This window comes from Paractinoplanes polyasparticus (genome assembly GCF_019710575.1).
Classification (GTDB): Bacteria; Actinomycetota; Actinomycetes; order Mycobacteriales; family Micromonosporaceae; genus Actinoplanes; species Actinoplanes polyasparticus.
Genome location: NZ_JAHWFK010000005.1, coordinates 115343 through 230685 on the forward strand (window position 1 = coordinate 115343; position 115343 = coordinate 230685).

General features: G+C 72.0%; 86 protein-coding genes and 2 pseudogenes (2 of these 88 running past the window's edge). 30 read left to right on the forward strand and 58 right to left on the reverse strand.

What is annotated here, in order from left to right:
• The 3 genes from KXC43_RS07850 to KXC43_RS07860 form a co-directional block, all read right to left on the reverse strand.
• Nucleotides 1-4427: the 5' end (the start) of a non-ribosomal peptide synthetase gene (locus KXC43_RS07850; RefSeq protein WP_221375297.1), read on the reverse strand. The gene continues 5878 nt to the left of window position 1, outside the view; the window shows 4427 of its 10305 coding nt (coding positions 1-4427); it begins with the start codon at nt 4425-4427; its stop codon lies beyond the left edge, outside the window.
• On the reverse strand, nt 4424-8596 hold the full coding sequence (locus KXC43_RS07855) for a non-ribosomal peptide synthetase (RefSeq protein ID WP_221375298.1): 4173 nt from the start codon (nt 8594-8596) through the stop codon (nt 4424-4426). The genes KXC43_RS07850 and KXC43_RS07855 overlap by 4 nt, the downstream gene beginning before the upstream one ends.
• Nucleotides 8597-8666: 70 nt before the next feature.
• Nucleotides 8667-9611 (reverse strand): methionyl-tRNA formyltransferase, encoded by a 945-nt coding sequence (locus KXC43_RS07860; RefSeq protein ID WP_221375299.1) that lies wholly within the window; start codon nt 9609-9611, stop codon nt 8667-8669.
• Nucleotides 9612-9753: 142 nt separating this feature from the next.
• Between KXC43_RS07860 and KXC43_RS07865 the strand changes: the two genes are divergently transcribed.
• Nucleotides 9754-11064, forward strand: coding sequence for a lysine N(6)-hydroxylase/L-ornithine N(5)-oxygenase family protein (locus tag KXC43_RS07865; RefSeq protein WP_221375300.1), 1311 nt, complete (start codon nt 9754-9756; stop codon nt 11062-11064).
• Nucleotides 11065-11143: 79 nt separating this feature from the next.
• Here KXC43_RS07865 and fxsT read toward each other — a convergent pair whose 3' ends face one another.
• Together fxsT and KXC43_RS07875 are read right to left on the reverse strand one after the other, a co-directional pair.
• Nucleotides 11144-14830 (reverse strand): FxSxx-COOH system tetratricopeptide repeat protein, encoded by a 3687-nt coding sequence (gene fxsT, locus KXC43_RS07870; RefSeq protein ID WP_221375301.1) that lies wholly within the window; start codon nt 14828-14830, stop codon nt 11144-11146.
• A gap of 6 nt (nt 14831-14836) precedes the next feature.
• A complete protein-coding gene (locus KXC43_RS07875) occupies nt 14837-17173 on the reverse strand; it encodes a DUF4062 domain-containing protein (protein ID WP_308129002.1) in 2337 nt (778 codons plus the stop codon).
• Nucleotides 17174-17233: 60 nt separating this feature from the next.
• On the opposite strand from KXC43_RS07875, the pseudogene KXC43_RS07880 reads away from it, so the two are divergent.
• Nucleotides 17234-18119 (forward strand): annotated as a pseudogene (locus KXC43_RS07880) (cytochrome b); the annotation flags it as partial.
• Nucleotide 18120: 1 nt separating this feature from the next.
• Here KXC43_RS07880 and KXC43_RS07885 read toward each other — a convergent pair.
• From KXC43_RS07885 to KXC43_RS07895, 3 genes are all read right to left on the reverse strand, one after another.
• The gene (locus KXC43_RS07885) at nt 18121-18606 is read right to left on the reverse strand and encodes a hypothetical protein (RefSeq protein ID WP_221375303.1); all 486 of its coding nucleotides are present in this window, start codon (nt 18604-18606) and stop codon (nt 18121-18123) included.
• 70 nt (nt 18607-18676) lie between these two features.
• Nucleotides 18677-19912, reverse strand: a complete 1236-nt coding sequence (locus tag KXC43_RS07890) for an alpha-hydroxy acid oxidase (protein WP_221375304.1) — start codon at nt 19910-19912, stop codon at nt 18677-18679.
• Nucleotides 19913-19937: 25 nt separating this feature from the next.
• The gene (locus tag KXC43_RS07895) at nt 19938-20759 is read right to left on the reverse strand and encodes a helix-turn-helix domain-containing protein (RefSeq protein WP_221375305.1); all 822 of its coding nucleotides are present in this window, start codon (nt 20757-20759) and stop codon (nt 19938-19940) included.
• A gap of 102 nt (nt 20760-20861) precedes the next feature.
• On the opposite strand from KXC43_RS07895, the gene KXC43_RS07900 reads away from it, so the two are divergent.
• Both KXC43_RS07900 and KXC43_RS07905 read left to right on the forward strand, forming a co-directional pair.
• Nucleotides 20862-21791, forward strand: coding sequence for an SDR family NAD(P)-dependent oxidoreductase (locus KXC43_RS07900; protein WP_221375306.1), 930 nt, complete (start codon nt 20862-20864; stop codon nt 21789-21791).
• 10 nt (nt 21792-21801) lie between these two features.
• Complete coding sequence (locus tag KXC43_RS07905; RefSeq protein ID WP_221375307.1) at nt 21802-22551, forward strand: class I SAM-dependent DNA methyltransferase; 750 nt, start codon at nt 21802-21804, stop codon at nt 22549-22551.
• Here the strand turns inward: KXC43_RS07905 and KXC43_RS07910 are convergent, their stop codons facing one another.
• Nucleotides 22552-23145 carry a TetR/AcrR family transcriptional regulator gene (locus tag KXC43_RS07910; protein ID WP_221375308.1) on the reverse strand — a complete coding sequence of 198 codons (594 nt, stop codon included), beginning with the start codon at nt 23143-23145 and terminating at the stop codon, nt 22552-22554.
• Between the two features lie 44 nt (nt 23146-23189).
• On the opposite strand from KXC43_RS07910, the gene KXC43_RS07915 reads away from it, so the two are divergent.
• From KXC43_RS07915 to KXC43_RS07930, 4 genes are all read left to right on the forward strand, one after another.
• Complete coding sequence (locus tag KXC43_RS07915) at nt 23190-24188, forward strand: glycoside hydrolase family 113 protein (RefSeq protein ID WP_221375309.1); 999 nt, start codon at nt 23190-23192, stop codon at nt 24186-24188.
• Between the two features lie 185 nt (nt 24189-24373).
• Nucleotides 24374-25039 (forward strand): Rossmann-fold NAD(P)-binding domain-containing protein, encoded by a 666-nt coding sequence (locus tag KXC43_RS07920; protein ID WP_221375310.1) that lies wholly within the window; start codon nt 24374-24376, stop codon nt 25037-25039.
• Between the two features lie 94 nt (nt 25040-25133).
• The gene (locus KXC43_RS07925) at nt 25134-26423 is read left to right on the forward strand and encodes a hypothetical protein (RefSeq protein WP_308129003.1); all 1290 of its coding nucleotides are present in this window, start codon (nt 25134-25136) and stop codon (nt 26421-26423) included.
• A gap of 104 nt (nt 26424-26527) precedes the next feature.
• Nucleotides 26528-28393, forward strand: a complete 1866-nt coding sequence (locus KXC43_RS07930; RefSeq protein WP_255643702.1) for a hybrid sensor histidine kinase/response regulator — start codon at nt 26528-26530, stop codon at nt 28391-28393.
• 114 nt (nt 28394-28507) lie between these two features.
• Here KXC43_RS07930 and KXC43_RS07935 read toward each other — a convergent pair whose 3' ends face one another.
• From KXC43_RS07935 to KXC43_RS07960, 6 genes are all read right to left on the reverse strand, one after another.
• On the reverse strand, nt 28508-29341 hold the full coding sequence (locus KXC43_RS07935) for an SAM-dependent methyltransferase (protein ID WP_221375312.1): 834 nt from the start codon (nt 29339-29341) through the stop codon (nt 28508-28510).
• A gap of 97 nt (nt 29342-29438) precedes the next feature.
• Nucleotides 29439-29885, reverse strand: a complete 447-nt coding sequence (locus KXC43_RS07940; RefSeq protein ID WP_308129004.1) for a pyridoxal-phosphate dependent enzyme — start codon at nt 29883-29885, stop codon at nt 29439-29441.
• A 94-nt stretch (nt 29886-29979) separates the two neighbouring features.
• Complete coding sequence (locus tag KXC43_RS07945) at nt 29980-30801, reverse strand: HEAT repeat domain-containing protein (protein ID WP_221375313.1); 822 nt, start codon at nt 30799-30801, stop codon at nt 29980-29982.
• On the reverse strand, nt 30801-31013 hold the full coding sequence (locus KXC43_RS07950; RefSeq protein WP_221375314.1) for a hypothetical protein: 213 nt from the start codon (nt 31011-31013) through the stop codon (nt 30801-30803). The genes KXC43_RS07945 and KXC43_RS07950 overlap by 1 nt, the downstream gene beginning before the upstream one ends.
• A gap of 113 nt (nt 31014-31126) precedes the next feature.
• Entirely contained in the window at nt 31127-33388 is a 2262-nt protein-coding gene (locus tag KXC43_RS07955; RefSeq protein WP_221375315.1) for a putative bifunctional diguanylate cyclase/phosphodiesterase, read from the reverse strand.
• Nucleotides 33389-33456: 68 nt separating this feature from the next.
• Complete coding sequence (locus KXC43_RS07960; protein ID WP_221375316.1) at nt 33457-34920, reverse strand: sigma-70 family RNA polymerase sigma factor; 1464 nt, start codon at nt 34918-34920, stop codon at nt 33457-33459.
• Nucleotides 34921-35181: 261 nt separating this feature from the next.
• Between KXC43_RS07960 and KXC43_RS07965 the strand changes: the two genes are divergently transcribed.
• Complete coding sequence (locus KXC43_RS07965; RefSeq protein WP_221375317.1) at nt 35182-36672, forward strand: non-reducing end alpha-L-arabinofuranosidase family hydrolase; 1491 nt, start codon at nt 35182-35184, stop codon at nt 36670-36672.
• A gap of 5 nt (nt 36673-36677) precedes the next feature.
• Here KXC43_RS07965 and KXC43_RS07970 read toward each other — a convergent pair whose 3' ends face one another.
• Complete coding sequence (locus KXC43_RS07970; protein ID WP_221375318.1) at nt 36678-37760, reverse strand: hypothetical protein; 1083 nt, start codon at nt 37758-37760, stop codon at nt 36678-36680.
• 235 nt (nt 37761-37995) lie between these two features.
• On the opposite strand from KXC43_RS07970, the gene KXC43_RS07975 reads away from it, so the two are divergent.
• Genes KXC43_RS07975 through KXC43_RS07990 form a run of 4 tightly spaced genes read left to right on the forward strand, consistent with a single transcriptional unit; the run spans nt 37996 to nt 41682 of the window.
• Complete coding sequence (locus KXC43_RS07975) at nt 37996-40341, forward strand: sensor histidine kinase (protein WP_255643703.1); 2346 nt, start codon at nt 37996-37998, stop codon at nt 40339-40341.
• Nucleotides 40338-40748, forward strand: a complete 411-nt coding sequence (locus tag KXC43_RS07980) for a roadblock/LC7 domain-containing protein (protein WP_221375319.1) — start codon at nt 40338-40340, stop codon at nt 40746-40748. Before KXC43_RS07975 ends, KXC43_RS07980 begins: the two co-directional genes overlap by 4 nt.
• Nucleotides 40745-41110, forward strand: a complete 366-nt coding sequence (locus tag KXC43_RS07985; protein WP_221375320.1) for a DUF742 domain-containing protein — start codon at nt 40745-40747, stop codon at nt 41108-41110. Before KXC43_RS07980 ends, KXC43_RS07985 begins: the two co-directional genes overlap by 4 nt.
• A gap of 17 nt (nt 41111-41127) precedes the next feature.
• The gene (locus KXC43_RS07990; protein WP_221375321.1) at nt 41128-41682 is read left to right on the forward strand and encodes a GTP-binding protein; all 555 of its coding nucleotides are present in this window, start codon (nt 41128-41130) and stop codon (nt 41680-41682) included.
• Here KXC43_RS07990 and KXC43_RS07995 read toward each other — a convergent pair.
• From KXC43_RS07995 to KXC43_RS08025, 7 genes are all read right to left on the reverse strand, one after another.
• On the reverse strand, nt 41672-43045 hold the full coding sequence (locus tag KXC43_RS07995; RefSeq protein ID WP_221375322.1) for a tryptophanase: 1374 nt from the start codon (nt 43043-43045) through the stop codon (nt 41672-41674). The two genes, KXC43_RS07990 and KXC43_RS07995, sit on opposite strands and share 11 nt — an antisense overlap.
• A 16-nt stretch (nt 43046-43061) precedes the next feature.
• Nucleotides 43062-44150: a tryptophan dimethylallyltransferase family protein gene (locus KXC43_RS08000; RefSeq protein ID WP_221375323.1), complete on the reverse strand. Its 1089-nt coding sequence runs from the start codon at nt 44148-44150 to the stop codon at nt 43062-43064.
• 208 nt (nt 44151-44358) lie between these two features.
• A complete protein-coding gene (locus KXC43_RS08005) occupies nt 44359-44955 on the reverse strand; it encodes an isochorismatase family protein (RefSeq protein ID WP_308129005.1) in 597 nt (198 codons plus the stop codon).
• A 37-nt stretch (nt 44956-44992) separates the two neighbouring features.
• Complete coding sequence (locus KXC43_RS08010) at nt 44993-46864, reverse strand: hydantoinase B/oxoprolinase family protein (protein ID WP_221375324.1); 1872 nt, start codon at nt 46862-46864, stop codon at nt 44993-44995.
• Between the two features lie 65 nt (nt 46865-46929).
• Complete coding sequence (locus tag KXC43_RS08015; protein WP_255643704.1) at nt 46930-48972, reverse strand: hydantoinase/oxoprolinase family protein; 2043 nt, start codon at nt 48970-48972, stop codon at nt 46930-46932.
• An 8-nt stretch (nt 48973-48980) separates the two neighbouring features.
• Nucleotides 48981-50174, reverse strand: a complete 1194-nt coding sequence (locus tag KXC43_RS08020) for a CaiB/BaiF CoA transferase family protein (protein ID WP_221375325.1) — start codon at nt 50172-50174, stop codon at nt 48981-48983.
• Nucleotides 50171-50812 carry a GntR family transcriptional regulator gene (locus KXC43_RS08025; protein WP_221375326.1) on the reverse strand — a complete coding sequence of 214 codons (642 nt, stop codon included), beginning with the start codon at nt 50810-50812 and terminating at the stop codon, nt 50171-50173. The genes KXC43_RS08020 and KXC43_RS08025 overlap by 4 nt, the downstream gene beginning before the upstream one ends.
• A 92-nt stretch (nt 50813-50904) precedes the next feature.
• Here KXC43_RS08025 and KXC43_RS08030 point away from each other — a divergent pair, with 92 nt between their 5' ends.
• Nucleotides 50905-51792: a hydroxymethylglutaryl-CoA lyase gene (locus tag KXC43_RS08030; protein ID WP_221375327.1), complete on the forward strand. Its 888-nt coding sequence runs from the start codon at nt 50905-50907 to the stop codon at nt 51790-51792.
• Nucleotides 51793-51862: 70 nt separating this feature from the next.
• On the opposite strand, the gene KXC43_RS08035 is transcribed toward KXC43_RS08030, so the two are convergent.
• On the reverse strand, nt 51863-52462 hold the full coding sequence (locus tag KXC43_RS08035) for a dihydrofolate reductase family protein (protein ID WP_221375328.1): 600 nt from the start codon (nt 52460-52462) through the stop codon (nt 51863-51865).
• Nucleotides 52463-52672: 210 nt separating this feature from the next.
• Between KXC43_RS08035 and KXC43_RS08040 the strand changes: the two genes are divergently transcribed.
• Nucleotides 52673-53221 carry a hypothetical protein gene (locus KXC43_RS08040; protein WP_221375329.1) on the forward strand — a complete coding sequence of 183 codons (549 nt, stop codon included), beginning with the start codon at nt 52673-52675 and terminating at the stop codon, nt 53219-53221.
• A gap of 127 nt (nt 53222-53348) precedes the next feature.
• On the opposite strand, the gene KXC43_RS08045 is transcribed toward KXC43_RS08040, so the two are convergent.
• Entirely contained in the window at nt 53349-53504 is a 156-nt protein-coding gene (locus KXC43_RS08045; protein WP_221375330.1) for a hypothetical protein, read from the reverse strand.
• A 280-nt stretch (nt 53505-53784) separates the two neighbouring features.
• The gene (locus tag KXC43_RS08050; RefSeq protein ID WP_221375331.1) at nt 53785-54372 is read right to left on the reverse strand and encodes a GIY-YIG nuclease family protein; all 588 of its coding nucleotides are present in this window, start codon (nt 54370-54372) and stop codon (nt 53785-53787) included.
• A gap of 77 nt (nt 54373-54449) precedes the next feature.
• Between KXC43_RS08050 and KXC43_RS08055 the strand changes: the two genes are divergently transcribed.
• Complete coding sequence (locus KXC43_RS08055) at nt 54450-55022, forward strand: dihydrofolate reductase family protein (protein WP_221375332.1); 573 nt, start codon at nt 54450-54452, stop codon at nt 55020-55022.
• Here KXC43_RS08055 and KXC43_RS08060 read toward each other — a convergent pair.
• Nucleotides 55007-55714 carry a helix-turn-helix domain-containing protein gene (locus KXC43_RS08060; RefSeq protein WP_221375333.1) on the reverse strand — a complete coding sequence of 236 codons (708 nt, stop codon included), beginning with the start codon at nt 55712-55714 and terminating at the stop codon, nt 55007-55009. The genes KXC43_RS08055 and KXC43_RS08060 overlap by 16 nt on opposite strands.
• A 165-nt stretch (nt 55715-55879) precedes the next feature.
• Between KXC43_RS08060 and KXC43_RS08065 the strand changes: the two genes are divergently transcribed.
• From KXC43_RS08065 to KXC43_RS08075, 3 genes are all read left to right on the forward strand, one after another.
• Nucleotides 55880-57823, forward strand: a complete 1944-nt coding sequence (locus KXC43_RS08065) for an elongation factor G (RefSeq protein ID WP_221375334.1) — start codon at nt 55880-55882, stop codon at nt 57821-57823.
• A gap of 109 nt (nt 57824-57932) precedes the next feature.
• The gene (locus KXC43_RS08070) at nt 57933-59726 is read left to right on the forward strand and encodes a trypsin-like serine protease (protein ID WP_221375335.1); all 1794 of its coding nucleotides are present in this window, start codon (nt 57933-57935) and stop codon (nt 59724-59726) included.
• A gap of 107 nt (nt 59727-59833) precedes the next feature.
• Nucleotides 59834-60178, forward strand: coding sequence for a helix-turn-helix domain-containing protein (locus tag KXC43_RS08075; RefSeq protein WP_221375336.1), 345 nt, complete (start codon nt 59834-59836; stop codon nt 60176-60178).
• On the opposite strand, the gene KXC43_RS08080 is transcribed toward KXC43_RS08075, so the two are convergent.
• Together KXC43_RS08080 and KXC43_RS08085 are read right to left on the reverse strand one after the other, a co-directional pair.
• Nucleotides 60175-60789 (reverse strand): ClpP family protease, encoded by a 615-nt coding sequence (locus KXC43_RS08080; RefSeq protein WP_221375337.1) that lies wholly within the window; start codon nt 60787-60789, stop codon nt 60175-60177. The two genes, KXC43_RS08075 and KXC43_RS08080, sit on opposite strands and share 4 nt — an antisense overlap.
• A complete protein-coding gene (locus KXC43_RS08085; RefSeq protein ID WP_221375338.1) occupies nt 60786-61412 on the reverse strand; it encodes a ClpP family protease in 627 nt (208 codons plus the stop codon). The genes KXC43_RS08080 and KXC43_RS08085 overlap by 4 nt, the downstream gene beginning before the upstream one ends.
• A 96-nt stretch (nt 61413-61508) precedes the next feature.
• Between KXC43_RS08085 and KXC43_RS08090 the strand changes: the two genes are divergently transcribed.
• From KXC43_RS08090 to KXC43_RS08100, 3 genes are all read left to right on the forward strand, one after another.
• On the forward strand, nt 61509-63548 hold the full coding sequence (locus tag KXC43_RS08090; RefSeq protein WP_221375339.1) for a hypothetical protein: 2040 nt from the start codon (nt 61509-61511) through the stop codon (nt 63546-63548).
• A 1-nt stretch (nt 63549) separates the two neighbouring features.
• Nucleotides 63550-65070 (forward strand): hypothetical protein, encoded by a 1521-nt coding sequence (locus KXC43_RS08095; RefSeq protein ID WP_221375340.1) that lies wholly within the window; start codon nt 63550-63552, stop codon nt 65068-65070.
• 186 nt (nt 65071-65256) lie between these two features.
• The gene (locus tag KXC43_RS08100) at nt 65257-70434 is read left to right on the forward strand and encodes a diguanylate cyclase (protein WP_221375341.1); all 5178 of its coding nucleotides are present in this window, start codon (nt 65257-65259) and stop codon (nt 70432-70434) included.
• Between the two features lie 27 nt (nt 70435-70461).
• Here the strand turns inward: KXC43_RS08100 and KXC43_RS50625 are convergent.
• The 6 genes and pseudogenes from KXC43_RS50625 to KXC43_RS08125 all read right to left on the reverse strand — a co-directional run.
• Nucleotides 70462-70610: pseudogene (locus KXC43_RS50625) on the reverse strand (IS481 family transposase); the annotation flags it as partial.
• A gap of 140 nt (nt 70611-70750) precedes the next feature.
• On the reverse strand, nt 70751-70954 hold the full coding sequence (locus tag KXC43_RS08105) for a hypothetical protein (protein WP_221375342.1): 204 nt from the start codon (nt 70952-70954) through the stop codon (nt 70751-70753).
• A gap of 665 nt (nt 70955-71619) precedes the next feature.
• Nucleotides 71620-72009 carry a response regulator transcription factor gene (locus KXC43_RS08110; RefSeq protein WP_221375343.1) on the reverse strand — a complete coding sequence of 130 codons (390 nt, stop codon included), beginning with the start codon at nt 72007-72009 and terminating at the stop codon, nt 71620-71622.
• Nucleotides 72010-72077: 68 nt separating this feature from the next.
• The gene (locus KXC43_RS08115; protein WP_221375344.1) at nt 72078-75131 is read right to left on the reverse strand and encodes an ATP-binding protein; all 3054 of its coding nucleotides are present in this window, start codon (nt 75129-75131) and stop codon (nt 72078-72080) included.
• Nucleotides 75132-75245: 114 nt separating this feature from the next.
• Complete coding sequence (locus KXC43_RS08120; protein ID WP_221375345.1) at nt 75246-76424, reverse strand: thioester domain-containing protein; 1179 nt, start codon at nt 76422-76424, stop codon at nt 75246-75248.
• Nucleotides 76425-76508: 84 nt separating this feature from the next.
• Nucleotides 76509-77693 carry a cellulose-binding domain-containing protein gene (locus KXC43_RS08125; protein WP_308129006.1) on the reverse strand — a complete coding sequence of 395 codons (1185 nt, stop codon included), beginning with the start codon at nt 77691-77693 and terminating at the stop codon, nt 76509-76511.
• Nucleotides 77694-77806: 113 nt separating this feature from the next.
• Between KXC43_RS08125 and KXC43_RS08130 the strand changes: the two genes are divergently transcribed.
• On the forward strand, nt 77807-78382 hold the full coding sequence (locus tag KXC43_RS08130) for a dihydrofolate reductase family protein (RefSeq protein WP_221375347.1): 576 nt from the start codon (nt 77807-77809) through the stop codon (nt 78380-78382).
• Between the two features lie 36 nt (nt 78383-78418).
• Nucleotides 78419-79750, forward strand: coding sequence for a DNA polymerase IV (locus KXC43_RS08135; protein WP_308129007.1), 1332 nt, complete (start codon nt 78419-78421; stop codon nt 79748-79750).
• Between the two features lie 116 nt (nt 79751-79866).
• Here KXC43_RS08135 and KXC43_RS08140 read toward each other — a convergent pair whose 3' ends face one another.
• The 11 genes from KXC43_RS08140 to KXC43_RS08195 all read right to left on the reverse strand — a co-directional run bounded on the left by KXC43_RS08140 (nt 79867) and on the right by KXC43_RS08195 (nt 95961).
• A complete protein-coding gene (locus KXC43_RS08140) occupies nt 79867-80757 on the reverse strand; it encodes a hypothetical protein (RefSeq protein ID WP_221375348.1) in 891 nt (296 codons plus the stop codon).
• 123 nt (nt 80758-80880) lie between these two features.
• Entirely contained in the window at nt 80881-81987 is a 1107-nt protein-coding gene (gene menC, locus KXC43_RS08145) for an o-succinylbenzoate synthase (protein WP_221375349.1), read from the reverse strand.
• Nucleotides 81984-82853, reverse strand: a complete 870-nt coding sequence (locus KXC43_RS08150; protein ID WP_255643705.1) for a GNAT family N-acetyltransferase — start codon at nt 82851-82853, stop codon at nt 81984-81986. The genes menC and KXC43_RS08150 overlap by 4 nt, the downstream gene beginning before the upstream one ends.
• The gene (locus KXC43_RS08155; protein ID WP_221375350.1) at nt 82850-83944 is read right to left on the reverse strand and encodes a M20/M25/M40 family metallo-hydrolase; all 1095 of its coding nucleotides are present in this window, start codon (nt 83942-83944) and stop codon (nt 82850-82852) included. Before KXC43_RS08155 ends, KXC43_RS08150 begins: the two co-directional genes overlap by 4 nt.
• A gap of 3 nt (nt 83945-83947) precedes the next feature.
• The gene (locus KXC43_RS08160) at nt 83948-87208 is read right to left on the reverse strand and encodes a serine hydrolase (RefSeq protein ID WP_221375351.1); all 3261 of its coding nucleotides are present in this window, start codon (nt 87206-87208) and stop codon (nt 83948-83950) included.
• Between the two features lie 101 nt (nt 87209-87309).
• A complete protein-coding gene (locus KXC43_RS08165; RefSeq protein ID WP_255643706.1) occupies nt 87310-88923 on the reverse strand; it encodes a PucR family transcriptional regulator in 1614 nt (537 codons plus the stop codon).
• Between the two features lie 24 nt (nt 88924-88947).
• On the reverse strand, nt 88948-89694 hold the full coding sequence (locus KXC43_RS08170) for an ABC transporter ATP-binding protein (RefSeq protein ID WP_221375353.1): 747 nt from the start codon (nt 89692-89694) through the stop codon (nt 88948-88950).
• Nucleotides 89682-91034, reverse strand: a complete 1353-nt coding sequence (locus tag KXC43_RS08175; protein WP_221375354.1) for a serine hydrolase domain-containing protein — start codon at nt 91032-91034, stop codon at nt 89682-89684. The genes KXC43_RS08170 and KXC43_RS08175 overlap by 13 nt, the downstream gene beginning before the upstream one ends.
• The gene (locus KXC43_RS50630) at nt 91031-93361 is read right to left on the reverse strand and encodes a dipeptide/oligopeptide/nickel ABC transporter permease/ATP-binding protein (RefSeq protein ID WP_255643707.1); all 2331 of its coding nucleotides are present in this window, start codon (nt 93359-93361) and stop codon (nt 91031-91033) included. Before KXC43_RS50630 ends, KXC43_RS08175 begins: the two co-directional genes overlap by 4 nt.
• Nucleotides 93362-93422: 61 nt before the next feature.
• Nucleotides 93423-94412, reverse strand: coding sequence for an ABC transporter permease (locus KXC43_RS08190; RefSeq protein WP_221375355.1), 990 nt, complete (start codon nt 94410-94412; stop codon nt 93423-93425).
• 1 nt (nt 94413) lies between these two features.
• Nucleotides 94414-95961 (reverse strand): ABC transporter substrate-binding protein, encoded by a 1548-nt coding sequence (locus tag KXC43_RS08195; RefSeq protein ID WP_221375356.1) that lies wholly within the window; start codon nt 95959-95961, stop codon nt 94414-94416.
• Between the two features lie 380 nt (nt 95962-96341).
• Between KXC43_RS08195 and KXC43_RS08200 the strand changes: the two genes are divergently transcribed.
• From KXC43_RS08200 to KXC43_RS08210, 3 genes are all read left to right on the forward strand, one after another.
• The gene (locus KXC43_RS08200; RefSeq protein WP_221375357.1) at nt 96342-97880 is read left to right on the forward strand and encodes a sensor histidine kinase; all 1539 of its coding nucleotides are present in this window, start codon (nt 96342-96344) and stop codon (nt 97878-97880) included.
• On the forward strand, nt 97877-98539 hold the full coding sequence (locus KXC43_RS08205) for a response regulator (RefSeq protein WP_221375358.1): 663 nt from the start codon (nt 97877-97879) through the stop codon (nt 98537-98539). The genes KXC43_RS08200 and KXC43_RS08205 overlap by 4 nt, the downstream gene beginning before the upstream one ends.
• A gap of 63 nt (nt 98540-98602) precedes the next feature.
• A complete protein-coding gene (locus KXC43_RS08210; protein WP_221375359.1) occupies nt 98603-99601 on the forward strand; it encodes a hypothetical protein in 999 nt (332 codons plus the stop codon).
• Between the two features lie 327 nt (nt 99602-99928).
• On the opposite strand, the gene KXC43_RS08215 is transcribed toward KXC43_RS08210, so the two are convergent.
• From KXC43_RS08215 to KXC43_RS08225, 3 genes are read right to left on the reverse strand one after another with little or no spacing between them, the layout of a single operon-like run.
• Nucleotides 99929-101005 (reverse strand): magnesium and cobalt transport protein CorA, encoded by a 1077-nt coding sequence (locus KXC43_RS08215; protein ID WP_308129008.1) that lies wholly within the window; start codon nt 101003-101005, stop codon nt 99929-99931.
• A gap of 14 nt (nt 101006-101019) precedes the next feature.
• Nucleotides 101020-101466 (reverse strand): OsmC family protein, encoded by a 447-nt coding sequence (locus tag KXC43_RS08220; RefSeq protein WP_221375360.1) that lies wholly within the window; start codon nt 101464-101466, stop codon nt 101020-101022.
• Between the two features lie 28 nt (nt 101467-101494).
• The gene (locus KXC43_RS08225; protein ID WP_221375361.1) at nt 101495-102181 is read right to left on the reverse strand and encodes an SDR family NAD(P)-dependent oxidoreductase; all 687 of its coding nucleotides are present in this window, start codon (nt 102179-102181) and stop codon (nt 101495-101497) included.
• Nucleotides 102182-102285: 104 nt separating this feature from the next.
• On the opposite strand from KXC43_RS08225, the gene KXC43_RS08230 reads away from it, so the two are divergent.
• Complete coding sequence (locus KXC43_RS08230) at nt 102286-103140, forward strand: helix-turn-helix domain-containing protein (RefSeq protein ID WP_221375362.1); 855 nt, start codon at nt 102286-102288, stop codon at nt 103138-103140.
• On the opposite strand, the gene KXC43_RS08235 is transcribed toward KXC43_RS08230, so the two are convergent.
• Together KXC43_RS08235 and KXC43_RS08240 are read right to left on the reverse strand one after the other, a co-directional pair.
• Complete coding sequence (locus tag KXC43_RS08235; RefSeq protein WP_221375363.1) at nt 103044-103877, reverse strand: polysaccharide deacetylase family protein; 834 nt, start codon at nt 103875-103877, stop codon at nt 103044-103046. The two genes, KXC43_RS08230 and KXC43_RS08235, sit on opposite strands and share 97 nt — an antisense overlap.
• A 93-nt stretch (nt 103878-103970) precedes the next feature.
• Nucleotides 103971-104750: an LLM class F420-dependent oxidoreductase gene (locus KXC43_RS08240; protein ID WP_221375364.1), complete on the reverse strand. Its 780-nt coding sequence runs from the start codon at nt 104748-104750 to the stop codon at nt 103971-103973.
• A 173-nt stretch (nt 104751-104923) separates the two neighbouring features.
• Here KXC43_RS08240 and KXC43_RS08245 point away from each other — a divergent pair, with 173 nt between their 5' ends.
• Both KXC43_RS08245 and KXC43_RS52625 read left to right on the forward strand, forming a co-directional pair.
• The gene (locus KXC43_RS08245) at nt 104924-107566 is read left to right on the forward strand and encodes a helix-turn-helix transcriptional regulator (RefSeq protein ID WP_221375365.1); all 2643 of its coding nucleotides are present in this window, start codon (nt 104924-104926) and stop codon (nt 107564-107566) included.
• Nucleotides 107563-110085: a helix-turn-helix transcriptional regulator gene (locus KXC43_RS52625; protein ID WP_221375366.1), complete on the forward strand. Its 2523-nt coding sequence runs from the start codon at nt 107563-107565 to the stop codon at nt 110083-110085. Before KXC43_RS08245 ends, KXC43_RS52625 begins: the two co-directional genes overlap by 4 nt.
• A 15-nt stretch (nt 110086-110100) precedes the next feature.
• Here the strand turns inward: KXC43_RS52625 and KXC43_RS08255 are convergent, their stop codons facing one another.
• From KXC43_RS08255 to KXC43_RS08285, 7 genes are all read right to left on the reverse strand, one after another.
• Nucleotides 110101-110811 carry an alpha/beta fold hydrolase gene (locus KXC43_RS08255; protein ID WP_221375367.1) on the reverse strand — a complete coding sequence of 237 codons (711 nt, stop codon included), beginning with the start codon at nt 110809-110811 and terminating at the stop codon, nt 110101-110103.
• 144 nt (nt 110812-110955) lie between these two features.
• Nucleotides 110956-111945 (reverse strand): amidohydrolase family protein, encoded by a 990-nt coding sequence (locus KXC43_RS08260; RefSeq protein ID WP_221375368.1) that lies wholly within the window; start codon nt 111943-111945, stop codon nt 110956-110958.
• Nucleotides 111946-111948: 3 nt separating this feature from the next.
• On the reverse strand, nt 111949-112464 hold the full coding sequence (locus tag KXC43_RS08265; RefSeq protein ID WP_221375369.1) for a 3-hydroxyanthranilate 3,4-dioxygenase: 516 nt from the start codon (nt 112462-112464) through the stop codon (nt 111949-111951).
• Complete coding sequence (locus KXC43_RS08270; RefSeq protein WP_438870860.1) at nt 112461-112907, reverse strand: RidA family protein; 447 nt, start codon at nt 112905-112907, stop codon at nt 112461-112463. Before KXC43_RS08270 ends, KXC43_RS08265 begins: the two co-directional genes overlap by 4 nt.
• Entirely contained in the window at nt 112880-113593 is a 714-nt protein-coding gene (locus KXC43_RS08275; protein ID WP_438870861.1) for a 2-keto-4-pentenoate hydratase, read from the reverse strand. The genes KXC43_RS08270 and KXC43_RS08275 overlap by 28 nt, the downstream gene beginning before the upstream one ends.
• The gene (locus KXC43_RS08280) at nt 113575-115077 is read right to left on the reverse strand and encodes a 2-hydroxymuconic semialdehyde dehydrogenase (protein WP_221375372.1); all 1503 of its coding nucleotides are present in this window, start codon (nt 115075-115077) and stop codon (nt 113575-113577) included. The genes KXC43_RS08275 and KXC43_RS08280 overlap by 19 nt, the downstream gene beginning before the upstream one ends.
• Nucleotides 115074-115343, reverse strand: the end of a protein-coding gene (locus KXC43_RS08285; protein ID WP_221375373.1) for an FAD-dependent oxidoreductase. 1041 nt of this gene lie beyond the right edge of the window; only the last 270 of its 1311 coding nucleotides appear in the window; its start codon lies off the right edge, out of view — the gene reads right to left on this strand; its stop codon occupies nt 115074-115076. Before KXC43_RS08285 ends, KXC43_RS08280 begins: the two co-directional genes overlap by 4 nt.

Sequence of the window (115343 nt, forward strand, 5' to 3'; positions counted from 1 at the left end):
AGCTCGGCGAAGGTCCACGAGCGGCCGCCCGACACGAGGGCGGTGGCCTGCGGTGTCGCTGCCACCTGCGCCGCGAACAGGTCGACGATGGTCTCGGCGGGCCGCGCGACGCCTTCGAACGCGAGGAGGCGGGCCCGCTCGTCCGGATCCAGCAGTTCCGTACGCCCGATCGACGCGTTCGGGTCGGCGGCCATCGCGGCCAGCACCCGCGCGAGTCGCGCGACCAGTGTCTCGGCCGAGTCGCGGTTCCAGCGGTCGGTGGCGTACTCGAGCTCGCCCCGCACCCCGTCGCGCGTCTCGAAGAAGTCGAAGGACAGGTCGAACATGGCGACCTGCTGGCGGACGTGCTCGGTCTCGACCCGCAGCCGCCCGAGGTGCCAGGCGCGATCGGCCTCGCCGAGGTACGACACCATCGTCTGGAACAACGGGTGCCGGCCCAGCGACCGCCGCGGGTTGATCGCCTCGACCAGGTGCTCGAACGGCACGTCCTGCCGGTCGAACGCCGCCAGATCGGTCTCCCGCACCCGGCCCAGCAGCTCCCGGAACGACGGATCGCCCGACGTGTCCGTCCGCAGCACCAGCGTGTTCACGAAGAACCCGACCAGATCGTCCACGGCGTCGTCAGGCCGCCCCGCCACCGGCGAGCCGAGCGGAATGTCGGTGCCGGCGCCCAATCCGGTCAGCAGCACCGCCACCGCGGCCTGCACGACCATGAACATCGACGTGCCGGTCGACCGGGCCAGGTCGCGCAGCCGCGCGGTCACCTCGGCCGGCAGGTCGAAGCCGACCACGTCGCCGTGATAGGTAGCCTCGGCCGGGCGGGCCCGGTCGGCCGGCAGCTCCAGCTCCTCGGGCAGCCCGGCCAGGGCCGCACGCCAGCCCTCGACCTGGTCGTCCAGCACCAGATCCCGTTGCCACAGCGCGAAATCGGCGTACTGCACCGGCAGCGGCGCCAGCGCGGGAGCATGACCCGCGCAGCGCGACGTGTAGGCGGCGACCAGATCGCGGCGCAGCGGCACGTCCGACCACTCGTCGCCCGCGATGTGGTGCATCAGCAGCAGAAGCACGTGCTCGTCCGGCCCGAGGCGGAAGAGCCGGACCTGCAACGGTGGCTCCTCGTCGAGGCGGAAGCCGTATTCCCCGATGGCCGCCAGCCGGCCGGACAGCTCCTCGCCGGCGATCTCCTCGACCGGGACCGCCGGCGGCGTGATGGGCAGAATCCGCTGGTGAGCGCCCTCGTCGTCCTCGGCGAGGACCGTACGTAGCGTCTCGTGACGGGCGACCACGTCGCCCACGGCGGCCACCAGGGCGTCGCGGTCGAGGGCGCCGCGCAGCCGCCAGGCGATCGGGATGTTGTAGGTCGGGTTCGGTCCTTCGAGCTTGTAGAGGAACCAGAGACGCTGCTGCGCGAAGGAAAGCGGCAACCGGTCCGGCCGCTCCCGAGCGACCAGCGGCGCCCGGGTCGATTCCGTCAGCTTCGGCAACAACCCCGCCACCGTCGGCGTGTCGAAGACCGCGCGCACCGGCAGGTCGACGCCGAGCACCGCGCGGACGCGGCCGGCGAGCCGCATCACCAGCAGCGAGTGCCCGCCGAGGACGAAGAAGTTGTCGTCGATGCCGACCGCCGGCAGGCCCAGCACCTCGGCGAACAGGTCACAGAGCTGCTGTTCACGGGTGTTCCGGGCAGCACGCCCGGTCGACAGCAGGGAGAAGTCGGGATCCGGCAGGGCGGCTACGTCGAGCTTCCCGGCCACCGTGCGCGGCAACGCGTCGACTTCGACGAAGGCCGCCGGAACCATGTAGTCCGGCAGAACACCCCGCACATCCTTCGGCGCGCCCACGGTATAGGCCACGAGCCGGCCGTCGCGCACAACGACGGCAGCCTGGCCGCCCAGCGCGGCCTCGATCTCCCCCAGCTCGATGCGGAAGCCGCGCACCTTGACCTGACCGTCCGCGCGCCCCGCGAACTCCAGCACGCCCTCGGCGGTCCACCGGGCCAGGTCGCCCGTCCGGTACATCCGCGCGCCCGCGGGCCCGAACGGATCGGCCACGAAGCGTTCGGCCGTCAGACCGGCCCGGTTGAGGTAGCCGTGAGCCAGGCCCTCCCCCGCGACGTACAGCTCGCCGAGCACCCCGGGAGGCGCAGGCCGCAGGGCCGCGTCGAGCAGGTAGGTCCGGACGTTGGTCAGCCGATACGGCGTACGGGAAGGTCCGTGCCAGCCGTAGGCGTCCATCGAGGCCTCGGTCGGCCCGTACAGGTCGTGACAGGTCAGACCGGGCGCGGCGCACACCTGGGCCCACAACTGCGGGTCGATCGCCTCGCCGCCGACGACCAGCACGGCCAGGCCCACGTCGAGCACCCCGGCCGCAACCAGCTCGCGCAGATGGGTCGGCGTCACGTCGAGCACGTCGAGGCCGTGCTCGCGCAGGTGGGCGACCGTGCCCGTCGCGTCGCGGCAGACGTCCGCGTCGAGCACGTGCACCGTGTGCCCGGCCAGCATCCAGAGCAGCGGCTCCCACGACGCGTCGAAGGTGAACGACGTGGTGTGCGCCGCCTTCCGGTGCGGACCGGCCATGAGATGCGCGCGGTGGCCGCCGAGCAGGTTCACGATGCCCCGGTGCGGCACGACGACACCCTTGGGGCGCCCGGTCGACCCGGAGGTGAAGATGACGTACGCCGGATCGTCCGGCCCGGCCGTCTCGCGCTCGACGGGCGTGCCCGCAGGCGTTTCCGCGCCGACGGTGAGCCGACGGCCGGCCCAGCCCGGCGCGGGATCGTCGCCCGCGGTCAGCAACAGCGCCGGATCGGCGTCGGCCAGCATCCCGGCGATCCGCTCGGCCGGCTGTTCCGGGTCGAGCGGCAGGTAGGCGGCCCCGGCCCGCAGCACCCCGAAGACGGCCGGCACGGTCAGCGCCCGCGGCACGGCCAGTGCGACCCGGTCACCCCGGCCCACCCCCGCCGAACGCAGCACCCCGGCCAGCCCGGCCGCCCAGGTCTCCAGTTCCCCGTACGTCCATGCGCGGCCGGACGTCACCAGCGCGACCTCATCGGGCGTGCGCGCGGCCAGATCCGCCAGCACCCCGCTGATCGTCGTGTCCGCGATCGGGCCCGCGGTGTCGTTCCAGCCGTGCAGGATTCTCGCCCGCTCGCCCGCCGAGAGCACGCTGATCGTGGCCAGCGGCGCCTCCGGCGCGTCGCACAGCGCGGTCAGCACGGTAATCAGCCGGTCGAGGAGCGTGCCGGCCGCCGCCGAGGAGAACAGGTCGCCCCGGTATTCGAGGTCGAGGTGCAGGCGCTCCCCCGGCCGCGCGGTCAGCGTGAGCGGATAGTGGGCGCAGTCCCGGATCTCGGCCCCGGCCACGCGCAGGTCGCCCGCGGCGGGCAGCGCGGCGCCCAGCGGGTAGTTCTCGAAGACGGTCAGCGTGTCGAACAGCTCGCCGTGCCCGGCCAGCCGCTGGATCTCGGCCAGCCCGAGGTGCTGGTGGTCCATGAGCCGGGCCTGACCGTCCTGCAGCCGGCGCAGGGCGGCCACCGCGGGCTGGGCCGGGTCGAGCGACATCCGCACCGGGACGGTGTTGATGAACAGGCCGATCATCGTGTGCGAGCCGTCCAGGTCGGGCGGGCGCCCGGCCACGGTCGCGCCCACCACCACGTCGTCGCGGCCGGTCAACGCGCCGGCCACGATTCCCCAGGCGCCCTGCACGATCGTGTTCAGGGTGAGCCCGCGCGACCGTCCCAGGGCGACCAGGCGGGCGGTCAGGGCGGCGGGCAGGTCGCGCAGGATCCGGTCGGGCACCACGGCCCGGGCCGGCGGCTGCCCCGCGACCAGCGTCGGCCCGTCCAACCCGGCCAGGGCGTCGCGCCAGGCCGACTCGGCGGCCGGGCGGTCCTGGGCCGCGGTCCAGGCCAGGTACGCGCGGAAGTCGGCCGGCTCGGGCAGCTCGTCGCCGCGGTACAGGGCGATCAGCTCGTCGAGCACGAGCGGCACCGACCAGCCGTCGAGCAGCAGGTGGTGGTGGGTGAAGACCAACCGGTGCCGGTCGGGTCCGAGGCGGACGAGCGTCATCCGCAGCAGCGGCGCCTGGGCCGGATCGAAGCGTCGGCGCAGGTCCTCGTCGAGGAACCGCTGAAGCTCGGCCTCGGTCAGGTCCACCTCGGCCCAGGGCAGCGCGAGCTGACGGGGCACGAGCGCGGCGGCCTGGCCGTTCTTGCGGCGGCGGAACGCGACCCGCAGGTTGGGCCGCCGGTCGAGCAGCGCCTGCCCGGCCGCGCGTAGCCGGCCGGCGTCGAGCGGGCCCCGCAGGTCGAGCGTGAGCTGCCCGGTGTAGACGTCGGGCCCGTCCGCGGCCAGCTGCGTGTGGAACAGCAGGCCTTCCTGGAGCGGGGTCAGCGGCAGGACGTCGGCGAGCCCGGCGGGCGCGGTCACGGAAGCTCCCATTCGGATTCGAACTCGTCGATCTCGTCCTGGCTCAGCGCGAGCGTTAGGTCGGACGGGGTGAGACCACCGGCGGCCGGGCCGCGGGCGTGCGCCACCAACGCCTCGAGGGCGGCGAACCAGCCGGCGGCCAGACGGGCGACCGCGGCGTCGCCGATCAGGTCGCGGGGATAGGCCCACGTGACGCCGAGTTCGGGACCGGCCGCGGTGTCCTGGACGTACGCGTTGATCTCCAGGGTGTACGGGGCGACCGGCATGCCGAGGTCGAAGCCACCGGCGAGGATGCCGTGCCCGGCGACCGGCGCCCAGTCGGCGCCGGAGCCGTCGGTCGCGGTGAAACGGCCGAGGTAGTTGAAGCTGATCTGCGGCGCCGCCAAGTCCTTCAGGGACGGGTTGAGATAGCGCAGCATGCCGTAGCCGATGCCATGATCGGGGATCGCGCGGAGCTGCTCCTTGACCCGCTTGAGCGCGAGACCAGCGGCCGGTCCGCCCGCGAGAGCCTCGGCGCGGTTGGCGTCGCCCGGGTCGAGGCGCACCGGGAAGACGGTGGTGAACCAGCCCAGCGCCGCGCTCAGGTCGGCGCCGGGAACAACCTGTTCCTCGCGGCCGTGCCCCTCCAGGGCGATCAGCACCGAGGACTCGTCGCCCTCGCGCCACTCGGCCACGGCCAGGGCGAGGGCGGTGAGCAGCACGTCGTTGACGCCGGCGTGGAAGGCGGCGGGGACGGTGGTGATGACCGGCTCGGTGGTCGCGGCCTTCAGCCGTACGGTGTGCCGTGCCACCGATTTCAGGTCGTCGACCGGACGCAGGGGGCGAGCCGACAGCGCCGGGTCGGGCCCGGTCAGGATGCCCTCCCACAGCGGGACCTCGGCCGTACGCGACCCGGCCGCCTCGTGCAGATCGAGCGCCCAGCGGCGGAACGAGGTGCCCGTACGATCCAGCGCCCCGGATGCCCAGGCCGTGGCCAGATCGGCCGGAAGCACACGCCAGGACACGCCGTCCACGATGCTGTGGTGCAGCACGAGCAGCAGCCGGCGCTCGGTCTCGAACCACACGGCCTGAGCCATGACGCCGCCGAACGGGTCGAGGCGCCCCGCCGCGGCCTGCTCCTCGGCCTCGATCGACGCGCCCGGCGCGGCCAGGGTGAGCCAGTCGGCGTGCTCGCCCCGCGGCGCGACCCGCAGCACCCGCTCGTCGCGCACCCACCGCGACCGCAACAGGTCGTGCCGATCGGCGAGCAGGCCGAGCACCGAGCGCAGGCGTTCGGCGGTGGCGCCGGCCGGAGTGGTGAGCACGATCGACTGGCTGAACGCCTCGATCGCGCCCCCGGTCCGGTCGAGCCAGTGCAGGATCGGCGTGAACGGCACGTCGCCGACGCCGTCGTCGGGCTGCTCGCGGGGTGCGGTGTCGAGCTCGGTGACGACCTCGGCCAGCGCGGCCGGCGTACGGTGCTCGAACACCAGCCGCGACGTGCAGACCAGACCGGCGGCGCGGGCGCGCAGCACGAGCTGGATCGAGACGATGCTGTCGCCGCCGAGCGCGAAGAAGTCGTCGTCGATGCCGACGCCGGGCACGCCCAGCACGTCCGCGTAGAGGTCGCACAGCACCTGTTCGCGCGGGGTGCGCGCGGCGGTTCCGGTGGCCAGCGCGGCGAAATCGGGAGCGGGCAGGGCCGCCCGGTCGAGCTTGCCGCTGGTCAGCACGGGCAGCGCGTCGAGCAGCACCCAGCCGGTGGGCACCATGTAGGCCGGCAGCCACGACTCGGCGTGCAGGCGCAGCGCCTTGGTCAGGGCGGCCGGGTCGGTGAACGCCGCCGGGGTGTTGGCGTGCGGGAAACCGCCCGGTCGGTAGGCTCCGGTGGGCCGCTCGCCCAACTGGAACACGACGTCGAGGTCGCCCCGCTCGGAGGCGCCGTCATAGGTCACGGCCACGTGGTATCCGTGCTCGGCGGCGAGGGCGTGGTAGTTCTCGACGTCCTCGCGCCGGTGGGGAACGCCGGTCACGCGGAGCCGTCGCGGGCGCTCGGCGAGCAGGTCGAGGCCGCCGGAGCGTTCGGGTGGCGGAGGTGCCGGGGCCACTGTGGACAGCGTGACATCGTACCGGAAACGGCTGAGCTCGTTGTCGTAGGCGCCCCGCTTGACCAGCACCTCGGCCGCGGGGAACTCGGGCCGCGCCGTGAAGAAGTCGGGGTCGAGCAGCAGCTCCTTCTCGGCCTTCTCGGCCGCCTCGACACCCTCGGGCCCGTGGATGCCCGCCAGCAACTGGCGGTGCAGCCGCAGATTCCGGACGTCGCCGACGAAGACGCGGCCGCCGGGCGCGAGCTTCGCCGCGGCCGAGCGCAGCACTCCGGCCAGGTAGTCGGCGCTGGGGAAGTACTGCGCGACCGAGTTGATGACGACGGTGTCGAAGAAGCCGTCGGGCACCCCGCTCAGGTCGTGGGCCGGCTGCGCGCGCAGCTCGACCCCCGGCAGTCCGGCCACCGCCCCGCGCAGGGTCTCGATGGCCTCCTCGGAGAGGTCGAGACCCCAGTAGCTCTCGACGCCGGGCGCGAGCCGGGACAGCAGCAGGCCGCTGCCGACGCCGATCTCGAGGATCCGGCGCGGTTCCAGCTCCCGGATCCGGGCGACCGTGCCGTCGCGCCACTCGCGCATCTCGTCGAGCGGGATCGGCGAGCCGTCGTAGCTGGAGTTCCAGCCGGTGAAGTTCTCGTCGAAGCGTTCCACCCGGCCGGCCTGGTAGAGCAGCTCGTGCAGCTCCTTCCACTCCGCGACCTGGGTCTCGGCCCGCTCCTCGGGCGCGACGTCGGTGGCCGGCACGACGTACGCGGCCAGACGCTGGTCGCGGACGACGACGGCCACCTGCCCGACGCCGGGGTGGCGGGCCAGCACCGACTCGATCTCGCCGAGCTCGATCCGGTAGCCGCGCACCTTGACCTGGTCGTCGACCCGGCCCAGGAAGTCGATCCGGCCGTCCTCGCGGCGCCTGGCCAGATCGCCCGTGCGGTACATGCGGCCGCCGGCCGGCCCGAACGGGTCGGCCAGGAACCGCTCGGCGGTCAGGTCGGGCCGGTTGACGTAGCAGCGGGCCAGACCGGGCCCGGCCAGATAGAGCTCGCCCGTGACGCCCGGGCCGACCGGCCGCAGCGCGTCGTCGAGGATGTAGGCGTCGGTCGCCGGGTCGGGCAGGCCGATCGGCACCGACCCGCCGTCGATCCGCTCGGGGTCGCACTCGCCCAGCGTCGAGTTCACGGTCGCCTCGGTCGGGCCGTACGCGTTGAACATGCGCCGGCCACGGGCCCAGCGCGCGACCAGCTCGGGCGAGACGCGCTCGGTGCCGGCGAGCAGGATGCCCGGCGGCAGCTCGCACTCGGCGGGCAGGGCGGCCAGCAGCGCCGGCGGCAGGATCATGAAGTTGGTGCGGTGCTTCATGGCGTACTCGGTGAGTGCCGTGCCGGCGACCCGCCGCTCCGTCGGCACGATCACCAGCCGGCCGCCGGTGAGCAGGGCCAGGCACAGGTCGAAGAACGCGACGTCGAAGCTGGGCGAGGCGAAGTGCAGGACGCGTACGTCGGGGGTGAGCCCGAAGCGCTCGTAGCCGGTCGACATCAGCTTGGCCACGCCGGTGTGGGTGAGCAGCACGCCCTTGGGACGCCCGGTCGAGCCGGAGGTGTAGATGACGTACGCGGCGTTCTCCACCCTGAGCCGCGGCCGCGCCGGGTCGGTGTCCGGGAAATCGGCCGCCTCGTCGATCAGCAGCCGCGGCCCCGCCGGCAGCCGGCTCTCCAGCTCGGCTGTCGTCACCAGGCAGATCGGCTGAGCGTCCCCGACCAGATAGGCGAGGCGCTCGGCGGGGTCGGCCGGGTCGAGCGGCAGGTAGGCGCCGCCCGCCTTCATGACGGCCAGCTCGGCCACGATCATGTCGACCGAACGCGGCACCGCGAGGCCGACCACCTTGTCCGGCCCCACCCCGCGCGCCTGCAGGGCGTGCGCCAGCCGGTTGGCCCGCGCGTCCAGCTCGGCGTAGCTGACCTCGGTGTCCTCGAACACCACGGCCACCGCGTCCGGGTCGCGGCGCACGACGGTCGCGAACACGTCGGGGAAGGTGGCCGGCGCGACGGTCAGCGGGCCGCCACTGGTGTAGTTCTCGCCGAGGATCTGCATGAAGAGTCACTCCCGGTCAGGAAAAAGCGGGCCGGGTGGCGCCCGCCACCGGCCTGTCGTGGATCTGAGGTCAGGGGTGGCGGGTGAGGTATCCGCCCATCGAGCGGAAGTACTCGCCGGCGCCGAGCTCGGTGCCGTCGTCCAGACGGATCCGCTCGACGGCCAGGCCGTGGCTCGTGCCGCGGCGGGCCTCGGCGCCCGCGACGATCACGACGGCGTCGTCCTCGCGATAGAAGATGCGGCCGGGCGTGCCGCCGTAGATGCCCTTCGAGACGCGCGCCGCGACGATCCGCAGGCGCTGCCCCCGGTGGTAGGTATAGGCGTTCGGGTACGGGTCGGACTGCGCCCGGACCAGCCGGTCGAGCTCCTCGGCTGTCCACGTCCAGTCGATCCGGTTGTCCTCGTCCGACCGCTTGTGGAAGAAGCTGGCCTGCGACCTGTCCTGCGGCGTCCAGTCGGTGCGGCCCGATTCGATCAGCGCCAGCCCGTCGACGGTGATCGGGCCGAACAGCTCGAGCGTCTTGTGGAACAGGTCGGTGGTGGTGTCCCGCGGGCCCACCGGAACGGACCGCTGCAGCACGATGTCGCCCGCGTCGAGCTCGCCGTCCATCATGTGAGCGGTCACGCCCACCTCGCGCTCACCGTTGATGAGCGCCCAGATCAGGGGCGAGAAGCCCGCGTACTTGGGCAGCAGCGAGTCGTGCACGTTCAGCGTGCCCAGCCGGGGCAGGGCGAAGACCTGGGGCGGGATCCACGTACGCCAGTTGGTGGCGACGATGACGTCCGGCGCGGCCTCCTTGAGCGGCAGCAACAGGTCGTCGTCGGGCCGGTCCCGGGTTTCGACCGGGATGCCGTGCTCGGCAGCCAGATCGGCGACCGAGTCGCTCCAGATGCGCTCGTAGGCGTGATCGCTCTTCGGGTGGGTGACGACGAGTGTGACCTCGTGCTCCGAGTCCAGCAGCGCTTGCAGGGTGCGATGACCCCACGTCTGGTACCCGAACATGACAACCCGCACGGCTCCTCCTGACCCTTCGGCTGACCCATCGAGGTCGGCAAAAGTTAGGTTAGTCTAACCTCGCTTCCGCCGAATAAGGAGGGGAAGCCGACCCCCCTTGACGCCGTGTCGACACACTCGACACCGACCACGAGGACTGCCGATGTCACCGAATGGCCCGCAGCGCGATATCCCGGTCTACGACCTGGTGGGAGTGGGTTTCGGTCCGTCCAATCTGGCTCTGGCCATCGCTGTCCAGGAGCACAACGACGACGCCCCCGCCAACCCCGTCACGGCCGTCTTCTTCGAGCGGCAGGCCTCTTTCGGCTGGCATCGCGGCATGCTCCTGGAGGACGCCACCATGCAGGTGTCGTTCCTCAAGGACCTGGTCACCCTGCGCAACCCGGCCAGCCGGTACAGCTTCCTGTGCTACCTGCAGGACCGCGGCCGGCTGATCGACTTCATCAACCACAAGACGTTCTTCCCGCTGCGGGTCGAGTTCCACGACTACCTCGAGTGGGCGGCGGCCAAGGTCGGCGACGTGGTGCACTACGGCAGCGAGGTCACCGAGGTCGTCCCGGTCGTCCGCGACGGCGTGATCGAGGCGTTCGACGTGCTCGCGCGCACCGCCGACGGCCTGGTCACCTCGTGCCGGGCCCGCAACCTGGTGGTGGCCACCGGGCTGCGGCCCATCCTGCCGTCCGGGGTGCAGCTCGGCGAGCGCGTCTGGCACAGCCGTGACCTGCTGACGAATGTCGGCCGGGTGGAGAAGGCGGACCGCTTCGTGGTGGTCGGAGCCGGCCAGAGCGCGGCGGAGATCACGGCGTACCTGCATGAGAAGTTCCCCACGGCCGAGGTGTGCGGAGTCTTCTCGCGCTACGGCTACAGCCCGGCCGATGACAGTTCTTTCGCCAACCGCATTTTCGACCCCGCGGCCGTCGACGACTACTTCGACGCCCCGGCCGAGGTCAAGACGATGCTGATGAACTATCACAGCAACACGAACTACTCGGTGGTCGACAACGACCTGATCGAAGACCTCTACCGCCGGGTGTACCGCGAACGGGTGGCCGGGGCCAGCCGCCTGCGCCTGCTCAACATGTCCCGCCTGGCCGGCGCCCACGAGGACGGCGACCGCGTGGCGGTGAACGTCGAGATGCTCACCACCGGCGAGCAGACCACCCTCGACGCCGACGTGCTGATCTGCGCCACCGGCTACGCCCCGGTCGACCCGTTCCCGCTGCTCGGCGACGTGGCCGACCGCTGCGCCCGCGACGAGTTCGGCCGCCCGCTGGTCGACCGCGACTATCGCATCCGCACCGACGGCAGCATGACCGCGGGCGTCTATCTGCAGGGCGGCACCGAGCACACGCACGGCATCACGGCGTCGCTGCTCTCCACCTCGGCCGTCCGCTCGGGCGACATCCTCACCTCGATCGCCGCCCCCGCCCGTACGTCCCTCGGGGTCTCCTGAACGAACCCGATCCGCCGACCACGGCCGGGATGTCAACGACGAACGCGACTCCCGGCCCGGCGGCGCGCCGCCCCGGCGGCTATTCGCGCATGCCCAGGCGATAGAGATCTTCGGCGGAGGGATCCTCGGCGTCGCGGTGCTCGAGGCGCGCCTGTTGCACGAGCCGGGCCGACGTCTCGTCCAGGTCGTGCACGCTGATCAGGTTGTGTTCGAGCAGGGCGCCCAGAATTGCCAGTTGTTTGGCCGGAAGGTCGCCGGCCGCCCGCGACGACTGCCCGGCCAGGCTGCCGGCAAGCCGGCGTGCCTTCGCGACATCGCCCAGGTTGGCGTAGTCGACCGCCACGTTGTAGGCCGACGTCAGGGTCGCCGGGTGGTCCTCGCCCAGAACCCGCTGACGCCGCTCGAAGACGTCCTCGTCGAGAGTGATGGCCGCATCGAACTCCCCCGACCTTCGCAGCACAGCGGCCAGGTTGCTGGCTGCCGTGAGCGTGTCCGGGTGGTCCTCGCCGAGAAGTGCCCGGCGGCGCTCCAGCACGTCCTCGGACAACGTGTGCGCGCCGCCGAGATCGCCCAGGGCCAGCAGGCTGATGGCCAGGTTGTTCGCCGTGGCGAGCGTGGCCGGATGGTCGGGGCCCAGAAGCCGATGCCGGCGGGCGTAAGTGTCCTCCGACAGATCACGGGCGTGCTCCGGCCGATCCAGCACCCGCAGGATGCTGGCCAGGTTGTCCGCAGCGGTCAACGTGACCGGATGATCCTCACCGAGACTCCGCCGCAGCCGTTCGAGAATGTGGTCGAGCAGGTCGCGTGCCTCCTGGGCCCGACCCGTCGACGACAGCTCCACGGCCAGATTGGCCCCCGAGACCAAGGTGTTGCGGTGGTCCTCGCCCAGGCGAGCCTGATCGAGCCGGTAGATCCGCTCACGCAGCGGCAACGCCGCCAGAACCTCGCCGCGAGCATGAAGGTAACCGGCGGCACGGTCGAGCAGGTGGGGATCACCGACAGCGTCACCGGCCGCCAGCACGTGGGGAAGCAGCCGCGACCATTGAACCCAGTTCCGGGGTTCCTCCGCGGCCAGCTCGTCGGTGGCCGCGGTGAGAAGTCCCGCAGTCCGCAGGCGCCACGCGTGCGGCTGGTCCCGTTCCTCGGATCGCTCACGCAGGAGGGCGGACATCAGGCGGTGCATCTGAATGGTGTCGGACGTGACCCGCGCCAGGCTGAGTCTGCTGAGGAGACCGGCTGCCTCGGCGAACGCCAACGGCCGGCGTGCCGTGTCGGCCAGCGGCTCGGGCAGCACAGCAGCATGGTCCGGGAACAGCGCGCGGGGCACCGGGTCCGGGGCCAGCCACGCGAGCATCGTCAGCAGCTGCAGCGCAGCCGGATTCTGCGCGTCCAGCCGGTCGAACGCCAACCGGGAGGAGGCCGCGACCGATTCGGGCACCAGCTTCTGCGGGCGACCGGGCGAATCGTGCGCGGTGATGCTGCGAAGGTAGTCGTCGACCCCGATCCCGGTTTCGGCCAGGAAGGCGCCGCTGAGGGTGATCGCGAGCGGCAGATCACCGAGCGCCTCGGCGACCCGCTCCGCGTCGCGTTGACCGAGCGACGGCACCACGGCCCGCAGCAGCCGGGCCGAATCCCCACGGGAAAAAACATCAACCTGTTGGGTGCGTGCCACCTGCCGCCAGTCCGAGGTGCGCGAGGTGATGATGACGTGGCCGCGGCCGCCGGGCAGAAACCTGCTCACCGCCTCCGGATCCTCGGCGTTGTCGAACACCAGCAGCCAGCGGCTGCGGTCACGAAGCGTGCCGCCGAGGCGGGCCACCGCGCTCTCCAGCGGGGCCGTCCCGTCGACCACGCCCAGCGCGCGCGCCAATTCGGCCAGCTGGTCAGGGATCAGCGCCGGATCCTCGGCATTCACCCACCAGGCGACGTCGTAGTCGGCGCTACGGCGGTGGACGTACTCGATGACGACCGCCGATTTGCCGACACCGCCCATGCCCACCATCGCCTGGACCACTGTCGGGCCACCACGTTCGAGCTCCTGCGCCAGATCGGCCAGCTCACGCTCGCGGCCGAAGAAGGCCGCTGTCCGGGCGGGGATGTTCGACACCCTCTCCCCCGGCGCCGGCTCACCCCGTTGGCCCGACGGGCGGAGCACGACCCGCACGAAGCCGTCCGCGTGCGTCACCACGGGTTCGGGGGCGCCCAGCCGCCGGCAGTCGGCAATCGTGGTGGGGATGCCGCTGCCCTCGCCCTCGACCAGTCCGGTCCAGCTGAGGGTGCTGGCCACCCGGAAATTGCGGTGCCGGGACTCCCCGGCCAGCGCCGACAGGCCCTGTTCGGCGCCGGGTGGCAGATCACGGCCCTCCCAGTCGCCGGGGCTGCTGATCTCGAGGCGGTCGCCAAAGAGCCGTACGTGCACCGAACGCCCGCGGTCCTCGTAGTTCCGGTGCACCAACGCGTTCGCCAGCACCTCGCGGACCGCGACCATCGGATAGCGGTACACCGGCTCGGACCGCGCGCTGGACGCCGAGGGCGCTTCGCCCTGCCGTACCCGGTCGGCGACGAACTGCCACGCCTGCTCGATCTGCCGGGGCAGCGGGCCGTACAGGTCGACCCGCTCACGGTGGGCGGTCAGGTCGTCGCCGAAGTACTGGACGCACTGCACCACGGCGGTCGGCAGCACAACAGCCGGATCGTGGCCGAACAGCAGCACGCCGGCCCTGGTCAACCGACGCTCGCGCATCAGCCCGCAGCGCTCCAGGAACTGCCACGCCGAGAGGCTCTCCGGCAGCCGGTCGAGCACATCCCGCCGCAGCCGCCCGCGGAACTCCCCGAGCTGGTCCAGGTCGAAGTTGGTGGCGTCGGTCAGCCGCTCCAGATAGTCGAGCTCACCGTGCTCGGGATCGGACAGCACCGCGGCCGGCTCCTCGCCCGGCGGCTCGGGCGGGAAGTACGGATCGAGCAGGGAACGGAGGCCCGCCGTCGCACCTTCGCCGCTCAAGCCGTACGCCGGGACGCTGAGCCGGCCGGTGAGCGGCCCGAGGTCGAGATCCTCGTCCATCTCCACCAGCACCGACCGCGGATCCAGCCGCAACTCGTCGAGCCACCCGGTGGCGACCGCGCGGTACGTCGCGCACACCACCTCGGGCGCCCCCGGCTCGGCTCCCGGCGCGAACCCGGCCGCCTGCAACCAGCGGGACAGCTCGGCGGCCGGCTCGACGTCCTTCGGGTGGGCCAGCAGGCGGACCCCCCGTTGCCGGACCGGCCGGCCCGGCACCGCGGGGAGCCCGGCCGCGGCCTTGGCCCGGCGCCGATCGTGCTCCTCGGTCAGTGCCTCGAAGAGGCGGGTCTCGAGCTGGGGCGAGCCGTCGATCTCGGCGACGACCAGACCCGCATGACGCAGTCGCCGCCGGAAATCGGCCTGCCTCGCGTCGCGGTCGATGCCGGTGAGCAGGAAGACCAGGCGGGTGAGCGGCGGCTCCCGCACGCCGGCGGCCTCGAACTCCAGGTCGGGATAGGACCGGCTCGGGTCGTCGTGGACCGCCGGACCGTAGCGGGAGCCCACGATGCCCACGTAGATGTCGGCTCCGTGAACGTCCTTGACCACATCGGCCGTACGCCGGACGCCGTGGCCCTCCGGGTGGGTGAACACGCAGCCGGCCCGGCGGACGGCTGCCTCGGCGGCGGACACGAGGTCCCGGCCGACCGGGTGCTCGAGCAGATCCGGGCCGTAGCTCAGGAAGACCCGCAAGGGACGGTCCGACACAGCAGGTCAATCTACCGGGCCGGGTTGGCCCGGCCCCGGCATCTCGTCGAGGGCGGCGCGCGCGGCCTGGGCGAGGTAGTCGTCGGCGCTGAGCCCGGTGTAGCCCAGGAAGTCGACCACCGATTCCACCTCGCGCGGAAGGTCGCCCTTGGCGGCGGCGATCCGATCGGCCTGGCCGACGGTCAGCTCGGGATCGCGGCTCCTCAGCAAGGCGATCGATTCGGCCCGGCCGAACCGGCCGACGGTGATCGCCGCGGCTGCGCCGACCCGGCCGCCGTGCTGTGAGGTGATCAGCACGTGCCCCGCCTCGGCCGGCAGCCGCGACAGCACCTCGGCCGGATTCTCGATGTCGTCGAGCACCAGCAGCGAACGCTGCCCGCTCAGTGCTTCGCCGAGGTCGGGGCGGGTCTCCGCGGACTCCGGGCGGATGGTCCGGGCCAGCGCGGCCAGCTGGTCGTCGACCGGCGCCGGATCGTTGGCGCTGACCCACCAGGCCACGTCGTAGTCGCCGGCGTGCCGGTGCGCGAACTCCTTGGCCGTCGTCGTCTTGCCGGTGCCCTGGTCGCCGTGCAGCACCAGGACCGACGAGGCGGCCGAGGCGAACGCCCGCCCGATCTTGTCCAGCAGGTCGTCGCGGCCGACGAAGTTCGCCGTACGGGCGGGGATGTTCCACACCGGGCCCGAGCGCCCGCCCGGCGCGCCGCTCCGGCTCGGCCGCAACACGACCTTGACGAAGCCGTCCTGCCGCACGACAACCGGCTCCGGAGCGTCCAGTTCCGCGCAGTCGGCGACAGCGGTCGGGATGCCACTCCCCTCCCCCTCGACCAGTTTGACCCAGGTGAGGGCGCTGGCGAGCCGGAAGTTCCGCTTGCGTGACTCGCCCGCCAGCGCACGCAGATCCTGCGCCTGCTCGTCGGGGAGGGTGCGCCCGGCCCAGGCGCCGGGGCTGCTGATCTCCAGACGGTCGGCGAACAGCCGCACGTGGACGGTACGCTCGCGGTCCTCGTAATCGCGGTGCACCAGGGCGTTGGCGAGCACCTCACGCACCGCGATCATCGGGTAGGCGGCTGCCGAGCCCTCGCCCGTGCGGTCGGCGACGAACTGCCGCGCCCGTTCGATCTGGTGCGCGATCGGCCCGTGCATGTGCTCGGACTCGCGGGCGGCCGCCCGTTCGGTGCCGAAGTAGTGCGTGCACTGCACCAGCGCCGTGGGCAGCACACGTTCCGGCTGGCGGCCGAACAGCAACACGCCTGCCCGGGTCAGCCGGCCGCCGCTCATCAGGGCGCAGCTCTCGAGGAACTGCCGATCGGACAGGACGGCCGGGAGCGCGCTGAGTCGTTCCGGCCGCAGGTCGGCCCGGAAGGACGCGATGTGCCCGGTGTCGAAGTCCAGCTCGTCGGTCAGCTGGTCGAGGGCGTCGGGCCCGGTGACCGGCTCGGACGACACCGCGACCGGTGTGATCGGCTCGGCTGGTTCCGGTGGCAGGAAGGGCGCCAGAGCCTCTCGCAGCCGTCCGGCGATCGTCTCCGGCGTGCCGTCATAGGCCCGCACGCGCGTCGTATCGGCGGCGATGGCCAGGTCCTCGTCCAGCTCGACGATGATGAACGGTCCCGGTTCGAGCTGCGAGCCGCCGAGCAGGCCGGTCGCCACCGCCTTGTAGGTCGCCCCCACGACCAGCGGGCCGTCGCCGTCGCCCGCGGACACGATGAAGCCGGCCTGATTGAGCACGCCGGCCAGCCACGCCCGCCGCTCGACGTCGGCCGGGTGCGTGAGCAGCCGCACGGCGCCGGCGGAAGTTGCCGGTCCGATTCTGGTGCGCTCGGCCTCGGCCTTGGACCGCCGCCGCGCCTTCTCCTCGGTGAGCGCGTGGAGGAGCGCCACTTCGAGCTCGTCCGGACCGGCCACCGTGCTGACGATCAGACCTTCCTGCATGACCCGCTTCCGGAAGGCCTCCTGCCGGGCGCTGTTCGCGTCGCGCATCTGGTCGAACGGGATCGGCAGCACCCGGTCACCGGCGAGAAGGAACATCAGCCGGGTCAACGGCGGCCGGCGGCGGCTGGCCGCGTCGAACTCGAGTTCGGTGTACGACTTGTCGGGCTCGTCGCTGACCGCGCTGCCCCACCGGAAGCCGACCAGCCCGACCAGGATGTCGGCCTTCTCGACCGCCTCGATGGACGCCGCGGCGGCATTCTGGTCCTGAGCGGCGAAATGCTTCATGTCGACCGGCAGCCAGCCGACCTTGAGCACAGCGGACTCAGCCGCGTCGACGAAGCTGCGCCCCGCCGGATGGGCCCTGAGCTCGGACGTGTGGCTCAGAAACACCAGAAGCTTCTCGTCCGCCACAGCAGGCCACCCTACCGTCCACCGTCTACCGACGACTCTCCTCCGGACGGGCGGTGCTGCCGCCGGCCGCGGGAGGCCAACTGGGTGCTCGGCGTCGGCCTGTTCGTGTTCGGATTCCTGGCCGGCTTCACCGGTTGTTCGCTCCCCGACGACGGGCTGTCGGGCACCGGGCTGCGCATCGCGTCGGCCATCATCCTGTCCGTCCCGGTCATCGGCACCTGGGCCTCGGCGGCGCTGTTCGGCGGCGAATTCCCCGGCGAACTCATCCTCGCCCGGTTCTTCATCCTGCATGTCCTGATCGTCCCGGCCGTGCTGCTGGCGCTGGTCACCATCCACGTGGGCCTGGTCTTCGTGCAGAAGCACACGCAATGGCCGGGGCCCGGGCGCACCGAGCACAACGTGGTCGGCGAGCGCATGTTCCCCCCGGTACGCCCTGAAACAGGGCGGCATGTTCCTGTCGGTGTCCGCGGTCATCGCGCTCAGCGCCGGCCTGTTCCAGATCAACCCGATCTGGAACAGGCCCGTACCGGCCGGCCGACGTGTCCGCGGCCAGCCAGCCCGACTGGTACGTCATGTTCCTCGACGGCCTCGTGCGCCTCATGCCGGCCTGGCAGATCACCATCCCGATCGGGACGGCTACAGCATCCCGCCCATCTTCTGGCGGGCCGCGGTCGGCTTCGGCGCGATGCTGACGCTCACGGCCGCGTACCCGTTCCTGGAAAGGCGGTGGACCAGGGACCATCAGCGGCACAACCTGCTGCAGCGACCGCGCGACGTGCCCCACCGCACCGGTCTCGGCGTCATGGCGCTCACGTTCTTCCTGATCGCCACCGTCTCCGGCGGCAACGACATCATCGCCGACAAGTTCCACGTCAGCCTGAACGCGATGACCTGGGCCGGCCGGATCGGGCTGCTGCTCGGGCCGCCGCTGGCCTACGCGATCACCGTCAGTCCCCGCGAGGGTCGCGGGTGACGTCGAGCGCCCACCGCTGCCGGCCGCCCGGAACGACGGAGACGGTCACTCTTCCGGCCGCCAGAGCCTCGTCCTGAATGCCCGTCTGCTCGCCGTCACAGTGCGGTGACATGGAGGCCGCACCCCCGCCGGCGCCGCGATAGCTGACGGTGATGACGCCGCCGCCGACACACATGACGGTGATGCTCAGCGACCCCTTGTCGCCGGCCTTTCCCAGCGTCGCCTTCCACGAACCGGTGCGGTCGTCGAGATGCGCGAGGGTACGGCCGGAGTCCTCACGCGGAAACGACGGCCGCGTCACCGGCGTGGGCGAACTGGATGCGGAGACCTCAGGGGACGACAGCGAAGCCGATGCCGGCGGCGGACCCTCCGGGGCTTCGTCCGCGCTGCAGGCGGAGAGGAAGGCGGGAACGAGGGCGAGCGCCACCAGAGGACGTCCGCTCCGGAAGATCGTGGGCATGCGTCCTTTATATGCGCCGTCACACGAGCCGGGCGCCCGCCGCGGCCCGCACCCCCGCCGGGCGGGTTGCTCAGCGACTGATCGGCGCCAGGCGGGCCAGCTGGGTGACGTGGGCCGGGGTCAGCTCCTGCAGGCTGTGGGCGCCGAGCAGCTTCATGGTGCGGACGATCTGCTCGGTGAGGATCTGGATGGCCCGGTCGACGCCGGGGCGTCCGCCGGCCATCAGGCCGTACAGGTAGGCCCGGCCGATCAGGGTGAACCGGGCGCCCAGGGCGATGCAGGCGACGATGTCGGCGCCGTTCATGATGCCGGTGTCGACGGTGATCTCGACGTCGGCGCCGACCTCGCGCACGACCCGGGGCAGCAGGTGGAACGGGATCGGCGCGCGGTCGAGCTGGCGGCCGCCGTGGTTGGAGAGCACGATGCCGTCGACCCCCAGGCCGGCCAGCTTCTTCGCGTCCTCCACCGTCTGCACGCCCTTGACCGCCAGCTTGCCGGGCCACATCTCGCGGATGATCCGCAGGTCCTCGTAGCTGATGGTCGGGTCCATGGCCGCGTCGAGCAGCTCGCCGACCGTGCCGCCGGTGGCCGACAGCGAGGCGAACTCGAGCTTCGGGGTGGTCAGGAAGTCGTACCACCACCACGGGCGCGGCACCGCGTTGGCGATGGTGCGCAGGCCCAGCTGGGGCGGGATGGAGAAGCCGTTGCGCTTGTCGCGCAGCCGGGCCCCGGCCACCGGGGTGTCGACCGTGAAGAACAGCGTGTCGAAGCCGGCCTTGGCGGCCCGCTCGACCAGGGCGTACGAGATCTCGCGCTGCTTCATCACGTAGAGCTGGAACCAGTTGCGGCCGGCCGGATTCACCTCCTTGACCGTCTCGATGCTGGTGGTGCCCAGCGTGGAGAGGCAGAACGGGATGCCCGCGGCGGCCGCCGCGCCGGCGCCGGCCGTCTCGCCCTCGGTCTGCATGAGGCGGGTGAACCCGGTCGGCGCGATGCCGAACGGCAGCGCCGAGGGACCGCCGGACACGGTGGTCGACGTGTCGACGTTCGCGACGTCCCGCAGCACCGACGGGTGGAACTCGACGTCCTGGAAGGCCTGCCGGGCCCGCGCCAGCGACAGCTCACCCTCGGCGGCGCCGTCGGTGTAGTCGAAAGCGGCCCGGGGCGTGCGGCGCTTGGCGATCAGCCGCAGGTCCTCGATCGTCAGCGCGGCTTCCAGACGCCGCCTGCGGCCGTTGAGCTGGGGCCTCTTGAACTGCATGAGCTCGAGGATTTCGGCGGGCTTGGGTACCTGACGCTGGACCACGCCGCCAGCGTACGGCGAAAAATCCTCACTCGTCCAAGGTGACCGCGATGCTGCCCAGCAGATCGAGCGCCTGCGACGACGGGCTGCCCGGCTCGGCGTGATAGACGACCAGCACCTGACCCTCCGACCCGAGCACGGCCAGCTTCTCGTGGCGCAGTTCGAGCGGCCCGACCTGGGGATGCACCAGCTTGCTGACTCCGCCCGTACGGCGGCGGACGTCATGCTTGGCCCACAGCTGCCGGAAGTGGTCGCTCTGCACCGACAGCTCGCCGACCAGCGCCATGAGCCGGGGATCGGTGCTGTCGCGCACCGACACCGCGCGCAGTCCGGCCACCGCCTCGCGGGTGGCACGGTCCCAGTCCGCTCGTAGCTGCCGCTCGGCCGGGTCGAGGAACAGCGCGCGCAGCAGGTTCGCGCCCGGCCGATGGTGGGGCGACAGCGCGCGGCCGAGCAGATTGGCCCCGAGCACCCGATAGAACTCGTCCTGCACGAAGGCGGGCATGGGCAGCTGGTCGAGCAGCAGGCGGGTGCCGGTGGCGAGCCGCTGCGGACGGCGGGCGCGCCGGGCAGGCGTCGGGGCGCCCAGGGCGTGCAGGTAGGCGGCGCTGTCCGCGTCCAGTTTCAGGGCCCGGGCCAAGGCGTTGAGCACCTGCGGGGACGGGTGCCGGTCGCGGCCCTGTTCGAGCCGCAGATAATAGTCGGCGCTGATCCCGGCCAGCAGCGCCAGTTCCTCGCGGCGCAGGCCGGCCACCTTGCGCCGGCTGCCCGGGGGCAGGCCGACGTCCTCGGGCCGGATCGTCTCGCGGCGTGCCCGCAGATACGGGCCCAGACCTTCAGCAGCGCTCACCCTTTCACCGTACGGAGAGAGGGCGGCCGGAAGGTGGTCCCGGCAACCCCAGGATCAGCGGGACGCACCGAAGCGGCGCCGAACGGTCGCATTCTCCAAGCCATGGACATCATCACCACTCCCTTCGACGCTTCCGCCACCGCCGATCAGGTCAGCGAGGACGCCGACCTCGCCGGCAAACGTGCGATCGTCACCGGCGGCGCCTCCGGCATCGGCGTCGAGACCGCGCGCACCCTGGCCCGCCGGGGCGCGGCCGTCACCCTCGCGGTCCGTGACCGGGCCCGCGGCGAGCTGGTCGCGGCCGAGATCGTCGCGTCCACCGGCAACCCGCGGGTCGAGGTCCGGCCGCTGGAACTGACCGACCGGGCCTCGGTCGCCGCCTTCGTCGCGGCCTGGACCGGACCGTTGCACCTGCTGATCAACAATGCCGGGGTCATGGCCATCCAGGAGCGCCGGCTCGACCCGTACGGCTGGGAAGCGCAGTTCGCCACCAACCACCTGGGACATTTCGCGCTCACCGTGGGTCTGCGCCCGGCGCTGGCGGCGGCCGGCGGGGCCCGCGTGGTGTCGCTGAGCTCGTCCGGCCATCTGTTCTCACCGGTCGTCTTCGACGACATCAACTTCAACTTCCGCCCGTACGATCCGGTGCTGGCGTACGGGCAGTCGAAGACCGCGGTCAACCTGTTCACCGTGGCCGCCACCGATCGCTGGCGCGACGACGGCATCACCGCCAACGCGGTCAACCCGGGCGCCATCGCCACCCCGCTGCAACGGCACGTCGGCGGCAAGCTGGCCACCCCGATCGAGCTGCGGAAGTCCACCGAGCAGGGCGCCTCGACCACGGTGCTCGTGGCCGTTTCGCACCTGCTCGAGGGCATCGGCGGCCGCTACTTCAACGACAACCAGGAGGCGTCCGTGGTCGACCACCGCCCCGCCGAGGTGCCCGACCTGGTGGCGAGCGTGGCCGCCTACTCCCTCGACCCGGCCAACGCGGACCGCCTGTGGACGTTGTCCGCCGCCGCTCTTCGCTGAATGTGCGAGCATGACCGCCATGTCGGGCCGACGGGATATCCGCCTCTGGAACAGTGCCGCCGGCCAGTACGCCGAGCACGTGAACGGAACCAGCGACTCGTTCTATCGGCGGCTCGCCCCCTTCCTGTGGCAGGCCTTGGGCGACGTCAGCGGCCGGTCCGTGCTGGATCTCGGCTGCGGCCACGGGTGGCTCGGCGAGCAGCTCCGCTCGGCGGGCGCCGTCGTGACCGGCATCGACGGCAGCACGGCGCTGCTCGAACGGGCCGCCGGCGCCTTTCCGGACATCACCTTCGTCGCGCACGACCTGACGGCCGGCCTTCCGCGTCCGCTGACGCAGTATCACGCCGTGGTCGCGCACATGGTGCTGATGGACCTTCCCGACCTCGATCAGCTCGTCCGCGACGTGCGTGACTCGTTGACTCCGCAGGGATCCTTCACGTTCTCGATCCTGCACCCGAGCTTCTTCGCCCAGGAGCCGGTCGACGACGGGGAGCGGTACCGAAAGGTCACCGGCTACCTGCGTCACGAGCAGCGCTGGATCACGACCTTCGGCGGCCATCAGCACTACCACCGTCCGCTCTCGTGGTACGTGGATCTGCTCGTCAGCAACGGGTTCGTCGTCACCGGCCTGCACGAGCCGCCGACGCTGCCCCACCACACCCGGCCCGAATCCGAGTGGACCGACTACGAACGCTGGTTCGCGACCATCCCCACCATGCTGGCCCTGACCTGCCGGCCCGCGCCGGCTTCGGCCGTCTGATCAGCCCCGCGGCACCCCGCGTCCGCGCACAAGCGGGAGGAACAGCTCGTCGACGATGTCGACCAGCGTCCGGTCGGGGACGGTGGGGATGCCACGCGTCGCGTACTCGGCTCGCAGCAGCATCATCGGCATCGCGGCGACCAGCGGGTGGACGGCGGCGGCCGGCGCCTCGCCGCGTGCGACTGCTCGTTCGAGCATCGTCAGCCATGCCCGGTCCATCGTGTCGGCGCCTGAGCGTTCGCGCATGAGATCGAGCAATTCCGGTTCGTCGGCTGCAGCCGCCAGCAGGCTGCGCAGGACGGCGCCGTACGGGGAGGACCACGTCTCGTTGGCCGCGCGCAACATCTCGAGGGCGTCCCCGCGCAGCGTGCCCGTGTCGGGGTCGGGCATGGCGGCGTCGGTCAGGTGGCGGTAGGCGGCGATGCCCAGCGCCGCCCGATGCGGCCACCGGCGGTAGATGGCGTTCTTGTTGGTGCCGGCCCGGACAGCCACCTTGTCCATGGTCAGGCCGGCGTAACCGGATTCGCGCAATTCCTCGGCCGCCGCGCGCAGGATCGCCTGTTCCAGTTCCTCGCCTCGCCGTCGCGCGCCCATGCGTTATAGGGTACGCGACGTACCCTATGGAGGAGGGAAGGCCCATGCGCGTCTTCGGCTTGAACTACGACACCGGCTTCGTGAGCGCCGGATCCACGACCCACGAGCCGTTCGACGCCGAGACGGTGCGGCGCGACCTCCACGTCATCCGCGACGAACTGCACTGCGACGCCGTACGGATCACCGGCGGCGTGCAGGACAGAATCGAACTCGCCGCACGCTACGCCGCCGAAGCCGGCCTGGAGGTCTGGTACTGCCCGTTCACCAACGGCCTCGACCGCGAAGGCCTGCGCGCGTTCGTGCTGGACGGCGCCGAACGAGCCGAGCGCCTGCGCCGCGGCGGCGCCTCGGTCGTCTACCTGACGGGTTCCGAGATCTCGCTGTTCACCGACGGCTTCCTGCCGGGACGGGACCTACCCGAACGCATGGCGCTGTTCACCGACCCGATGCGCATGCGCGAGGCCGTGCCCGCCGCACGAGCCGCCGTACGTGACTTCTTCGCCGAGCTGGTGCCCGCCGTGCGGAAACGCTTCGGCGGCCCGATCAGCTACGCCTCGATCCCGCTGGAGGACGTCGACTGGGCGTTGTTCGACATCATCGCCAGCGACGCCGGCTACCGCGACGCGAGCAACGCCGCCACGTTCCCCCAGACCCTGGCCACAGCGGTGAGCCAGGGCAAGCCGTACGCCGTGACCGAATTCGGCTGCTGCACCTTCCACGGCGCACCCGGAGTAGCCGGCGCAGCCGAACCGGTCAGCTACGACAACAACGGCCGTGCAGCGAAGCTCAACGCCGACCTTTCGCGCGACGAGGAGGGCCAGGCCCGCTACATCCTGAACCTGGTGCGCGACTACGAGGCGGGCGGCGTGGAAGCGGCCTTCGTCTACACGTTCGCCAACCGCCACCTGCCCACCACCGACGACCCGGACCACGACTACGACCTGGCCGCCCGAGGCATCGTCCGCGTACAGCCGGACGGTTCATGGACCCCGAAGGCCGCCTTCCACGCCCTGGCCGACTACGGCCGCCATCGAGCCGCCTGACCGTTACACGGTCTCCCTGCGGCCCGGTCAGCGGCTCGAACGCTGGGCGATGCACGGCTTCCGGGTCACTCAACCGGTTGCGGCGGCACCGTCTCCGACCTGCCACATCTCATAGTTGCCGCATTCGGCCGTGGCCTCGGCCGTCGCCCGAGCCGCGGTGAGGAAGTCGTCGACCAGCGGGCGAGGTGCGCGATGGCGCTACCGCCGGAAAGCCGCTGGTCGCGGCGCGGAGCATCGGCTCACCCGGGCAGGGATTCCTGGGCCGGACGGCCACCGAGGAGGATCCGGCTCTTCCCAGCAGCGACGAGCACAAGGGCACCCTACGGGCTCGTAACGTCGGGGAATCCACCGTGATCGGCCTCGCCGAGCGGGGAGTGCGGTCGTCGGTCGTGCGGATCGCCAACATCGCGCACGACACGACCGATCGTGCCGGCTTCCTCCCGGCGCTGATCGCGCTCGCGAAGGAGAAGGGCTTCATCGGCTACCCGGCAGACGGCGCCAACCGGTGGAACGCCGTGCATGCCCGCGACCTCGCCTCCTTGTTCCGCCTGGCGCTGGAGAAGGGGCCGGCCGGCAGATACTGGCACGCGATTGACGACGGGGGCATCCCGTTCCGCGAGATCGCCGAGGCCATCGGCAGCCGGCTGGGCCTGCCCGCCGTGAGCGTTCCCGTCGACGAACTGGTGCTGCCGGGATACTTCGGGTTCCTCGCGAACATCGTCACGCAGAGCTATCCGGCGTCCAACCTCATCACCCGCCGGACCCTCGGCTGGGAACCCGTTCAGCCCCGCCTGCTCGACGATCTGGACAACGGTCACTACTTCCCCGCAGCAGACGCCGAGGGTCGTTGAACCGCCTTAGCTCCGACGGTTCCGGGCCGAACAGAAAGGGGAGGTGTTCGCGGAGGTGATGGTCCGGATGGTTCCGCAACAGGTCGGGGACTGGGTGCTGCACGAACTGCCCCGGCTCAACGAGGCGATTCTGCAGGATCACGCGCCGCTCGAGGTACTGGTCACCGAGTCACGCCAGCACGTCCTGCACCATCTGCCCGATGTGAACCGGCTGACGCCGGTGGAGGCTCAGCGGCTCGTGGTGCATCTGGGGTTTGTCGGCGCCTCGGTTGCTCGTCACTATCAAGAACGCAGTCCCGGTGGCACGGAGCATCCCGAACGCGCGTTCGCCGGGCTGGCCGTCGGCCATGATCGGCTTCCGTTCCGGCGCTATTTCGCGGCCCTGGCGGATCAGACCGGCGCCGGTCACTACGAACGTGACAGCTACGCCTCACTGGTGCGGTGGAATGTCGGCACAGTGCTGGTACGCCGAAGCGGTGAGGTCGTGGCTGAACTACCGGGCGTCTTCGACGACGGGCATATCCGCAGCTATACCGGCACGCCCGGTGAGCACCGTTTCTTCCTCCTGGTCAAGCAGGGGGAAGCTATCGAGCTCGCGGTCAATTGCACCCTGCTGCCCCTCATGCGCGACGACGCCGACCTGACCGGCGAGAATGCCCGTCACCGGGTCCGGGAAGCCACAGTTCTGCTCGGCGCCTTGCGCCGCTTACTCCTCGACTTCGCGGCGTCGCCGCCGGACCAGACCATGGCCGCCGAGATGTTCATGGACGTGTTCCGGCAGTTCGCCGCGCATTGGACACCGGATGACATCCCACCCAGCGGCGCTCTGGACCCGGAAGCGCTGAAACGTGACTTCCTGCTGGGAATCGCCGAGCCCGGCTACGACCGGTTGGCCCAGCGGCTGTTCCCGGCGTTGCTCGAACAGGAACGCGCCGACATCGGCGGCCTGATGTCCGCTCCGACGCTGCCGCAGCGACTGCTCGGCGAGATCGGGTGGGACGAGTCCGCATTGAGACTTTCCGGCGACGCGGAGCTACGGCGGCTCGTCGCCCGGTATCCGGCGCTGATCGACTGGTACCGGCTGCTCGCCATGCATGCCCAGGTCTCCGGCGCGCACCTGATGCTGAGCAAGCGTTACCTCTTTCATCCGCAGCGACTGCGCGACCGGGCCGGACTCGGTGACCGGCATCTGGTGTCCAACCGAGCCGGCACCACGGGCATGACCGAGTCGTTCCTGGAGCGCCTTACCCGCGCCCGCCAGCGGCACACCCTGGCCGCGCTCCGCCCGGTGTTGACCGCTGATGGCCCGGCAAGGACGCCCCTCGCGCAAGTAGACCGCCGACGAGCAGAGGCCGCGCCGGTCGTGCTGGAGCTGACCGGATGAGCGCAACGGACGAAGGAGACGGCAGCCGAGTGCAAGCACCGACAGGAGCCGGAGGAGATCAGAGCGCGCGTCAGCCGACGCCTGAGGTCGGCCACGACCAGTTGATGGCGTTGATCGATCACACGTCGGCGGTGATCTACATGCGGAAGTCCGACGGGCGATACCTGCTGGTGAACCGGGAGTATGAACGGCTGTTCGACCTGCGTCGCGAGGACATCGTGGGGCTCACCGACCACGACCTGTTCCCCCGCGAGGTCGCTGACGCGTTTCGTGAGAATGATCGGCAGGCGCTGGCCGGAGGGGTCCCGATCCAGCGGGAGGAGTCCGTGCCCGGCGACGACGGCGTGCGGACCTACCTGACTGTCAAGTTTCCTCTGATCGACGAGCACGGCATTCCGTACGCGGTAGCCGGCATCTCCACCGACATCACCGAGCGCAGCCGGGCCGAAGCCGCGCTGCGTGACAGCGAGGAACGGTTCCGCCTGCTCGCTGAACACGCCCAGGACATCATCTTCCGGTACCGGCTGGGTTCAGCTCCGGCGATGGAGTACCTGAGCCGAGCCGTCGAGGCGATCACCGGCTTCGCGGCCGAGGACTACTACGCCGATCCCCAGCTGCTCGTGAGCCGGATCGAGCCCGAGGACCGGCGGATGTTCGAGCAGTCCTGGCAGGCGCCCCGTTCCGGGACCACCACCTTCCGTCTGCGCCGCCGCGACGGCGAGGTGGTCTGGATGGAGCAGCGAGCCAGCGCGGTCACCGATGATGCCGGCGAACTCGTCGCCGTCGAGGGCATCCTGCGCGACGTCACCGAACGGATGGCCGCCGAACAGGAACGCTCCCAACTCGAACAACAGCTGCGCCAAGCGGAACGGCTCGACTCCCTCGGGCAACTCGCCGGCGGAGTCGCCCACGACTTCAACAACATCCTCGCGGTGATCTCCGGATACGCTGACATGCTCGTCGACGAGCTCGGCGACGACCATCCCAGCCGGCCGGACGCGGCCAGTATCAAACAGGCTGCGGCCCGGGGCACCGCGTTGACCCGCCAACTGCTCCTGTTCAGCCACTCCGAACCGTCGAAAGCGGAACTGCTGGACCTCAACACCGTCACGGCGGAAATGCTGTTGCTGCTCGACCGGACACTCGGCGAGGACATCGAGCTCTCCACGGTGCTGGCCCCGGATCTTCCCCCGGTGGTCATGGACCGCAGCAAGTTCGAGCAGGTCCTGATGAACGCGGTGCTCAACGCCCGTGCCGCGATGACGTCCGGGGGCCGGCTGACGATCAGCACCAGCCTCGAACACGGCGGTGAAGGCGGCAAGCTGGTCAGCCTGGCGGTGGCCGACACCGGCAGCGGCATGACGCCGGAGGTCCTGGCACGCGCCTTCGAGCCGTTCTTCACGACCAAGGGCCGCGGCAGCGGCACCGGCTTGGGGCTGGCCACCACGTACGGCGTGGTCACCGAAGCGGGCGGCACGATCAGCCTGGAGTCGAAGGTGGGCGGTGGCACAACTCTGCGGGTCCGCCTGCCCGCCAGCGATGAGGACGCGCCCACCGTCAGCCCGGCCTTACCGGAGGCATCCGCCCTGACCGGCAACGGCCAGCGGATCCTGGTCGTCGAGGACGAGGAAGCGGTCCGCGACATCGTCTGCCGGCTGCTCGTGAAAGGGGGCTACAAGGTCTTCGCCGCTCAGCACCCCGCCGAAGCTCTCCGCATGTGCCGCGACGGTGCGCTCGCCTTCGACGTGCTGGTCACCGACGTGATCATGCCCGGCATGTCGGGCACCCAGCTGTTCGCAGAGCTACGACGAGACCGGCCAAATTTGCCGGTGCTTTTCATGTCCGGCTACACCAGCGGCCCGGCACCGGGCGGTCAGGAACTGCCGCCCGACGCCCCGCTGATCCGCAAGCCGTTCGAGAGTCATGTTTTCCTCAAGGAGATGTACCAGCTGGCCACCGAACGCGTCTGATCTTCGTTTGCGCGCGGTCTCCCTCGGCCGCGGTGCCCGGGGTCAATCGCAGATCGGTGCGCTGGTCGCCCGCTGGGTACGGACCTGACGCCGGCCGGCGGTCGACGATCGGCGCTAGGGCTTGCGGGCCACCGCCCCGTAGACCGAGACCTGCCCGTCCGAGGGCGGCGGTTGATCGGTGGCCTCGCCGAGATCCGGTCGCCACGCGGGCAGGATCTGCAGTCCGGGTTCCACCATCTCCAGGCCGGTGAAGAACTGTCCGATCTGCTCCTTGGAACGGACCTTCATGGTGACGCCCTGCCGGCGGTAGACCTCCGTCACGTGCTCCCAGGCCTCCGGCCGGAAGTCGCCGGTCAGGTGCGACAACGCCAGGTAGCTGCCTGCAGGCAACGCTGCCAGGAGCCGGTCGACGATGTCCCCCGGATGGTGCTCGTCGCCGATGAAATGCAGGATCGCCATGAGGAGCAAGCCGACCGGGCGGTCCAGGTCGAGAGTGTCGCTCAGGGTCTTCGAGCCGAGGATCGTGTCGACGTCGCGCAGGTCCGCGTCGATGTAGTCGGTCTTGCCGTCGGGATGGCTGGTCAGCAGCGCACGGGCGTGGGCCAGCACGATCGGGTCGTTGTCCACGTAGACGATCCGTGCGCGGGCATTGATCGCCTGGGCGACATGGTGGACGTTCGGCGCGCTCGGGATCCCGGTCCCGATGTCGAGGAACTGATCGATGCCCTGCTCGGCCAGGAACCGCACCGCCCGGCGCAGGAACAGCCGGTTCTCGCGCGGTGGGATCCGGCTGTCCGGGTTGGCCTGCATGCCCTTGTGGGCCGCCTCGCGGTCGGCCGCGAAGTTGTCCTTGCCGCCGAGAAGGTAGTCGTACACCCGGGCCGGGTGCGGGCGATCGGTGCGCAGGTCGATCCGGGCCCCGGGATCCAGGTCGTCTTGTTCGGACATCCGTGACATCTCCTTCACCGGCCTCCCGCGGGCCGGGTCGGCTACCGCAGGATCCTAGAGACCGGCTGCGGCCGGGTCGAGGCCTGCTGGTCCGCGCTCACCGGGCGACCCAACGGTGGTAGGCGTCCAGGTCGACGTTGCCGCCACAGACGATCGTGACCACGTGGCGGCCGGCGAAGCGGTCCGGATCTTCCAGGACGGCGGCGACGCCGAGGGCGGCCGACGGTTCGACGACCAGCTCCAGGCCGATGGTCGCCGCGCCCTCGCAGGTCTCGAGATCGAGGCTGTCCTCGACCAGCCGGACGCCCCGCCGACGGGCGATGGTCGCCGCCCGTTCGCGGGCCGTCTCGAAGTCGCCGTCCGCCAGCTCCAGGTGCGCCCCGAAGGAGCGGATCCTCTCAAGCTTGACCGCCGGCGCCAGGCGCCGTGCCACCACCGTCACGTCCACTCCCCGGCAGCGGCCCGACCAACCCAGCGCCTGACCGAGGTTGCCGGCGCTGGCGCACACCACCGCCGCAGCCGAGCCGGCTTCCCAGCGCGTCACACCGGTACAGCGGCGAGTCCAGAAAGACCGGGTCGATCACCTCGCGGGCCGCGCGGATCCGGTCAAGATCGGGTCGGGTCCGGATCACGGTCGGTCAATCTACCCTCCGGCTTCGGGACCGTTCCGCGATTGCCGCCTGGATGCGGCGGAGCGTGCGCAAGGCTTTCTTCGCCGCGACGCGCACTTCGCCGTCGAACACCGTCGTCCCCCGGTCCTCGGCCATCAGCCGCTCCAGCGTCGGTACGGCGCGGTCGTCGCCGGATGAGCCGAGGGCGACGGCGGCCCAGTACCGCTGATCCGGGTCGGCGCTCTCGGTTGCCGTCAGCAGGCGGGGGATCACCGCCGGGGTGAACAGGGCCAGCGTGCTCGCGAGGTAGCCGATGCGGGGAAAACGCCGGTGCTCGAACTCGTGCCAGAGCGCCTCCAGCGCCGCGTCGCCGCCGATGCGGGCCAGGGCGTCGGCGGTTCGCTGGCGGAGCCAGTCGGCCTCGTCGGCCAGCAGCGGTTGCAGGGCGGGGACGGCGGAGGCGTCGCCGAGCCGGCCGAGCGCGGTCACCGACTCGTCGCGGACGATCCACTGCGGGTGGTCGAGCAGCTTGATGAGCTGGGGTACCGCGGCTCGGATGTCCATGGCGGCGCAACCCATCGCAGCCCAGGCCTGGCAGTTGTAGCGGGTGTCGCCCAGCGCGGCCAGCAACGGTTCTTCCAGACCGGGGTCGGCGAAGACGGCGGCCTGGTTCATCGCCCGTGAGTACAGCGACCGGTGATAGTCCCGGTAGTAGCGGACGAGGGCGTGCAGCGCCGCGACGGCTGACTCGTCGCCGTGTTCGCGGGCCCGGTCGAGCAGCTGATGCACGTGCGCTTCGCGGGTCTCGAGGTCGCCTGATCGAAGGCCCTGCAGGTCAGGAGAGGTCATCACCTGAGGCTGCGGGTCCGGGTCATGGGCTCTTGGTCCGGCAACATGACGGCAATTCGACCAGATCGCAGGAAATTGTCAACCTCGTATTCGGTCAGCTTCTCTCCGTTGGCCGCCCGCCAGGGGAACATTCCGGCGAGTTTCTTGACGTACCAGCGGTCGAGGGTGGTGTCGTGGGCGGTTGTGCCGTGGGGCAGGTCAGCGGACTTCACAGTGGTCACCGTAACGACCGCGGGGCCCGCCTTCACCGGATACCGGCCTGACGTCACTCCCCGGCGAACCCAGCGCGAAGTCCCGCACGAAGCGGTGACCAGCCGCGCGCCGCTCACACCACTACGCCGTCGAGCGCTTCCAGCCGGGCCACGACCTCGCTCGGGGGCAGCGGGCGGCCGAACAGATAGCCCTGGCCGTACTCGTAACCCAGGCTCCGGATCAGCTCGCGCTGCTCCTCGGTCTCGATGCCCTCGGCGACCGAGGAGAAGTCGAGCGCGGTCGCCATCTGGCTGACCGCGTTGGCCACGGCCGCCTGCCGGCCGACGGTGGTGATCGACTCGACGAACGACCGGTCCAGCTTCAGGGTCGTCACCGGGACGGTCAGCAGCAGGCCGAGCGAGGACGCGGCGGTGCCGAAGTCGTCCAGTGCGAGCCGCAGGCCGAGGGCGCGCAGGCCCAGGAGCGCCGCGGACGACTCCTCGTCGTCGAGCACCGCGGTCTCGGTGACCTCGATGCTCAACCGGCCCGGAGGCAGGCCGGTGTCGCGCAGTACCGCGGCCACCTCGTCGACGAAGCCGGGGCTGCGCAACTGGCGGCCGGCCACGTTCACGCCGACGGTCAGGTGCCGGGCGCCCGGGAAGTCGGCCCGCCACCGGGCGACCTGCCGGCACGCCTCGCGCAGCGCCCAGGCGCCGATCGCCACGATGTGCCCGGACCGTTCGGCGAGCGGGATGAACTCGACCGGCGAGACCGGGCCGCGGGTCGGGTGGTTCCAGCGGATCAGCGCCTCGACGCCGGTCATCCGCAGGTCGTCGAGCGACACGATCGGCTGGTAGACGAGCGTGAGCTCACCGGCGTCGACCGCCGTCGCCAGGTCCCGGATGATCTCGGCGTCGGCCGCCGTACGGGCGCCCATCTCGTCGCTGAAGCTGACCGACGTGCCCTTGCCGCGCCGCTTCGCCTCGTACATCGCGATGTCAGCGTTGCTGAGCAGGGTGGCCGGCTCGTCGCCGGGACGGGCCCAGGCCACGCCGATGCTGGCCCGGGTATGCCCGGCCAGTGCCGACTGGAGCTCATCGGCGATCCGGCGCGCGTCCTCGGGCCCGGTGCCCGGCAGCAGGATGGTGAACTCGTCGCCGCCGAGTCGGGAAACCAGGTCGTCGGCGCGGACGGTGGCCCGCAGCCGCTCGGCCACTTCGACCAGCAGCGCGTCGCCGGCGGCGTGCCCCATCGTGTCGTTGACCGTCTTGAAGTCGTCCAGGTCGATCAGCAGGACGGACGGCGACCGGCCGGCGTCCAGGTGCTGCTGGAGCCGGTCGGTGAAGTGGGTCCGGTTGGCCAGCCCGGTGAGCCCGTCGGTCGACGCCTGCTCGCGCAGCAACACCTCCTGGTCGGTGAGGTGGTCGAGCGCGACGTCGAGGCGCCGGATCAGGCGCACGTTGTCCTGGAAGGCGATCAGCTGCCGCGCGGCGACCAGCGCGGTGATGACGACGACACCTGTGGTGGCGCCCCAGAAGCGGGTCGACACGCCGTCCGGCAGCGATATCAGGAACACCGCGAAGGTCACGGCGATCATTCCGTACGGAAGAAGGCTGTAGGGCTTGCGCTTGACCGCCGGCGTCGGGCCGTCGGCGCGCACCACCCCCTCCTGGATGCGGGGGCCGATCGCGATGAGCAGAGACGGCAGCAGCAGCACCATGAAGACGTACGAACGGTCCTGAGCCTGGAACGGGCCGGGCAGGAACGCCACGAGGCCCTGGACGACCGGCGCCGCGACCATCGGCCAGGCCGCGATCCGGGCCATCGGCGGCCGGGGCACCAGCGCCGCCTTCGTCGCTGCGAAGGCACCCACCACGACCAGGGCGGCCGTGATGCTGGCGGTGACCCGGTCGGCCGGAGCGGTGACCGGATAGACCGCGAAGACCCAGGCCATGGCGCCCCCGCCGACCAGCACGGTCGTCGCGTCCAGCCAGAACACGAGCCGCTCGCGGGCCGAGCGCAGACCGTGGGGAAAGAGCAGGCAGGCGAGGACGTTGCTCAACATGCCGACGATGAAGAACGCCGACTGCACGGCGGTTCCGGTGGGCGACGCGGTGGCCGGATGCAGCAGGACGTACCCGGCCTGGAAGCCGTCGCCGACGGTGAACGAGGAACCGGCGAAGGCGATCGCCGTCCAGAACCTGCGGTAGTGCGGCACGAGAGCGCGCAGGCGCCAGGCCCCGTACGCCAGGGCGGCGTCCATCGGCACCTGCGCGCACCAGAAGACCTGTGACTGGCGGTGCGGGTCGCCCTCGAACAGCGCGAACAGCACCAACCCGGTGACGGTCACGGCCACCAGCGCCATCAGGACCGCGTCCCGCCGCAGCGACTTCACCCGAACCTCCCACCCAGCTCTCCGACCTCTGCAAGTCGGCCGGAAATCCGGCGAGCTGAAGGAAAACGTCAGATCAAGCCCGGCCGCACGAACAGCGAGCTGTCGGCCCGGAACTCGGCGCTGCCGTCGAACTGGTCGATCCCGAGCTTGTCGCCGACCCGGCGGACGAAGAAGCCGCGGAAGTTGTACGACTCGAGCGAGATGCCGCCCGGGACGTAGCCGGCCTGGCTGCAGAAGGTCGCGTCGCGCCGGAACAGGACAGTGCCGTCGTCCTCGCTCAGCCGCAGGCGGAAGTTCTGGTGACGCAGGTACCGGCCGCCGGAACCGCGCAGCGACACGCACAACGGGTCGGCCAGGCCCGGCACCACCTGGAGGGTGGCTCGCTGCCGGTCGGCGGGGGCGTCGGCCGGGCCGACCTTCTCGAGGACGCCCTCGTCGCCGGAGACGGCCACGAAGCGACCGGGCGCGGCAGCCGACTCGAGCGACACCGGCCCGGGGGCCAGCGGTCCCGCGGACGTCCGGGGCTGCGGCGACCCCACGGCAGCACCCGGAGGGGGTTGCGTCCCGGTGGCCCAGCCCGTCGCGGGCACCGTGACGCCGACGGCCAGGACACTCGCGCCCACCACGGCCACCAGCGGATGCGCGGCGGCCGCATGCACTGCGCGGCCCGCCCACGAGGCGGCGGTCAGCGTCTTGGCCAGGGCTGCTGTCGCAGCTTCGCCGTACGCGGCGGCATTGACCAGAGCGGCGCCGGTGAGCGCGATCGGCACGGGGAGCAGCGCGAGGGTCAGCAACAGCCGGTCGTCCGGGACCAGCTCGCCGGTCGCGCGGGCACACACGGGGCACGACCGCACGTGCCGGCCGAGCCGCTTGCGCCAGTACGGGCTCGCCGTCCCGTCCCAGTCGACCACGGCCGCGCCGAGCACCTCGCAGCCGGGCACGGCCTCGAGCGCCGCGACGATGCCGCGGCTGGTCGCGAGCTGTTCGCGCATGCGCTGGATGCGTACGCCGGCGTGAGCCACGCTGACGTTCAGGGCGGCCGCGACCTCGGCCCGGGTGAGCTCGCCGGCCAACTCGAGCCACCACAGCGAAAAGACCGTGCGCTCCTCGGCGCCGAGCCAGGCGGTCGCGTGCCGCACCTGACGGCGCTGACCGGACAGCGCCGCCCGCAGGACGGCCGGCCCTTCCACCTCGGCGGCGGCGTCCTCGCGGTCGTCCGCCGCCTCCAGCGGGGCGGCCCGGCCGGCCACCGCGTTCTCGCGGGCCACATGGGTGCCGACCTGGTGGACGGCGATGGCCGTGAGCCACGACCGGAAGCTGCCCGGCGATCGCAGGTCTCCCAGCTGCCGCAGCGCGCGCACCATGACGTCCTGCACCACGTCGTCGACCTGCGCGTCGTCGTGCAGCACCCGGCGGACGAGGTTGTAGACCAGCGGCAGATGGCGACGGGAGAGCTCGTTCAGCGCCTCGCGGTCGCCGGCCCGGGCCGCGAGCACCACCTCGTCGTCGCGGACGGGCCGAGGTCCAGCCATCGGGTGCCCTCCTTCCTGCGCCGGGGCGGGGTGAGCGCTCACCAACCCGCGACCGGATCGTAAGAGAGGGGATCGACGCATTCAAGAAGATGAAAAAGTGTTACGCCGGTACGGCGTAATTGGTCCCGGCAAAGCGTCTTGAACCGGCCGAAATGTTCTGGCAGCATTCGCGACATCCCCTCGACCTATTTTCCGTTCCGGTCGGCGCTGAATGTTAACGCTCACAGAGAATGTCCCTCCCCCGAATCGAAGGAGCACGCCATGCCCCGACGCCGATTGATCTCGGCGCTGGTCGTCACGGTCACCGCCCTCGCCGGCGGTGTCGCCGCCGTCGTCACCGCCCCGGCCGCCTCGGCCGCGACCGTCGACACCAGCGCGTCGTACGTGCTGGTCAACCGCAACAGCGGAAAGGCTCTCGACGTCTACAACCTGGCCACCACCGACGGCGCCCGGATCACCCAGTGGGCCCGCAACGACGGTAGCCAGCAGCAGTGGCAGTTCGTCGACTCCGGCGGCGGCTACTACCGCCTCAAATCCCGGCTCAGCGGCAAGGTCCTCGACGTCGCCGGAGCGTCCACCGCCAACGGCGCCGCCATCAACCAGTGGAGCGACGGCAACGGCACCAACCAGCAGTTCCGGCTGGCCGACTCGGACGGCGGCTACGTCCGCCTGATCGCTCGCCACAGCAACAAGGCGGTCGAGGTGCAGGGCGCCGCCACCACCGACGGCGCCAACGTCGTGCAGTACGACGACTGGGGCGGGACGAACCAGCAGTGGCAGCTGGCCCGGGTCGGCAGCACCCCGACCACACCGCCGACGACGCCACCGGGCGGATCCTGCAGCCTGCCCTCGTCGTACCGCTGGTCGTCGACCGGCCCGCTGGCCCAGCCGAAGTCCGGGTGGGCGTCCCTCAAGGACTTCACCATCGCCCCCTACCAGGGCAAGCAACTGGTGTACGCCACCACCCACAGCAGCAGCGCCACCGGCGGCTGGGGTTCGATGAACTTCGGTCTGGTCGACAACCTCAGCCAGCTCGGCTCGGCCAGCCAGAACACCATGAGCCAGGGCACCGTCGCGCCGTCGCTGTTCTACTTCGCGCCGAAGAACATCTGGGTCCTGGCCCACCAGTGGGGCCCGACGTCGTTCTCGTACCGCACGTCGACCAACCCGGCCAACGCCAACGGCTGGTCGGCCCCGCAACCCCTGTCGACCGCGACGATCACCGGCTCCAGCACCGGCGTGATCGACCAGACGATCATCGGCGACGACCAGAACATGTACCTGTTCTTCGCCGGTGACAACGGCAAGATCTACCGCCAGATCATGCCGATCGGGAACTTCCCGGGCAGCTTCGGCTCCAACTACACGACGATCATGAGCGACACCTCGGAGAACCTGTTCGAGGCGCCGCAGGTCTACAAGGTGCAGGGCAGCAACCAGTACCTGATGATCGTCGAGGCCAGGACCAGCTCCTGGGAGCGCTACTTCCGCTCGTTCACGGCGACCAGCCTGAGCGGCACCTGGACCCCGAACGCGGCGACCTACAACAACCCGTTCGCGGGCAAGGCCAACAGCGGGGCCACCTGGACCAACGACATCAGCCACGGCGAGCTGCTGCGCACCAGCGCGGATCAGACGAACACGATCGACCCGTGCAACCTGCAGCTGCTCTACCAGGGCCGTTCCCCCAGCTCGGGCGGAGACTACGGCCTGCTGCCCTACCGTCCCGGCCTGCTGACCCGGCAGCGCTGACGGTTCTAGGCCAAGCGGCCGGCGGCCGGTTCACGGGTACGGAACTCGTGGATCGGCCGCCAGCGGTCGTGCAGCGTGGTGATCAGCGAGATCATGGTCAGGAAGAACAGCGTGTCCCAGCCGTCGATCTGGTTGTCGAGGATCCAGGTGGCGACGGTGGCGAAGGCGATGTTCAACGCCAGCCGGGCGGCGAACGTGGCGGCGATGGTCTTGATGGTCCAGGCCCGGCGGGCAATGGCCAGCGACACCATGGTGTTGAGGACGACAACGAGAGCGACACCGGCGAACAGGTTGCTCACCGAGCCGGTGTAGTCGGGCAGCATCTCGCCGAAGATGGCGCAGATCAGGCCGAGCAGCAGCACCTTCTCTCCGGTGTTGCGCGACCAGACGGCGTCGTACCTCCCGCGCCAGGCCTCCCGCTCGTGCGCCTCGTCGATCTGCTCGGGCAGCGGCTCGGGCTTGATACGCCAGTCCCAGTCGGCCGGGCGCAGCCGGGGCCGCACCACCCGCTGGAACAGCACCGCGAGCCCGGCGGCCAGGGCGACGAGCAAGCCGATCACCCATTGGTGCTGGGCCAGCTGATCGGTGACATCGAGCTGCGCGACGTGCAGCCACCACTCCTGCGGCAGCTTCACGACCACCCAGATCACGCCGGCCAGGCTCAGCCACCAGCTGACCAGGAAGGTCAGCGGGGACCAGCGGGAGCGGACGGTCTCGTACGCGATGAAGAAGTATTCGAAGACGTTCGGGAAGACCAGCAGCAGCCAGCGCATCCCGGTCAGCTCGAACAGAAGCGCGCCGGCCAGCCGGTAGAAGAACAGGAACCGCGAGATCCGGAACGCGGCTTCGCTGGTCCAGTTGCGCAGCGTCGACAGATACGCGATGGCCAGGTAATACACGTCCATGGCCTTGTCGTACGACTGGTAACCCGGCGGGTCGTAGCCGAACGCCTGGAAGATCGTCTGGTCGACGCCGTCGAGCACCAGACAGCCGATCACCGCCGGCAGCGGGAAATACGGGATCGCCAACGGCAGCAGGAACCGCGCCGCCACGACGGCGACGAAGGCCACGGCGGCCCCGGTGCTCACGGCTAACCATCTTCCGCTACGTCCGGCCCCAGGTCGATGACCGCAACGTCCCAGGTCGCCGGGATGTCGATCATATTGTGATCTACTTTGGAACCGCCGATACGTCTGACGACTGGTGCCGTCGATCATGCGGCGCTAGGGTTTGGACCGCTTGATCGACGGCGGGCCGGCGCGGACATTCCGCCGGCCTCGGGGCGCCGCGCGCCACCCTTTCCCAACCCGGATTGGATCGACTTTGACGTCCCCATCGGCTGGTCAGGCGGCGGTCAACCCGCGGCAGCAGTCCATCGCCCGGCGGGTGGTCCGGCTCGTGCTGGTGCCCAGTGTGGTGGCACTGCTGATCTGGTTCGCGGCCTCCGGCTACCTGGTCTTCCAGGGCTTCTACAACCGGGCCGTGGCCAACTCGGTACGGCAGGTGTCCATCCCGGCCGTGGTCGCGCTCTCCTCGGTGCAGCAGGAGCGCCGGCTGAGTGTGGCCTACCTGGCCCGCCCCTCGAACGGCCTGACCGCACTGCTCGACCGCCGCCGGCAGACCGACCAGCAGGTGGACACCCTGCGCCGGGCGGCCGACGGCGCGCTCGGGCAGGCCCCGCAATCCATCAAGGACCGCTGGACCGAGCTGACCGGCTACCTCGACCGGCTGGCCACCACCCGCAGCGCCATCGACGCCCGGACAATGACCGGCCGGGAGGCGTACGCCTTCTACAACAGCCTGCTCGACGCGGCCACCGACCTGTTCGACAACCAGGCCCGCGTCGTGCCCGACGTGACCGCCACCCAGGGCGGCATCGCCGCCACCGAGGTGTTCCGGGCCAGCGACCTGATGTCGCGGGCCGGCTCGCTCATCGACGGCGCGCTCGCCTCGGGCCCGCTCAGCCGGGCCGACCACCTCGAGTACGTCCGGCTCGTCGGCGCGTACCACTTCGCGCTCACCAGCAACGCCCCGCACTTCGAACCGGCCGTCCGGACCCGGTACGCCGAGATCGAGGCGAGCGCCGAGTGGAAGCAGCTGACCCAGCTCGAGGGTGGCATCACCGCCGGCGGCCCGTGGGCCAAGCGGGTGTCGCCCAGCCTCGGCGTCGGCGTGGACCGCTGGTCGCAGCTCACCGCGGCCGTCTCGGGCGACCTGATCGACCTGACCGTCCGGCAGGCCGACCAGGTCTCCGCCCGCACCCTGCGCACCGGCAACACCCAGCTGCTCACGGCCACGCTCGGCTCGCTGCTGGCGCTCGCCGTCGCGCTGGGGGCGATCCTGTGGGCCGTCCGCCAGTCGCGGGTGCTGGTCGACCGGGCCCTGTCGGTCCGGCTGGCGCGGCTCGGCAGTGACGCCGGCACCCTGGTCGACCAGCGCCTGCCCGCCGTCATGGAGCGGCTGCGCCGCCGGGAGCAGGTCGACCTGGCGACCGAGTTCACCCCGGCGGACTACGGCGGCGACGAGATCGGCCAGGTGGCGCGGGTCATCAACCGGTCGTTGCAGGCAGCCGCTGAGGCCGCGGTCGACGAGGCCAAGGCCCGCGCCGCCGGCACGGCGATGCTGATGGGCGTCGCCCGCCGCCCGCAGCGCCCGCTGCAGCGTGGCCTCAAGGTGGTCGAGGACCTGCAGGCCCAGGTCGGCGACGAGAAGCTGCTGACCAACCTGTTCGACATCCACCACCAGCTCAACCAGACCCGCCGCTTCCTGGAGAACCTGGTGATCCTGGCCGGCGGTCAGATCGGCCGGCGGTTCCCCAAGCCGGTGGCGCTGCGCCGGGTGCTGCTGGCCTCGTTCGCCGAGGCCCGCAACTACCAGCGGATCACGCTGCGCCGGGCCGACGACGTGTCGCTCGCCGGGCACGCGGTGGCCGAGGTCATCCACCTGCTGGCCGAGCTGCTCGACAACGCGCTGGCGTTCTCGCCGCCGGACACGACCGTCTGGGTGACGTCGAGCCGGGTCCAGCACGGGGTGGCGATCGAGATCGAGGACGCCGGCGTGGGCATGTCGGCCGAGGCCGTCAACCGGGCCAACACCCTGCTCGCGACCGCTCCGACGCCGGACGTGACGGAGTTGCGGGACGGCGCCCAGATCGGTCTGCACGTGGTGGCCGAGCTCGCCAAGCGGGAGGGCGTCCAGATCAGCCTGCGGCGTTCGGCGTACGGCGGTCTGCTGGCCATCGTGCTGCTGCCGGAGCGCATCCTGGTCGGCGCCGACAACGACAGCTCGGGCGACCCCCGCGACATGCCGATCGTGCCCGCGGCCCCACGGGCCGAACCGGCTCGCCCCGCACCGGCCGGGCCGGAGGCGCAGACCGGCCGGGCCGCCGTAGGCGTGCTGGAGCCGGTGACCGAGGCGCCGGAGGAGCCGTCCGCGGCACCCCCCGCGTCCGGGAAGCCACCGCTGCCGCACCGCCGCCCGCAGCAGCATCTCGCACCGGAGCTGCTGGACGCCGACGAGGAAGAGGACACGGCGGCCATCCCGGTCCGCTCGCCGGAGGAGGCCCGCCAACGGTTCGCCCGCTACCAGCGGGGCTGGGCCGAGGGCGCGGCGGCGGACCGCAACGACGACGAGAACACCCCCAACGCTGAGCAAGGCGGGAACGCGTGACCGAGCCGACCACCCCGACCGACCTTCCCTGGATGCTGGACGACCTCGTCGAGGTTCCCCACGTCGTGTCCGTCGTGGTGCTCTCGACCGACGGGCTGATCATCCAGAAGTCGTCGCTCATGGCTCAGGATCTGGCCGAGATCCTGGCCGCGGGCGCGTCCTCGATGTACAGCGTGGCCGCCGGCACCGGCCGCCGCTTCAAGAGCGGCCCGGTGCACCAGGTCATCATCGAGTACGGCGAGCACACCCTGTTCATCGCGGCCGCCGGGCAGAACGCGCGCCTGGCCGTGCTGTGCGAGCAGGACGTCGACATGGGCCTGGTGGCGTACGAGGTGAGCCGGCTCGTGACCCGCATCGGTGACTACCTGGGCACCGGAGCGAGAACCGCGGCGCCGGTCGACTCGTGAGTTCGGAGACCTGGGACGGCGACGACGAGTCGGCCGCGGGGCGCTTCGTGCCCCTGTACGTGCTGGTGAACGGCCGCACCGCCCCGCGCGACTCCACGCTCGACCTGGCCACCCAGGTGGTGGCGCTGACGGTGGACACCCGCCGGCTGGAACCGGAGTACCTCGAGATCGTGCGGCGGTGCTCGGGCTGGATCTCGGTGGCCGAGATCGGCGCCTACCTGCGGCTCCCGCTCGCGATCGCCAAGGTGATGGTGGACGTGCTGGTCGAGCAGGGCTATCTCGCCGTGGGCACCCCGGCCCAACAGAAGATCATCGACAAGCACCTCCTCGACCAGGTGATCGCCGGCCTGGAACGCCTGTAGGACGGAAGGGACGCAACGTGGACCGGACATCGGTCAAGGTGGTCGTGGCCGGCGGCTTCGGCACCGGCAAGACGACGCTGGTGGCCTCGGTGAGTGAGATCCCACCGCTGACCACGGAGGAGATCCTGACCGAGGCGAGTCTCGGGGTGGACGACACCACGGGGGTGGAGGGCAAGACGACCACCACCGTGGCCCTGGACTTCGGGCGCATCACGATCAGCCCGGACGTGGTGCTCTATCTGTTCGGCACGCCGGGGCAGGACCGCTTCTGGTTCATGTGGGACGAGCTGGCCCAGGGCGCGGTCGGGGCCATCGTGCTGGTCGACACCCGGCGGCTCGACTCGAGCTTCCCCGCCGTCGACTACTTCGAGCGGCGGGGCATCCCGTTCATCACCGCGGTCAACCGGTTCTTCGGCGAGTGCGCGTACACCGAGGACGAGATCCGTGGGGCCCTGGAGCTCGACGAACGAGTGCCGCTCGTGTGGTGTGACGCGCGGGACCGCGAATCGGGCAAGCTCGCGCTCATCACACTGGTCCGGCACGCGATGGCGCGCCTGCGGGTCAGGGCCTGATCGGCTCGAGCCGCACCTTGAAGTGCCGCAGGATCGGCGGCGTGGAGACGATCCGGTAGCCGGTGATCCGCTCCGGGTCCTTGGCTATCCCGGCCAGCGTCTCCGCCACGTACTCGAAATGCTCCTGGCTGTAGACACGGCGGGGAATGGCCAGCCGGACCAGCTCGAAGGGCGCCGCGGTGACCAGCCGATGCTGCTCGTCCATCGTGCCGAGATAGAGCGAGCCCAGCTCGGCGCAGCGCACTCCCCCGTCCAGGTAGAGCTGACAGCCCAGCGAGTGACCGGGGAACTCGGCCGGCGACAGGTGCGGCAACAGGCGGCCCGCGTTGAGATAGAGCGCGTGCATGCCGGCCGGCTGCACGATGTCCACCCCGGCGTCGTTGATCCTGCGGGCCAGGTGGGCGGTGGCCGCGGCGCGGGCGCCGAGATAGGCCGGATCGACCACCTCGCGCAGCCCGACGGCCAGCCGTTCCAGGTCGTGACCGGCCAGTCCCCCGTACGTCGAGAAGCCCTCAGTGGCGATCAGGAGCGCCTCGCAGCGGGCGTACAGTCCGTCGTCCCGCAGGCCGAGGCACCCGCCGATGCTCGCCAGGCCGTCCTTCTTGAGGCTGATCACGCACCCGTCGGCCAGGTCGAAGGCCTGCCGGGCGATCGCGCGCGGCGTCCAGTCGGCGTAGCCGGGCTCGCGCTCGCGCACGTACCAGGCGTTCTCGGCGAAGCGTGCGGCGTCGAGGAAGAACGGGACGCCGTGCTCGCGGCACAGCGCGTGGACGGCGGCCAGATTGGCCATCGACACCGGCTGGGCGCCCAGTCCGTTGTTGGTGATGGTCATCAGCACCAGGCCGACCCGCCCGCCCTCGGGCCCGGCCAGCAGGCCGGAGAGCGCGGCCACGTCGATGTTGCCCTTGAACGGCTCGTGGCTGTCCAGGTCGAGCGCCTCGGGGCAGGGCAGGTCGCGGGCCTCGGCCCCGGCCAGCTCCACATTGGCGTGCGTGGTGTCGAAGTGGGTGTTGCTCACGCAGATCTGGCCCGGCCGCAGCAGGGTCGAGAACAGGATGCGCTCACCGGCCCGGCCCTGATGCACCGGCAGCACATGAGGAAAGCCGGTCAGGTCGGCCACCTCGTCCCGGAACCGGAACCAGGAGCGGGCGCCGGCGTACGACTCGTCGCCCACCGCGGCCGCTGCCTCCTGCGCGGCCGACGTGGCGCCGGTGCCGGAGTCGGAGAGCAGGTCGATGGTGATCTGGTCGGCCCGCAGGTTGAACGGATTGTAGCCGGCGGCGGCGAGGGCAGCGTTCCGCTCGGCGGGGCTGAGGAACGGGATGGGCTCGACCACCTTGATCCGGTACGGGGGCAGCGGCACGGTGACTCCTCACAGGTCAGGCGGCGGGGACCCACACCGAGCGGGGCGGGGTGACCTCGTACGCCTCGGCGGACAGATAGACCGTGACGCCCGGCCGCGGCGGGCCCAGACGCAGGGACACGTGCGCGATGAGCCCGACCCCGGCGCCGAGCGGGCGGCGGGACACCGCGGCGACGCACCGGTGCAGCAGCGCCGGGCTGAACCCGTGCCGGGCGATCAGGGCGGCGACCCGGTCGCGAGCCTGCAGGTCGTCGTCGACGTAGTCGCGGATCGGCACGTAGACGCTGTAGCCGACCGGCTGGGCGGCGCCGCCGGCGAGCGTGTAGCTGCCGACCAGGGGCCGGCGGTCGAACCGGCCGGGGCCGCCCGCGGCCCGGCAGAACTCGGCGACCTCGTCCGGCGCCACACCCGGCACGACGGCAGCGGCCCGGGCCACCTCGGCCGGGCCGGCGTCGTAGTGGCTGACGTAGAGCTTCACCCGGGCCTGCGGGCCGTCGTGCAGATCAAGGGCGAAGAAGGCGAGCCGGTCGCGGCGCCCCAGCTCGCCCGGGCGGATCGAACGGGCCAGCATCGTCCGGTACGAGTCGCGCAGCCCGATCGTGCTCAGCGCCTCCTCGACGAGCTCCGGCGCGCGACCGATTCCGGCCACCTCCGGGTTCAAGTAGACCTTGAACTCGGGGGCGCGGCCGTGCCGGAACACCAGCGAGCACCACAGGGCGAAACTGCCGCTCGGCCGGGCCGCGGTGAACAGGTCCGAGATGGCGTCGAGACGCGTGGTGGCCAGCCCGAACCGGGCCGCGTTGGCGGCCAGGAACGCGTGGGCGGCCCGGGCGTTGGAGCCCACGCCGGGCGTGATGCCCGGCACCTCGGCCAGGATGCGCAGAGCCGGGGGCTCGGCCTCGTTGAAGGCGACGGAGAACTCGACCGGCGAGTGGTCGTCGGCGATGTCCGACGGCCACGCCGGTGGCTCGGCCAGCGAGCGCGCGCCGTGCGGCCCGAGCAGTCCGGCCAGGAGGTCGAGGGGAACGGCCGGGTCGAGGTCGAGCACCCGGCACAGGGGATTGAGCTGCCCGGCCAGATGTTCCAGGACCGAGAAGTGGCGCATGGAGTTTTCCGTTCCGCGGCTGGGGGGAAGATCCGCTGCCCACCCATCGTGATCGGACAGTCACGGTAAGTCGAGTGAGATCCACATCACAAATGCATCCTGGATCGTCCGTGTCTCACCGTGGGTGACGTCCGATATGGATCTATCACCCGACGTCGGGCGAACGGCGGTTACTCGTCGCTACAGCCTGCGGAAACAGGAAAAAGCCTCATCTCAGGTGGGCGACCACCTGCTCCACGGTGGTCACGTCGGCGTACTTGGCGCTCAGGTCGAAGAGATTCGCCTGGTGCACCCCGGGGGCGCGGTCGCCGCAGGCGTCGGCCGCCACCACCGGACGGAAGCCGTGCTGCAGCGCGTCGGTGGCGCTGGCCCGCACGCAGCCCGAGGTCGAGACGCCGCCGATGATCGTGGTGTCGACGCCGCGGGCGGTCAGGGTGGCGGCCAGGGACGTCCCGAAGAAGGCCGACGCGTACTGCTTGGTCACCACCACCTCGCCCGGGGCGGGCGTCAGCTCGGGCACGAACTCGGCCGCGGGTGAGCCGTCGACCAGGGCGGCCAGGGCCGGCACCTTGCGCACGAACAGGCCGCCGTCGCTGAGGTCGGGCGAGAACCGGACGCGGGTGTGCAGCACCGGGATGCCGGCTTGGCGGGCGGCTGCGAGCAGGGCGGCGCACCCGTCAAGCGACTGCCGGGAGCCCAGGTCGAACGGGCTGCCCGGGGTGAAGTAGGCCCGCATCATGTCGATCAGGAGCAGGGCCGGGCGGCGCCCCCAGCCGAGGGCGCCGCCGAACGGGGTCTCGCTCACGCCCGCACCGGTTACCGTTCCCGAGCCGGAGCCGGAATCACGTCCACACCGGCTTCTTCGGGGCGGGCAGGCCGGTCTCCTCCTCGCAGTGGGCCAGGATCTCCTCCATCGAGCCGCCCATGTCGAAGACCGGCAATTCGCTGGGCCGCGCCTCGCGCATCGAGCTGCGCAACGCGTCGGTCGCCGGCTCGTCGACGCCGCCGTCGCCCGTCACCACCACGCCGTACGCCCGGGCGCCCTCGGCCGTGACCAGCCCGCGCCGAACCTCCTTGGCCACCAGCGCGGGGTCGCGCTCCAGCGGATCGCCCCACCCGCCGCCGCCCCAGGTGACGAAGTGCAGCACGTCGCCCGGTCGCACCGGCACGTCATGGCACTTGCTCGGCAGCACCTCGCGGGCGCCGCCGGCCCGGTCGATCCACTTCGTGCCGCGGGCGCCGGGCGCGCCGCCGTTGACGCCCCACGGGTACATCAGCCAGCGGTCGTCGTGGATGGCGATCGTGCCGGGCTCGAGGAAGCGGTAGGCCACGTCGACGCCGTTGCCGCCGCGGTGCAGGCCGGCGCCGCCGGTGTCGGCGATCGTCTCCCACTTCTCGATGCGCAGCGGGTAGTACGACTCCAGGAACTCGCACGGGATGTTCACGAAGCTCGGCCACAGGGAGTGACCGTCGGGCCCGTCACCGAGCGGCCGCCCCGGGATGCCGCCGAAGCCGATCGAATACAGCTGGAACCACTCCCCCTTGCGGTCGCCGCCGGAGTAGTTGCCGGAGTACATGAAGTGCGGCGACGACGAGAAGCCGGCCGCGTTGAGCAGCGCCGGGTTGGTCTGCCCGAGCAGCCCGCCGAACAGGTCGAAGACCCGCCCGATGCCGTGGTTGCGAGCGTTCAGCGCGGCCGGATGCTTCGGTTTCCAGTACGAGCCGTCCGGGATCGTCACATCGACCAGCGGATAGAACCCGTCGTTCCAGAGGATCTGCGGATCGGCCACGGTGATCATGTAGATCCCGAAGAACATCCGGGCCAGGTTCTCGTTCAGGTAGTAGTTGACCGGCCCGATCGCCTGCGGCGACGACCCGGTGAAGTCGAGGTGCACGCGTTCGCCGGTGCGGGTCAGGGACAACTTCAGCTCGTACGGGCCGTAGCCGACCCCGTCGTCGCAGATGTAATCGGTGAACGAGAGCGTCCGGCCCTCCTCGAACACCATCTGCAGCAGCGTCTTCATCGCGTCGTAGTTGCGCTGCAGCAGGGCGTCGAGCGCCGACACGTACGTCTCGACCCCGAACCGGGCACACATCTCCTGCACCCGGCGGGTGGCCGTGCGGCAGGCCGCGACCAGGCCGTTGAGGTCGGCCCGGTTCCAGTCGGGCACGCGCACCTGGTTGAGGATGATGCGCAGCGCGTCCTCGTTGAGCTTGCCGCCGTCGTACAGCTTGAAGGGCGGAATGACCACGCCCTCCTCATAGATGGTCTTGGCGTCGGTCGGCATCGAGGACGGCGTCTTGCCGCCGACGTCGGACATGTGCCCGAACATCGACGCCCAACCCACGACCCGGCCGCGGAAGAAGATCGGCATCACCACCAGCCAGTCGTTGGCGTGGCTGATCGCGGCGCCGCACGCGTACGGGTCGGAGGTGAGGAGCACATCGCCCTCTCCGATCTCGCCGGTGAAACCGGCCAGGAAGTCGGGGATGGAGAGGCCGAACTGGCCCACCACCATCTTTCCGGCCGGGTCGGCGATCAGCGGGAACTCGTCGTGCTGCTCGCGGATGCCGGGCGAGAGCGCCGTGCGGAACAACACCTCGTCCATCTCGTAGCGGGCGTTGCGCAAGCCGTTCTCGACCAGGTCGAGGGTGACCGGGTCGACGTCCTTCGTGGTCAGGGGCTCGGTGGTGGTCTCCACGATGGTCGCCATCTCAGGCCTCCTTGGCCGGGGTGATGAGCAGGCTGCCGCTGGGGTGGGTCGCGATGAACGCCATCTCAAGCCCCCTTGGCCGGGGTGATGAGCAGGCTGCCGCCGGCGTGCGTGGTGGCGATGTGGCCGGGGAGGACGAGAGTCGTCGAGTCCATCTCGGTGACGATGGCGGGGCCGCTGATCACGTCGCCGGCCCGCAGCTTGAGCCGGTCGTACAGGTCGGCCTCGACGAACTCGCCGCCGACGTAGATCCGGGTGCGGCCGGATCTCTCCGGCTCACCCTCGCCGGGGCCGAGCTGGACCGGCGCGACCTTCGGCCGTTCCCCGGTCACGGACGCCCGCGCGTTCACCAGCTCGTGATCGACCGGCAGGGTGAAGGAGAAGAGTCGCTCGTGCTCGGCGTCGAACTTGGCGGCCAGTCCCTTCGGGCCGTCGGCGAGCTCGAAGCTGACCGGCAACTCGTTGCCCTGCCCGACGAACCGGACGTCAGCCGAGTAGGTGATCGTCTGCCTGTCCCTCGCGATGCCTTGATCAGCCAGGCGCTGGGCCGCGGACTCGGCCAGCTCGCCGAAGATCGTCGCGAGCTCGGCGGCGGACAGGTCCCCGAGCTTGCGCAGAACGGTGCGGGCCGACTCGTCGCGGGCCGACGTCGTGGCGTCGCCGAGCGCGCACAGCACCCCAGGCGACGGCGGCACTATCACCGGCCAGGCGCCGGTCAGCTTGCCGAGGGCGTTGGCGTGCAACGGGCCGGCGCCGCCGAAGGCCACGAGCGCGAAGTCGCGCGGGTCGAAACCCTGCTGCACGCTGACCAGGCGGAGGCCGCCGAGCATGTTCTCGTTGACGATGTCGATGATTCCGGCCGCGGCCGCCTCGGCACTCTCCAGGCCCATGGCGTCGGCGATGGTCTGCACGGCCGCGCGCGACGCCTCGCGGTCCAGGCTGATCTCGCCGCCCGCGAGCGTGCTGGGCAGGTAGCCGAGCACCACGTTGGCGTCGGTGACTGTCGGTTCCGTGCCGCCTTTGCCGTACGCGGCGGGGCCGGGCTCGGCGCCCGCCGACTGCGGCCCGACGCGGAGCGCACGGGTCAGCTGCGGGACGTGCGCGATCGAACCGCCGCCGGCGCCGACTGTTCGAACGTCGACCGCCGATGCTCGTACGCTCAGATCGCCGACTTTCGTCTCGCGGCCGATGCGCGCTTGACCGTTCTGCACGAGGGCGACGTCGGTCGACGTTCCGCCCATGTCAAAAGTGAGCAGTTCGGTGTGGCCGGACTGCTCGGCCACCCACACCGCGCCGGCTACTCCCCCGGCCGGCCCGGACAGCAGCATCGTCACCGGTGCCGCGATCGCCGCGGCCGCCCCGGACAGGCCGCCGTCGCTGCGCAGGATGGACAGTTCGGCCGGCACGCCCTCAGCGGTCAGCTGGGCCGACAGGTTCGCGACATACTTCGCCACCTGCGGCTGCACATATCCGTTCGCGACCGTGGTGAGCGCTCGCTCGTACTCGCGCATCTCGGGCAGCACGACGCTCGACAGCGACACCTCGATGCCGGGCAGTTCCTCGGCCGCCAGTTGAGCGATGCGCCGCTCGTGGGCGTCATTGGCGAACGCGTTGATGAGCGATACGGCCAACGCCTCGACGCCGTTCGCGCGCAACTCGCGCAGCGCCGCGCGGGTGGCTTCCTCGTCCAGTTCGCGCACGACCGTGCCGTCGCTGCCCATCCGCTCGGGCACCTCGACGGTGTTCTCCAGCGCCGCCAGCGGTTCCGGCTTGGGCCAGATGATCCACCCGGCCAGCCCGCCCGGCACGAACGAGCGGGCGATCTGCAGCACCTGCCGGAAACCCTGGGTGGTGACCAGGCCGACCGTCGCGCCCTTGCCCTCCAGGATCGCGTTCGTGGCCACGGTCGTGCCGTGCAGGACGTTGGCCACCGCGGCCCGGTCGATGCCGGCCTCGGCGCACACCTTGTCGATACCGTTCAGGACGCCCACGGACTGATCGCTCGGCGTCGAGGCGGTCTTGGCCCGCCAGGTAGCTCCGGAATCCTCGTCGACCAGCAGCACGTCGGTGAACGTGCCGCCCACATCCACACCGAGCCGATATGACATCGCTCTCCCTAGATAATCTTCGCTGTGCGCAGGCGCGCGCGCTCCGTTTCGTCCAGGCCCAGAAGGCCGCCGTACACCTCGTCGTTGTGCTCGCCCAGCGCCGGTCCGGCGGTACGCACCGAGCCGGGCGTGGCGGACAGCTTCGGGGTCGCGTTCTGCATCGGCAGTTCGCCGAAGTCGGGGTGGGGCACTCGCACGATCGCCTCACGGGCCGCGAAATGCGGGTCGTCGAACATGTCGCGGGCACGGAAGATCCGGCCGGCCGGCACACCGTTCTCGTGCAGCACGGCCAGCAGCGCCTCGGCCTCGACGGTCGACGTCCATTCGGCGATCAGCGTGTCCAGCTCGGCCATGGCGGCGCCGCGAGCCCCGTGCGTGGCGTAGCGCGGATCCTGAGCCAGCTCGGGCTTCCCCATCGCGGTGGCCAGCCGGCCGAACACCGTGTCCTGGTTGGCGGCGATCAGGACCAGGTCGCCGTCGCCGGTCGGATAGACGTTGCTGGGCGAGACGTTGGGCAGCGTGGCGCCGGTGCGCTCACGCTGGTAGCCGGCGACCGCCCACTCGGGCAGCAGCGATTCCATCATGGCCAGCACCGCCTCGTAGATCGCCGAGTCGACCACCTGGCCGCGGCCCGTGTTCGTGCGGGCGTGCACGGCGACGAGGGTGCCGAGGCACGCGTACGTGGCGGCGAGCGAGTCGCCGAGGGAGATGCCCGCGCGTACCGGTGGACCGTCGGGCTCCCCCATCACGTACCGGATGCCGCCCATGGCCTCGCCGATCGAGCCGAACCCGGCCCGGCTCGAGTAGGGCCCGCTCTGCCCGTAGCCGGTGACCCGGGTGATGATCAGCCCCGGGTTGGTCTGCCACAGCGTCTCGGGCGCCATGCCCCAGCGCTCGAGGGTGCCCGGCCGGAAGTTCTCGACCACGACGTCAGCCGTGTCGATCAGCTGCCGGATCAGGGCCTGGCCTTCCTCCGTACGCAGATCGCAGGTGACCGACTTCTTGTTGCGCGCCACCACCGGCCACCACAGCGACTTGCCGTGCGGCTTCTCCCGGCCCCACTGACGCATCGGATCGCCGCGGCCCGGGTCCTCGACCTTGATCACCTCGGCCCCGAAGTCCCCCAGGAGCTGCCCGCAGAAGGGACCGGCCAGCAGTTGCCCGAACTCGACCACCCGCAGATCACCCAGCGGCCCGCTCATGCCCGTCCCCCGATCATCGTGGCGCGGGCGTTGTAGAGGTGGGCCCGCATGATCGCCTCGGCCCACTCCCCGGCGCCGGCCCGCGCGGCGGCAACCATCTCGACGTGGTGGTGCAGGCTGCGCTGCAGCGCGTCCGGCGCGTAGTCGTGGAAGTTCCGGGTGACCACGGCCGCGTGCGTGACGCCGCGCAGCGCTCCGGCCAGCGGCGGCGATCCGGCGGCGTCGATGAACAGGCCGTGGAACCGCCGGTTGAGCTCGACGATGGCGCCCAGGTTCTGGTGCCGCCCCGGCTTCCCGGTCCGCAGCATCGCGGCCGCGAGATCGTCCAGCTCGTCCAGTTGCTCCGGCCCGAGATTCGGCACGGCCTGGCGTACGGCGTAGGGCTCGAGCCGCAACCGGAGCTCGAAGATCTCGCGCAGGGGCTCGGCCGACCACGTCGCGACCCGCGCCCCCCGGTTGGGCTGGATCTCGACCAGCCCCTCGGCGGCGAGCCGGGACAGCGCCTCGCGGATCGGCGTGCGGCTGACCGAGAGCCGCCCGGCCAGATCGGCCTCGCCGAGCCGGGTGCCGGACGGTATGGCCCCCGAGAGAATCTCCTCCCGCAGGGACTGCGCCGCCTGTTCCGCCGCTGGTAGCACCTGGCCTCCTCACCGCTCGGTTGCATGCAATCCTTGCCATGATCACGGTGTTTCCGCAAGAGTGAGGCCATGGAAACGTCGGGTTGTATGCAATGACCGTTTCGATCGTCGAAGTCTCACCCCGCGACGGGCTCCAGAACGAGGCCGCGCTCGTATCCACGGCCGACAAGCTGGCACTGATCGGCACGCTCGTGTCCAGCGGCGTCCGCCGCATCGAGGCGGTCAGCTTCGCCCACCCGAAACGCGTCCCGCAGATGGCCGACGCCGAGGCCGTCGCGGCCGGCCTCCCCCGCGGCGACGTGTCGTGGATCGGCCTGGTGCTCAACGAGAAGGGCCTCGACCGGGCCATAGCCGCCGGCCTGGACGAGATCAACGTCGTGGTCGTCGCGACCGACACGTTCAGCCGGCGCAACCAGGGCGTCCCCACCGCGGAGGCGATCGCGGCCTGGTCCCGCATCGCCACCCGGGCCCGCGCGGCCGGCCTGCGCACCACGGTGACGGTCGCGGCCGCCTTCGGCTGCCCGTTCGAGGGCGAGGTCCCCGAGGCCCGGGTGCGCTCGGTGATCGAGCAGTGCGCCGCCGCCGCCCCCGACGAACTGGCCATCGCCGACACGATCGGCGTCGGCGTGCCGGCCCAGGTCCGGGCCCTGCACGCCGTGGCCGACCTCGGCATCCCGCTGCGCTGGCACTTCCACAACACCCGGAACACGGGCTACGCCAACGCCCTGGCCGCCGCCGAGCTGACCGGCTCGCTGCCGGTGGCCCTCGACAGCAGCGCGGGCGGTATCGGGGGGTGCCCGTTCGCGCCCGACGCGACCGGCAACATTGCCACCGAGGACCTGCTGTATCTGTTGCACCGCAACGGTTTCAACACCGGGATCGACGTCGAGCCGTTGCTGCCGCTGGGCGCCCGCCTGGGCGAACTGCTGGGCCACCAGGTGCCGGGCCAGCTGGCCCGGGCCGGCCTCTTCCCCGCCTGAACGGCCGAGCGGCCAGCAGCAGACCCGGGCGTCCGCGGCCGTTCTGAAGATCTCGCGGTTGGCTGCGCCGCTACTTCTGCACCTTGTATCGCGCGTGGGTGGCGAACGGCGAGCTGTAGACCTTGACCACCTCCAGGTCCATGTCGCGGTCGAAGCCCTCGAACAGCCGCTTACCAGCCCCGAGAATCACCGGCGCCGTCGAGATGACCAGCTCATCGACCTTCCCCGCCAGCAACGCCTGCCGGATGACGTCAGCGCCGCCCCCGATGGAGACATCACTACCGTTCGCCGCCTCGGCCGCCTGGCTGAGCGCCGTGTCGAGATCCTGGACGAACCGGAACCCGGACTCCGCCGCAGGCTGATCCGCGACCCGGTGGGTGAGAACGAACAGCGGGCCGGGGAAAGGGTTGGTCCCGCCCCACGCGCCTGCAGCGTCGTACATGCCCCGACCGACAACACCGGATCCGATCGTCGAGACTATCTCTTCGTAGAACTGCTTGTCGGGACCGTGCATGGCGAAGTCGTGGCCACCCTCGTACGTCCACGGACCGCCCATCACCCAGTAGTGCAGCCGTTCACCACCCCGGCCCAGCCCGTACTGCGGCCCGTCGTCGGGGCCGGTGACATAGCCGTCGACCGACGTGGTGATGGCTGCAATGACCTTGCCCATGGTCTTCTCCTCTGTCCGGTGTCACCACAAGAGACCGGGCGCGAGGCCCGAACTCATCGCTGACACGGCCCTGCTTCATGTGGTCTCGCAGGAACCCGGCCGGCTCCGGCCGATCGGTAGCGTCGAGCGCGTCCGGCAGCGCGAACAGCTGGTCGCGGAGTTCCAGGCCGGCGCTTCCTTGCGGTTGACGCCCTCGGTGACTCTGGACGCATGACTCAGGTGGTCCTCGCATTTCTGTCGGTGACTGGCGCTCTGGTCGGTGTGATGCTGGGCTCGTTGCTCAACGCCCGGGTACAGCGCGCTTCTTGGCAGCACCAGGAGAACACGACGTCGATACGGGAGCGGCGCGCGACGTACGCCGCCTTCGTCGCCGCCTGTCGGGAGTGGCGAGCGACGGTTCTGGGGCCGGATGTGCAAATCATCCCGGCGTCCTCGGTCTCCCGCCAACCGCATGCCGACGGCGGCCCGGCACGCACCCAGGTCGTCCGGTACCGAGCCGAGATCGGCCTGATCGCGCACACGACGGCGACAGTCCAAGCCGCTGCCGCCCTCATGCTTGCGGTGGGAAGGCTTTCCGAGGCGAGGGCCGGTCACGAGGCCGGCCAGGTTCCCGAACCCTTCGTCCAGGCATGCCGAGACGCGGAGCGCGAATTCAATCGGGTCGCACGGGCAGAACTACGCAGCCCGGAAATCGATTTGAAGACTCCCACCACTCTCCCGACGACCGCCGCGCCCCGGGAAACACAAGAGACGAGGTGATCGAGTCATCCGCCCGTGAAACGCAGCGATCGTCAGCGCCGAAGCTGTCGGCGGGGCGGCTCCGGGCACAAGAAAGGGCGCCCACTCGGAAGTGGGACACCCTTTCCGCACTGCCTGCCGGGTAAGGCTAGAACCAGATTTTTCGACCACCGACCGGACGGCCGACGGCGCCGAGGATCCACAGCACAGCACCGATCACGAGGAGAATGATTCCGATCGTGTAAAGAATCGACACCTTCAGGAAGATGCCCAACAGCAGGAGGATGAGCCCTACGATCAACATGACTTGTGCTCCGTTCGGCGGCGGGCATCTCCCGCCGGGCAACCGTGTACCCCGCACGTCAAGAAGCTAATCTGATCGATGGTTGACCCCGGTGCCTGGCCGATCCGACCAGGCCACTCCGGACAGCGGCCTCGAGCCCGCGACGCAGCCACATCCTGAGCTGCCCACGTGCCAGACGCACCACGACCAAGGTGGGCGTCGTTCCCGGTCATGGTTCCGGCAGTCCCCGATCGAGGCGGAGCCCACGCACCACGCCCATGCCGCACAGACGGCCGGGTAGTTACGGAGCCGGTGCGGAGGCGGGCGGGTGGCTGGAGCTGTTGTACCTGTTCTTGGCCGCGACCACGGCTGCCTGGAGGTGTTCGGGGGCGACACCGTGGACGTTCAGGGGCGGGTGCAGGCGCCGGACGAGGCCGGCCTCGACGGGGGTCGGCTCCGGGTCCTCGGCCCAGGTCAAGCGGAGGTTGGCGTGCATCCACGCGGTGAGCCGGGCCTCGTCCGCCGGGACCAGGACGACCCGATCGGTCCAGGTCGTGCGGTAGCCCTCGGAGACGAGCAGGCCGGCCAGCGTGCGGCGCAGCGTGGAACTGCCCGACCGCCTCAGGTGGTTGCGCAGGATCCGGCCCCGCAGGTTGGTGGCTCGGCCCACGTAGAGCAGCCGCAGCGCCGGGTTGTTCGCGTTCGGCGGTCCGGGCAGATCGGGGAGGACCGAAGGCGCGGCCCACCACGCATAGACGCCGCTGCCCCGGCTGAGTCTCTTGCCGGCGGCGTCGAGGCCGACCGGCGGGCCGGACAGCAGCCGCAGGGCGTCCTCGGTTCGTTCCTCGTCGGTCAGAAGATCGTCGGGGTGTATTCCGGAAGTGGTCATCGGAGGCCATGCTAACCCGGTGCCGGGGTGTCGTTTCTGTCCAAGACGGGGGCGTGACGGTCTTCTAGCGTGGGGCCATGCGCGAAATCGTATACACGGCATTCACCTCGCTCGACGGCGTTGTCGACTCGCCCGGAGGCCCGGTCGAGGGACACCGCAGCGGCGGCTGGACGTTCCAGGACATCGAGTTCCTGCCCGAGGCGTACGCCCTCAAGGGTGAGGAGCTCGAGGAGACCTCGGCGCTGATGTTCGGTCGCGCCAGCTACCAGGCGTTCGCGCCGGTCTGGCCCGACTCGGCCGACCACGCCGGCTACAAGGACCTGCCCAAGTACGTGGTCTCGACGACGCTCGCCGAGGCCGACCTCACCGAGGGCTGGGGCGAGACGACGATCCTGCGGTCGACCGACGAGGTCGCCGAGCTCAGGAAGGGAGAGGGTGGCGCCATCTTCATCCACGGCAGCGCCGAGCTGGCCCGGCGCCTGTCCGAGGCCGGCCTGATCGACCGCTACCACCTGCTGATGTACCCGGTGCTGCTCGGGGCGGGCAAGAGCCTGTTCAGCCGGGCCGACAACGACAAGCGGCTGCTGACGCTGCGGGCCTCCGAGGCGTACCCGAACGGCATTCTCAAGCTGATCTACGACGTCGGCTGAGCCAGGTCCAGGGCGATCGCCCCCGGGGCGCCGTCGCGCAGTTGCCGCGGCGTGCGCCCGACGTACCGGCGCAGCGCGCGGGCCAGGTGCGGCTCGTCGAAGTAGCCGAGCCCGGTCACGACATCGGCCACCGGCTTGCCCCGGGACAGCAGCGCCGAAGCCTCGCGGGCGCGCTCGATCTGCCGGACGGCGCCCTGGGCGAGCCCGGTCGCCGTCCGGAACCGGCGTTCGAGGGTGCGCGGGGTGACCTCGGGCCGTCCGCCGCGGCGGACCTCGGCCACCAGCGGGTCGCGGACCAGGGCGCCGGACCGGACCAGGCGGTCGACCAGGGCTTCGGCGTCGTCGGGGCCGGGGGTCTCCCAGCGGTCGCCGGCCAGCCGGAAGAAACGGTGGGTGGCGCCGGGCAGCTCGAGCCCGGCGTCGACCAGGGACGGCGTGGGCACGGCGGCCAACGAGACGCCCACGGCCAGCTCGATGCCGACGAAGGCCGCCCCTTCCGGCACCGGGGCCGTGCCGGCGGCGGTCTCGGGGCCGGTCACACCGGCGTACGCCCGGCCGTCCTGCCGCCAGAACACCAGGCCCACGCTGACCCCGGCCACCGAGGTCATCTCGGTGACCCGCTCACTGGTGCAGCTCCAGACCTCGCTGACCCACGACGAATCCGACCCGCGAGTCTCGAACCGCAGCTGCATCACCCAGACGGTACCGGCGACCGATGGATTCCGCCGTAAATCAGTAGCGGCGTCCCGGCTGTCGTGCCACGGTGAGGGACGTATCAGAGGCCAGCGAACAGGAGTAAGCAATGCGAGCAGCTTCCACGCTCCGGACCCTTTTCCGTCCCACCGTGGAGTTGCGCCTTGGCATTGTTGAATCTCGGGATCGTCGCCCATGTTGACGCCGGCAAGACCAGCCTGACCGAGCGGCTGCTGTACGAGGCCGGGGCGGTGTCGCGCCCCGGCAGTGTCGACGCCGGCACGACCCGCACCGACTCGATGGAGCTGGAACGGCAGCGCGGCATCACCATCCGGGCCGCCGTCACGTCCCTGCGCCTCGGTGACCTCACCGTCAACCTGCTCGACACGCCCGGCCACCCGGACTTCATCGCGGAGGTCGAGCGGTCGCTGGCCGTGCTCGACGCCGCCGTCCTGGTCGTCTCGGGTGTCGAAGGCGTGCAGCCGCAGACCGTGGCCATCTGGCGGGCGCTGCGCCGGATCGGCGTGCCCACCATGGTCTTCGTCAACAAGGTGGACCGCCGCGGCGCCGATACGGAGCGGGTGGTCGGCCAGGTGCGCCGGCGGCTCGGCGCCCGGCTGGTCGTGCTGACCTCCGTCACCGGTCAGGGCACGCGCGAGGCCCGGGTGCGAGCCCTCGGGTTCGACGCCGAAACGGTGGTGGCGGCGGTGGCCGACGCCGACGACGCCGTGGCGGAACGGTGGCTGACCGGCGAAGCGGTGCGCGCCCGCGACGTGCGACGCTCGCTCCGGAGGAACGGGCTCACCCCGCTGGTGTACGGCTCCGCTATCACCGGAGCGGGCGTGCCGCAGCTGTGCCACTTCCTGTCCGACCTGCTGCCGCGCTCGGCCGAGCGGGACGGTCCGCCGGCCGGCACGGTCTTCGCCGTCGACCGCGACGGGCACGGCCGGCGGGCCTGGCTGCGGCTGTGGTCGGGGAGTCTTCGCGTACGGGACAAGGTGCAGTTCGCCGAGGGCCGCCCGCAGACCGTGACCGAGATCGCCGTGAGCGAGCCCGACGGCGTCCTGGTGCGCCCGTCGGCGTCGGCCGGACAGATCGCCGCCGTCCGCGGCGTGTCGGCCCGGATCGGTCAGCACGTGGGTGACCCGCCGCGGCGCGACCTGTACCGCTTTCCCCCGCCGACCCGGCAGGCGCTGGTCGAACCCGTCGATCCCGCGCAGCGCCTGGCCCTGTTCGCCGGTCTGGCCCAGCTGGCCGACGAGGACCCGCTGGTCGACCTGCGGCTCGACGAGCAGCAGGGCGAGGCCGTGATCCGCCTGCACGGCGAGGTGCAGAAGGAGGTGATCGCCGCCCTGCTGGCCGACCGGTACGGCGTGAAGGTGCGCTTCTCGGGCACGCTGACCGCCTGCATCGAACGGGTGACCGGCACCGGCACGGCCGAGGACCGCATCAAGGAACGCGGGAACCCCTACCTGGCCGGCGTGGGCCTGCGCCTCGAAGCGGCCACGGTCGGGCACGGCGTCGAGTTCCGGCCCGGCATCGAACCCGGTCGCCTGCCCCCGGCCTTCGTGGCGGCCACCGAGGAGGGGGTGCGGGCCGCCCTCCGGCAGGGCCGCAACGGCTGGCCGGTCACCGACTGCACGGTCACCATGACGTCGTCGCAGTACTGGCCGCGGCAGAGCCGGCCGCACCAGAAGTTCGACAAGTCGATCTCGAGCGTGGCCGCCGACTTCCGCCACCTGGCCCAGGTGGTGGTGACCGCGGCGCTGCGCCGGGCCGGCACCCGCGTCTGCCAGCCGGTCGAACGCTTCGACGTCAACCTGCCGCCGCACACGTTCGACGCGGTGACGGCCCTGCTCGGCCGGGCCGGGGCGGTCATCGACGACACCGCCGCCACCGGCGAGTACCTCGAGGTGAGCGGCACCCTGCCGTCGGCGCGGATCCCGCAGGTGGTGGCGGCACTGCCCGACCTGACCGGCGGCGAGGCCGTCCTGACCACCCACTTCGACCACTACGCGCCGGTCACCGGCGAGGCCCCGCCCACCCTGCCCCGGCGCGGGCCCGACCCGGCCGACCGCGACGAGTGGTTCCGGGCCGTCCCACGGTGATCAGTCCGCTGTTCTTCCCACGTCGGCCCGGGGCAGCCGACGCATCGTGATCCATCTATCATCCAGGCGACCACGACCGCGACGGTCGTCGATGAGAGGGTGGACCCGCTTGCGTAAGACATCAATTCTGGCCGGGTTGTCGGCCGCCGTGCTGACCGGTGTGCTCGCGGGGAGCATTCCGGCGTACGGCGTCGTCGACGGCGCGGAGGTGGCCGACGGGACGTACGGCTTCGTCGCGCACCTGGCGATCGGCGCCCCGGGCGTCGGCCGCGCCTGCACCGGCGCCCTGATCGACCCGCAGTGGGTGATCACGGCGGCCGCCTGCTTCGGGCAGCCCACTGCGGGCAAGCCGACCGAGGCCACCACGGTGACCCTGAGCCGGGCCGATCTGACCGGCGCCGCGGGGCAGGTGCGCACCGCGACCCGGCTCGTGCCGCACCCCGACCGCGACGTGGTGCTGGTGAAGCTCAACCAGCCGACCACCATCGCCCCGGTCGCCCTCGGCACCACCGCGCCCGCCGAGGGCGAAGTGCTGCGGCTCGCCGGCTACGGGCGGACAGCGACCCGCTGGGTGCCGGACCGCCTGCACACCGCGCAGTTCTCGGTGGGTGCGGTCGGCACCGCGCTGCTCGACGTGACCGGCGTCGAACCCGGCCAGCCGAGCCTGTGCAAGGGCGACGCCGGCGGGCCCGCCCTGCGCGAGTCCGGCGGAACCGTGCAGCTGGTCGCCCTCAACCACGCCTCGTGGCAGGGCGGCTGCTTCGGTTCCGACGAGACCCGCCGCGGCGCCACCGAGACCCGGATCGACGACCTGGCCGGCTGGATCCGCGACGTCGCGCCCGGCGGCCTGGCCCAGGACCACCGCGACGACGTCACGCTGGTCTACGGCTACGCCACCGGCGCGGCCGGCCCGTTCACCTTCACCACGGCGGCCAACGGCGCGATGACCGCCCGCGGCGGCTTCAAGAGCGCGGACGGCGCCTACAACGTCGCCAGGATGAAGGTGCTGCGCGGCGACTTCAACGGCGACGACATCGTCGACCAGGCCATCCTGAACAGCGCGGCCGACGGCACGCTCAGCCTCGACACGTTCCTGGCCGGACCGGGCGGCACGTACTCCGGCGCGCTGCGCTCGTGGACCAGCAACAGGTTCGGCTCGTACGACCAGATGCTGCTGACCAGCGGTGACTTCAACGGCGACGGCCGTACGGACATCGCGAGCTTCTACAACTACGCCGACAAGTCGGTCGGGCTGTTCACCTGGCTCGCGCGCGCCGACGGCACCTTCGGCACCCCGACCGGCAGCTGGCGGACCGCGGCCAGCCCGGTATGGGGCGAGATCGCCCGCATGCAGATCTTCAGCGGCGACTTCGACGGCGACGGCCGTACGGACATCGGCTCGTTCTACAAGTACGCCGACAACAGCGTCGGCCTGCTGAGCTGGACGGCCAACCCGTCCGGCGGTTTCGCCGCGCCGGTTCGCGGCTGGCACGTGCCGGCCACGCCGTACTGGGGCGACCCGAAGCGGATGACGATCGCGGCCGGCGACTTCAACGGCGACGGCCGGGGCGACGTGGCCGGCTTCTACGGCTACGCGGACGGCCGGCTGTCGATGCTGACGTTCACCGCCAAGGCCGACGGTGGCTTCAACAACGCGTTCAGCTCGTGGAAGTCGACCACCTCGTCGTGGGGCTCGTGGGAGCGGACGCGGTTCACCGCGGGCGACTTCAACGGCGACGGCCGCGACGACCTGGCCGCGTTGTACGGCTACTCCGACGGCAGCATCGGCCTGCACACGCTGATCGCCAACGAGCAGGGCGGCTTCGCCGCCCCGGTCGGCTCGTACAGCTCGGCGGGGTTCGGCTCGTACGACCGGATCCACCTCAGCGAGGACCAGAAGTGATCCCGCGGGCGCGGCCGGCCGTCGCCGGTCGCGCCCGCGGCTACGCTTGCGGCTGAACACCGGCCGACGGGTATCGGCCGGGGCCGGGCTTGTTCTACGGTCGGGCCATGGCCGACAAACCGCGGCGATCCCGGCCGCTGCTGCGCACCCTAGTCGGTGACGTGCTGCGCCGGCGCCGGCTCGAGCAGCGGCGCACGCTGGCCGAGGTGGCCCGCGAGGCCAGTGTCTCCGTGCAATACCTGTCCGAGGTCGAGCGCGGCCGCAAGGAGCCGAGCTCCGAGATCCTGGCCGTCGTCTGCGACTCGCTGCGGATCGACCTGGCCGACCTGCTGGCCGAGGTGGGGCGTGATCTCGCCGTCGACCACGCCCCGGTCCTCCGCCTCGACCAGGCCCGCCTGCGCCGCGCGCAGGCCCCTCAACGTTCGGGCGACGTCTTCCTGCTGGCCGCCTAAGCCGCGTCCAGCCGATAGGCGCGGGCCTCGCGCCGCGTGATCACCCGGTCGGCCAGGCCGTAGGCGACCGCCTCGGACGCGCGCAGGGCCATGCTGCGGTCGGTGTCGGCCCTGATCTTGGCGAGGGGATGGCCGGTGTGCTCGGCCAGGATCTGGTCCATCTCGGCCCGCACCTTGGCCACCTCCTTGGCCTCCACGGCCAGGTCGGGCAGGGTGCCCCGGGCCTGGCTGGACGGCTGGTGCAGGGTGACCCGGGCGTGCGGCAGCACCGAGCGTTTGCCCGGGGTGCCCGCCGCGAGCAGGGCGGCGGCGGCCGAGGCGGCCTGCCCGACACAGATGGTGGCGATGTCACAGCGTACGAAATGCATGGTGTCGTAGATCGCGGTCAGCGCGCTGAAGGAGCCGCCGGGTGAGTTGATGTAGAGCCCGATCTCCTGCTCGCCGGACGATTCCAGGTGGATCAGCTGGGCGATGACCACATTGGCCACACCGTCGTCGATCTCGGTGCCGAGGAAGATGATCCGGTCGGACAACAGCCGGGAGTAGATGTCGAAGGCGCGCTCCCCGTTCGGCGTCTTCTCGACCACGGTCGGAATCGTGTACTGGCTCATGCGCTCAGTCCCATCGGCTGGCGGGCCATCTCGGGGCGCACGTCGTCCACACTGTCGAGGATGTGGTCGATGAGCCCGTACGCCAGCGCCTCGCCGGCGGTGAACCAGCGGTCGCGCCGGCTGTCCCGTTCGACCGTCTCGATCGGCTGCCCGGTGTGCTCGGACGTCAGCCGCAGCAACGTCTGGCCGAGCCGCTCGAGCTGGTTGGCGTAGATCTCGACGTCGGCCGCGGTTCCGCCGAACCCGGCTGAGCCCTGGTGCATCAGCACCTGGGCGTGCGGCAGCGCGAATCGCTTGCCCGGCGTGCCCGCGGTGAGCAGGAACTGCCCCATGCTGCCGGCGAGCCCGAGAGCCAGCGTGCTGACGTCGTTGGGGATCAGCCGCATGGTGTCGTAGATGGCCAGGCCGGCGGTGACCGACCCGCCCGGCGAGTTGATGTAGAGGCTGATCACGCCGCGCGGATCCTCGGCCGACAGGAGCAGCAGTTGGCCGCACAGCCGGTTGGCGATCTGGTCGTCGACCTCGGCGCCGAGCACGATGATGCGCTGGTGCAGCAGCCGGGCGGCCACCTGGTCGTCGATGGACCCCGCACTCCAGGGGGTCGCCGCAGTGGCTAGTTGCATGGGAGTCTCCTTCAGTCGGCTTCCACCATCGGGCGGGCCGGGCCACGGGCCAAGCGGATCTGCTGTCAGCAGATGCCGGGCGGGGAGGATCAACGCATGACTGTCCACCTCCGGGGGCCGTCGGCGGTCGCCGAGCGGCGAGGTGACGGGCCACTGGACCATCTGCGCACGATGATCCGGGCGCTGCCGGTGCCCACGGCGCCGATGACCTTCCCGAGCCGGGAGGCGGCGCTCGGCCTGGCCCTGATGGACCTGTCGTTCCGGCTCGACCACCTGCCCCGGCTCTCGGAGCACCTGACGCTGATGGACCGCGGGCACATGAGCCGGACGATCAGTGTCGACGTCGACGTCGATGTCATCTCGGGCCGGCTGCGCGAGACGCTCCAGGTGCCCGGCGACACGGCGCTGTGGGTGCCCGTCTCCCGCTACAGCCGCACCGACCTGGCCCCGGTGGTCATCCGCGACTCGAACGGCGAGGTCGTGCCGCGGCTCTCGCACCGCGACGCCAACCGGGTCACCGCGGCCGCCTTCGTGAAGCTGCTGTTCATGCTGATCAACGCGCACGACGACGTCTCGGCGCCGGCCACCCCGATCCACCAGTTGCGGCACACCCACCAGCGGTCGCGCTGGCTGATCGAGGCGGCCATCACCGAGCTGATCATGGTGGGGGCGCCGGCCGGGCAGCGGCTGCACACCCCGCTGGATCACGCGGCCGGGCTGCAGGGTTCCCACCCCGTACGCGACCTGGCCCTGACCGGTCTGGAGGCGCTCTTCCCCACCGGGGAGGGCGATCTGGTGCCGTTCGCCCGGCTGCTGCAGCTGGCCGTCCGGCAGTACATCCTCGTCGCGCAGCTCGGCCTGGACCGGCCCCGCCGCTTCCTGACCTGGGAGGCCCCGCTGCTGCCGGCGCAGCGCCACCCGGCCCGGTGGCCGAACCTGGCCAAGAATGTGCTGCCGGTGAACCGCGAGTTCGTCGTCGAGTACGAGACCGAGATCCCGCGCTCGGTCAAGGCGTACCACCTGACCCTCGAGACCCGGCAGGAGATCAGCGTCCGCCGGTTCCTGATGTCCAGCGACGTCGACGCGGAGTTCGTCGAGGTGCTGGCTCAGGACCTGGAGTCGGTGGCCCGGCGGGCCGACCGGCTGGGCAGCCACCACAAGCTGCTCGAACTCGAGATGCAGGGCATCGCGTCACGGCTGGCCGAGCTGGGCCGCCGGCGCCTGGTCGACCTGGCCGGCTACGAGGCCTATCTGGCCCGGCTGCCGATCCCGGTCGGGCCCGGCTCGTCGCCTCCGCCGGTGCGGCTGACCGCCGAGCGGGTTCTGCGGGAGTTGAGCGCCGGCAACTGCTCGCTCGACGTGCTGGCCGCGTTCTGCGCGCACTACGCGGCCGACGGCCTTCAGCATCTGGCGAAGAGCGGGCTGCCCGGCCCGGCCCTGCGCAACATCGCCGCCGGGCTGCGGGCCACGCAGGTGGGCCGGGACGTCACCTGCGACAACGACCCCCGCGAGCACGGCGCCCACGCGCACTGGCGCCGCCCGTCGGTCGAGCTCAGCCCGCAGTCCACCGAGCCGGTGCGGGTCTTCGCGTTCATGACCCTGGCCGACGAGGCGCCGGCTCTGATCGAGAGCATCACCCGCATGGTGGCCGGCCTGGCCCTGGTCGTGCTGGGGATCGGGACGCTGCTGTCGGGCGGGATCAGCTGGCTGTACTCGTCCGAGATACCCGAGGGCTTCGTGCCCGACCAGGCCGACGCCGTCGTCGCCGTCCTGCTGCTGGTGCCCGGCCTGCTGCTGGCCCGGCTCGACCTGCCGAGCACGAAATCGGTGCTCGGTCAGCTGCACAAGTTCCAGCGGACGCTGGCCGCCGCCTCGGTCGTCGTGACCACGGCCCTGGCCATCGTGGTCGGCACGGTCGACTCCGACCGCGAGATGACCCGGCTGTTCCAGCTCGCGCTGGCCGTCCTGATCGTCATCCTGCTCTGCTGCCTGAGCGAGTTCTACGCCCGGCGGCAGCACCGCAGCAGTTCGGTGCCGCGGTCCGCGCGCGTGCCGCGCTGGCTGCGCGACGCCCGGCGGGCAACCCGGGCCACCGTCGAGCCGGACGACTTCTTCGACGCCCGTGGTGAGGTGTGAGGTGACCCGGCCGACGAACTCCACCAAGTCGTCCGAGCTGGCCCGGATAGCGGCCGAGGCGGCCGGCACCCATTTCTCGTCGGTGCAGTTCACGCTGACCCACGGCCCGGCCAACGGCTCGCTGCCCACGCCGATCATCGACCCCGACAAGGAGGACCCGAACGGCTGGCCGACCGACTTCTGCCACTTCTCGGTGGCCGGCCTGTCGATGTCGATGTCGACCTGGCCCTCGGCGATGTCGGCGTTCAGCGGCCGGGTGCAGCTCGGCCCGGCCGACCCGGCCGGGCAGCACGACACCTACTCGTACTTCGGGCACGCCGTGCCCAACCCGGGCTTCCTCAACCAGTCCACCCGCAAGGTCGAGGTGCTGATCACCCTGGGCACGGCCCACTGGTCCCCCACCTACCGCGAGTCGCTCATGCAGGCGCTGGTCATCGAGAAGCTCACCGGCCTGGCCGCCGAACGCGACGCCCCCGTGCTGCACCTGCACACGCCGGTCGCCCCGGTGCCGCTGAGCATCCGGGCCGAGCGCGGCGACGGGTCCAACGAGCGCCTGCGCGACGCGATCGCGCCCTGCCTGCGGTTCTCGATCGGGGTCGACCCCCAGATGTCCGAGGCCCGGCTCGACTTCGAGACCGAGCTGGCCGCGCTGGCCGAGGAGTACGGCTTCGGCCTGAAGCTCAACGACCAGCGGTTCAACCGCGTACGCGGGGAATGGTTCACGATCCGCGGCTTCGACCGCGAGCGCTACCGGCAGGCACGCGGACGGCTCTTCCCGGACGCGCCGGTGCTGACCCCGAAGCGGGCGGTCATCGCCAGCCTCGTCGGCCCGTCCCGCACCGGAACGACAGCGGCGGCCGTGGCAGCCCTGCGCGAACGCGGCATCGGGGTGCTGGCCGCCTCGATCTCCAGCATGCGCAAGACGACGTTCATCAACCTGGTGCTGCCGGTGAACGCCGACGACCCGCAGACCCACCCGCAGTGGTCGGGCGGCTGGCTCGACGCGCTGCCGAGACTCAGCGCCACCGCCGGCCACCGCCGCCACGGGGCCGACCAGCCCGACGACAGCCTCATCGACGACTGGAAGGTGGCGATCAGCCCGGCCATGCGCTGCTCGTACCCACCGTCGAGCCGCCAGACCGGCGCCACCTTCACCGGCCGGGTCCCCTACCCCATCTGGCTGTGGTGGCAACTTCCCCACCGTACGGTCGACACGCCCACCCTGCTGGCCGAGGTGCAGGCGGCGATGCAGCCCCACGCCCGCCGCTGCGAGATCGCCTACGCCCAGTCCCGCCTGTGCCGCGGCGACGTCGTCCGCGGCCGCGCCAAGCTGATCGTCATGCTCTCCCAGGAACACCGCGACCACGCCGCCGTCCAGCGCCTGCTGACCGACGCCACCGAGGCCGCCCAGCTGCGCATCCGCGAACGCCTGCCCGCCCTGGGCCGGGTCGACCCCAGCAAGATCCGCCTCCGCCTCTCCCCGCGCGAACGCTGGCTGACGTACGCCGGAATCTCCGACTGAGAAAGACCGCGGCCACCATGACGACGCGGCGCTGGGCCCGGTGTTCGCCGGGATCCACTTCCGATCCGGTCGGCGGTTGGTGTCTGACCTGGCCAAGGCGTACCGTCCGGATAGCTCGCTGGGGTGGGGAAGGACACGTTGACCGCGATCTTTGGGACGGCGCCCGGATCACTTTCGGACTTCGAGGTGATCGCGGAGTTGGGGCGCGGCGCCGGGACGGCCGTCTACCGGGTGCGTCGCCGCGGTGACGAGTACGCGCTGAAAGTGCTGTCCTCGGCCGACCGGAACACTCTCACCGCCGTACGCCGGGAGTCCGCTCTGCTCGGCTGTGTCGGGCACCCGCTGCTGCCGCGGATCTTCGAGGTGGGCGAGACGGTCGTCGGCCCGTACCTGGTCCTGGAGTACGTCGAGGGTGTCTCGCTGGCGCAGGCGCTGCGCCGGGGGCCGTTCGACGAGCCCGACGTCGTGCGGCTGGCCCTCGACCTGGCCGGGCCGCTGGCCGCCGCGCACGGCGCCGGGCTGGTGCACCGCGACATCAAGCCGGACAACGTGATCGTGGAGCCGGCCGGCACCGCCCGCCTGATCGACTTCGGACTCGCGGTCCGCGACGGCACGGACGACGGCGGGGTCGCCGGCACCCCCGCGTACAGCCCACCCGAGCAGACAGGCATGCTCAAACGGCCCGTCGACGGCCGGTCCGACCTGTACGCCCTGGGTGTCCTGCTCTTCGAATGTGTCACCGGCGCGCCGCCGTACCAGGCGCCGGACGCGGGCGAACTCATCCGGCTGCACGCCACCGCGCCGATCCCCGACGTCCGCGAGCGCGTCCCGGGCCTGTCGCCCACCCTGGCCACGATCATCGCGACGCTGATGGCCAAGGACCCCGACGACCGCTATCAGAGCGGCGGCAGCCTGATCGACGACCTCAACCGGCTGGCCGCGCAGCCGGGCGGGGCGTTCCCGGCGGCCACCGACCGCCGGGCGATCCAGCCGGTCGGCCCGGCCCTGCTGGTCGGCCGCGACCAAGAGATGATCACGTTGGCCAACCGGTGGCTCCAGGCCCGCGACGGCACCGGCGGGGCGGCCATCGTGGAGGGTCCGGCCGGCGCCGGCAAGACCCGGCTGGTCCGGGAGCTGACCAACGCCGTCGCGGTGGACGGCGACCTGGTGCTGTACGGCAAGTGCATGCCCGACGACCCGATGCCCCTGGCGCCGTTGCGGGGCGCCGTCGAACGGTATCTGCGCACCGTGGAACGACTGCCGGGGTCCGAGCGCGAGCAAGCCGTGCGGCGGTTGCACCGGGCCGCGGGGCGCGGCGGTCCCCTGCTGCGGACGCTGTCCCCGCTGCTGGCCGACCTGGTGCAGCTGCCCGACATCGGCGAGCAGAGCCGGCACGAGCAGTTCGTGCACGCCGTCTCGGCCTTCCTGATCGGACTGGCCGACGAGTTCCAGGGCGCCGTCGTGCACATCGACGACGTGCAGTGGCTCGACGGGCCGACCCGGCGGGTGCTGCAACAGATGACCAGCCGGCTGACCGCCACTCCCCTGCTCATCATCGCGACCGGCCGGGACGGCGCCGACGACGCGGCGGCGCTCGACCGGTTCGGCGCCGACATGGACACCACTCTCGACACCCGGATCCCGCTCGGCCCGCTGGAGCCGGACGCGGTGGCCCGGCTGGTCGACGAGCACCTGGGCGCCGTCCAGCTGCCGGGCGAGCAGGTGCGGGAACTGGCTGTCCGGGCCGGCGGCAACCCGTTCACGGTCGGCGAGTACGTGCGGGCGGTCATCGACGCCGGGCTGATCTCCCCGTCCTGGGGCGACTGGCGGCTCGACCTGACCGGCCTCGACCGCATCGACGTCACCGGCGACGCCGCCGACCTGGTGCTCCAGCGCATCGACGGCCTCGGGCTGGAGAGCCGCCACCTGCTGATCACCGGGGCCGCGGCCGGGCGGTACTTCCCGGTCGACCTGGTGGCGGCCGTCTGCGACAGCGAGCCCCGGCGGGCCCGATCCCTGCTGGCCGAGGCCGAGTCGCGGCGGCTGGTGACCGCGGCCGGGCCCGACGGCTACCGCTTCCTGCACGACCGGATCCGCGAGGCCCTGCTGGCCGAGCTGGACGGGCAGACCGAACGCCGGCTGCACCAGCGCATCGCCGAGGTGCTCGACGGCGCCCGCCTCGACACCCCCAGCTTCGTGTACGCCACCGCGCGCCACTACGCGCGCGGCGAACCCGGGCGCCGTCCCGAGCGGGTCTACCTGAGCAGTTACGCCGCCGGCCGGCTGGCCCTGGCCGAGCACGCGCCGGCCGAGGCCCGCCAGTTCCTCGAGATCGCGGCCCGGGCGGCCGAGGCCGCGCAGCTGACCCCGCAGCCGGGCTTCTACGTCGCGCTCGGCACCAGTTGCGCCCGCACCGGCCAGTTCGCCAACGCGCTGCGCCACTTCGACCAGGCGCTGCGGAGCGAGCCCGACAAGCTGCGCCGGGCCGAGATCCGGGCGCTGGTGGCCGTGGTGCACAACAGCGCCTGGAACCCGGACCGGGCGTTCGACGCGGTGCGCCGCGGGCTGTCCGAGCTGGGTTCGCCGCTGCCCCGCAGCCGGCCCGGCCTGGCCGTGACCACACTTTTCTCGCTGCTGCTGGGGCTGTTCGTCGGCCGCACCCGGCTCGGCTTCGGCACCGCCGACGGCCGTCAGCGCGAGCGCTTCCGGCTCCAGGCCATCCTGTACGACATCGCCACCTACTCGCTGTCCATGCGGATGCACCGGGTCATGCGCGCGGTGATGAGCCTGCGGGCGCTGTACCCGATCAACCGGCTCGGCCCGGGCCGCGAGTACGCCCAGCACATGGCCGGCCTGGGCGTGATCGCCGACGTGGCCAACCGGCCGAAGTTCGCCGACCGGCTGTTCGACCGGGCCGCCGCCGTCGCGGCTCGCATCGGCGACCCGGAGCTGATCGGCTACGTCGAGTGGAAGCGCGGCGTCGGCAGCCACTTCGGCGGCCGGGACGAGGACGGGCTGATCTGGGGCCGGGTGCTGATCGAGCACGAACGCTGGCTCGAGCTGGGCGACTACCTGACCGGCGTGGGCGGCGTCTGCATGCAGTTCTACAAGCGCGGCCGCACGGCCGACGCCGAGGCCTGGCTGCGGCGCGGCCGGGCCCGGCTCGGCCCGGGCGCCGAGGCCGAGGGGGCCGCGTTCCGCGCGGTGGCGGCGATCATCGCGGCCCAGCTCGGGCGGGCCGACGAGGCGGCCTCACACATCGAGGCGCTGCGCCGGTTCCTGCGGGCCAACCCGGACAACCCGATGCAACTGATCAACCTGTACGGGGCCCGGATGATCGCCCTGTTCGAGACCGATCAGCTGGGTGAGCCCTTCGACCAGCTCACGGCCGAGTTCGCGGCGCTCGGCCTCAAGCCCGGTTCGATGGTCCCCGCGCAACGGGTCTTCTACGTGTTCGAGGCGCTGGGCCGGCTCGCCCGGTGGCGCCGGGCCGGGCTGTCGGCCAGCCGCGAGGCCCTGCGCTCGGCCGCCCGGGCCGCGGTCGACCGGCTCGGCGAGAAGGCCACCGACAAGCCGCTGCACGGGTTCCACCGGGTCGCCGAGGCCGACTTCGCGCTGCTCGACGGCCGGCCGCTGGAGGCGGTGCGGCTGCTCAGCGACATCGAGGTGGAGCTGCTGCCGCTGGACGCGCCGCTCATCGCGTACGAGGCCGCCCGCGTCCGGGCCCGGGCGCTGACCGCCCTGAATCAGAACGCGTCGGCCGCGCTCCAGGCCAAGGCGGCCCACACCATCGCCACCGAACAGCAGTGGCCGCAGCGGGTGCGGTGGGTCGAGGACGAGTTCCCGGCGAGCCGGCCCGAACCGGCCAGCCCGGTCCGGGCCGCCACCGACAGCCGCCCGACCGATCTGTTCCGCCGCCGCCTCGAGGCCCTGCAGCAGGTCAGCCTGGCCTCGGCGACCGTGCTCGACCCGCGCGAGCTGGCCCGGGTGGCGCTCGACGAGACGCTGCGCATCCTGGGCGCCGAACGGGCGCTGCTCTTCCTGCCCGGCGCCGGCCACAACCAGCTGGTGCCGCTCGTGGGCCGCGACGGCGGCGGTCACGACCTGAAGCAGCTGACCGGCTACAGCGAGACCCTGGTCGACCGGGTGCGGCAGACCGCCGAGCCGATCGTGGTGACCGGCAGCGAGGAGGGCGAGGCCCTCGGATCGCACAGCATGCAGGTGCACGGCCTGCGCAGCATCCTGATCGCGCCGCTCCAGTTCGACGGTCATCTGCGCGGCGTGGTCTATCTGGACAGCCGGGTCGCCAAGGGCGTGTTCACCGGCGAGGACGTGGCAATCCTCAAGGCCATCACCAACCACATCGCGGTGTCGCTCGAGACGGCGCGGGCGGCCCAGCTCGAGGTCGCGGTGCAGGCCGCCCGCCGCCAGCGCGACGTGGCCGAGACGCTGCGCGCGGCCATGGCCGACCAGAGCTCCTCGCTGGACCCCGACGAGGTGATGCAACGCCTGCTGAGCAGCCTGTCCCGGACGCTCGACGCCGACTCCGCCGTGCTGCTGGCCGGCTCGGCCGACGGGGAGCTGATGGTCGCGGCCGCGCACGGCGCCGCTGCCCAGGTCGGGATCCGCGTGCACCCCGTACCGGAAGAGCTGCTCGACCTGACCGGCCCGCGCACCGGCACCACGGGGGACGTGTTCGACGCCCTCCTCGGCATGCCGCGCAGCTGGTGGGCGATTCCGGTGGCCCGGCACGACGAGCAGTTCGGCGTCCTGCTGGTGGGCTGCCGGGCCGTCATCACCGAGGCCCAGGCCGAGGTAGCCGCGGCCATCGCCGCCCAGGGCATGACCGCGTACGAGAACGCCCGCCTGTTCAGCCAGGTGCGCCGTATGGCCACAGTGGACGGCCTGACCGGCCTGAACAACCGCAACCACTTCTTCGCCGAGGCCGGCCGCCTGCGCCGCGACCCGGTGGCTGCCATCATGATCGACATCGACCATTTCAAGAGCATCAACGACACGTACGGCCACCCGGTCGGCGACGAGGTGATCCGGACGGTCGCCGAACGCCTGCGCAGCGTCGTGGCCCCCGGCGACGTGCTGGGCCGCTACGGCGGCGAGGAGTTCGCTGTGGTCACCCCGCAGCTCCCGGTCCTCGCCTCGGAGCTGGCGTCACGCCTGCACTGGGTCGTCTCGGGCGACCCGGTGCCGACCGCCGCCGGCTCGCTGCCGGTCACCATCAGCGTCGGCCTGGCCTGCTCCCACGGCGAGCGCCCCGACCTGCGCCTGCTGCTCGCCCAGGCCGACCGCGCCCTCTACGAGGCCAAACAGACCGGCCGCGACCGCGTCGTCGCCTACCCGGGCTAGGTGTGTTGTCCGGGACCAGGCCGCGTGGGCGAACCAGGCGACGGCGTTACGCGATACGCCGATCGCAGTGGCGGCTTTCTCATCGGCGTGGATCTCGGCGTAGCCGACGCGGGAGTGGTCGTCGATGACGGTGTGCAGAACGCTGTACCCACCTGAGGCGTGTAGATCTTGCTGCGGGCTCCGGGCGCCGGGTGGTCGCTTCCCGGTTGCGGCGGCTCTGAAGTTCGACAAGAGCCACGTTCATCGGCCGAAGCGCCAGCCGGGCGCAGACACGAATCGTGACCACACCCCGCCACACGCGATGCCAGTCGCCTGGCTATGGCAGCTGTCTCGACTTGCCTGCCCGAAGCTCTCGCACCAGTTTTGCCATCGCCTCGATCGCCTCGACGCGCTTGTCCTTGGGCACCAGGAGTAAAGCCCAAAGAAACATGATTACGATGGCCGCAGGTATGACGCAGACGATTAATACGGCCGCCCAGGGCGCATTGGCCAAAAGCGGTTCCAAGAAGGTGAGCGCCACTGGCCACGCCTCTCGACTCGCTGGTCGAGAGAAGCGCGCACGGCTCAGCCCGACCAGTCATGACTGGTGAAGCTGAGATCCCGCGCCGACTGCACAGAAAGCTCAGGTCAGAACGTCGACTCGGACGTCCCCCTACTGCAAGGAACCGGTAAGCCATCTCCTGGAATAGTGACCAGCGAATATATGAGAAGTCGTCAGTCGGCAACGTACTTCTATACGATCCCCGATGACCGTCGAGTGCACTGTATCAGGGAAAGGCCTGAGCCGACTTCTCGGGTTGCTTCACACCAGGTCTACGAGATCATTCGCGACGCCGTCAAACCAGCCCGGTTTCTTTCGATCCCTGCCGGCTATTTGGTCTTGATCAGCGTCGTTGCGCTCGTCCATCGGGTCGAGTGCCGGTATGCGAACGTCACGGTCCGGAAGTTACCAAACCTTAATTGTCAGATTCCCAGGGGGTATCGCCTGCCGGCGGCCCCACTGCTTGCGCGTGCCACAGGATGCACGGCCGATCGCCTCAGCACCTTTTGATGTCCGAGCGGCAAGCGCCCCGAACAGCAGGCGTTGAGGGGTGACCGTAGGCGCGATGTCCGACACCCGTCACGATGACAACCGTACTCACTCTCATCGCACATGAAAGTTCGCCGGTGGATGTACGGCGGCGGTCAGCCGCGGGCGTCGGCCAGCAGGCGGGAGACCCGGTCCAACAGGTCGGCGGAGTCGAAGGGCTTGGCCATGTAGTCGTCGGCGCCCATCGCGCGGCCCTGGCTCGCGTCGAGGTCGCGGCCGCGGGCGCTGAGGATCAGCACCGGGATGCGGGACGTGCGCGACATGCCCTGCAGTTGCTGGCAGACCGTGAGGCCGTCCAGGCCGGGCATGTCGATGTCCAGCACCACCAGGTCGGGGCGTTCGAGGTTGGCCGCGTTGAGGGCGGCGTTGCCGTTGTCGACCGTGACGGTCCGGTAGCCGGCCGCGGACAGGCGGAGCGCCAGCAGGTCGCGGACGTCCTCGTCGTCCTCGGCGATCAGCACGGTCGAAGGCAGCAGCGATGTCATGGGCGCTCCTGAGGAGAGGGGTGGTGTTCCGACCTGTCGGGTGGGACGCCGGGCCGGCCGAGAGGTTCTCAGTAGCGCGACGAGAGCAGTTCGGAGCGCTTTCGGTGCTTGGCGGCGCGCAGGGCGGCGCGGGCCCGGTCCAGCGCGGCCGGAACGCCGTCGGCCGGGTCGGTGGCGGCCCAGCCGATCGAGGCGGGCACCATGGCCGCCTCCAGTTCGGCGCTGATCCGGTTGATGACGGCTTCGGCGCCGGACGGGGTGCATCCCGGCAGGATCAGGCCGAACTCGTCGTCGCCGGCGCGGGCGACGAAGTCGGTGTCGCGGGTGGCACGCCGGGCCACGGCGGCCGCGGCCTTGAGGTAGGCGTCGCCCGTGGCGCGGCCCCGGGTGTCGTTGGTCGTCCGGAGGCCGTCCAGGTCGATCAGGACGACCACGGTCGGGTCGGCAAGGCGCTCGAAGCGGGCCTGGGCGCGTTCGACGATGTGCTCCCAGCCCCGCCGGTCGGGCAGGCCGGTGAGGGCGTCGGCCGCGGCGCCGAGGTGGTCGCGCAGCAGCGCGTTGGTGGCCAGGTCCTGGAGGCGGTCGGTGGCGAGCGCGGCGGTGAGCAGCCGGCCCAGCAACGCCAGCAGGGGTCCGGCGTCGGTCAGGCGCGGGTCGTTGACGCGGGCGCCAGGGTCGAGGCCGCAGATCGCGCCGAACAGTGTGCCGTCGGGCTCGGTGATGACCGCCCCGGCGTACGTGCCGATGGTCAGCGTCTTGTTGACCCCGGCTTTCGCGTACGCGGGCACGGCCTGGGCGTCGACCGCCACGGCCGGGGCGTCACCGGCCGCCATGTGCACGCAGAAGCTGTCCTCCCAGGGGTGGCTCTGGCCCTGGCGCAGCCCGTAGCCGTTGTCCGAGTCCAGATAGAGGTAGATCTGACGGCCGCTCTCGACCCGGGTGACCGCCCAGAAGGCCAGCGGCATCTGCTCGTGCAGATAGTCGAGGACCAGGTGCGCGGCGTGCTCGAAGCCGGTCGCCGGGAGGAGCTCGAGCCGGTCCTCGTCCGGCCCGGGTGCGGTGGCCGCCACGGGCGGCGGCGAGGCCGGGGCGGGAGTGTCCTCGGGCGGCGGCACGACGGTGGCGTCGGCCGGCAGGGTGAACGTGAACCGGGAGCCGTGACCGTCGGGCCCGGCCGCGGCGGCGATGGCGCCCCCGTGGCGTTCGACGATGCGTTTGCAGATGCCCAGGCCGAGCCCGGTGCCGGAGTAGCCGGCGGATCGGTGGGCGCGGTGGAACGACTCGAAGATGCTCTCGTGCTGACCGTCGGGAACGCCGATGCCGTTGTCGTCGATCGTCACGGTGACGAGGTGGTCGGCCTGCCCGGTGCGGACGCGCAGCCGCGGGACCGCACCGGCGCCGGTGTACTTGATGGCGTTGCTGATCAGGTTCTCCAGCAGCTGCCGGGCGAGCACCGGGTCGGCGTAGACGGCGTGCAACTCGCCGATGTCGAAGGCCGGCACCGGGGTGCCGGTGCTCTGCGCCTGGTCGATGCGGGCGATCGCGATGTCGTTGACCAGCTCGCCCAGATCGACCAGGGTCGGGGCGAGGGCGGCGTCGCGGGCCGTGGTGTACGACAGCAGGTCGTCGATCATGCCGCGCATCCGGCGGGCGGCCCGGCCGATCCGGCCCAGCCCGTCGCGGGCCTGCGGGTCGTCCGCCGCGCCGGGCTCGTCGAGGGCGTCGATCAGCCACGACGTCCAGCCCTCGACGGTGGCGAGCGGGTTGAGCAGGTCGTGGGCGACGACACCGGCGAACGCGGCCAGTTCGTCGCGGTGCCGGCGTTCGGCGGTGACGTCGTGGAAGACGGTGACGGCGCAGCGCACCCCGTTCAGACTTCCCGGCACGGCGGTCGAACTGACGCTCAGCAGCCGGCCCTGGGGCACGCCGGGGTTGCGGACCAGGATGTCCAGGCCGCGGACGTCGGTGCCCGCCAAGGCCCGCCGGTGCGGCATCTCGTCCGGCTCCACCGGGGTGCCGTCCGGATGGAACAGGCCGTAGAACTCCGGCTTGGCCATGTGCTCGGAGGTGCTCACGACGCCTCCGAGCAGCCGCCGGACGGCCGGGTTACGCACCAGCAGCCGGCCCTGTTCGTCGACCACCGTGAGGGCCTCGGCCATCGAGTTGACGATGGCGGTCATCAGCTTGGCCTGGTCGGCGATGGCGGTCCGCTCGGTGCGGAGCTGGGTCACCAGGGCGGCCCGTTCGTCGCGGCCCAGCGCCAGGGCCAGGCCGACCACCGCGATCATGCCGACGAACGCCTGGGCGACCAGGGCCTGGGCCGCGTGCGAGCCGATGTAGGCGAACGTACCGCTGCCGTGCAGCGTGCCGAGCACCGACACCGCGCCGAACACGAGGCCGTGCAGGACGACGAACGCGGTGTTCAGGCGCGAGCCGGCCCACACGGTCAGCCCGATCACCGTGAAGGCCAGCGGCAGGTCGTTGTTGAGGCCGAAGACGGCGGCGTACGCCGCGACGGACAGCACGACGACCGCGGTGTATTCGAAGCGGCGCTGCGGCGTCGTCGCGGCCCAGCGCCCGGGGATGTCACGCCCGAGGTGGCGCCAGGTGAACCAGACCGCGGCGAGCACCAGGATGCTCACGGTGTTGCGGGTCATCCAGACCGCGGTCGCCGGCCACGAGTACGTCCCGCTGACCGCCCACACGCCGGTCGGGCCGATCAGCGCCCCGCCGCCGGTGCTGACCAACGCGGCCGCCATCAGGCGCCACAGGTCCTGCGTACGGGTGAGCGGGTCGTGAACGAGGTGGGGCAACCACCGCCGCACCAGGTAGGCGAACAACCCGGCCTGAACGATGTTGGCCACCACGAACCAGGCCGCCAGCGCCATTGGGGCACCCGTGGCCATGTTCACCGCGGTCGTGATCACGCTCAGCGCGGCCACGTCGAGCGACCGCCACCGCGAGCGGTACTGCACCAGGAACCACACCGCCGAGACACCCGCCGCGGGCCAGACCAGGCTCAGGTTCGTCGAGTCCATGACGGTGAGCCGGCCGGCGTAGGTCGCGCCCAGGAAGGCGAGCGAGAACGCCAGCGTGCGCGCCACGGACGAGCGCCCGCTCATGGGTCCCCCCGTCCGCCTCGTGGTCTCTCACGACCCATCGGCATCGGGAACCACCTGCTGAGAACGAGGAACTCCCCGGACCGCGACGGTCCGGGGAGTTCGGGGCGGAGCAGGTCAGGCCGAGAACCGCAGGCGCCGGCGTCGCACCAGCAGCACAACGACCGCGCCCGCGGCGAGCAACAGCAGGCCACCGCCCAGGACAGCGCCCGTCGGGGCGCCGGTCACCGGCAGGCCGCCACCCTCGCCGCCGCCGTCACCCGGGGCGCCGGTCGGGGTGGTGCCGGCCGTCGAGGTCGGGGACGCGCTGGGCGTCGCGGTGGGAGTGCCGCCGGCTGAGGGGCTGGGCGTCGGAACCGGGCCGTTGAACTTCGGATACATCTTCTCGAACGTGCCGGAGACGGGGTCGCCGTACGGACGGGCCGGCGTCAGCAGCGGGGCGCCGGCCGGGTTGCCCTCGGCCCGGAACACCACACCCGGCACGACGGCGTGATCGGCGGTCGCCGTGACCTTGGTGATCTGTTCCGGGTCGATCGACCGCACGAACGCCACGCCGCCGCCGTCCCCGACCTCGGTGATCAGCCAGGTGCCGCCGGAGTAGCGGCTGTCGGTGATGGCGTAGCCGTTCTCGACCTTCAGCGCCATTCTGCCGGGACCGTTGATGACCAGCTCGGGAGCGTCGTTGTAGCCGGGCTCCTCGAAGCTCACTGCGCGGCTCGGCTCGCCCAGGGTCTCCCGGGCGCGGGTGAGGTGGTCGTACACCTTCTTGATGACGGCGTACTCGTTCTCGGCCCCCAGCCCGGCGCCGGCCCGCCACGCGCCGAGCGAGACGTTGTCGGTGCGCTTCCAGATGGCGGCCTGCGTGCCCAGGCGGAGCAGCAGGTTGACGGTCGCGGCGGAGGCGCGCGGCGGCACCTTCACGCCGGCGGCGGCGATGAGGCGGCTGCGGTCGACCGACGGGTAGCCGTGCTCGATCACCCACTGGGCGGCGGAGAGATTGTCGTTGCCGGCCTCGGCCCAGGCGATGTCCGCGTAGTCGACCGCACCGGTCAGGGCCGTACGGCCGAAGGACAGCGAGAAAGCGGGCACGGCCGGAGCGCCCTCGCCCGTCAGCTGGATGCCCCGTACCACCGTCGGCTTGCCGCCCAGCAGCAGCGTGCGCGACGTGCCGTCGGCCTTGGCCACGGCGGTCAGCGGCTCCTCGTCGGCGGCCTGCGCCGGCGCCGCCGAGCCCAGCAGCAACCCCGCACCGGCCAGGAACGCCGGAACCAGCCGCCACAGAAGTCGTTCTCGCATCAGTTCTCCCCCGTGCTTTGTCGCGTGCCGGGGCATTCAATCATGTTCGGCGCTGCGTCGCTGCCAGGGTGGCGCCGCCCCGGATCAGCAGCCGTTGCGTGCGCCGCTGACAGCGACGTCGTCGTACCAGAGGGTGTCGGCGCCCTCGCCGTAGCTCTCCCAGCCGAGGCGCAGGTCGGTCAGCGCCGGGCGCCAGGTGCGGTTGAGCCACTGGCCGTCGATGTCGTGGGTGGGCGTCCCGTCGGCCCGCAGTCCGGGCACCGACGTGCCGTTGAGCCAGGTCTCGATGGTGCCGTCGCGGCCGTCCACCTTGTACTCGACGCAGTTCCAGGTGTTCACCGGCAGCGGGGCCGAGAGGGCGACACCGGCCGGGCTCTGCTCGGGCAGGGTGGCGTCGTCGGAGGCGCGGTTGAACTGGAGAGCGCCGTTCTGGCCGCCGAAGCGCAGATCCCGGTCGCCGTCGGCCGAATCGCGCATGGCGACGGCGGTGACGTGGGCGCTGGGCAGCGCGGTGGTGTGCCGCACCCAGAAGCGGACGTACCAGGCCGCGCCCGCGGCGCCGAGGATCTGGGTGTTGCGGACGAAGACGTGGTTGCAGTAGCCGGCGGCGCCGTTGATACGCAGCGACACCGAGCCGCTGCGGGCGACCGTACGGTCGATGGCCGCGCTGCCGGCGCCGGAGCAGTCGGGGTAGGTGACGGCCCAGTTGCCGGCCGGGACGCTGCCGGCCTGGTTCTCGAAGCCGTCGCAGATCGCGGTGGGGACGCACCCTTCCGCCGGGGGTGGGGTGGTGGTCGGTGTCGGTGTCGGCGTGGCCGGTGTCGGCGTGGCCGGTGTCGGCGTGGCCGGTGTCGGTGTCGGCGTGGCCGGGGTGTCGCCGCCGCACGGGACGCCGTTGAAGGCGAAGTCGGTGGGCGCGGTGTTGGCGCCCGAGTACGTCGCCTGGAAGCCGAAGCGGGTGGACGCGCCGGTCGCGAGCGGGCCGTTCCAGCCGGTGCTGGCCGCCGTCACGACGTTGCCGGACTGCGTGACGGTGGCGTTCCAGCCGTTGGTGACCCGCTGATCGCCGGCGAAGGTCCACGACAACGTCCACGACGTCACCGCCGCCCCGCCGTTGGTGACCTGCACGTCGGCCGTGAACCCGGTGGCCCACTGGTTCGCCGTCCAGCCGACCGTGCACACGGGCGCCGCCGACGCCGCCTGCACGCCCGCGAACCCCGCCGCGAGCACCGACGCCGCCGTCACCACCGCCAGTGACCGACCTCGCACGACAACCACCTCCGAGGATTATGGGAGCGCTCCCATGCATCGATGACTGTAGTTGTCTTTCGCCGAACGCGGAAGGCCGATGAGTTTCGGCGCCGCCGCCGGTCCAACTGGCTATGACTACTACCTACACCTTCGACGTCTTCGCCAGCCTCGACGGCTTCGGCGCCGCCGGCGGCGACTGGACCGGTTACTGGGGCAAGCAGGGGCCCGAACTGCTCGAACACCGGCTTTCGCAGTACGGCCGGGAGCAGCGCATGGTCTTCGGGGCCAACACCTACCGCGCCTTCGTGGGGCTGCTCGCCTCGGGCGCCGAACAGGCCGTACGGGACCCCTGGGTGACCAAGATGATCAACCTGCCCGCCACCGTGGTCTCGACCACGCTGGACGGCCCCCTCGACTGGCCGGACGGAACCGTCGCGAGCGGGGACGCGGTCGACGTCGTGACCCGGCTCAAGCAGGAGTCCGAGGTGCCGCTGCGCTCGCACGGCAGCCTGTCGATGAACCGGGCCCTGATGGCCGCCGGCCTGGTCGACTTCGTGCAGGTCACGGTCTTCCCGGTGATCACCGGCCGGACCGGCCTCGACCCCATCTTCCAGGGGGCGGCCGACTTCGACCTCGAGCTGGTCGAGACCCGTACGCTCGACGGCCGCACCCAGGAGCTCGTCTACCGCCCCACGCTGCACGGCTGAGCCGTTTCTGTCGTACCCCTGACGGACACTGGGCAGGTGAACGGTGGACGAAGGCGGGAGGCGAGCATCGCCCACGTCGACCTCGACGCGATGTTCGCGGCGGTCGAGCAGCGCGACAAGGTGTCGCTGCGCGGCCGCCCGGTCATCGTCGGCGGGGTGGCCGGGCGGGGTGTCGTCGCCACCGCGTCGTACGAGGCCCGGCAGTACGGCGCCCGGTCGGCCATGCCCACGGCTGAGGCCCGCCGCCGCTGCCCGAGCGGCACGGCGTTCCTGGCGCCGCGCTTCTCCGCGTACCGCAAGACCAGCGAGGTCGTGATGGCGGTGCTGGCCGGGATGTCGCCCCTGATCGAGCAGGTGTCGATCGACGAGGCGTACGTCGATCTGGCCGCCGCCGGCCGCCACGATCTCTCCGTGGCCGGGGTCACCGCGCTCGCCGAACAGATCAGGAGCACCATCGCGGCCGCCACCGGCGGGGTGACCGCTTCGATCGGCGTCGGCACGTCCAAACTCGTCGCCAAGATCGGCTCCGACCTGCACAAACCGAACGGGTTGACGGTCGTCGCGCCCGGCGGCGAACAGGCGCTGCTACGCCCGCTGCCGATCACGCGGCTGCAGGGCGTCGGCCCGGCCACCGCCGAACGGCTGCGCCGCGCGGGCCTGCACACCATCGGCGACCTGGCCCGCGTCGAGCCGGCCGACCTGATCGACTGGTTCGGCCAGGCCCACGGCGCGAGCCTGCACCGCCTGGCCCGCGCCCACGACGACCGCCCGGTCGTCGGCGAGCGCGAGGCCAAGTCCGTCTCGGCCGAGGAGACGTTCGACGTCGACCTCACCGACCGGGCCCGCCTCAACACCGAGATCGACCTGCTGGCCACCCGCGTCGGCGGCCGCCTGCGGGCCGGCGGCCTGTCGGCCCGCACGGTCACCATCAAGGTCCGCCACCACGACTTCACCACGATCACCCGCTCGGCCACCCGCGCCCAGCCCACCGACGACCCGCGGCTGGTCGCCCAGTTCGCCCGCCGCCTGCTGTCCGACATCGACACGTCGGCCGGCATCCGCCTGCTCGGCGTCGGCGCCACCACCCTGGCCGACTTCGTGCAGGACGACCTGTTCGGCGCCACGACGGCCGAGCCCGAGCCCCTTGAGCCTTCGCCGGCGGTGGTCGAGCGTCCCGCCGCAACCCTCGACTGGCGCCCCGGCCAGGACGTGCGGCACGACGACCACGGCCCCGGCTGGGTGTGGGGCAGCGGCCGGGGCCGGGTCACGGTCCGCTTCGAGGGGCCGGGCACTCCCCCGGGCCCGGTGCGCACCTTCCCGGTCGACGACCCCGCCCTGCACCCCGCGGAACCACCCGACTGGCTCTAGGGTGTTCTCAAGGTGGGCCGGCCGACGCACTACGCCGGCCGACCACGACGGCCCGCACGCGCCGGCCACCGCACAGACGCCCGGTCTCGCCGCTGACAGCGCGGCCGAGCCGGCACTCAGCGAGAGCTGACGGCCAGGGAGCCGAAACCGGCGGCGGCGGTGACCTCCAGGCCGGAGCCGTCGCCGGCGGTCAGAGTGGTGTTGCGGGCGATGCCGCTCTCGCGCCTGCCGTAGAGGCTCACCACCCCCGCCCCGGAGCGGGCCTGCACCCGCACGGGTACCTCGCCCTCGGTCTGGATGCTCCACTCGCGGACGCCGCCGGACATGCGGATCGGGAGTGCCCGCGCCGCGTCGGGCAGGGCCAGGTACACCGTGTCGGCGCCGCCGGTCAGGTCGACCGCACGGACCATGCCGCCGGTCAGCACGAACGTGGCTGCGTGCACGCCACCGTTCATGCGGATGGTCCAAGTGATCCGCTCGTCCAGCAGCACGTCCAGGCGGCCCGGGCCGGGAGCCCCGGTCGGGCGGGCGGTCAGCCGTACCTCGGTGCCGTCGACGCTGGTCGCGGGAGTGATGCCGCTGCCGGGTGGGGTGCTGGCCCGGATCGGGCCGCCGGCCGGGCGGCCCAGGGTGAGGTTCAGCTCGGTCACGTTGCTGACCAGGTCGAAGGTGCCGGCGGTGAACGCAGGAGCGGCCCCGGCCACCGGCGTGGTCGGCGAAGACGACGTGGTGGTGACGATCAGGGCGGTCACGCCGAGCAGGACCGCGACGCCGACCAGTGCCACGACAACTTTCGGGCGCGAGCGGCGCGGTGGGACCGGAGCGAACTCTTCGGTCGGCGGCTCATCGTCCACAGGCGCCCGGTCCGGCTCGCTCCGGAAGGAGAAGGGGACCGGAGCAGCCGCCTCGTCCGGCGACGGGGATGCCGCAGGCTGGTTCTGGAAGGCGAAGCCGGCCGCCCCGGACAGCAGCGGGTAGGTCTCGGTCGGCTCGTCGAGTCCGTCCATCGCTGTCTCCTCGCTGCGGCCGGATGCGTCGCCAGGAGGTACGGGCCGCGCCCGCGTTCCGGTTCGATCCGGCCTCATGAAGAGAAGCAGGTCACCCGGAGACGCGGCGGGTCGAACCACGGCCTACAACGGGAGCCATTCCGTGGCTGTGGTGATGTCGGCCAGGACCTCGGGCAGCGGCTCCACGCCGAGGCCGGGACCGGTCGGCACGGGCAGGTGACCGTCCTGGAGCACGAACGGCTCGGTGACGTCGGTGCGGAAGTAGCGGTCCGAGGCCGACGTGTCCCCGGGCAGCGTGAAGCCGGGCAGGGCGGCCAGCGCGACGTTCGCGGCCCGGCCCAGGCCCGTCTCCAGCATGCCGCCGCACCACACTGGGATCCCGTTGGCCACGCACACGTCGTGGATGCGGCGGGCCTCCAGGTAGCCGCCGACCCGGCCCGGCTTGACGTTCACGATGCTGCAGGCGCCGAGGCGGATGGCGTCGGCCGCGGCCCGGGCCGACACGATCGACTCGTCCAGGCAGATCGGGGTCCGCACGCGGCGGGCCAGCTCCACGTGGCCGAGCACGTCCTCCTCGTCGAGCGGCTGCTCGATCAGCAGCAGCCCGAAGGGGTCGAGCGCGGCCAGCAGCGGGGCCTCCCCCACCGTGTACGCCGTGTTGGCGTCGACCTGCAGCAGCACGTCGTCCCCGAAGCGTTCGCGGACGGCCCGCACCGGCGCCACGTCCCAGCCGGGCTCGATCTTCAGCTTGATCCGGACGTAGCCCTGGGCCAGGTAACCGTCGACGGCGTCCAGCAGTTCGGGCACCGAGTCCATGATGCCGACCGACACCCCGCACGCCACGCGCTCGCGGGTGGCGCCCAGCTCGCGGCCGAAGCTGCGGCCCGAGGCACGCAGCTCGGCGTCCAGCACCGCGGTCTCCAAGGCCGCCTTGGCCATCCGGTGGCCCTTGAACCGGTGCAGGGTTCCAGCGACGGCAACGGCCGACTCCGGCGGGCGGGCGGCGAGCGCCGGCACCAGGTAGCGCCGCAGCACGTCGGCCGCCGCCTCCACGTACTCGCTGGAGTAGAGGGGGTCGCTCATGGCGACGCATTCGCCCCAGCCCTCGGCCTCGTCGGTGACTGCCCGCAGCAGCAGCACGTCGCGTTCGGTCGCGGTGCCGAACGACGTGCGGAACGGTGACACCAGAGGCATCCGGATCCGGCGCAGCTCGATCCCGGTCAGTTTCATCGTTTCTCCCTGTCCACCACGTACCAGCCGGCCCGGTCGAAGCCAGTCACCCGGGCGCCGCCGTCGATCAGCGGGCCCAGCACGTCGCGCACCGCCACACGCCACCGCCGGGCACAGGCCGGGTCGGTGCGGCGCAGCGATTCGATGTCGGACGGCACCGCCACCAGCACGATCCGGCCGTCGGCGCGGCCGGGTGCGGGTTCCCCTCCGGCCGTACGGCCGAGGGCCGTCACCGCTCCGGCCGCGCGCAGCGCGTCGGCGTCCCACCGGTGCGGACGGTCGCCGCGGGCCACCCGGTCGACGTCCGGGGCGGTCAGGTCCCAGTGCAGCAGCAGCCGGTCGGTGGCGTCGTTGCCGTTGATGGCGTCGCCCATCGGGCCGTAGAAGTCGGGCAGGTACTGCACGGGCGCCCCGCCCAGCTTGACCAGGTTGAAGTAGGCGTTCCGGCTGACCAGCGGATCGTAGGTCCAGCTGATCCTCGTCAGGCCGTGGCTCAGCGCCCACGCCCGCTGGTGCAGCTTGATGGCCCAGCCGACGTTGCGGCCCCGGGCGGCCCGCGTGACCCCGGCGATGTGGCTGTGGATCTCGCGGCGGTCCGGTGCGGCGAAGAAGCCCGCGCAGGCGCCGACCAGGCCGGTGTCGTCGAACGCGCCGGCCACATAGTTGCCGGCCTTGCTCATGGCGCGCAACAGTTCCCGGGTCACCGGCGCGTGCGCCGGATCGGAGTGCCAGATGCTGTCGAACAGCCAGAACACCTCGTGCAGTTCGGGCAGATCGGTGATGATCCGGACCTGGACGCCGGCCGCCGCGGCCGCCAGATCGGCCGCGGCTGACGCCGGACTCAGCAGGCCGGTGTGGTCGCTCATGGGTGGACCGCCGATCCCGCGAGCAGCTCGGCCGTGAGCGCCGCGACCAGGGCCGCCCGGCGCGGTATCTCGGCCACCACAACGTGTTCCCCGGCCGCGTGGGCCCCGCCGCCGACTGCGCCCAGCCCGTCCAGCGTGGGCGTGCCGACACCGGCGGTGAAGTTGCCGTCCGAGGCGCCGCCGACCGCGGCCCGGCCCAGCTCGCCGTCGATCGCCACGGCCCGCAGGTAGAGCGCGTCGGAGGCGGTCGCCTCGAGCGGCGGGCGGTTGAGGCCGCCCTCGATCTCGATCCGGGCGCCCGGCAGCACCGGTGCGAGCGCTCGGAGGGCAGCGTCCACGCGCTCCTGTTCAAGAGCTGTCCGGGCGCGGACGTCGACGGCGAACTCCCCGAGCGCCGGGACGGTGTTGGTGGTGGTGCCCGCGGTCATGCGGGTCGGCACCGCCGTCGTTCCGAGCGCCGGATCGGCCAACGCCTGCACGGCCAGCACCTGGTGGGCCAGCTCCACAGTGGAGTTGACGCCGGTCTCGGGTTCCAGGCCCGCGTGGGCGGCACGGCCGGTGACCCGTACGCGGTACAGCGAAACGCCCTTGCGCTCGGTCTTGAGCGCGCCCCCGTCGGCCGAGCCCTCCAGCACCAGGGCGGCCGCGCAGCCGACGGCCTCCTTCTCGATCAGCTCGCGCGACGTCGGCGAGCCCAGCTCCTCGTCGCCGGTGATCAGCACGGTCACCCCGCGGCGGTCGGGCAGCGACGCGACCGCGTGCAGGCCCTGCACCACGCCGGCCTTCATGTCGAAGCAACCCGGTCCGCGCAGGATCTCCCCGTCGATCCCGTACGGGGTGTGCGCGAGCGAACCGATCGGCCACACCGTGTCATGGTGACCCAGCAGCAGCACCCGGGGTGGCCCGTCGCCGAAACGCCACCGCAGGTGGGTACGGCCGTCGATCACGATCAGTTGCGCGTGCGCGCCGAGCAGCCGGTGCCCGATCCCGGCGACGACCTCGGCGCTGCGGGCCACGGCGGCCCGGTCGTCCGAGGGCGATTCGCAGGTCACCAGCGCCCGCACGTCGGCCAGCATCTGCGGCAGGTCCATCGCTCAGGCCACCTTCGGGGTCGCCCGCACACCCAGGTGCAGATAGCGCTCGCCGGTGGGCAGCCGATAGAAGTACACCGGGAACCACATGTCGCTCTGCGGCATGCGGACCAGGAAGAGGTCGTCCTTCACCCCGACCATCGGCAGCTCGTGCACCGGCTCGGGGCTGAGCTCGGCCAGCGGTCCGGTCTGGGTCATCCGCAGCACGGCGCCCTCGAGCACCTCGAGCCGGACGCTGGCCCGCTCGTACGTGCCCAGGTGCCCGGTGACGTCCACCTCGACCGGCGGCGACGGCGGGCTGAGCGGCTGCGGCATCGTCAGCCCGGCCACCTCGGCGAAGATCTCGGTGAACAGGTCCTGATAGAGGTCGCGTGCCCCCTCGCCGTTGGTCAGCAGGGTGACGGCCAGCCCCTGGGACGGCAGCAACCGCAGGAACGCCGACTGGCCGATGGTGTTGCCGTCGTGGCCGATGAGCCGGTGGCCGTCCCAGTCGAAGCGGATCCAGCCCAGCCCCCACGAGTCGCCCAGCGTGTACTTCTCGGGCAGCTCGACCTGGTGCTCGGCCATGGCGGCGGCGCCGGCCGGGCTCAGCACGTCCCCGCCGCCGTCCAGGTGCATCTTCGCGAACGTCAGCAGGTCGGCCGCGGTCGAGTTGATCAGCCCGGCCGGGCCGAGCGCGCGCGGCAGTGTCCACACCGGAGCCACCTGGGGGCCGGGCAGGTGGCCGGTGGCTGCCCGGTGCAGCAGAGCCTCCTCGGGCAGGGTGCCGGTGCGGCGCAGGCCCAGCGGCTTGCTGATCCGGTCGCGGACGGCCGCGTCCCAGGTGCCGCCGGTGAGCTTCTCGACGACCCGGCCGGCCAGCGAGAAGCCCGAGTTGCAGTACGACCAGGTGGCGCCGAGCGGGTGGTTCTGGGCCACGTCGCGCAGGCCGTCGACGTACTTCTCGAGGCAGTCGTCGCCGCGGCCGGTGTCGGTGAAGACGTCGCCGTCGATGCCGCTGGTGTGGGTGAGCAGATGCCGCATGGTCACCTTGGCCGCGACGCCGGGATCGGCCAGCGTCAGCTCGGGCAGCACGTCGGCGATCGGCGCGTCCAGTTCGAGCTTGCCCTCGTCGACGAGCTGCTGCACCAGCGTGGCGGTCCACACCTTGCTGATCGAGCCGATCTGGAACACCGAGTCGGTGCTGGTCTCGACGCCGGTGTCCACGTTGACCACGCCGTAGGCGGCTTCGACCAGATCCTCGTCGCGCAGAATCCCCAGGACCGCGCCGGGCACCCCGTGCCGGGCGGCGAGCACGTCGAGCCTCCGCTGCCAGTGCCCGGCGTCCAGCGGCTTGCGCCCGCTGCCGGTGTGCCGGCGCACCCACTCGGCGATCCGGGTGTTGAAGTCGAGGCGCTGCGAGGGCGGCCCCTCGACGATCAGCAGGTGCGACCCGCCCGGATAGAGCACGAGCTCGGCCGGGACGCCGCGTTCGCGCAGCGCGGTGTGCCACTGCTGGGCCTGGCCGACCGGGCACCGCAGGTCGGCGTCGCCCTGGATGATCAGCGTCGGGGTGCTCACGTCGGCCACCCGGGTCAGCGGGGACATCGCCGCGTACCGTTCCGGCGCCTCCCACGGGCGGCCGCCGAGCTCGATCTCGGCCAGCAGATGCCCGTCGTCCGAGGCGCCGGCCATGCTGGTCAGGTCGCTGACCACGCCGCCGGTGACCGCGGCGGCGAACCGGCCGTCGGTGGCGGTGAGGTAGCAGGTCATGTAACCGCCGTAGCTGTAACCGGCCACAGCGAGCTTCGCGGGGTCGGCGGTGCCGTCGGCGACCAGTTGGTCGAGCGGCTCGAGGAAGTCGCGGGCGTCGGCCTCACCCCACGCGCCGAGGGCGCCGGTGAAGAACTGCTCGCCGTAGCCGTCGCTGGCCCGGGGGTTGAGCAGCAGCACGTTCCAGCCGTCGGCCGCCAGCTCCTGGTGGTAGAGGTGGACGTCGTCGGCGGCGCCGTTCCAGGCGTTGTGCGGGCCGCCGTGGATGTCGAGCAGCAACGGCGCCGGGCCGCTCACCGCGGGGTCGCGGATCAGCCAGCCGTGCACCACGGTGCCGTCCGAGATGGTGAACTCCCGCTCGACCCGGGGAAACAGCTCGACGTCCGCGAAAACCTCGCCATGCGAAGTGCGCACGGTCTCGGCGCCGCTCACCACGTCGACGGTGACAATTTCTCCGTACGAACCGGGGGTAGCGAGAACGACAGCGGCGGTGTCACCCACCACGGACAGTCCGGCGACCACGCGTCCCGCTCCGGCGAGCACCGGCCGGGGTGTGCCGCCGTCCACGGACACCGCGTAGAGATGCGAACAACCCCGGTCCCGTACGCAGAAAAGCACCGTCCGCCCGTCGGCCGCGAACCGTGGCACCGCGCCCGGATAGGCCGGCCCGCCCGGCATCACGTTGCGATCGAGGCTCTTCGCGAGGTCGCGCACCGGGCTGCCGTCGAGCGGCACGTAGAGCAGCCCCGCGTGCCCGACCGGCTCACCCTCGTACCCGACGACCACGAGCGCGTCGCCCCGCGGCGTCCACACGGCCGGCCCGGCGACGCCGCCGGCCAGCCCCACGACGTGCGGCCGCGCCTTGGGGTCGGTGACGTCCACGACGTGCACCGGCGCCCGCAGCACCAGATCGGCGTCGGGGGCGGTGGCCGCCGCGAAGGCCAGCCGGGCCGAATCCGGCGACCAGGCCGGGTCGCCCGCGTGCCAGTCCCCCTCGGTCACCTGCCGGGCCTTGCGGGTCTCGAGGTCGAGCACGAACAGGTGCTTGCGGACGTCGCGCAGCCACCCGCTGCCGTCGGCCTGATAGTCGAGGCGCTCGGTGACGATGGGAGCGCCCTTGTCGGCGCCGGTCACCGCGACCGGCGCCGAGAAGGCGATCCTCGTGCCGTCGGGACTCCACACCGGTGCACCCGCGCCCAGCGGCAGCTCGGTGACCGGTTCGGCCTCGCCGCCGTCGGCCGGCAGCAGCCACAGCTGGGCCGGGCCGTCGCCACCGCGCAGGAACGCCAGCCGCCCGCCGTCGGGCGACCAGGCCGGGGACGTGTCGGCCGGCCCACGGGTCAACCGGCGTGCGCCGCCGTCCCCGGCGCACCAGATGCCCCGGGTCACCCGGTCCGCCGCCCGGTCGGCCGCACGCAGCACGTACGCGATCCGGCGGCCGTCCGGGCCCAGGGCGGGCTGCTCGGGCGTCGCCACCGACACCAGGTCCTCGATCTGCGCACGACGTGCCACTGTTTCCCCCTCGTTTCACGGGTCTCAGCGCGAAGCCTGCCCGCCGTGGGGGGCCCGTGTCATGGTGCGCCACAACGAGTCGGAGGCCCTCGAATCGTCGGCTACGCCAGACCACGGAAGACGCGGAGTTGCAGCATCGCGCCGAACCGGGCCTCGGGGTCCGCGAGGTCGACCTCGCCCACCTCGGCCAACCGGCGCAAGCGATAGCGGAAGGTGTTGGGGTGCACGTGCAGGGCGGCCGCGGCCGCCACCGCGTCGCCGAACGCGTCGAGCCAGGCGGCGAACGTCTCGACCAGGTTGGCGTTGTGCTCGGCGTCGTAGGCGAGCAGCCGGGCCAGCGGCCCGGTCGGGACGTCGCCCCGGGCCGCCACCAGGTCACGCAGTTCCAGCACCATCGCCTTGGTGTAGACGTCCTCGAGGCGCGCGACGCGCAGACCGCAGCCCGACCGAAGCACCCGCAGCGCCCGGTCGGCGCTGGCCCGCGCGGCGGCCAGCCCGGCCACCGACGAGGCCGGTGGGCCCACTCCGACCAGGGCCGGCACCCGCTCCCCGACCCGATCGAGAAACTCGCCGGCCACCCGCACGGCCCGTTCCGCCGTGGCCACCGGCAGCAGCCCGTAGGCGACGTCACCCAGCAGGGCCACCGCGCTTCCGGCGTGCACCGCGCTCAGCTGCATGGCCAGCGCGTCGGCCAGCCGTTGCCGGTCGGCGGCCAGCCCGGACCGGTCGGCCGCGCCCTCCGGTTCGGCCGGGGCCAGCGCCAGCACCACCAGCGGCTGGTCGGCCAGGCCGAGGCGGGCCAGCGACTCCCGGGCGCCGGCGCTGCCCTCCAGTGCGGTGCCCACCAGTTCCGTACGCAATCGGCGTTCGACATCGGCCCCCGCGCGCAGCCGCAACATGTGCAGCGCCACCAGCTTGGCGGCGTCGCTGAAGGCGCGGGACCGGTCGGGGGTCAGCGGCTCGTGCACGGCGGCCCAGATCGAGCCGAGGAACTCGTCGCCGGCCCGCACCGCCACCGCGACCCGCGGCACCGAGAACTCGCCGGGCGCGGTCGGCGGCGGCGCGATGAACACCGGGTCGGCGCTGTGGTGCAGGTCGCGCAGCACACCCGCGCGGGAGAGGACGCGGGCGAACCGCTCCGGCACCTGGCGGCCCAGGATCGTCTCGACCCGCGACTCGTCGGCCTCCTCCTGGCGGCCCGAGAAGGCGAGCACGCGCGAGTCCGGGTCCTCGATCGTGACCGGGGCGTCGACCAGCGCGGCGACGGCGTTGGCCAGCGCGAACAGGTCGCCCGAGGGCAGCCCGCCGAGCATCTCGGGGCCGGCGTCGCCGACGTCGCCCTGGCTCAGCATCGAGCGCAGCAGCGCGGCCAGCTGGGCCCACGAGGCGCCCCGGGTCAGCGCCAGCAACGCCACCCCGGACTCGTGCGCCGCGGCCCGGAGCTCGTCGCCGGCCGGCACGGGAGCCCGCACGATCAGGCCGGCCGCGCCGTGCGGGCCGAGGGCACGCAGCAGACCGGCGATCTCGGCCGGCTCGCGCAGCCCCACACCGAGCACGAGCGCGGGCCGGGGCAGGTGCGGCTCGTCGAACGGGTCGTGGATGGCGATGCCGGCGATCGGCTCGGCCGAGATCACCTCGCCGTGCACCAGGTCCAGCAACGTGGCCCCGAGGTCGTCGAGGACCCGCCCGAGGCTGCCGCGCGGCTGCTGGCTCATGCCACCGGAGCCTAGTGCCATAGATCAGGTTCCGAGCGGTACGCCGGGACGCGGCACGGCATCGAGCAGTTCGCGGGTGTACTCGTGCCGGGGGTCGAGCAGCACCTGTTCGACCGGGCCGTACTCGACGATCCGGCCGTGGCGCATCACCGCGACGATGTCGCTGACGTAGCGCACGACGGCCAGATTGTGCGAGATGAACAGCATGGTCAGCCGCATCTGGCGTTGCAGGTCCCGCACGGCGTTGAGCACCGCGCCCTGGATCGAGACGTCCAGAGCCGAGGTGATCTCGTCGGCCACGATCACCTCGGGCCGGCCGGCCAGGGCGCGGGCCAGCGCTACCCGCTGCCGCTGGCCGCCCGAGAGCTCGTCCGGGCGGGCGCCGGCCCGCTCGGCAGCCAGGCCGACCAGTTCCAGCAGCCGGCCCACCTCGGCCCGGCGGTCGGCCGCGCCGCGCGGCATTGCCTCCGCGATCGACGCGCCGATGCTCATCCGCGGGTCGAGGGCCGAATACGGATCCTGGAAGATCATCTGCAGCGGGCGCGTCTTGTACTGGGCGACCGGGCGCCCGTCCAGCAGGATCTGCCCGGCCGCCAGCGGGACCAGGCCGACCGCGGCACGGGCCAGCGTCGACTTGCCCGATCCGGACTCGCCGACCAGGCCCACGATCTGCCCGGCCGGCACGACCAGGTTCACCCCGTCGACCGCGACCGTGCCGCGCCGGCGCGAGCCGAAGCGGACGGTCACGTCCTCGAACGTCAGCTCGCGCATCGCGGCGTGGCCCGAGCGCCGAAGTGCACGTACTTCTCGCCGGTGGGCAGCTGGTAGAAGGTGGCCGGGATCCAGTTGCCGGTCTCCGGGTCCTGGCAGACGAACAGGTCGGGCGCGACCGCGACCATCGGGTAGTCGACCGGCTCCTCCTGCAGCAGCTCGGCCATCGCGCCGGTGACGCTGACCCGCATGACCGGGCCGTTCTCGCCGACGCTGATCTCCTGACGGATGCTGGCACGCTCGTAGGCGCCGAGGTAGGGGGCGGGATCGACGTCGACCGGGATGGCGGGCGGCCCGAGCGGGTGCGGGACGGGCACCTGGGCCAGCTCGGCGAAGATCTCGCGGTACAGCTCCTCGTACAGCTTGGCGCCGTTGCCCCCGTTGGTCAGCAACGCGACCGCGAAGCCCTTCTCCGGAAGAAGGCGCAGGAAAGCGGCCTGCCCGATGGTGTTGCCGTCGTGACCGATCAGCCGGTGCCCGTCCCAGCCCGCCCGCTCCCAGCCCAGGCCCCACGAGTCGCCCAGCAGGTGCTTGTCGGGCAGCTCGACCTGGAACTCGGCCATCGCGGCGGCGCTCGCCGCGCTCAGCACCTCCCCGCCGCCGTCCAGGTGCATCTTCGCGAACGTCAGCAGGTCGGCCACGGTCGAGATGATCGACCCGGCCGGCCCCGCCGAGCGGGGGATGCCCCAGACGGGGGCCACGCTCTGTTTACCGTCGTGGGTCACATGCCCGGCGGCGGCGCGGTGCAGCAGCGCCTCCTCGGGCAGGGTCACCGTCCGGGTCAGCCCGAGCGGGGTGACGATCCGATCCCGTACGGCGGCGTCCCAGGTGCCGCCGGTCAACTTCTCGACGACCCGGCCGGCCAGCGAGAAGCCCGAGTTGCAGTACGACCAGGTGGCCTCGAGCGGATGGTTCTGGGCCGCGTCGGCCAGCACGGCCGTGTACTTCTCGAGGCAGTCGTCGCCGCGGCCGGTGTCGGTGAAGACGTCGCCGTCGATGCCGCTGGTGTGGGTCAGCAGGTGCCGCATGGTCACCTTGGCCGTGACGCCGGGGTCGCTGAGCCGCAGCTCGGGCAGCACCTCGATCAGGGGCGCGTCCAGCTGGATCTTGCCCTCGTCCACCAGCTGCATCACCAGCGTGGTGGTCCACACCTTGGTGATCGAGCCGATCTGGAACAGCGAGTCGGTGGTGGTCTCGACGCCGGTGCGCAGGTTCAGCACCCCGTACGCCGCCTCGCCGATCTCGCCCTCGTGCAGGATGCCCAGGGTCGCGCCGGGCACGTCGTGCCGCTCGGCCAGCTCGGCCAGACGCCGGGTCCACTGTGCGGTGTCGATGGTCATGCTCTGTCCCCTCCCAGGGGTGCGGCGATCTGGTCGTCCGTCTTGTCATCATCCGAGGCCGCAGGCCGGCCGTCAGTGGCCGCGGCCCGGTTATCCGGACCCGCGCCCTGCCCGCCATTGACCGCAGCCCGGCTATCCGGCACCACGCCCTCGCCCCCAGTAGTCGCAGCTCGGTTATCCGGCACCGCGGCCGGGGCGAGGTCGGCGTGCCAGCAGGCGACTCGGCGGCCGGCGGCGTACGTCGTCAGAGCCGGGTCCTGCCGACGGCACTGGTCGGTAGCCAACGGGCAGCGCGGGGCGTACGGGCAGCCCGCGGGCACGTCGTGCGGGTCCGGCGGCCGGCCCGGGATGACCGCCAGCGGCTTGGTCCGGTCGGTCGTCATGTCCGGCACGGCGGCGACGAGCGCCCGGGTGTACGGGTGCCGCGCGTCGTGCAGCAACGCGTCCGTCGGCAGGTCCTCGACGATGCGGCCGGCGTACATCACCAGCACCCGGTCGCAGACCTGGCCCACCACGGTCACGTCGTGGCTGATGAACAGCAGCCCGACCCGCTCGGCGGCACGGATGTTCGCGATCAGCTGCAACACCTGGCGCTGCACCGTCACGTCGAGGGCGGTGGTCGGCTCATCGGCGATGATCAGCGCCGGGTTGGCCATCACCCCCATGCCGATCATGGCCCGCTGGCGCATGCCGCCGGAGAACTCATGCGGCAGTTGCCGGGCACGCCGCTCGGCGCCCGGGATGCGCACAGCAGCCAACCGGTCGACTGCCCGCCGCCAGGCCGTGCGCCGATCCGCGCCCTGGTGCTCGCGGACCACCTCGGCCAGTTGCCGCCCGACCCGCTGGGCGGGGTTGAGCGAAGTCATCGGGTCCTGAAACACCATCGAGAGCGACGTGCCGAGCAACCGCCGCAGCTCGTTCTTGTTCAGCTCACTGCCATCGCGCGCGCTTGAGCGCTCACCCTTGCCTGAACGCTCACGCACGTCGGACCGCTCATGCACGTCAGAACGCTCAGGCATGTCGGCACGCTCCATCGCCTTTGAGCGTTCACGCGTGTTCGAGTGGTCATCGGTGTCCGAACGCTCACTCGCCTCTGAGCGTTCACGCAGGTCTGTCCGCTCGTGAGCGGTTGAGCGTTCGCGCAAGTCCGTGCCGAGGAACTCAAGGCGGTCAGCGCGCACGCGGCCCGGGCGCTCGATCAGCTGGGCGATGGCGAGGGCGGTCAGGCTCTTGCCCGAGCCGCTCTCGCCGACGATGCCGATGGCCTCGCCCTTTCGCACGGTCAGGCTCACGCCCCGCACCGGGGTCACGGCGCCGAAGCTCACATGCAGGTTCTCGACGGCCAGCAGCGGCTTCTCGGGCCCCTCCGGCTCCGGTTCGGCCCGCGGCTCCTCGTGATCGGGTGCTTTCTGAGTCCGCTGGTGAGTCTGAGCCGAGCGCAGGCCGATCGCGCGGGCGACGGCCTCGCCGGCTAGGTTGAACGCCATCGCGGCCAGCACAACGGCGACCCCGGCGGCCAGGGCGCCGGCCGGGTGCACGTAGATCTGGGCCAGTCCCTCGCCGAGCAGGCGCCCCCAGTCGTAGCTCGGGGCCTGCACGCCCAGCCCCAGGAACGACAGGCTCGCGAACGAGAGCAGCGCAGCGCCGGCCGACATCGTCGCCGAGACCACCAGGGGCTCGGCGATGTTCGGCAACACATGCCGCACCAGGATCCGCAGGCGGCCGATCCCGGCGACGCGGGCGGCAGCGATGAAGTCCCGCCCGGAGATCGTCGCGGCCATCGTCTGGGTGAGCCGGGCGAAGGCGGGCGCAGTCGCGAAACCGATTGCCAGCACGGCACCCTTGGCGCCGACGCCGAAGATGACGGCGAAGAAGAGGGCGAGCAGCAACGACGGGAAAGCCACGGCGATGTTGATGAAGGCGCCGATCCAGCGGCCGGCACGGCGGCCGAGCAGCACGGGCGCGGTGCCGAGCAGCAGCCCGGCGGTCACCCCGATCGCGGTGGCCAGCAGGGCCAGCCCCACCGACAGGCGGGTGGCGACCAGCACCCGGGCCAGGATGTCGCGGCCCAGCAGGTCGGTGCCGACCGGATGGGCCGACGAGGGACCCTGCAGGATCTCGGCCGACTGGACGGCTTCGGCGCGGCCCTGCCAGATCAGCGGGGCCACCACCGCGAGCAGCAGCACCCCGGCCAGCAGCACGGCGGCCGTGATCCCGAGCGGACTGCGCAGCGCACCCGTCCACCGTTTGCCGGCCCCGCCCGCCGATATAGCCTTCGTCGCGGCGGCCATCAACTCGCCCGGATCACTGTTCGTCGCCGCCGTCATACGCCCTCCCGGATCGCCGAGCGCAGATCGAGCACGGCCGCCGCGTCCACCACCAGCGTCATCAGCTCTCCCGGATCGCCGAGCGGGGATCGAGCACGGCCAGCGCCACGTCCACCACCAGATTGATCAGCAGGACCCCGATGCCGTAGACGAGCACCACGCCCTGCACGGTCGGATAGTCCTTGGCCAGGATCGAGCCGACGATCGTGCTGCCCAGGCCCGGCCAGGCGAAGATGTTCTCGATCAGCACGGTGCCCGCGACCAGCCCGCCGAGCAGCAGGCCACCGATGGTCAGGGTGGCGGTCAGGGCGTTGGGCAGCGCGTGCCGCAGGTAGACGGTGCCGGCCCGCAGGCGTTTGGCCCGGGCCGTACGGATGTAGTCGGTCTGCAGGACGGTCAGCAGCTCCACCCGCACGATTCGGGCCAGCATGAAGGCGGGCCCGATCGCGAGCGAGAGCACCGGCAGCACGTACGACGAGGGACCGGAACGCCCGGCGACCGGCAGCCATCCGAGCTGGACGCCGAACACGAACACCAGGCCGACCGCCATGAGGAACTCAGGGATGGTCGCGACCACGACGCCGGCCGAGGTGAGGGCCCAGTCCCCGCCGCGGCGGCGGCTGTCGCGGGCCAGCACGGCCATGAACAGACCCAGCGGCACCGAGACGACCACCGCCACCGCGAAGGCCAGCAGGGCCATCTCGACCGTGGACCCGAGCCGCGCCGAGATCACCTCGCTGACCGGCAGGCCGGAGGTCATAGAGACGCCCAGATCGCCGGTCAGGAGGTGGCCGAGGTAGCTCAGATACTGCTGCCACAGCGGGTCGTCGAGTCCCAGTTGCTCCCGCCGCTCCGCGACCAGCGCCAGCGGGGCGGTGGGGCCCAGCGCCGCCCGGACGGGATCGCCGGGCAGCACGTGGATCATCAGGAACGCGGCGGTCACCAGCACCCAGACGCTGAGCACCAGCCGCCCGGCCCGGCGGAACCCGAACCGCACCCACGGGTTGCCGGTCAGGCCCGTCAGCCTCGGGATCTCCGCCGCCACCGACATGTCAGCCCAGCATCCGGATCGACGACGGGTCGATGTCGCCCTCGGACAGGTTCAGCTCGGCCCCGTTCACGATGGACGGGGCGTTGGAGTTGGCGAACGGCACCAGATCCAGGTTCTGCACCACCGCCTTCTCGGCCGCGGCCCACTGCGGGCACCCGGTCTCACCGGTGAGCTTCTGGGCCTCGGTCACCGCCGCGACGTAGTCCTTGTTGTCGAAGGCGGCGAAGTTGGCGCCGTCGGGCGGGGTCGGCCCGGACAGGAACGGCACCAGCTGGCTGGGCAGCGTCACCCCGATGGGGAACATCGCCACGTCCCACGAGAGCTGACCAGCTGCGATCTGGCCGACCTGCGTCGTCGTCACCGACTTCAGCTCGACCTGCACCCCGGCGGCCTGCCACTGCTGTTGCAACAGCTCGGCTGCGGCCTGAGCGCCCGGGTTGCCGGTGGAACCCCAGGCCACGACGAGCTTCTTGCCCGCCGCACCGGCCGTGGCCAGCGCCGCCTTGCCCGCGGCGGCGTCGAAGGCGGGCAGGTTCCCGGTGACTGTGTCGCCCTTGCAGGGCGTCATGGCCGGGGCGACCAGGCCGGTCGCGGCGGTGCCGCGGCCGCTGGTGAAGACCTGCTGCATCTGGGTCAGGTCGACCGACTGGATCAGCGCCTTGCGCACGGCCAGGTCGGCGGTGGGCAGTCCGGCCTTCTGGTTGAACCAGATCTCGCCGGTCGGGGCCAGCACGTCCCGCTTGAGGAACTGGTCGCCCTGCAGGCGCTGGCTGTCCGGGCCCGTGAACCGGGCCGCGTTGACCTCGCCCGAGAGCACCAGGTTGGCCGTGGTGGTCTCGTTGGTGATGACCCGGATCACGACCTTGTCGGGCCGCCCCACGGTGTCGGCCTTGAAGTCGCCCGGCCCCCACGCGTACTCCTTGCGCCGGGTCAGCGTGTAGTGGTCGTCGGGCACGGCCTCGGTCACCGTGTACATGCCGGTGCCGTCCGAGGCCTGCTTGAGCTTCGTCCGGTCGGCCATCCCCTTGTCGCAGACGATCGGCAGGCCGCCCAGGTTGCGCTCGAGGAACGCGTCCGGGCTGGGCGAGGTCACCTTGACCACGCCGGCCGCCTCGTCGGCCGTGGCCTTGGCTCCGGCCGGCACGTACAGGCCGATCCGGGTCGAGGCGTTCTTGACGTCGCCCACGAACGAGATGTTCTTCGCCACCGTGGCCGCCGTCAGCGGGGTGCCGTCGGCGCACGTGATGCCCTTGCGCAGGGTGAACTCGGCGGTCGTACTGGTCGATTGCCACTTCTCGGCCAGCCCGGGCAGCGTCTTGCCGTCCGGCGCGAACCCGAGCAGGGAGTCGTAGAGGAACCGGTCAACCTGGCCGGTGACCGACAGAGAGGTGAAATGGGGATCGAGGTTGCCGGGGTCGCCCGCGACAGCCATCGTGAACGTCTTGCCATCGACCGCCTGGCGCCCGCTCGCGCCACCGCCGCCGTCATTGCCGCAAGCTGCCAGGAGCACTGCAGCCCCCAGCGCGGCCGCGCCTCGCCAAGTCTTCATCGTGCCTCCACGTGCTGCATGTCACGAAAGACTGCCGAGGACGCGACCCCCTTGTCTTTGGCGCTGCCGACAACATGGGGACGGTCCTCTTGTCGTGGTGGACGACACGCTCCGGCCGCGCCGGAGTTGTCGAGGGACTGTCAGATTTTCCGTACGTGTTCACCCGGCCGCCTGCAGTCGGGCGGCGCCCGGCAGGCGAGTCCATCCGGCGGCGGCGAGGAGCAGGATCATTCGTCGCACGGCGGCCACGATGCCGAGCGGTCGTCGGCGTGCCGTCAGTAGATTGTCGAGCGATTGTCAGACTTTCGTGGGAGGACAGGGCGATCGACATCTCCCGAACCGCCGACGCGTCCGGCGCCGAAGCTCGGCAGGCTGGGGGCATGCGGACAAGACTGGCCCGGTGGCGCGAGCAGGCCGGCCTCACCGAGCGATGGCGGCTGGCCTACGAGGTCGTCCTGGTGGCGCTGGTGACGGTGGCGGCGGTGGTCCCGTCGGCCGCGGTCGGCTGGTATCCGGCGGCCCCGTGGCTGGTCGGGGTGACCACCCCGGCGCTGATGCTGCTGCGGCTGACCCACCCGCTCGTCGCCTACCTGGCCGCGGCGCTGGTCGGCCTGGGCACCGGCGGGCCCAGCAGCATGCTGCTGGTGGTGCTGAGCGCCGCCCTCGCCTACCGCCTCGCGCGGTGGTGGCAGGTCGTGGCCGGGCTGGCGGCAGCCTGGGTCTGCTACGTGCTTTCCCTCGCTTGGGAACAGGCGCTGACCGTGGAGTGGGCCCTGTTCGGCACGCTGCTGTTCGCGGTGCTGGCGGTGCTGCCCGCCGGGGTGGCCCGGCTGGTCCGGCGGCGGCGGATGCTGCTGGCGGCGATGCACGGGCGCAACGTGCAACTGCACAGCCAGCAGAACGAGATCGCCCGGCAGGCGCAGGCCCGGGAACGAGCGCGCATCGCCCGCGACATGCACGATTCGCTCGGGCACAAGCTCACCCTGATCTCGCTGTACTCCTCGATGATGCGCACCGCCGACGAGGACCAGCGCGACGGGACGGCCGACCTGGTCCGCCAGACGTCGTCGGCCGCGATGACCGAGTTGCGCCAGATCCTCGGCCTGCTCGGGCAGGACGACCCCCAGTCTTTGGTACGCCCACTGACCGGCCTGGACGAGCTGGCCGAGCAGGCCCGGTCCTCGGGCGCCCGGGTCGAGCTGGTCCGCGAGGGCGAGCCCCGGCCGGAGGCGTCGCTGACCGAGCACGCGGCCTACCGGGTGATCCAGGAGGGCCTGACGAACGCGTTGCGGCACGCTCAGGGCGGAGCGATCACACTGCTGCTGCGATACGAGCCCGACGCGCTCATCGCCGCCGTGACCAACACTGCCGGGCACCGCGTCGTGCGGACGACCAGCGGGCAGGGGCTGCTGGGGCTGGCCGAACGGGTCCGGGTCGCGGGCGGCATGCTTTATCACGGGCCGACGCCGGACGGCGGCTTCCGGGTGGCCGCCACCCTGCCCCACCTGGGCGAGGGCGCCGCCCCGGCCCCCGTCGAGAGCCACCCGCCGCCGACCGGGCCGGACTTCGCGGACGTGATCGAACGGCACCGCCGCCGGAACCGGTTCGTCCTCGTCGCCACCGTGCTGTCCATCGCCGTTTTCCTGGCTCTGTGCGGCACCGGGCTCTGGCTGGTCTCGGCCTTCGCGACCGTCGACCGCGAGACGTACGACGCGGCCCGGATCGGCGCGCCCGAGCCTTCGGTGCGCGAGGTCCTACCGGATCCGGAGGCCGGCACCACCGCCGGCGGCGGCTGCGTGGACTACCAGGCATCGATTTTCGATCAGGTACGCGACGAGACCGGCGAGCTGAGTTACCGGTTCTGCTTCCGGGACGGCATGCTGGTCGACAAACAGATCATCCGGGAGCCGACGTCATGACCGAACCCCTGCGGGTGCTGCTGGCCGACGACGACTCGCTGATCCGGACCGCGATCGACGCGATCCTGCGGCCGGCCGCCGGCATCGAGCTGATCGCGCAGGCCGCCGACGGCCGGGCCGCGGTCGACCTGGCCCTGCGCCACCGGCCGGACGTGGCGCTGCTCGACATCCAGATGCCGGTCCTCGACGGGCTGGCCGCGCTGCGCGAGATCCGCCGCCTGGTGCCCGAGGTGCGGATCGTCGTGCTGACCACGTTCGGCCAGGACGAGTACGTCGCCCAGGCACTGACCCACGGCGCGGCCGGCTTCCTGCTCAAGGAGTCGGCGGCGGACGAGCTCGAGTACGCGATCCGCGCCGCCGCGGCCGGCAACGCGTACCTCTCACCGAAGATCACCCGCCAGGTGCTCGACCGGCTGCCGCCCGCGCCCACCCGGCCCACCGAGGATCAGGTCAAGGTGGACACGCTCAGCGAACGGGAGCGCGAGGTGCTGATCCTGCTGGCCCAGGGCCTGTCCAATGCCGAGATCGGCCAGCGGCTGTTCGTCTCCGAGGGCACCGTCAAGACGCACGTCTACCACGTGTTCGCCAAGCTCGGCTGCGAGAACCGGGTGCAGGCGGCCATGCTCGCCCAGCGCACCGGACTGCTCGCACAACTTTAGTGCGAGGCCGGTTCCGCCGGTCGGCAGACGCTCCCGGAACCCGTCCGCAGCCACACTTTTTCCATGACGACGACCTTCGAGACCTGGGAACTGCCGGCCCGGATCGCGCTCAGCGACCAAGGGATCGGATACCACGCGGCCAACCCCATCATTGAGGACGTCCGGGACCACTGCCGGCGTACCGGGGAAAGCCCCTTCGAGGCCTTCGGCGAACCCCGCGAGTTCGCCGCGCGGACGGCCGCGGAACAACCGCCGGGGCTGCTGGAGATGGTCGACCGCGAGGGCATGACCGCGCGCGACTACCTCGGCGGCCAGCTGTTCGTGCTGTCGGTGCTGGTCATCCCGGCGGTGGTGCTGTTCGCCGCGATCGGTCGCACGTGGACGTTCCCGGCGACAGCCGCCGGCCTCACCGGCATTGTGCTGCTGGCGGCAACGCTGTTCTGGACCGGTGGGGTGCCGCAGGCGGTGCGCGCCTCCGGCCGCCCCGACCTCGTCAAGTACGCCTGGGCCGCCACGCCCGTGCTCATCGTGGCCGCCGCCATGGCGTTCACGACGCTCCCGCGCGAGCGCCTGTTCGGCATTCCGGTCGTGGCCGTCGTGGCGGTCGCGGCCCTCGCCGTGGCGTTGCAGCTGCGCGAGCCCAAGCCGTCCGGGCCGCCGTCCCGCATCGAGGCTCCGCCGACGACCGAGGCGTGGTTCGAGCGCCTCGCCGGTCTGCTGGTCGGGCGGTACGACCTGCGCCCGGACCGCGCCGCCGAACTCACCCGGGCGGCCCGGGCGAGGGTGACCGAATCGGGCCGCACAGCCGAAGAAGAGTTCGGCCCGGTCGAGGAGTACGCCCGCCGGGTGCAGGAGGCCGAGCCCGTGCGCCGGAACCCGTTCTGGCGCACCCGCCCGGCCCAGATCGTCAGCCTGCTCGTCGGGATCGGCATCGCGGTGCAGGCCTTCATCGGCTGGCAGCAGGACGGCGTCTGGTGGGCCGCCTACCTGATCGCCCTCCCGGCCGGCCTCGGCGGCGTCTGGTTCCTCATCCAGGCCCTCCGCGGCCGGGGGACTCAGTAGTCGCTCCAGGTCCCCAGCGGGCTCCCGGTGATGGCCAGCTCGAAGGACTGGACGTTGCCGACCTTCGGGCCCGCCGTCTGCAGGGTGAGGGAGAGCCGGCGTCGTGACGCTCGACCGGGTCGAGGTGCACACCGCCCGCCAGCAGCTGCGGGGAGTGGCCGAGCTGCGGCACGCGCCGACCCACCGGGCGGTGTGGGGCCCCCCTGCACCGCGACGTTCGACGGCCAGGCCGTGTACGGCGCCATCCTGCTGGTGGACCCAGGGCCGGTCGAGACCACGGTGACCGTCGAGTGTTCCGCCGGGGGCGGGTCAGCCACCACGGCCTGCCTACAGCCAGCCGGCGCGGCGCAGCACGCGGTGGAGGACGGTCGCGCTGACCAGCACGAGCAGTAGAACCGTGGGGTAGCCGTAGCGGGAGGTCAGCTCGGGCATGTGGGTGAAGTTCATGCCGTAGACGCCGGCGATGGCGGTCGGCAGGGCGGCGATGGCGGCCCAGGAGGCGATCTTGCGGAGGTCGTTGTTCTGCTCGACCGTCAGCTGGGCCAGACGGGCCTGCAGCAGGGTGTTGAGCACGTCGTCGAACCCGACGACCTGGTCCACCGCGGCGGCGTGGTGGTCCGCGACGTCGCTGAAGTAGCGGCGGATCTCCTTGGGCAGGTCGGCGAACTGCTTGCCGGTCAGGGCGGCCAGCGGGCGCTGCAACGGCAGCACGGCCGCCTTGAACTTCATCAGCTGGCGTTTGAGCTGGTAGACCTGTTCGACGGTGACCGGGGTGCCGGGGGCGAAGACGGCCGCCTCGGTCAGCTCGATGTCGGTCTGCAGGGCGGCCGCGATGTCGACGTACCCGTCGACCAGGCGGTCCAGGATCGCGTGCACCACCGACCACGGGCCCTGGGACAGCGCCCGCGCGTCGCTGCTGAGGTCGGCGCGCAGCGAGCTGAGCTCCATGACCGTGCCCTGCCGGACGGTGATCACGAAGCGCGGGCCGACGAAGAGCCGGACGAAACCGGTGCTGACGATCTCGCTGGTGGCGGTGACCCGCTCGTGCTCGACGTACTGGGCGGCCCGGACGACGAGGAAGAAGACATCTTCGTACTGCTCGATCTTCACCCGCTGTTCGCGGTGCAGGATGTCCTCGACCGCGAGCGGGTGCAGACCGAACACGTCGGCGACGTGGGTGAGGGCCGCCTCCGTGGGCTCGTGCAGGCCCAGCCAGATGAAGGCGCCCTCCTGCGCGCACGCCTTCTCGTAGAGCACCGCCAGATCCGCGGCTGGGCCGGGGCTCTCGACGGCCGCCCCGTCGACGTACAGCTCGCAGCCCACGATCGCCGTGTGGTCGGCGCGGCCGCGCACGACCGGCCGCGGCGGTTCCCAGGTGCGTCGCCCGTCCAAGATTCCCGTCACCCCCGGTCGGGAGCCTACTGCGGCGAGGTGACGGCGCCGGCCTCGAAGGTCGACACCGGCGTGCCGGCCTCGACGGTGCGGGTGACGGTGCACAGCTTGTCGTGCGACTGCCGGATCAGCCGGGGCACGATCGCCCGCGCGCGGTCGCCCTGCTCCCCGGCCGGGAACGCGACGTCGAACTCGACCTCGAGGTTCTCCAGCCGGTTCTCGCCGCCCTCGGTCTTCACCTTGTCTCCCCGTACGCGGATGAGGAACCGCGTCGGCTCGCCCTTCCGGCTGGTCACCAGGTCGACGTCGATCCCCGAGCACCCACCCAGGGCGGCCAGCAGCAACTCGACCGGCGTGAACCGCTCGTCGTCGCCCGACCCCAGCGGGATGACCCCGCCCCGTACGTTCCGCACGTCGTACTCACCGGCACTGGTCCGCTCGATCTCCACCGACCGCTGGTTTCCGTCCGTCATGCCCCGGGACGTTACGCGCCCCGGGCTTTCACCAGCGCAGCAGGCCGTTCTCGTCCTGCAGGGTGCCGGTCGGGGCGTCCGGACCCAGGGTGGCCAGGCGGACGACGACGCGGGCGCTCTCCTCCGCCGGCCGGCCGATGCCGAAGGCGGCGGTCATGTCGGTGGCGGTGGCGCCGGGCTCGACCGCGTTGAACCTGATGCCCGGGTGGGCCTTGGCGTACTGGACGGTGAGCATCGTGGCGGCCGCCTTGGACGCCGCGTACAGCGCCAGCGGCAGGCCCGACTCCGGCCGCTCGGGGTTGGTCACCGCCCAGAACGACCCCATGCTGCTCGACACGGTGACCACCGTGGGGTTCGAGGACTCGCGCAGCAGGGGCAACGCGGCCTCGGTGACCCGCACGATGCCGACCGCGTTGGTGTCGAACGCCCGCAGGGCTCCCGGCCCGTCGATGTCGCCGGCGGCGAGGATGCCGGCGTTGTGCACCAGGACGTCGAGCCGGCCCTCGGCGGCCCCGATGGTCGCCAGCGCCTCGCGCACCGAGGCGTCGTCGGTCACGTCGAGCTGGACGAAGCGGGCGCCCAGGTCGGCCGCGGCCTTCTCACCTCGTACGGTGTCGCGTGCCCCGACATAGACGGTGTGGCCCTGCTCGACGAGCTGCTTGGCGGTCTCGTACCCGATGCCCTTGTTGGCCCCGGTGATCAGTGTGATGGTCATGCCTCCGAGGTTCTCCCCGGACGCAGCCCGGAGCCAGAGTCCCCTTCAGCCTGGGGTGTCGCAGGGCCCCCTCTGTCCGCGCAAGCCCGGCCTAGGCTTATGGGGTGAGTGAGACGACCAACGCCCTGGGGGCGTTCCTGCGGGCCCGGCGCGAGCTGGTGACGCCCGAGCAGGCCGGCATTCCCGAGGTGGGGGTGCGGCGGGTGCCCGGGTTGCGGCGCGAGGAGGTCGCCATGCTCGCCGGCATCAGCGCCGACTACTACCTGCGGCTGGAGCGCGGGCGCGACCGCAACCCGTCCGTGCAGGTGCTCGAGTCGATCGCCCGGGTGCTGCACCTCGACGACGACCACCTGGCTCACCTGCTGTCGCTGGTCGGTGCGGCCTCCAGGCCGCACCGGCGCCGGCCCCGCCGCCGCGAGACGCCGCCGCCGGGCGCGCTCAAGCTGCTGGACTCACTGATCCAGCCGGCCTTCATCGAGGACCGCTACTTCGACATTCTGGCCTCGAACGACCTGGCCCGGGCCCTGTCCCCGCGCATCGCCGCGGGCGGCAACCAGCTGCGCGACCTGTTCCTCGACCCGTCCGAACAGATTCTGTACCCGGAATGGCAGTCCGTGACGGAGTGCTTCGTGGCCAACCTGCGGCAGGCCGTCGGCACCGACACCGACGACCCGCGGTTCATCGAGCTGACCGGCGAGCTGTCCCTGGCCAGCCCCCGGTTCCGCCGGCTCTGGGCCCGGCACGAGGTCCGCGGCCAGCACGGTACGCCGATCCGGATCAACCATCCGCAGCTGGGGGAGCTGACGCTCAACCGCGAACGACTGAGCATCGCCGGGGCCGAGAGCCTGATGCTCATCGTGCTTCACCCGGACGCCGGCTCCAGCGATGCCGACAAGCTCGCGCTGCTGGCGTCGGCGGGTCTGCCCGCCAGGAGTTCGGAGACGGTGACGAAGCGGTAGCCGCGCTCCTGCAGAGCGGCGATCATCGCGGGCAGGGCGTTCAGCGCGACCAGGCGGCGCTTGTCGCCGGCGTCGTGGGCGAGCACGATCGAGCCCGGGCGCATCATGTCTATCAGGTCCTGGGCCTGGCCCGTGGGATCGCCGGCGTACCTGCGCTCGCGCATCTGGTGCGACCACAGAGCGATGTCGTAGCCCATCGAATCGGCGGCGAGCACGGTCGAGCCGCCGAGGTGCCCGTACGGCGGCCGCAGCAGCGTCGCCTCGCGGCCGGTGTGCCGCTTGATGGCCTCGTGGGTGCGCTCCAGCTCGCGGCGGGCGCCGGCCAGGTCGAGCGTGGCCAGGTCGTCGTGCGACCACGAGTGGTTGCCCACCTCGTGCCGGCCCAGCCGGCGGCGCACCAGGCCGGCGTGCTCCTCCAGGTGCCGTCCGACCATGAAGAACGTGGCCGGCGCCCGGGCCTCGTCGAGCACGTCGAGGAACCGCGGCGTGTATTCGGGCAGCGGGCCGTCATCGAAGGTGAGCGCGACCAGCTTCTCGGTGGTGGCCCGGAAGTAGTGGATCTGCACGCCGCCGTGCGCCACCGCGCCGAGGTCGTCGGCCGCCGCGGCGTAACCCCCGCCCAGCGGCGGCCGGTCCCAGCCGAACCAGTGCTTCACCTGACCGGACCCGGCAAGTGCGGTAGCCGCACCGACCGCGGTGAGCAGTCCCCCACGCAGCATCCCCCGACGAGTAACCATGCCGAGCAGCCTCGTTGATCATGGGCGGGCCGCGCGTCGGCCACCGGACAGGTTGCGACGACCGTGAATATCAGCCGGAAGTAAGAGCCGGGGTCAGCCGTTGGTCTCGTCGCGCCAGTCGATCCACGCGCGCAGATCGCTGAGGTCGTAGTCGGGGCCGCTCGCGCTCACCGTGAACAGAGAGACGCCCAGCTCCCGCAGCGCCGGGGCGGAGTCGGCCGGCTTGCCGCTCACCGCGGTGGAGATCTCGATCTCAGCCGGGTCGCGGCCCACGTCGGCGCAGTGCTGCCGCAGGATGCCCGCCTTGCGCCCGATCGTCTCGGCGTCGCCGAAGCTGTGCCAGATGTCGGCGTGCTTGGCCACCAGGCGCAGCGTCTTCTTCTCGCCACCGCCGCCGATCAGCACCGGGACCTTGCGGGTGGGCGCCGGGTTCAGCTTGGCGAACCGGGACTCGATGCGGGGCAGCGCCTCGGCCAGGTCGTCGAGGCGACCGCCGGCCGTGCCGAAGTCGTAGCCGTACTCCTGGTAGTCCTTCTCGAACCAGCCCGAGCCGATGCCGAGGATCAGCCGGCCGTCGCTGATGTGGTCGACGGTGCGGGCCATGTCGGCCAGCAGCTCCGGGTTGCGGTAGCTGTTGCAGGTGACCAGGGCGCCGATCTCGACCCGGCTGGTCTGCTCGGCCCAGGCGGCCAGCATCGTCCAGCACTCGAAATGCAGGCCCTCGGGCTCGCCGTAGAGCGGATAGAAGTGGTCCCAGTTGAACAGGATGTCGACGCCCAGCTCCTCGGCCTGGGCGGCGGTACGGCGGATGGTCTGGTAGTCGGCGTGCTGCGGCTGAAGCTGCAGCCCGATCCGGACGGGCCTGGAAGTCATGATCGAAGCCTAGGCTTCCCGGCCTCGTCCCGCCCGGCAAGCTCGCGCCCCAGCCGGCGCGTTGTTCCTCCCGCCGGGGGCAACCGGGGCGTTGCACGAAGGCCCGAGTGAGCACCGTCTCCGCAGGTGGGCTGCGGCGCCGGGCCGGCTGCAGCGGCGGGCAGACTGAAGCGGTGGATGATCGTCGCGACGCGGGGGACGCCCCCGGGCTCGTGGGGCGGGGGACGCTCTGGGCCGAGCTGGCCGCTCTGCTCGGCGGCGCGGCGGCCGGCGGCACGGCGATCCTGCTGACCGGGCCGGCCGGGATCGGCAAGACGGCCCTGGTGGAGCAGTTCGTCGCCGCCGCCCGCACGGCCGGGCACGCCGTCGTGCGGACCCGGGGCCGGCCGGGCATGGTCGCCGCCCCGTACGCGGCCCTGCGGGAGCTGTTGCCGGATCCGGAGCAGGTCGCAGCACTGCCGGAACGGCAACGGGAGGCCGTACGGGCCGCTCTCGACGGCACGGCCGAGCACGCCGACCTGCTGACGCTGCGGCTGGGGGTGTCCGCGGCCGTCGAGTCGCTCGGTGGCGACCTGCCACCGGTGCTCGTGGTGGACGACGTGGACCGCATCGACTCCCCCAGCTTCGACCTGCTGCTGAGCGTCACGGCCACCGTCTTCTGGAATCAGCTGCCGGTGATCGCGCTGTTCGCCTGCCGCGACGAACAGACACCCCTGGAACTGGCCGGCCTGGTCCGGGTCATCACGGTGCCCGCCCTGTCCGACCAGCAGGCCGAGCGGCTGCTGGACACCGTCGCCGGGGCGGACGGGGTCGCCGATCGGCACCGGTTGTTGCAGCGCGCGGCCGGCAACCCGCTGGCCCTGATCGAGCTCGGCCGGCGCCGCGACCTTCCGGCGGGCTCGGTGCGGCTCTTCGTCGAGGCGATCCGGGCCCTCCCGGCGCGTGCCCAGCGGGCACTGACGTTCGCCGCCGCCGGGGAGAGCCGCATCTCGGTGATCGCCGCGGCCGATCCCGGCATCACGGCCCGTCAGTGGCAGGACGCGGCGGAGGCGGGGCTGATCGAGGTTCTCGACGGCTGGGTCCGGTTCCGGCACCCGCTCGTCGAGCACGCCGCGTTGCTCAACGCCGGCGGCGACGCCGAACGGGACGTCCACCGCCGGCTCGCCGACGTCGTGACCGACCGGTATCGGACGCTGTGGCACCGCGCGTCGGCCACCTCCGGCGACGACCCGGAGCTGGCCCGGGAGCTGCTGTCGGCGGCCCAGGAACGAGCTGCCGACCCGGCGACCGGCCTGCGGCTGCTCGAGCTGGCGGCCGAGCGGCTGCCCGCCGCCGAGCGGGCGCCCGTCCTGCTGACGGCGTCCGGGCGCGCCGCGGCGATCGGCCGGGTGACCTGGGCCGCCTGTCTGCTCGACAGCGCGCGGGCTGTCGTCGACCCGCAGACCCAGCCCGACCTGTACGCCGATGTGCTGGCCCTGTCGAGCTGGCTGGAGACCGTGCGGGGGCGCCCGGACGCCGGCGCCGAGCTGTTGCGCCGGGCCATCGGCACCGCCGGCGCCCTCAGCGTTCCGGCGCTGACGCTGGTCGTCGTCACGGCCGGCTTCCCGGCCTTCCTGCTCGGCTCGCCCGGCCTGGACCGCAGCGTTCTCGACGGCCTGCGCGCGCTGCCCTCGGCGACCAGCGGGAACACGCTGATGCCGCAGGCGCTGGTGACCCCCGGCCCGGCCGTGGTGGAGGCGGTGCGGGCGACCCCGGATCCGTTGGGGCCGGACGACGTCGTGCCGGGCGTCGCGATCGGCGGCGCGGCCATGCTGCTCGATCTGCCCGGTGACAGCCTGCGGTTGGTGCGGCCGGGCGTTCAGGCGGTGCTGGACGGCACCGCGGGAGCGGTCCATCTGACCGCGCCCGGCGTGGCCGGGTGGGCGCTGATCGACCTCGGGCGGTGGGCCGAGGCCGAGCGGATCGCCGTCCCGTTGCTGTCCTCTCCGGTGGCCGCCGAAGCGCCGGTGATCCGGACCGGGGCGTACGCGCAGCTGGCGGTGATCGCCTACGGCCGGGGCCGGCCCGAGGCCGCGGCCGAGCTGCTGGCCCAGGCCGGGCGGCAGCTGGACGCGTACGCGGTGCCGGCGTTCGCGATCCGGCTGCGCTGGGCGCGGGCCCAGGCGGCCATGGTGGCCGGGGAGTGGGACCTGGCGTATCGGCTGCTGCGCTCGGCGGCGGACGCGGACGGCGTACGGCACGGCTGGCAGGTCCTCGTGCTTCCCGATCTGGTGACCGCGGCGATGCGGGTCGGTGAGGCCGACGAGGCGGCCGCGGTGGTCGACGACATCGCCGCTCGAGGCGACTGGCTGACCGAGCGCCGGGCCGGACGGCTGGGCGCGGCTCGGGCCCTGCTGGCCGGCGAAGCGCCCGAGGCCGGGCCCGGCTCGTGGCCGTTCGAACAGGCGGTGCTCGCCGTCGAGGTCGCCGACCGCTTGCGCCGGGCCCATCGGGCGGCCCAGGCCCGTACGACGCTCCTCGACGCCCTGGAGGCCTTCGACCGTGTCCGCGCCACCGCCTGGATCGCCCACGTCGAGTCGGATCTGCGCCGGCGGGCGCCGGCCGGGCGTACCGATGTGCTCGCCGCGCTGACCGCCCAGCAGGAGCAGATCGCCCGGCTGGCCGCCGAGGGCCTGACCAACAAGCAGATCGGTGAGCGGTTGTTCCTCTCCTCGCGAACCGTCGCCTCGCACCTCTACCGGATCTTCCCCCTCCTCGGCCTGACCAACCGGACCCAGCTCAGCGACCTGCTGGCGACCGTGGACACGCGCACGTGATCGGGCGCGAGGGACCGCTCGCCACGATCGCCGAGGCTGTGTCGGCCGGCCGGTCGGTGCTGGTCGGCGGGGAACGGGGCGCCGGCCGCACCACCGTTCTGGCCGAGGCGGCCCGCCGCTTCACCGCCGCGGGCGGATCGGTGCTGGCCACGCGGGTGCTGGCCGGGGACGGCGAGGTGCCCCTGGCCGTGCTGCAACGACTGCTGGCGCCCGTCCGCGACCTGGTTCATCGGCTGCCGCCGCCGGCCCGCCGCACGCTGGACAGTCTGTTCGGCACCGCCGGCCCGGAACACGGACCCGTGCCGTCGGCCGAGGCGCTGGCCGGCGCCGTGGCCGACCTGGCCGCGGCGCTGACGGCGGACGGCCGCTGGCTGTGGTGCGTGGACGACCTGCACCGGTGCGACCCGTCGTCAGCCTCGGCGATCGCCTCGGCGCCCGGCATCCCGGTCGTCGCGACCACGCCCGCGCCGGCGTCCCGTTCCGGCTGGACCGTCGTCACCCTGCCGCCGCTCAGCCGGAGCGCCTCGGGCGAGCTGCTTGCCGCTCTTCCCGGCGTCTCGGCGCACCCGGCCGCCCACATCGTGTCGGCTCAGGCCGGGGGCAATCCGCTGGCGCTGACGGAGCTGGCGCGGACGCTCCCTCACCCGTCGGCGGCGCCGGCCACAGCCACCGAGCTGCCGGTGCCGGCTCGACTCCGCGACGCTCTCGCCTCCGGGGTCGCCGGTCTCGGCCCGGACGCGTCGGCCGCCGCGGTGCTGGCCGCCGTCGCCGCCGAGACACCGGCGCCCGGGATGACCGGCGCGCTGAACGACCTCATCGCCCCGGCGGTCTGGGATCACCTCGCCGGCGCCGGCATCGTGCGGCCGGGCCGGCGCCACCGCCTCACCCATCCGATCGTCCGGGCGGCAGTGCTGGAGCGGGCCGGTCTCGCGGTGGAGCAGGCCGCCCGGCGGCAACTCGCAGCGCGACTCGCCCCGGACAGCCCCGCTCGCGCGTGGCACCTCGCCCGTGGCGGCCGCCCGCTGAGCGACAGGCACACGGCAGCCCTCGAGCGGGCCGGGTTCCGGCTCGCGGCGACCGGCCGACTGCGCCCGGCGGCGTACGCGCTGGCGATGGCGGCCGAGCACACGCCACCGTGCGGCCCGGCACGGGAACGCCGCAACCAGGCCGTCCACTGTGCCCGGTCGGCCGGGGAGGTGGCGTGGGCCGAGCAGCTCGCCGGGGCCGACGCCGCCGCCGCGACCACGATCGTCGACCTCGTCGGGTGGGCCTGGCTGCGGGGTGACGACGCAGCCCGGGACGGCCTGCGCGCGGCCCTGACGTCCGGACCGGACGACGAGGAGGGCGCCCTGCCGGCCTGGGCCGCGGCGATCGTCGACGACGCCGACGCCGAGGGCCGGATCGCGCGGGCCCTGCTCGAGGACGGGCCCCCCGTGGCCCTGGCGGGAGTCACGCCGGCCCAGCAGTGGACCTTCTCCGGAGTGATGGCGCTGGCCCGGCACGAGACCGGGCGGGCCCGGCGGCACCTGCGCCGGGCGGCGGACCTGAGCCCGGACGAGGGCGACCAGCGTCCGATCGCGCTGACCGCGCTGGCCTGGGCCGAGTTCGACGCCGGCGACCTGGACCGGGCGGACGACATCGCGGTGGCGGCGTTGCACCACGCGGAGGCGGCCGATGACGTGACCGCCGCCGTGCGGGTGGGCGCCGCCACCGTACGCGCCGCGGTGGCCCTGCTGCGCGACCGGGACGACCGCGCGGAGCGGCTGCGGGACGTCCTCGACGGACCGGTGCCCGCCGCGCCGGCGCACGAGCAGCGCCTGATCCGGGCCCGGGGACAGGCCGACGCCGTCGCCGGCGAGTTCGACCTGGCCTACCGCCGGCTGCGACGGCTCTACGGCGACGACGGCCGGCCGATCCACTACCGCGTCTCCGATCTCGGCCTGGCCGACCTGGTGAGTGTGGCGGTCGCGCTCGACCGGCCCGGCGACGTTGCCGCGATCGTGGCCGGGGCCGAGTCGCGGGTCCTCGCCTTGCGATCGGTCCGGCTCACCGCCATCTGGCAGCGGGCCCGCGCCCTGCTCGCCGGGCCGGACGCCGAGGCGGAGGCGCACTACGAACTCTCGCTGGCCGACCCCGGCACCGGGCAGTGGCCCCTCGAACGGGCCGCGGCCGGTGTCGACTACGCCCGCTGGCTTCGCCGGCGCCGCCGCCCGGCCGCGTCCCGGGCCCTGCTCGAGGAGGCCCGGGACGTCTTCGCCGCAGCCCGGCTGCCGGCCTGGCAGGCGCGGGCCGGCAGCGAACTGGCCGCGGCCACCGCCCCGGCCCGTCGGGAACTCGGCGCCCGGCTCACGCCGCAGCAGCACCAGGTGGTCCGGCTGGCGGCGCAGGGTCTCACCAACCAGCAGATCGCCACCCGGCTGGCCCTGTCGCCACGGACCGTCGCCACACATCTGTCCCGGGCGTTCCCCGTCCTGGGAGTCACCCGCCGCAGCCAGCTCCGATCAGTGGTCGACCCCTGATGACAGGCGCGAGAGTCAGGCCGTGGCGCGGGCGGCGGTCTCGATCACGTCGGCGACCTGCTCCGGGCTGTGGTGCATGACCAGGTGGGGCGCGTCGATCTCGACGACCTCGCGCAGCCCGGCCCGCTTGTAGCCGAACCGCTCGACGTCCGGGTTGATGGTGTGGTCGGCCGACGAGACGATGCCCCACGCGGGCTTGGTCTTCCACGCCGTGACCGCCGCCGGTTCGCCGAACGCGGCCGCCGACAACGGGCGCTGCGACACCGCCAGCACCTCGGCCACTCGCGGGTCGACGCCGGCCGCGAACACCCGCGGGAAGGCCTCGACGACGACCGAGACGTCGGTGCCGGGCTCGCCGCCGGCAACCGGGTACGGCGTGTAGACCAGGTTGGCGGCCAGGTCGGAGTCGGGGAAGCCGCCCTGCAGCTGGCCCAGGCTCTCGCCGACCTCGAGCGCGTAGCCGGACACGTAGACCAGCGCGGAAACGTTGTCCGCCACACCGGCCACGGTGATGACGGCGCCGCCGTACGAGTGCCCGGCCAGCACCACCGGGCCGTCGATCGACTCGACGAACGCCTTCACGGACGCGGCGTCCTCGGCCAGGCTGCGGTTGTAGACCGGGGGCACGAACACGGTGTGCCCCCGGTCGAGCAGCAGCCGGGTGACCGGCGCCCAGGACGCCGAGTCGGCGAACGCGCCGTGCACCAGGACGATGGTTGAGGACATGTCGATTCCCTTCGCGGAACTGAGCAGATGAACATGTTCATCGTCGTCAGGGCCCGGGGAACCGTCGTCCGTCGAAATACTCAGCCACCCGCCGGAACCGGTGTGACAGCGGTCGCGCGGTGGCTGTGCCGCGATTCGTCGGGATCAGCCGAACAGGTAACGGGACGCGTTGTCGACGAGGAGCTTCCGCTGCTGGTCCGGGGTGAGGAACGAGGCGGTGCGGACGACGTTCCCGGCCGGGCGCTCGCCCAGCGGGTACGGGTAGTCGCTGCCCACCACGACGCGGTCCTCGCCCATGGTGTCGACCAGCAGGCGCAGCGCCGGCTCGCTGAAGACCACCGAGTCGACGTAGAGGCGGTCGGTGTACTCGCTGGGCGGCCGGGTGGAGCGCCCCCGCACGAGGTCGCCGCGCCGGTGCCAGGCGTTGTCGGCCCGGCCCAGCCAGTACGGGAAGCTGCCGCCACCGTGGGCGAAGCAGAGCCGCAGCGACGGCGGCACCCGGTCGAGCACGCCGCCCAGGATCAGGGCCAGGGCCGACAGGTGGGTCTCGGCCGGCATCCCGGTGAGCCAGCGCGCCATCCAGCGGTCGAGACGCGGCCCGTCCGGCATGTCCCACGGGTGCACGAAGACCGGCGCGCCCACGGCCGCGCAGTGCTGCAGGAACTCGACGATGCCGGCGGCGTCGAGGTCCTGGTCGCCGACGTGGTTGCCGATCTCGACCCCGACGTGCCCGTTGGCCATCGACCGGTCGAGCTCGGCGCAGGCGGCCTCCGGATCCTGCAGGGGCACCTGGCAGAACGGGATGAACCGCGGGTCGCCGCCCGTCACGGACAGGGTCAGGTCGTTGAAGATGCGGGACAGCGCCGCCGCCTGGGCCGGGGTGCGGTCGTAGCCGAAGAAGACCGGCGTCGGCGACACGACCTGCCGGTCCACCCCGTCGAGATCCATGTCCGCCCGCCGTACGTCCCGATCCCAGCACGACGATTCGATCCGGCGGAACTCGGTGTCGCGCACCATGATGATCGCTTCGCGCTCGGAGGAGATCTTGAGCCAGGGCCAGCCGGCGCCGCCGCACTCCACGTCGAGGTCCGGCCAGCCCTTGGGCACGACGTGGGTGTGCACGTCGATAGTCAAGCCTCAGCCCTTTCCGGGGTGCAGCGCGCCGCAGTTCTCGCACGTGCGCGCCTTCTCGTCCGCGTAGAACGCGGTGAACACGGGCGGCAGGTCCGCCACGATGTCGCGCACCTGGAGCTCGACCTCGTGCACCAGGTGATCGCACTCGAAGCAGTACCACTGGAACTTCTCCAGCGTGCCCTCCTCGCGCACCCGCTCGACGACCAGGCCGATCGAGCCCGGCTCGGGGCGCTGCGGCGAGTGCGGCGTGTTGCCCGGCAGCACCCACATCTCGCCCTCGCGGATGTGCACGTCCTTCGGGCCCTCGGGCGTCATGGTCTTGACGTGCATGTTGCCCTTGACCTGATAGAAGAACTCCTCGTAGGGATCGACGTGGAAGTCGGTCCGCGAGTTCGGGCCGCCGACCACCATGACGATGAAGTCGTCGCCGGTCGGGAACATCTGCTTGTTGCCGACCGGCGGCTTGAGCAGGTGCTTGTTGTCCTCGATCCAGCCCGGGAAGTTGATCGGGTCGGTCATGACGCCTCCTTGGACGGCAACACAGCGACAGCTTGGATCTCGATCAGAAGGTGCGGGTGGGGCAGCTGGTGCACGGCCACCGTCGTCCGCGACGGACCGTCGACGTCGAAGAACTCGGCATAGACGGCGTTGTAGCCGCCGAAGTCGTTCATGTTCACCAGATACGTCGTGATCTGCACGACGTCGTCCAGCGTGGCGCCGACCGAGGCCAGGATGTCGGCGATGTTGGTGATCACCGCGCGCGTCTGCACGGCGATGTCGAGCGAGGTGGTGCCCAGGGCGTCGGCCGAGGCGCCGGCGATGGTGTTGTCCGGCAACCGGCTGCTGGTGCCGCTCACGAAGGCGAACCCGTTGGCCACCTTGACGTGCGGGAACCGGCCCCGCGGGGTGGCCTTGCCGTCCACCAGCTTCCCGGTCACGACGAGGCCCTCAGCGAGGCTGATCCCAGACCCTCGACTTCCACTCGTACGCTCTGGCCCGGCCCCACCGGCACGGCCGCGGTGGCCGCGCCGGCCAGGACGATCCAGTCGTCCTCGAGCGTGCCGGCCAGCCGCAGCGCCTCGGCGAACGCCTCCCGCGGGTCGCCCAGGATCGCTGCCGTGGAGCCGCTTTCGACCACCTCGTCGTCGACCAGCAGGCGCACGTCGAGATCATCGACGGCCGGCGGAACGGGCTGCCACGGGCCGACCACGAACCCGGCGGCCGACGTGTTGTCGGCGATCACCTCGTCCAGGGTGAACTTGAAGTCGAGCCAGCGCGAGTCGATCACCTCGAGGGCCGGCGCGACGGCCGCGATCGCCCCGTCGCGCACCAGGAACGCCACCTCGGGCTCGACCTTGGGGTGGATGCGCGGGCCGAGGTCGAGCAGGCCGCCGTCCTCGATCCGCATGGCGTCGGTCAGCCGGCCCCAGATGACCGAGTCGACGCCCATCTGCCGCATCTTGGCCTTGCTGGTGAGGCCGAGCTTGACGCCCACGCACGTCTCGCCGCGGGCCAGCCGCAGGTCGACCACCTCGCGCTGCACCGCGTACGGGTCGGCGATCTCGTGCCCGCCCCCGGGGAGCTCGGTGGCCGAGGTGAGGGCGTTGTCGAGGGCAAGAGCGAGCGGTGTCATGACATGTCCACGCAGACGTTGGTGTACTCGGAGTAGAAGTCGAGCGAGTGGCGGCCGCCCTCGCGGCCCACGCCCGAGGCCCGCATGCCGCCGAACGGCGTGCGCAGGTCGCGCAGGAACCAGGTGTTGATCCAGACCAGGCCGACGTCGAGTTGCGCGCCGGCTCGCAGCGCCCGGCCCACGTCGCGGGTCCAGACCGTTCCGGCCAGCCCGTACGCGCTGTCGTTGGCCAGCGCGAAGGCCTCGTCCTCGTCGTCGAACGGCGCGAGGTGGCAGATCGGCCCGAAGATCTCTTCCCGTACGGTGCGGGCGTCCTGACCGAGGCCGGTGATCACGGTCGGCTCGATGTAGGAGCCGCCGTCGCGCTCGTCACCGAAGTGCGGCACGCCGCCGCCGGCCAGCACCGTCGCGCCCTCGGAGCGGGCCAGGTCGTAGTAGCCCAGCACCTTGTCCCGGTGGGCCTTGGAGATCAGCGGCATGGTGCCGGTGGTCTCGTCGGACGGCCAGCCGTAGGTCAGCTCGCGAGCCCGGGCGGCCAGCCGCTCGGCGAATTCGTCGAAGATCGACCGGTGCACGTACAGCCGTTCGGTGCACAGGCAGACCTGCCCGCCGTTGGTGAAGCTGGACCGCACGCTGCCCGCCACCGCCGCGTCGAGGTCGGCGTCGGCGAAGACCAGGCCGGCGTTCTTGCCGCCGAGCTCGAACGACACCGGCTTCACGCCCGGAGCGGCCGCGCGCATGATGGCCGCGCCGGTGGCCGACTCGCCGGTGAAGGTGATCGCGTCCACGCCGGGGTGGGTGGTGAGCCACTCGCCGGCCGCGTCGGGGCCGTGGCCGTGCACGAGGTTGAACACGCCCTCGGGCACGCCGGCCGCGGCCATCACCTCGGCCAGCACGGTGGCCGAGGCCGGAGTCTCCTCGCTGGGCTTCACGATGACCGCGTTGCCGCACGCCAGCGCGGGTGCCACCTTCCAGGTGAGCAGCAGCAGGGGCAGGTTCCAGGGCACGATGATCGCGACGACGCCCATCGGCTTGCGGACGGCGTAGTTGAGCGCGCGCCCGCCGCCGGCGGTGGCCGTGGTGAACGACTCGGTGCCGGTCGCGGCCACGACGTCGGCGAAGGCCCGGAAGTTGGCCGCGCCGCGCGGGATGTCGAGCGTACGGGCCTGGGTCAGGGTCTTGCCGGTGTCGGCGACCTCGGCCGTGACCAGGTCGTCGAAGCGGCGCTCGAGCTCGTCGGCGATGCGGCGGAGCACTGTGGCGCGTTCCTGCTCGGTCGTGCGGCCCCACGGACCGCGGACGGCGGCCCGGGCGGCGGCGACCGCGTCGTCCACCGTGGACCGGTCGGACTCGGTGACCGAGAAGACGGTCTCACCGGTGACCGGCGACGCCTTGGCGAACGTGGCGGTGGCCGCGCGGAACTCCCCCGCGACGAAGTTGCGCAGCAGCGGCGGATCGCCGGCCGGGCGGCCGGTGACCAGCGTCGGGTCCCAGTTCATCGCCCCACCCGCCGGATCAGCGCGGCCGCGGCCAGGGCGACCAGCGTGCCGGCGACCGCGCCGACGGCCTGGTGCTGCCGCCGGACGCGCCGGCGGACCTCGGCGTACGGCGTGGTCGAGAAGGACACCAGCTCGTAGCGCGAGACGTACCGGCCGGGCAGCCATCGCTCCAGCGTGTGCTCGACGTTCTTGCCCAGCTTGAAGAACGGGTCGGCCACCTTGTCGCGCATCTCGACGAAGTTGGCCAGAGCCATCTCGGCGATCGC

Bases quoted from the DNA above. Each gene is read 5' to 3' on its own strand.
- KXC43_RS07855 (WP_221375298.1), bottom strand. From the start codon at position 8,596: ATGCAGATCCTCGGCGAGAACTACACCAGTGGCGGCCCGCTGACCGTC.
- KXC43_RS07865 (WP_221375300.1), top strand. From the start codon at position 9,754: ATGTCACCGAATGGCCCGCAGCGCGATATCCCGGTCTACGACCTGGTG.
- KXC43_RS07885 (WP_221375303.1), bottom strand. From the start codon at position 18,606: ATGCCCACGATCTTCCGGAGCGGACGTCCTCTGGTGGCGCTCGCCCTC.
- KXC43_RS07900 (WP_221375306.1), top strand. From the start codon at position 20,862: ATGGACATCATCACCACTCCCTTCGACGCTTCCGCCACCGCCGATCAG.
- KXC43_RS07905 (WP_221375307.1), top strand. From the start codon at position 21,802: ATGACCGCCATGTCGGGCCGACGGGATATCCGCCTCTGGAACAGTGCC.
- KXC43_RS07910 (WP_221375308.1), bottom strand. From the start codon at position 23,145: ATGGGCGCGCGACGGCGAGGCGAGGAACTGGAACAGGCGATCCTGCGC.
- KXC43_RS07915 (WP_221375309.1), top strand. From the start codon at position 23,190: ATGCGCGTCTTCGGCTTGAACTACGACACCGGCTTCGTGAGCGCCGGA.
- KXC43_RS07930 (WP_255643702.1), top strand. From the start codon at position 26,528: ATGGCGTTGATCGATCACACGTCGGCGGTGATCTACATGCGGAAGTCC.
- KXC43_RS07935 (WP_221375312.1), bottom strand. From the start codon at position 29,341: ATGTCCGAACAAGACGACCTGGATCCCGGGGCCCGGATCGACCTGCGC.
- KXC43_RS07945 (WP_221375313.1), bottom strand. From the start codon at position 30,801: ATGACCTCTCCTGACCTGCAGGGCCTTCGATCAGGCGACCTCGAGACC.
- KXC43_RS07960 (WP_221375316.1), bottom strand. From the start codon at position 34,920: ATGGCTGGACCTCGGCCCGTCCGCGACGACGAGGTGGTGCTCGCGGCC.
- KXC43_RS07965 (WP_221375317.1), top strand. From the start codon at position 35,182: ATGCCCCGACGCCGATTGATCTCGGCGCTGGTCGTCACGGTCACCGCC.
- KXC43_RS08000 (WP_221375323.1), bottom strand. From the start codon at position 44,150: ATGCGCCACTTCTCGGTCCTGGAACATCTGGCCGGGCAGCTCAATCCC.
- KXC43_RS08010 (WP_221375324.1), bottom strand. From the start codon at position 46,864: ATGGCGACCATCGTGGAGACCACCACCGAGCCCCTGACCACGAAGGAC.
- KXC43_RS08015 (WP_255643704.1), bottom strand. From the start codon at position 48,972: ATGTCATATCGGCTCGGTGTGGATGTGGGCGGCACGTTCACCGACGTG.
- KXC43_RS08020 (WP_221375325.1), bottom strand. From the start codon at position 50,174: ATGAGCGGGCCGCTGGGTGATCTGCGGGTGGTCGAGTTCGGGCAACTG.
- KXC43_RS08030 (WP_221375327.1), top strand. From the start codon at position 50,905: ATGACCGTTTCGATCGTCGAAGTCTCACCCCGCGACGGGCTCCAGAAC.
- KXC43_RS08035 (WP_221375328.1), bottom strand. From the start codon at position 52,462: ATGGGCAAGGTCATTGCAGCCATCACCACGTCGGTCGACGGCTATGTC.
- KXC43_RS08040 (WP_221375329.1), top strand. From the start codon at position 52,673: ATGACTCAGGTGGTCCTCGCATTTCTGTCGGTGACTGGCGCTCTGGTC.
- KXC43_RS08045 (WP_221375330.1), bottom strand. From the start codon at position 53,504: ATGTTGATCGTAGGGCTCATCCTCCTGCTGTTGGGCATCTTCCTGAAG.
- KXC43_RS08050 (WP_221375331.1), bottom strand. From the start codon at position 54,372: ATGACCACTTCCGGAATACACCCCGACGATCTTCTGACCGACGAGGAA.
- KXC43_RS08055 (WP_221375332.1), top strand. From the start codon at position 54,450: ATGCGCGAAATCGTATACACGGCATTCACCTCGCTCGACGGCGTTGTC.
- KXC43_RS08060 (WP_221375333.1), bottom strand. From the start codon at position 55,714: ATGCAGCTGCGGTTCGAGACTCGCGGGTCGGATTCGTCGTGGGTCAGC.
- KXC43_RS08075 (WP_221375336.1), top strand. From the start codon at position 59,834: ATGGCCGACAAACCGCGGCGATCCCGGCCGCTGCTGCGCACCCTAGTC.
- KXC43_RS08080 (WP_221375337.1), bottom strand. From the start codon at position 60,789: ATGAGCCAGTACACGATTCCGACCGTGGTCGAGAAGACGCCGAACGGG.
- KXC43_RS08085 (WP_221375338.1), bottom strand. From the start codon at position 61,412: ATGCAACTAGCCACTGCGGCGACCCCCTGGAGTGCGGGGTCCATCGAC.
- KXC43_RS08090 (WP_221375339.1), top strand. From the start codon at position 61,509: ATGACTGTCCACCTCCGGGGGCCGTCGGCGGTCGCCGAGCGGCGAGGT.
- KXC43_RS08110 (WP_221375343.1), bottom strand. From the start codon at position 72,009: ATGACATCGCTGCTGCCTTCGACCGTGCTGATCGCCGAGGACGACGAG.
- KXC43_RS08115 (WP_221375344.1), bottom strand. From the start codon at position 75,131: ATGAGCGGGCGCTCGTCCGTGGCGCGCACGCTGGCGTTCTCGCTCGCC.
- KXC43_RS08120 (WP_221375345.1), bottom strand. From the start codon at position 76,424: ATGCGAGAACGACTTCTGTGGCGGCTGGTTCCGGCGTTCCTGGCCGGT.
- KXC43_RS08130 (WP_221375347.1), top strand. From the start codon at position 77,807: ATGACTACTACCTACACCTTCGACGTCTTCGCCAGCCTCGACGGCTTC.
- KXC43_RS08140 (WP_221375348.1), bottom strand. From the start codon at position 80,757: ATGGACGGACTCGACGAGCCGACCGAGACCTACCCGCTGCTGTCCGGG.
- menC (WP_221375349.1), bottom strand. From the start codon at position 81,987: ATGAAACTGACCGGGATCGAGCTGCGCCGGATCCGGATGCCTCTGGTG.
- KXC43_RS08150 (WP_255643705.1), bottom strand. From the start codon at position 82,853: ATGAGCGACCACACCGGCCTGCTGAGTCCGGCGTCAGCCGCGGCCGAT.
- KXC43_RS08155 (WP_221375350.1), bottom strand. From the start codon at position 83,944: ATGGACCTGCCGCAGATGCTGGCCGACGTGCGGGCGCTGGTGACCTGC.
- KXC43_RS08165 (WP_255643706.1), bottom strand. From the start codon at position 88,923: ATGAGCCAGCAGCCGCGCGGCAGCCTCGGGCGGGTCCTCGACGACCTC.
- KXC43_RS08170 (WP_221375353.1), bottom strand. From the start codon at position 89,694: ATGCGCGAGCTGACGTTCGAGGACGTGACCGTCCGCTTCGGCTCGCGC.
- KXC43_RS08175 (WP_221375354.1), bottom strand. From the start codon at position 91,034: ATGACCATCGACACCGCACAGTGGACCCGGCGTCTGGCCGAGCTGGCC.
- KXC43_RS50630 (WP_255643707.1), bottom strand. From the start codon at position 93,361: ATGACGGCGGCGACGAACAGTGATCCGGGCGAGTTGATGGCCGCCGCG.
- KXC43_RS08190 (WP_221375355.1), bottom strand. From the start codon at position 94,412: ATGTCGGTGGCGGCGGAGATCCCGAGGCTGACGGGCCTGACCGGCAAC.
- KXC43_RS08195 (WP_221375356.1), bottom strand. From the start codon at position 95,961: ATGAAGACTTGGCGAGGCGCGGCCGCGCTGGGGGCTGCAGTGCTCCTG.
- KXC43_RS08200 (WP_221375357.1), top strand. From the start codon at position 96,342: ATGCGGACAAGACTGGCCCGGTGGCGCGAGCAGGCCGGCCTCACCGAG.
- KXC43_RS08205 (WP_221375358.1), top strand. From the start codon at position 97,877: ATGACCGAACCCCTGCGGGTGCTGCTGGCCGACGACGACTCGCTGATC.
- KXC43_RS08210 (WP_221375359.1), top strand. From the start codon at position 98,603: ATGACGACGACCTTCGAGACCTGGGAACTGCCGGCCCGGATCGCGCTC.
- KXC43_RS08220 (WP_221375360.1), bottom strand. From the start codon at position 101,466: ATGACGGACGGAAACCAGCGGTCGGTGGAGATCGAGCGGACCAGTGCC.
- KXC43_RS08225 (WP_221375361.1), bottom strand. From the start codon at position 102,181: ATGACCATCACACTGATCACCGGGGCCAACAAGGGCATCGGGTACGAG.
- KXC43_RS08235 (WP_221375363.1), bottom strand. From the start codon at position 103,877: ATGGTTACTCGTCGGGGGATGCTGCGTGGGGGACTGCTCACCGCGGTC.
- KXC43_RS08240 (WP_221375364.1), bottom strand. From the start codon at position 104,750: ATGACTTCCAGGCCCGTCCGGATCGGGCTGCAGCTTCAGCCGCAGCAC.
- KXC43_RS08255 (WP_221375367.1), bottom strand. From the start codon at position 110,811: ATGTCCTCAACCATCGTCCTGGTGCACGGCGCGTTCGCCGACTCGGCG.
- KXC43_RS08265 (WP_221375369.1), bottom strand. From the start codon at position 112,464: ATGACCGACCCGATCAACTTCCCGGGCTGGATCGAGGACAACAAGCAC.
- KXC43_RS08280 (WP_221375372.1), bottom strand. From the start codon at position 115,077: ATGAACTGGGACCCGACGCTGGTCACCGGCCGCCCGGCCGGCGATCCG.